This window comes from Rhodopila sp., from assembly GCF_965277165.1.
Taxonomy (GTDB): Bacteria; Pseudomonadota; Alphaproteobacteria; order Acetobacterales; family Acetobacteraceae; genus Rhodopila.
In genome coordinates this window covers 1749321-1835000 of the sequence record NZ_CBDICE010000006.1, presented here as the reverse complement: position 1 = coordinate 1835000, position 85680 = coordinate 1749321, and the positions used below count along the sequence as shown (strand labels likewise).

The window sequence follows — 85680 nt, the reverse complement described above, 5'->3', positions numbered from 1 at the left end:
CTAGGTTGCTTTGCTGAGCATCTATCCCGATGCAGACCGGAAAAGATAATCCAAGAGACGAACCAAAGCAAGAGAAACCGTCCGTCTCGATGGACGCCGATGTAGGCCCAGGCGTTCGCAGCGTCAAGCGGGCATTTTAACCAATTCCCGCCACGCCGCCACGCCACTCGCGAAACCACGCCACAAATCGCGGAATCCCGACCGAAAGCGGCGTCGTCGGCGCATATCCGGTCAATGCCCCGATGGCCTCGACCGAGGCGAATGTCGCGGCCACATCGACCGCCGGGCGAGGAGCCGAACGGATGATTGCCTTCCGTCCCAACGCCTCCTCCAGCAGCCGCACCAGTTCGCCCACCTGCTCGACCCGGTGATTGCCGATATTCAACAGCCGCGGCAGTCGGGGGTCATCGGGCGGGCGATCCAGGCTGCCGACGATCCCGGCGACGATGTCGTCGATATAGGTGAAATCCCGCCGCAGCCGGCCTTCGTCGTAGAGCGTGATTGGCTCGCCGGCCTCGATCGCGACCGCAAAGCCGAAATATGCCATATCCGGCCGCCCCCACGGGCCATACACGGTGAAAAACCGCAACCCGGTCTGCGGCAAGCCGAACAGATGCGCATAGGCGTGGCTCATCAATTCGTCCGCTCGCTTGGTCGCCGCATACAGCGATACTGGCTGGTCCACCCGATCGGTCTCCCGAAACGGCATCTCGGTGTTGGCGCCGTAGACCGACGACGTGCTGGCATAGATCAGGTGCCGCAGCCGCGGCAGACGCCGTGCCGCCTCCAGCACCACCAGGTGCCCCATTACGTTGGCCTGCACATACGCGTAGGGATCCACCAACGAATGTCGCACCCCCGCCTGAGCCGCCAGATGCGCGATGCCATCCAGGTCGGGATGGGCGGCCACGAGCGCAGCCACCGCATCCCTATCGGCGACATCCAGGTGGTGAAACGCAAACCCTCGACGCGGCCGCAGCCGATCCAGCCGAGCCTGTTTCAGCCTCACATCATAGTAGGCGTTCAGACTGTCGAGGCCGACCACGTCATCGCCCCGCGCCAGCAGCGCGTCAGCCACATGGTAACCGATGAAACCGGCACAACCGGTGACCAGAACCTTCACGACAGGGCCCGCGCGACGATGCGGTCCTCCAGCAGTTCCAGCACCGCGTGACCCAAGGCGATGTGACACTCCTGGATGCGCGCGGTCTCGGTATCGGGCACCAGCAGGGCCAGATCACAGTGGCTCAACGCCGGCTCACCCCCGCCGCCCAGCAGTCCCACGGTGACGATCCGCATCTCCCGCGCCGCTTGCAAAGCCCGGATCACGTTGCCCGACCGACCCGACGTGGTGATGCCGAACAACACGTCGCCGGCCCGACCCAGCCCGCGCAACGGCCGCTCGAACACCCGGTCGTAGCCATAGTCGTTGCCGCACGCGGTCAGCACCGCCGGGTCCAGCGTCAGCGCCAGCGCCGCGATCGAGGCCCGCTCATGGCTACCGCGCAACCGGATCAGCATCTCAGTGGCCAGATGCTGGCTGTCCGCCGCCGAACCGCCGTTGCCGCAGAACAGCAGCTTGCCGCCGCCGCGCAGGCTGGCCTCACAGGCATCGACAACCCCGATGACGGCATCCGCCAATTCCGTGGCGACCCGGCGCTTGAGCTCAGCCGAACGCGTCATCATAGCGGTGAACCGGGCAGCTTCGGAAACCTGCATCGCGAACTCCGTCGGCCATGCGCGCGGGCCCGACGCCCACGCAACGAAACCAGCCGGCAGCGTTCTACATCACAGCGACGTTATTGCGCTACCCATCCGCCATCGATCGACAGCGGCGCCCCGGTGATCGTGCTCGCCGCATCGGAGCACAGGAATACCGCCAAACCACCGATTTGTTCCGGTGTCGAAAATTGTGCCATCGGCTGCTTTTCGGTGACGAACGCCAAGCTCTCCTTGGCGACCGACGAGCCGTCCCGACCCGCCCGGTCCTGCAATTGCTTCTCCACCAGCGGCGTCAGCACCCAACCCGGACAGATCGCATTGACGGTGACGCCCTGGTTCGCCAGTTCGATCGCCGCCACCTTGGTCATCCCGACCACGCCATGCTTGGCCGCGACATAGGCGACCTTTTGCGCACTGGCGACCAATCCGTGCGCCGAGGCGATATTGATGATCCGGCCCCAACCCTTGGCCTTCATCGCCGGAATCGCCGCCTTCATCCCGAAGAACACCCCCGACAGATTGACCGCGATGATCTGGTCCCATCGTTCGTCGGGGAAGTCCTCGACATTGGCGACAAACTGGATACCGGCATTGTTCACCAGGATGTCCGGCGATTGCATCGATTTCGCGCATTCCGCCAGCATCGCCGCGACCTGATCCGGCTTGCTGATGTCGGCCCCGCTGTAACCGACCTTGACGCCGTGGGTGGCGGAGATCTCGGCCCGCAACGCCTCGATTTGGGCTTGGTCGCCAAAACCATTCAGCATGACGTCCGCCCCGGCGGCCGCCAAGGCACGCACGATCCCCAGCCCGATCCCGCTGGTCGATCCGGTTACCAGGGCGACTTTTCCGTTCAGGCTCATGGCTTATCCCTTTAACCAATTCCCCGGCCCAGTCCGCCGCCGGCGGCGGATCATGAACCAGCATTGCCGCTGCTCAAAGCACTCGATATGCACGACGCGACCCGGCAAACTTGACGCGGGAGCGAAAGGAAACCATGGATCTTTTGATGCCGTCCCGCCCGCTGCCGCCGATCCTGCCTGGCCGCCGCCCCTGGCGCCCGCGTGGTTGCGACAACGTCGCTCTGGTGCTGCAAGGCGGCGGTGCGCTAGGCGCCTATCAGGCGGGCGTCTACCAGGCGCTGCACGAGGCCGGATTGCGGCCCGACACCGTGGCCGGTGTCTCGATCGGCGGGATCAACGCAGCACTCATCGCCGGCAATCCGCCCGAATGCCGCATTCAGCGCCTGCGAGACTTCTGGGAAGGCATCACCGCCCGACCGGTCAGCCTGTTCACCGTGGACGGAGACGCCGCCCACAAGGCCACCAACATCTGGTCGGCGCTGCTGACCACCACCTTGGGTCAACCCGGCTTCTTCACGCCGAACGTGTTGAACCCCTGGATCAGCCCGCGCGGTTCGGCCACAGCGACCGCTTTCTACGACGCCGCACCGTTGCACGATACACTGTCGCGCCTGGTCGATTTCGATCTGCTGAACAGCGGCGCGATGCGCTACGCCGCCGGCTCGGTCAACGTCCTGAGCGGAAATTTCGCCTATTTCGACAGCACGGAAACCGAGATCCAGCCGCGCCACGTAATGGCAAGCGCCGCCCTGCCCCCGGCGTTTCCCGCCGTCCAGGTCGGCACCGAGCTCTATTGGGACGGCGGCCTGGTCTCCAACACGCCGCTGCAGCACGTGCTGGACAACGTCGAATGCGGCCATATGCTGATCTTTCAGGTCGACCTGTTCAGCGCCCGCGGTCCCGCACCGCGCGACATGGACGAAGTGCTGGCTCGGCAAAAAGACATCCAGTATTCCAGCCGCACGCGCCTCGTCACCGACACCTTCCGCGACCGCCACGCCCGCGACCTGGTCACCAAACGACTGCTGGCAAAACTCACCGACGACAGGCTGGACCCCGACGAGCGGGCACTCAAGGCCCGCCTCGCCCACCTCCCGGAGGCCACCATCCTGGAACTGATCTACCAGCAGGCCGCCTACGAAACCCAGGCCAAGGACTACGAGTTCAGCGCTGCCTCGATGCGCCAGCATTGGAACAGCGGCTACCTGGACACCAGGCGCACCCTGCGGCACCGCGACTGGCTGGAGGTTTCGGACGGCGACGCGGGTGTTAGCGTCCACGACATCCACCGAACCGACGACTGACCCGGCTGGCGCCATGACCCAGTCCGTCGCCCTCGTCGCTACTCATCGCGGTTTAGCCGGCGGCCCCAGCACCGCAGCAGCCCATAGACGCTGATCGCCGCCCAAAACAGTTCCAGCAGGACTGACGGCAGGTTCCAGGCATCGGCCAGCGACACCAGCACGAGCAGAGCCCCGAGCAGATTGATCGCTGGAAAGCCCCAATCGCGGACCTTCAACCAGCCCTGTAGGGTTGCGAAGTACGCGATGACATAGCAGCCAGCGCCGGCAATTCCGGCGGCGATATACGGATTAAGTCCCACCGTCATGGATTTAGCAACACATCCTGCCAACCCGCCATCGCCGCGTCGCCTGCACCCTCAGCCGGACCATTGCTGGCAGCTCAACCGCGCCCTGCCCCGAGGGGGTGACTTCCCTGGCCCGCGCGGCTAGGACTCGGGGCCTGCCGCCATCACGCCGCGGCATTCAGCAAAACCCTTGCGGGAGCAGATGAGCTATGACGATCAAGGTCGGCGACACGATCCCTTCGATGAAACTGATGGTGGCGACTTCAGACGGTCCGAAAGAGACCTCAACCGATGAGATTTTCAAGGGCAAGAAAGTCGTCCTGTTCGCTGTTCCAGGCGCGTTCACGCCGACCTGCAGCGCCAAGCACATGCCCGGTTTCGTGCAGAATGCCGCCGCCATGAAGGCGAAGGGTGTCGACACCATCGCCTGCATCGCGGTGAATGACGTCTTCGTCATGGACGCCTGGGGCAAGGAACAGGGCACCGGAGGCAAGATCACCATGCTGGCCGATGGCGCCGCCGCCTTCGCCAAGGCGATCGGGCTCGAGCTTGATCTGAATGGCCGGGGCATGGGATGGCGCAGCCAGCGCTATGCGCTGATCGCCGAGGACGGCAAGGTCACTCATCTCGGCATTGAGGCGCCAGGCGGCTTCGAGGCCAGCAAGGCCGAGGCGATCCTCGCCGCCCTCTGACACCCAGGCGGCGACAGAGGCACCGGCGACCGACGCACCGGCGACCGACGCACCGGCGGCCGCCCGAGGTTTCCCGCCCTATCCGTGGCGGCTGAGCGTGCCGCCGCCTCGGGTCGGGCGATTGCGCCAAGTAACTGCACGTCACGTCAACACCGGGTCTGGCAAGCCCGCGGGCGCGTGATAAACTCGTCCCGTCAATAACTCCCGGGAACATCCGATGACCCAGTCCGCGCTCGATCGTGCTCGTCGTTACCAGGACGAACTCGCCGCCATCCGCCGCGATATCCACGCCCACCCGGAACTCGGCCTGGAGGAATACCGCACCGCTGAACTGGTGGCCGCCAAGCTGGAGGAATGGGGGATCGAAGTGCATCGCGGGGTCGGCAAGACCGGCGTCGTCGGTGTGCTGCGCAACGGCAACGGGCAGGCCGCGATCGGCTTGCGGGCCGACATGGATGCGCTGCCGATCCTGGAGGCGACCGGCCTGCCGCACGCCAGCCAGAACCCCGGCCGGATGCACGCCTGCGGCCATGACGGCCACACCACGATGCTGCTGGGCGCGGCGAAATACCTGGCCGAAACCCGCAACTTCAACGGCACCGTCAACTTCATCTTCCAGCCCGCCGAGGAAGGCGTCGGCGGCGCGCTGGCAATGCTGAAGGACGGCCTGTTCGAGCGTTTCCCCTGCAACCAGGTCTACGGCATGCACAATCGCCCTGGCCTGGCGGTCGGCAAATTCATCACCGGATCGGGCGCCAGGGCCGCCGGGGGCGCCTTCTTCGATATCATCATCACCGGCAAGGGCGCGCACGGCGCACACCCGCAGCAGAGCGTCGATCCCGTCGTCGTCGCCTGCCATCTGGGAACCGCGCTGCAGTCGATCGTGTCACGCAATATTTCCGCACAGGACACCGCGGTGCTGAGCATCACCCGCATCCAGAGCGGCGATGCATACAACGTGATCCCGCAATCGGCGCTGATGGCCGGCACCGTGCGCACCATGAAGCCCGAGGTGATGACCACGATCGAGCACAACATGAAGCGCCTGGCGGTCAGTATCGCAGCCGGCTTCGGGGCCGAGGCAGAGGTCAATTTTCGCGTCATCTTCGCGCCGATGGTGAACGACAGCGCCGAGGCAATTGCCTATGGCGACGCTGCCGCCGCGCTGGTCGGTGAGGACAACGTCCGCCGCGACGGCCCGCCCGGCATGGGATCGGAGGATTTCAGCTTCATGATGGAGCAGGTGCCCGGCGCGCATATCAACCTTGGCAGCGGCGACACCGCGGCGCTGCACAATCACCGCTACGATTTCAACGACGAGACGATCCCCTATGGCGTCGCGCTCTACGCCACGATCACCGAGAAGAAGCTTCCCAAAGGCACCGCTGACTGATGCTGACCAGGCCGCCGGGGGGCGACCTGACGATCTGGTTCGAAGGCGCTGCCGTCACGGCGCGCGCGGGCGACAGCGTCGCGGTGGCGCTGCTCGCCGCCGGGATCGTTGCGACCCGGACCACTGCTTTGTCCGCAAGCCCGCGTGGACCGTTTTGCCTGATGGGCGACTGTTTCGAGTGCCTGGCGATAGTGGATGGCCAAGCCAACGTGCAAACCTGCATGATGCCGGTACGGAATGGGATGCGCGTGCTGCGACAGGACGGCGCCAGGAAAATCGACGGTTCGCCTAAAGAGTGCGCCTAAAGAAATCATGCCCGCTCCGCACCCCACGGCGGCGGTCGTCCGACAACTCCATCACGTTTGGTGGGCCGGGGAGGATTTGAACCATCCGACCTCACGCTTATCAAGCGTGTGCTCTGACGCTGAGCTACCAGCCCATCCAGCGACACTATGACTGAACCAGGATATTCCCAAAATCCACAATACCGTTACCGATACGATCGGTCTTCATCATGACTTGATGCTATGTCGACCGCGTCACAGCTGCCGAGGTGAGATGTTCCGTATGTCGGAACTCATGGTTCAATAATCCTCAAATATCGAGCCCGAGATGGCGATAAGTTCCACAAAGCGGGACAAAGCATTCGATCAGGCTTGACCGCACATCGTGAGTCGCATGATCACGGGTGCGACTTCGGCGCCATGGTCGATCTGTAAGCCCGACCTTGATCGCGCCCGAAGAACTTACCCTCAGGAAGGAGAAGCGCCATGGACCAGACTCTGCCCGTCAATACCAAGCCCAACCCAATTCTGCGGAATCCGAAGCAGACGCTGGGCGGAATCCTGCCGCCGACCACAATGCCGTTCGACCGGAACGGGGATCTCGTGTTCTCCGCGCTGCGCGAACAGATGGACTTTGTCGTCGAGCAGGGCGCCCATGGCGTGGTCGCTGGCGGCAGCACGGGCGAAGGCCACACGCTGAGCTTTGACGAGTTTGTCCGCGTGATGCACGAAACGCACGATGCGCTCGCCGGCCGCAGGCCCCTCGTCGCCGGCCTGATCGTCAACAGCACGCGTGAGGCGATCGAGCGGGCGAATGCCCTGCGCGGGCTGAACATCGCCGCGCTGCAGATCACCCCTGTACACTACCTATTCAAACCCAGCGCCGAGGCGACAATCGAGCATTTCCGCGCCATCTATAACGCCACCGGCATCCCGATCTTGATCTATAACGTTATTCCCTGGAACTACCTGTCCGTCGATCTGATGCTGCGCATCATGCGTGAGGTGCCCGGCGTCGTCGGCATGAAGCAGAGCGGCGGAGACGTGAAATCGGTGTCCGATCTGGTGCAACAATGCGAGGAGCGGAACGTCGTGCTGACCGGCGTTGACGCGCTGCTCTACGCCGCCTTCGCCATGGGCGCGGATGGCGCGATCAGCGCACTCACGGCGGCAGTGCCCGGCGTCTGCGTCAAGCTGTGGAATGCGGTGCGGGCGGGCGATCACCCAACAGCGCTGCGGATCCACCGAGCGCTGGCCACGCTGTGGAACGTCGTGCCGCACGACGTGCTGCCGGCCGCCGCGAAATACATCCAGCACAAGCAGGGCCTCGGCTTTTACTATCCGCGCCAGCCGATGGATCACCTCAGCGACACGCTAAAGGGCGCAATCGACAAGGCAATGCTCGGCCTGCCTGGATAATCTCGCCAACGCCGCCAGCCGCACCCGTGGCTGGCGATGTGATCATCAGGGAGGCCAGCACGATCAATGCCGCCAGTCAGCGGGACGGACATGCTGAAACGGTCATGAGCCAGGGCGGGAGAACCGGCCCCCGCCCGGACGACGGGCTAAAGTCGCTCGTCAAGGTCGTGCGAGTGCTTGATGCCTTCTCCGCGCGTAATCGGACCCTGTCGCTGACCGATCTTTGCGCGGCGACCGGGTATCCGAAGAGCACTGTGCACCGCCTGCTCGGTGCCATGCGCGAGACCGGTCTGCTGGACCAGGATTTAGGACGCGACCGCTACCGGCTGGGGATGAAGCTGTTCGCGCTCGGCAATACCGTCCTCGCCAATATGGATCTGCACCGAGAGGCCCGCCCGTTTGTCGACGCTCTGACCCGGCAGGGTGGACAAGCCGTGCATTTGGCGGTGTTCGACGGCCGCCGCGCCATCGTCATTCACCGCGCCGACGCGTCCCCGGAGAAGTTGCTGGCGGCCCACACGATCGAGCAAGCCCCGGCGCACTGCACCGGCGTCGGAAAGGCGATCCTGGCCTTCCAGCCGGAGGCGGTGGTGAGAAGGATCATCGATGCCGGCCTGACGCGCTACACCGAAACCACGATCACCGATCCAGCGGCGCTGCTGTCGGCCTTGGCCACGGTGCGCGCGGCCGGCTACGCGACCGACGAGGGCGAGCACCAGCCGGGCCTGCGCTGCATCGGCGCTCCAATCCGCGACCGCTCCGGGCAGGTTATTGCCGGTATCAGCTTGACCGGCCCGGCATGGCGCCTTCCGCTGGCGGAAGTCGACGGGCTTTCAAAGGTGGTGATCCACCATGCCAACGGCATCTCGACTGCCCTGGGGCATCGCTGAAGTGCGCCGCTTCGCATCGCTGCAACTGCCGCATCAAGGGTCTCCAAGGACCTCAGCTTTCGGAGGCCTGGTGCAAAATTGCGATATAGCAATTAAGCTAGATTTCAGGCGGCGACGCCAGACATCTGGTGCTCCACCAAACGCCGGTAAAAACCCCCACGGACGAGCAACGCGTCATGGCTCCCGGTCTCGACAACCTGCCCGTCCCGCAGCACCACAATCAGATCCGCCGCCCGGATCGTCGACAGCCGGTGCGCGATGACGATCGTCGTGCGGTCGGCCATCAGCGTGTCCAGCGCGCCGCGCACCGCCTGCTCGCTGATCGTATCGAGATGCGAGGTCGCCTCGTCCAGGATCAACAGCGGCGCGTCCTTCAGGAAAGCCCTGGCGATCGCGATGCGCTGCCGCTGGCCGCCGGAGAGCTGCACTCCGCGCTCACCTACCCGGGTCGCCAGCCCCTCCGGCAGACCGGCCACGAAGCCCCCAAGAGCGGCCCGGGACAGCGCCAGCAAAACCTGTTCGGCGGATGCCTCGGGTCGCGCCAGCCGGACATTCGCCTCCAACGTGTCGTTGAACAGATAGGTGTCCTGCGCCACCAGGGCGATACTGCCGCGCAGTCCGTCCAGCGTCAGGTCGCGCAGATCGACACCGCCCAACTCGATCGATCCGCTCACCGGGTCCCAGAACCGCAGCAGCAGGCTAGCCACCGTCGTCTTGCCGGCACCGGATGGCCCGACCAGGGCGACCGTGGCGCCGGGGGGCGCCTTGAACGACATCGCGGTCAGTGCCGGCGCCGAGCGGCCGGAATAGGTAAAATCGACAGCGTCGAACTGAACCCCCGATCCGCCGGTCGGCTGGCGTGCGCCATCCGTGATCAGCACGGGCTCCGCCTCCACCACCGCCAGCCGGCGCGTGGACGCGATGGTGTCGGCCAGTTGCCGCCCCACCTGCGCAATTTCGGAAACCGGCAGGAACGCCGCGACCGAGATCAGCACCAGCAGCGGCAGCATCGCCGGCGCGACCATGCCATCCGCCACCAGCATCGCCCCGATCGCCGCTACGGCCAGACCACCCAGGCTGGTGACGGCATCCAGCGCGGCGGCCTGAAACGACAAATCTGCCAGCAGTGACAGCCGCAGGTCCTGATATGTCTTCACCGCGGTCATGAAGCCGTCGCGTCGGCGCTCGGCGGCTCCAAACATGACCAGTTCGGCCAGCCCCTGAATCGTTTCGGTCGCATAGGCACCGATCAGCCCAAGCGCACCGCGGGCAGACGAGCCCAGTCGGTCGATCCGCCGCCGGCCGAGCAATGGCGACGCGCCGGCGTAGGCGAGGAAGGGGGCCAGGACCAGGGCCAGCGGCCACGCCATCCAGGCCATCGCGAAAAGCACGCTGAGCGGCACCAGCACCGCGACGATCGCCGGGGCTATGGTGTGGGCAAAGAAATATTCGACGGTCTCGACGTCCTGGGTAGCCAGCGCCACAAGGTCGCCCGAGCGGCGGCGCAACAAGTAGGCCGGCGCCAAAGCATCGAGCTTTTTGAACAGATCGACCCGCATGTCGGCCAGCAGCGCATAGGCCATGGCGTGGGCGATCCAGGATTCCAGCCAATGCAGCAGGCCGGCAAGCGGGGCGGTGACAAGCAGCGCGGTGACCAGCGTCGCGGTCGACGAGCCGTTGCGCACCGCCGCCAGCACCAGCGCGCCCAGAACGCTGACGCCGATGAAGGCAACCACCCGGCCGATGCCGGTCAGCACGGTGACCGCCAACTGGTCACGATACGGACGCACGACCCGCAACAAGGTGCGAATCGTCGCCGGCCAGGTCACCAGCGCAGCGTCCTCGGAAAGGCTGCCGACGACAGCGCCGGTGGCCTGCGCATCGGGCTGGCCGTCGGGCAGACCAAGACCGGCCGCAAGCCTGGGCCCGACGATGCCGTCCGGTTCGCCCATTTGCGGTCGCATCAGATCGCGATACGGGCCGTCCTGCCCGATCAGATCCCGATGATGGCCGGATTGCACGACCGCCCCGTTGTCCAGCACCAGGATCCGGTCGGCCCCGATCACGCTGGACAGCCGATGCGCCAGGATCAACGTGGTGCGACCTGTCATCAGCCGATCCAACGCCTGCTGGATGATCGATTCGTTCTCGGCATCGACCGAGGACAGCGCCTCGTCCAGCACCAGGATCGGCGAATCGCGCAGCACTGCCCTGGCGATCGCCAGGCGCTGGCGCTGCCCGCCCGAGAGCTGCGTGCCACGCTCACCGATCACGGTCTGGTAGCCGTTGGGCAACGCGGAGACAAAACCATGGGCGTTGGCCGCGGTGGCAGCGGCAACCACCTCGGGGTGCGACGCGTCGGGCCGGCCGAGCCGGAGATTTTCCTCGACGCTGCCGTGAAACAGATAGGTGTCCTGCGAGACGATGGCGATCATGCCGCGAACCTGTTCCGGATCCAGCTCCGTGATATCCCGGCCGCCGATGCGGATGCTGCCGGTTTGCGCCTGGTGCAGCCGCGACAGCAGCCGAACGATGGTCGATTTGCCGGCGCCGCTGGGTCCGACGATGCCAACGCGCTCACCGGCGCCGATGCGAAAACTGAGGCCGCTATGGGCCGGCCGGCGGCCGCCGGGATAGGCGAAGGCGACGCTGTCGAAGACGATCTCCGGCGTCAGTTCGGCTGCGCGGGCACCGCGCTGCATTGGCGCCTCGGTGTCCAGCAGTTCCAGGATGCCGACCGCCGCCGCCTGCCCGTTCAGCCCCTGGTGCAGCACGCCGCGCAGGTCGCGCAACGGACGAAAAATCTCGGTTCCCGCCATCAGTATGATCAGCAGCGCCTCCAGGCTCATTTCGCCGTGACGGACACGCCAGGCGCCAAGCGCCAGCGCCGCGGCCGACCCCAAGGCGGTGCCAAGGTCGGTGAAGCCGCGCGTCAGCACGTTCAGCGACAGCACCCAGAACGTACTGTCCGACAGCGCTCGGGCCTTGGCCGCCAGCATGCGCCCGTAAGCAGCGCTCTGCCCGAAAGCCTTCAGCGTCGGCAAGCCCTGCACCGCATCGAGGAATTCCTCGCCGAACGACTTGAAGGCGGATTGCCTGGAGCGCGAGGCCACTTCGGTCTTGCGGTGCACCGTTGCCGGCAGGATCAGCGTGAACAGCGCGGCAGCCAGCATCACCAGCGCGACCGGAACGTCCCACCAGGCGATGAAGGCGAAAATCGCCAGCGGCGCGCAGATCGCGATGGTCACTTGCGGCAGGTATTGACCAAAGAACGACTGAAGCTGCTCCACGCCATCGACCATGGACAACATCACGCCGCCGGTCCGTTCGGCTCCGAACCAGGCCGGGCCGAGCGCGATGATCTTGTCGAACAACTGCCCGCGCAGGGTCTCCTGCACCCGCGCGGCGGTGCGGTGGGCGATCATCGCGCGGTGGTGGTCGAGCCAGGCGCGCAGCAGGATCGCCGCGGTGGCGGCCAGCAGCGGTGCCACCAGCATCTGGCCGCGGAATACCCCGGCCAGGAACCGGCCGAGAAAGGCGAAGCGGGCGATCCCGACCGCCAAGGCGAGCAGGCCGAACCCGCTGGAGAGCGCCAGACGCCCGCGCAGGCCAGCCGTCATCCGCCAAAGTTTCAAATCGAAATGCATGGCCCGATCATCCCTCAGCTTTCCGGCGCCGTCGATGCGTGATGGCGTCCGCCATGGGGCGTGGCAGCGCCAGCATGGGGATGGCCATAAAGGCCAGTTCCTTCGACCCGCGCCAGTCCGCGAAGCCGCGACCGGCCTTTGCAAAAATGCAACCCCAGGGAACCGGTGTGGTGTGACACGGGCCAGTTTGCGGCAGCCGGAAGCGATGCCATGCTGCGGCCGGAACAGGCTGCCCGGGAGGGCTGTGGTGCTTCGCTGGGATGATATCCGGTTGCTGCTGGCCGTCGCGAGCCAGGGAAGTTACGCTCGGGCCGCTCAACAAGAAGGCGTCAGCCTGGCCACCATCGGGCGGCGTTTGCGCGTGCTGGAACGATCTCTTGGCGCCACGTTGATCGAGCGGCGATCAGATGGCCACAGGCTTACGCCGAAGGCCGAGGCGCTGCTGCCGGCTGCCAGCCGGATGGCCGCAGCCGCCGGCGACCTGCATGCCAGTGTCGAGCCTGGGCACGCCGAAATCCGTATCCTGGCGCGGGAATGGGAGGCACTGTTCCTGATCCGCTCGCTGCGCAGTCTGCGGGCGGCACTGCCGAACATCGAACTGCTGATTGGATACAAGCACTGGCCCGACCTCGGCCGGTGGGAAGCCGAACTGGTGCTCACCGACCACGCGCCAACGGACGGTCCGGTGATCGCCCGCAAGCTGGGACGCATGGCGTTCGCCGTATACGCCAGCCACGACTTCATGCAACAGGCCCCCATCCAACAGACCGGGCAGGTGCTGACCGAGGATGACTACCATCGGCACCCCTGGGTCCGCTTCACCCCGGCCCATCGGTATTTCGCCTCGGAGCAGTGGCTGACGCGTCGTGGTCTTGACGGCGTGCCGGCCGCCCACCGCTTCGATAGCGGCTTCATGATTCTGGAAGCGGTGCGGGACGGGGTCGGGCTGGGTTTATTGCCAGTCTGGCTGGGCGAGCCGGATCCGTCGTTGCGACGGCTGTCCGGGGTTCTGCCCGACCTGACCCACGAGACCGGCTACCTGATGAATGCCGAGCTTCGGCGGGAGCCGAGGCTGCGCGCGGTGGCGGAGGAGATCAGCGCCTTGTTCCGCCGCGAGCGGGCCAGCCTGTTGGGCGCGGCGATCAGGCCCACAACCGATCCCTGAGCGTGTTCATTATCTGAGGGAACTGGTTCCGCGCCGCTGGCCTAAAATTTGCTTCATCTCTCGCGCCAGCACGCGCTCGGGGGCGACAATGCGGATCGAGGCAAAACCGTACGAATACAGCCTGAATCTTTCCACCGCCGCACTGCTGATCATCGACATGCAGCGAGATTTTCTCGAGCCCGGCGGATTCGGCGAAATGCTTGGCAATGATGTTTCCCAACTGCGCCGCACGATCGAGCCGAACCAGGCCCTATTGGCCGCCTGGCGAGCCGCCGGCGGGCTGGTGATCTACACCAGGGAGGGCCATCGTCCGGACCTCACGGATCTGTCGCCGGCCAAGAAGATACGCGGACGCGGCGCATCGTGCATCGGCGATCCCGGCCCGATGGGCCGCATTCTGGTGCGCGGCGAGGCAGGTCACGACATCATTCCCGAACTCTATCCAGTGGCCGGGGAGCCGGTGATCGACAAACCCGGCAAGGGCGCGTTCTTCGCCACCGATCTGCACGCCATCCTGCAGAACCGGGGCATCCAGCAGCTTGTGGTCACCGGCGTCACCACCGAGGTCTGCGTCAATACCACGGTGCGCGAGGCCAACGACCGCGGCTTTGACTGCCTGGTCGTCGCCGACTGCTGCGGGTCCTATTTTCCTGAATTCCACGACATCGGGCTGCGGATGATTGCCGCACAGGGAGGCATTTTCGGCTGGGTTGCGCCATCGGCCGCCGTCACCCGGGCGCTCGCGGGCAAAGCAACGTGATGAAAGGAGCGGCAGAATGAGCGCGAATCCAGCAATTGGCGGTCGGCCGAAGTTCTGGGTCGCCGGCGACTGGAATGCGTTGTTCGGGTTCGGCACCAATATTCTGGTCAACGTTCTGGTGCTGACCGGGCTGCTGCGGTTCGTGCTGAAAATGCCCGAGCAACTGGTGTTCGGCCGCATTCTGCCCGCGCTCGGCCTGATGTTGTGCCTGAGCACCGGCTATTACGCGTTCCTCGCCTGGAACCTGGCGCGCCGGACCGGCCGCACCGATGTCTGCGCGCTGCCTTCGGGTATCAGCGTGCCGCACATGTTCGTGGTGACGTTTGTCGTCATGCTGCCGATCAAGCTGGCCACCAATGACCCGATGCAGGCTTGGGAGGCAGGCCTGACCTGGGTGTTCATCCAGAGTTTCGTGCTCATGGCGGGGGGCTTCATCGGGCCCTATATCCGCAAGATCACGCCGCGTGCCGCGCTGTTGGGGTCGTTGGCCGGCATTTCGATTACCTTCATTTCCATGAGCCCGGCGGCTCAAGTGTTCTCCACACCGGTGATCGGGCTGGTCTGCTTCGCGGTGATCCTGGCCAACTGGTTCGGCGGGGCACGATATTTCGGCGGCGTTCCAGGCGGGTTGGTGGCGATCGCCGTCGGCACCCTGATCGCGTGGGGGTCGACCGCGATCGGCCTGGATTATGGCGATCTGACCTTGGCCAAGCTGGGCGCATCGGTGTCCAACTTCGGCTTCTCGGTGCCGTTGCCGGCATGGCACCACACCTTCGACGGTTTCAAATATCTCGGCGTCATCCTGGTCACCGCAATTCCGTTTGGCATCTACGACCTGATCGAGGCACTCGACAACGTCGAGAGCGCCGCCGCCGCCGGTGACAGCTTCCCGACCACCCGGGTGCTGACTGCCGATGGCGTGATCAGCCTCATCGGCTGTCTGATGGGGAACCCGTTCATCAACGCCGTCTATATCGGTCACCCCGGCTGGAAGGCGATGGGCGGCCGGATCGGCTATTCGGCGATGACCGGCATCATCGTGCTGGTGCTCACCTGGTTCGGCATCATCGCGGTGATCAGCGCACTGATCCCGGTGGTCGCCATCCTGCCGATCCTGCTCTACATCGGCATGCTGATCGGTTCGCAGGCGTTCCAGGAATCACCGCACCGCCATGCGCCGGCCATCGTGCTGGCGCTGCTGCCGCAGCTGGCGGCGTGGGGCAAGACGCAGATCGACAACGCCTTGGGCGCCGCTAGCACCACCGCGGCGGCGGTAGGGTCCGCCAAGCTGGCGCAGGTCGGCGTGCTGTATGACGGGCTGGCGACGCTGGGGGGCGGGGCGACGCTGGCGGGCATCATTCTGGGTGCGATCACCGTCTACATCATCGACCGAGCGTTCGAGAAAGCGGCGGCATTCGCGATGGCCGGGACCATTCTGACCTTCTTCGGCTTCATTCATGGCGCCGAGGGCATCGGCATCAACCGTTCGCCGACCGTCGCCATATCCTATTTCGGGGTGGCCGCCATCCTGTTCTACCTGGCGCGATATGCCGAATTCCATCCGGCGGCGCTCGATCTGCACGAGGTCGCGGCGGAGGCCGACTGAGCCAATTGGCGCCCAGCGTCCGCGCCTGGGCGGCCAGTCACGTCGGCAAGGTCGGCCGCAAGAAGTCGCCGACCATCGCGTCGAACCGGTCCGGGTCGGTGATGTTGCAGGCGTGGCCGCCCTGATCCAGCAGTTCCAAACGAACGTCGGACAATTGGTCGGCAAGGGTGATCGAACAGGTGCACGGCACCAGCACATCGTCCCGCGCTGCAACGACCATGGCCGGTGCGGTAATCCCGGCAATTGCCTGGGTCAGGTCGAACGCCTCGACCGCCTGGATGCGGCGCAGAACCGTCTCGGTCGGCGGAAAATGCGTGATCGCGGCAGCGTCCTGGTCGGCAAGCCAAGCCTGCCTCTCAGCCAGCCACGCGGCGGGATACAGGAACAGCGGCTGGGCCTGGACGTACGCCGCGACGCCGGAATTGACCAACAGATTCTTGCGTACGTTGAAACAGCGCAGCGTGTGCGGATGGGTCTTGGCCCAGGCGTTCACCAGCACCAGCCGATCGACCAGCGCCGGCCGATCCGCCGCCATTTGCAAACCGATCAGGCCGCCGAGCGCGTGGCCGATGACATGGGCTTTGTCGATCGCCAGTTGGTCGAGCAAGCCGGCGGCCTCGGCGGCCATGTCGGCAACCGCGTAGTCCGGCGGCAGGGTTGCCGGGCTGCGACCAGTGCCGGTCTGGTCATAGGCGATGACCCTGAAGTACTTGGCCAGCGCCGGAATGTTCGCCGCCCAGTACAGTGCCGAACCGCCGAGGCCGGAGGACAGTAGAACTGTCGGCACTCCAGGGTTGCTGCGGCCATATACTTCGTGCCACACGGGTCGCTAATTTTTTCCGACATGAGCGATAGTCGCGATCTCCACCAAAGCGTCGGGTTTGACCAGCCCGCACTGGATGCAGAAGCGAGCCGGCTTGTCGCCCGGAAAATATCCCGCATACACCGTGTTGACGGCGGCATAGTCAGCCCAGTCACGGATAAAAATGGAGTTGAAGGTCACATCCGCCATGCTGCCGCCGGCGGTTTCGATCACCGCCTTGATGCTGTCCAGTACGTGGCGGGTCTGCGCCGCCGCGTCGCCGACATGGACCACGTTGTTGTCCTTGTCGAACGCCAGGGTGCCCGAGACATAGACCACCCCATCCGCCATCGTGCCCGGCGAGAACGGGGCGATCGGCGTGCTGGTGCCCGGCGGCAGGATGATGGTTTTGGGCATGATTGGTCCTCAATTGCTGGAAGTTGTCGCGGCCGCGGTCAACGGAGCGCTCTGCCCGATCGCGCCGCAGAAATCGGCGACGGTGGAGACCCAGCCGAAGAATTTCTCGATGTTGTAGAGCGCCGCCTGCTGAACGAAGTCCGGGCCGGCATGATGCGTCGCGTCTTCCAGGACGACAGCGAAATATTCCAGGTGGAACGCATCGCGCAGTGAAGACTCGACGCAGACATTGGTGGCGATGCCGGTAAAGATCAGGTTGCGGATGCCGCGGGCGCGCAGCACGCTGTCGATGTTGGTGTTGAAAAAGCCGCTGTAGCGGGTCTTGGGGATGACGATGTCGCCCGCCTGCGGCGTCAGCGCATCGACGATGGCGTAGTCCCAGGTGCCCTTCGCCAGCAGGCTGCCTTTCAGTTCAGGCCTGGCGCGCATCGTCTTCAGGGCGTTCGACTTGTGGAAGTTGGGCGACCCCGAGGTGCCCGCCTCGACATAGTCCGGGTCCCAGCCGTTCTGGAAGAAGATCACCGTCAGGCCGGCGGCGCGGGCGGCATCCAGTGCCAGCTTGGTTTTCGCGATCGCCGGCGGCGCGCCGGACACGTCGAAGCCGGCGATGTCGAGGTAGCCGCCGACACTTGCATAGGCATTCTGTATATCCACCACAATGACCGCAGTTTCCGACGGCTTCAGCCGCAGCGGCTCGGGCCGGGCCGGCAGCGTGACGCTGCCTGTGGACGCGTCGGGGGCGACGTAGCCGGCGGCTACCGGGTCACTCATCAGGCGGCCTCCACATGCTTGCGCGACTGCATCAACGGTTGGATGCGCGTGCCGAAATCCTCAGTGCCTCTGACGAAGTCGTCAAAGGTCAAAAGTACACCATCGCAGCCTGGCACGGTCGCCACCTCGTCCAGCAGCCGCGCGACGGTTTCATATGACCCGACCAGCGTTCCCATATTGATGTTCACCACCGAGACCGGATCGACCATCTGGCGTACATTGGTGTCGCCACCCGAGGCCTTGTCGACCGCCGACTGATCGACCAGCCACTGCACCGCCTCCTGGTCGGTGCCAGCCTTGTAATGCTCCCACTTGGCGCGCGCCGCCTCATCGGTTGTGTCGGCGATGATCATGAACAACGCATAGGCGGTGACCTTGCGACCGGTCCTGGCGGTTGCCTGGTTCAGCTTGACCACGGTGGGGGCGAACGCCACCGGTGTGTTGACGCCCATGCCGAAGCAAAAATTGTAGTCCGCATACTGCGCCGAGAATGCCATGCCGGCCTCGCTTTGGCCGGCGCAGATGATCTGCATCGGCACACTGGGTCGCGGGCTGAGCCGGCAGTCCTCCATCTGGAAGAATTCGCCCTTGAAGTCGGATTTTCCGGTTTCCCATAATTCCCGCATGACCTGAATGTATTCCGACACGTACTTGTAACGATGCCCGAAATATTCGTCGCCCGGCCATAGACCCATCTGGGAGTATTCCGGTTTCTGCCATCCGGTGATCAGGTTCAGACCGAAGCGGCCGTCGGAGATCGAATCGATGGTCGAGCACATGCGCGCCGCGATCGCCGGCGGAATCGCCAGCGTCGGGCAGGTGGCGAACAGCTTGATGCGGGTGGTCACCGCCGCCAGCCCCGCCATCAGCGTGAAGGACTCCAGATTGTGGTCCCAGAATTCGGTCTTGCCGCCGAACCCTCGCAGCTTGATCATCGACAGCACGAAATCCAGCCCATAGCGCTCGGCGGTCAGCGTAACCTGCTTGTTCAGCGCGAAGCTTGGCCAGTATTGCGGCGAATTCTCCGAGATCAGCCAGCCATTGTTGCCGATGGGGATGAAAACGCCGATCTTCACGCTAGGCCTCGCTGACAGGGTCGTCGGCGGTGTAGCAAGAACGGCGCCACGCCGGCATCATCAGACTGTGGCACCGACGAGGATCGATGCAAATCAATCGGCCCGAAGCCCATCGGCAAGAAAGCTTTCGATCAACCGGTTCGTCCGTTCGGCTTCATCAAGCTGAGGAAAATGCCCGATCTTGGGGATGACCTCGATCCGAACCTGGGCAACGCGTGCGCGCAGCATGTCGAGGTAGGGCGTGGTCTGCCCGGGGTCGAGCGACTGCCGCTGGCGCTTCTCATTGCTGTATGTCGTCTGCAGAGCCATGACCGGCACAACCAGGCTGGCCAGTGACGACGACAGGCGTGCGACATCGTAGCGCAGCAAATCGTTCAGCATCCGTTCCCCGATCGGCCGGGGCAGTCGCAAGGCGCGGTCGAGCACGGACGCCACGACAGTCGGGTCGCTGCCGGCGGTGAACATGTCGGTGAACATCTCGTTCACGAGCGTGGCCAGGCCGTCCGGTTCGGCGAAGCGCTGTCGCAGAACCTCCGCCATCGCCGAAGCGAACTGGCTGCCATCGACCAGGATCACCGCGGCGGTTTGCTGCGGTGCCTGCAACGCGGCCTCTGTCACCACCCGGCAGCCCAGGCTGTGCCCAACCAATAATGCGGGGGACAGGCGCAACGCTCGCATCACCTCGGCCACGTCGGCGCCGTAGCGTTCGATCGAGCACTCGGCCGCCGCGCCGGGGGTTTTGCCGTGTCCGCGCAAATCGACGGCAATGGTCCGATGACGCTGCGAAAAATGCGCCACCTGCGCATCCCAATCGGCGAGCGCGCAACCGAAACCATGAACGAATACGATAGCGGGTTCGCCCTTACCCGCGACCGCGTGATGAATAAGCGTCATTTTCCCGACCCTTGACCTGGCCTGTTGATACCCGGCGTGCCACGACCGACTTCACGCCAACCCGGTCGGCCCTGAATGCGAACGACGGCTTACGAAAATCCGGAAAAATCTGGTTTCCGCTTCTCCACGAACGCCTGAAACGCCTCCGCCGCCTCGGGTGAGCGCAGCCGGTCGCGAAACAGCCTCATTTCCTGCTCGATGCGTCCCGCTACGTCGGGCCGTCCGTTCTTCATCAGGTCCTTGGTCTGGCGCACCGCCGCCGCCGGCAAGGCAGCCAGCCTGGCGGCGATACCGCGGGCGGTGGCCATCAATTCCGCGTCGGCGACGACCTGATTGACCAGGCCCCACCGGTGCGCCGTCTCGGCATCGATGGGCTCGCCCAACAGCAAGAGCGCGCTGGCCCGCTGATGCCCGATCAGGGCCGGAAACAGCAGCGAACTGGCGGCTTCGGGAACCAGACCCAGACTGGTGAACGGCATGACGAAGCGCGCCGAACGCGCGGCGATCACCAGGTCGGCGTGGGCCAGCATGGTGGTGCCGACGCCGATCGCCGCGCCGTTGACCGCCGCGACCAGGGGTGTCGCCAGCGACGACAAGGCGTCGAGGAATGACGCGGCTGGCGATGCCGCCTCAGCCGCCGAACGCGCCTGGAAGTCAGTGATGTCGTTGCCGGAGGTGAAGCTGTCGCCGGCGCCGCCGATCAGCACCACGCGGATGCCGGGGTCGGCGTCCGCCCGATGGAACGCATCCACCATTGCCGCATACATCGTCGCGGTCAGGGCATTCTTCTTTTCCGGGCGGTTGAATGTGACTTCCAGCACTGAACCGGCCTGGGCGGTCAGAACGTGGCTCATGGGCTTCCTCCGTTGGTCCTCGGCCTGGCCGGAGCCAGAGCATGATCGCGTTGGGCGGAACCTTCAAGACCCGTAAATCATGAGACAAAACAGGGAGCTAGTGTCCTCTCGATCTTTCTTGGTGTTAGCGCCGCAGTTCACATCGACCGGGCGATTTCAAACCCTCTGCCAGGACCGCGATGTACATCGGGTGCCGGTTGCGCCACTCCAAATGGCCGACCGCGATGCATTCATTCCGAAGGAGACGCGGATGAGCAGGTCCCGGAAGTCGCATCCCATCGCTGATCCGCCGACCTACGCCGTGGCAGCTTTCCGGGCCGCCGAGAAAACATCGCGGAGGGACGTCGTGCCCACGACGTGCTCCGTACCCTCGACCCCGAGGTCCATCCATCCCGCGTTGACGGCCTCAAACACCGCTTCGGCGGGTCCGGTCTGGCCCTTCGGAATGCCGAACTGCTCGAACGCTGCCGGCCACTCGGCCCGCGGGACGGCAAAGGCTTTGACGTCGAGCTGCATGACTTCACCCAATTGCGCAGCGACTTCATCCGCGCTCACCATCGAACCGAGTTCGATGACCCGATGCCCCGACCACGCCGGCCCGCTCAGAAGCGTTGCGACCTCGGCGCCGATGTCGTTGGTCGCGACCATGGTCGATTTCCGATTTGTCGGGTTGTAGTAGACGGGCAGCGCGCCGCCCCGGGCAACGTGCAAGCCGTAAAGGAAGTTTTCGAAAAACCCGCCGGCTCGCACATATGCGATCGGCAATGTCAGGTCACAAAAGCCCTGCTCCAGAAGCGACAGCGCCGTGATCATCCCCAGCCCGCTGGTTCTGTTCGCGCCCATCGACGACAGCGCGACGACCCGCTGCACCCGCACTTTGGTCAGCGCCTCGACATAGTTCGCGATGACGCCCTTGGCCTCCTTGAACTCCGGCGAGGGGGCCCAGACGGCCGGCAACATGACAAACGCGCCGTCGACGCCCTCGAGCGCCCGCACGATGGCGGCCGGATCGTTCCAGTTGCCATCGACCAGTTCGACGCCCTGGTCCAGCCAGCTTGCCGCCTTCACGCGGTCGCGGACCAGCGCGCGCACCTTCTTGCCTTGCGCCAGCAAATGCGCGGCCGTCGCGCCGCCAACTTTTCCCGTAATTCCCATCACTAAAAACATACGTTTTCTCCTGGCCCCATAGGGTCTATGTTTGGGGGCAGGTCTCACATAAAGACCTTAAGTGTGCGCCTCAAGGAGGCAGTTTTTTGTTACCAGGAGAGACCAGGGGAACCCGCATGAGCACCGCATTGAGCGCGATCGAGCGATTCAGCCGATATCAATCGGACGACGCCCAGTCAGCAGAGCCCGTACACTGCCCGGTGCGCGACGTGCTCGACCGCATTGGCGACAAATGGAGCATACTCATGATCATGACCCTCGCGACGCGACCGCAGCGCTTCAGCGAGCTTCACCGCGCAATCCGCGACATCTCCAAACGCATGCTCACCCAAACCCTGCGGGATCTGGAGCGCGACGGACTGATCACCCGCCATGTCTTTCCAACCAAACCGCCGAGCGTCGAATATCGCCTGGCCCCGCTAGGCCAATCCCTGCTGGAGCCGATGGCGAACCTCATCGATTGGGCCGACCGTCGTTATTCCGATATCCATGCCGCGCGCGCCTGCTTTGACGGCGCGCCCTGACCCCCGCAGCAGGCTTACCTGGATCGCTTACCCATTCCCGAACGGGCCTTGATTGGCTGCACCCGCCTCTCGCGCTCTCGCTGGAGCACGATCGCGCGGGGCGGAACGTTCGGCGTCCGAAGGACGCGCTGATCGCGCGAGGCGCGTGAATCGTGCGACAAAACAAAAAGCTAGACCATTGTCGGCATGCCCGGTCACGCTGGCAATGGTCTAGCCGATCAGGTCGTGAACCTGCAGCGTGATCGACTCGACCAGTTCGGCGATCTGACGTCGAACAAAGGAAAACCGCGCCAGACGCTCGATGCGGGCCTCGTCCATGTACAACGCCCGGGCAATCTCGATCTGCAGCACGTGCACGTCCTCAGCCGGCCGGCCGTAGTGCCTGGTGATGTAGCCACCGGCATAGGGATCGTTACGGCGAACCAGATACCCCTTGCCGGTCAGCAAGGCCTCGGCCGCTCGGGTGACCCGCGAGGCGCAGGCTGACCCGTGCAGGTCGCCCAGGACGAAATCCACCGGCCGGCTGTTTGCCCGCTTGCCCTGGCCCGACGGCATCGAATGGCAGTCGATCACCAGACAGTAGCCGAACCGTTCCTTGATATCGCCGATCAGCCGGTTCAGCGTGTCGTGATACGGGCGCCAATAGGTGTAGATCCGCCGCTCCGCCTCGGCGAACGCCAGCTTGACCGCATAAATCGGTTCCCCCGAGGCCACCACCTTGGCGATCGTGCCCAGACCCGCGTTCACTCGCGAACTGGTCGTATTCACCCAGTCCGGCAAATGCTCGCTGAACATCGCGGGATCGAGTTCCCACGCCTCCCGATTCGCATCGCAAAACGCGCGCGGGAAGTTGGCCGCGAGCAAAGGCGCGCCGTGCAGCGGCGCGGCGTCGAACAGCTCATCGACGAAGCAATCCTCGCTGCGCCGCAAGCTGAGCGGGCACAGCCGGACACCAGCCATAAGGTCGGTCGAATAAACCCGTCCTGAATGCGCCGAGGTGAATACCACCGGGGCGAACGGCCGCTCCGGTGCCAACAGCCGGTAGGGGACGATTTCTTCGGCGTTAGGCATCGATACAGGAGCGTCCATCGCCGTATCAAAGCCGCAGTGGACGAAAAAGTCACTATCCTCCGCACACCCCAGGGGCGGTGGGGCGGTGCAAAACCCGCTTGCAAACGTGGTCAGTTTGCGTCGAGAAAAGCTTATGGCAACGCATTATTATGCCGTCACCTGGGACCAGTTGCATCGCGACGCGCGCGCGCTGGCCTGGCGGTTGATGGATCTGGGACCGTTCCAGGGTATCGTCGCGATCAGCCGGGGCGGCCTGATCCCGGCCGCGATCATCGCCCGCGAACTGGATCTGCGCCTGGTCGAGAGCGTCTGCGTGATCACCTATCAGGACGAGACCCGCGGCGAGCCCGTGATCACCAAACCGCCCGCCGCGGCCGGCGACGGCAGTGGCTTCCTGATCGTGGACGACCTGGTCGATTCCGGCACCACCGCGCGCGTGGTCCGCGGTGTGCTGCCGCACGCACATTTTGCCTGTGTCTACGCCAAACCGGCCGGACGGCCGGCCGTCGACAGCTTCGTCACCGAAGTGTCGCAGGACACCTGGATACTGTTCCCCTGGGACACCGAACAACAGTTCATCGAACCTCTGGCCCGCCGCGGCGGCGCCTAGTATCCGATCGAGGAGAAGCGCGAGACGCGAAGCATCCGCGATTTGGCGCGTGAACCGGATACTCAAACAAACACCGAGGTATCGCGTTCCACTGATGCGCAGTACCAGATCATCCGCCAAGCTAAACCCACCGGCGCCTCAGGCTCGGCCGTAGGTGTCCTCCAGCCGGACGATGTCGTCCTCACCGAGATACGCGCCGGACTGCACCTCGATCAGGGTCAGCGGTATCCGGCCGGGGTTTTCCAGCCGGTGTACGCAGCCCAGCGGCAGATAGACGCTCTCGTTTTCCTGCACGATCAAGCTGTCGGCGTCACGGGTCACCCTGGCGGTGCCGTTGACCACGACCCAATGCTCGGCGCGGTGGAAGTGGCTCTGCAGCGACAGTTGCCGCCCGGGGCTGACGACGATGCGCTTGACCTGGAACCGATCGCCCTGGATCAGGCTCTCGTAATAGCCCCACGGACGATAACTTCGGTTATGCGCGACCGCCTCGGGGCGGCCGGCCGCCTTCAGCCGCTCGACGATCTTCTTGACGTCCTGGGCTTGGCCGCGATGCATCGCCAGCACGGCATCCTCGGTCACCACCACCACGGCGTCCTTCAGGCCGACCACCGCCGCCAACATGCCGTCGCTGCGGACATAGCAGTTCTCCGCACCCTCCAGCACGACATCACCTAGCGCCACGTTGCCGGCGGCATCCTTGGACCCAAGCTGCCACAGCGCGCTCCAGCTCCCCACGTCCGACCACCCCAGATCCGCCGGCACCACCGCGGCTCGGCCGGTCCGTTCAGCCACGGCATAGTCAAGGCTGATCGACGGGCAGGCCTTGAAGGCTTCGCTGCCGAGCCGGATGAAATCCAGGTCGGCCTTGCGCTCGGCGAATGACCGGCGCACCGCCGGAAGCACCTCGGGGGCGTGCCGTTCCAGCTCCTCCAGCAGGCTGCGTGCGGTAAACACGAACATGCCGGAGTTCCACAGATACCGACCGTCCGCGACCAGGCGGGAGGCGGTCGCGGCGTCAGGTTTCTCCAGGAACCGGGCCACCGCGTAAACGCCGTCCACGCCGGGCAGTGGGTCGCCCATTTCGATGTAGCCATAGCCGGTCTCTGGCGCGCTCGGCTTCATGCCGAAGGTGACGATCCGGCCGGCGCGAGCAGCCTCGGCGGCGACTCGCAACGCACTCTGCAGGGCGTCTTCGTCGGCGATCGCCGCATCCGCCGCCATCATCCACAGCACCGCGTCAGGGTCATCCACCAAAAGGGCGGCAGCGGCGATCGCCGGAGCGCTGTTGCGGCCGACCGGTTCCAGCAGGATGCGGGCGCTGTCGATCCCGACCTCGCGCAATTGTTCGGCAATCAGGAACCGGTGCTCGTGATTGCAGACCACGATGGGCGGCGCAAACCCCGGGTCGCCGGCGCGCAACGCGGTTTCCTGCATCATCGTGCGCTGTGACACCAGCGGCCAGAGCTGTTTGGGGAAACTGTCGCGCGATACCGGCCATAGCCGCGTGCCGGAGCCGCCGGACAAGATGACGGGGACGATACGGTGTTCTGTCATGGTGAAATCCTGAAGTCGTTCCTTTCTTGCCGATTCCATCCCCCGATGCCAAGCTGATAGCGCCGCAACGACCCGAAGGAATACTGCAAAGATGCAAATTGAAATCGAATACTGTGGAATGTGAGGCTACGAGCCGCGCGCGATCGCGGCGCGGGACCTGATCCAGAACGCCCATCCGGACGCCAAGATCGCGCTGATCAGGTCCGGCGGCGGGGTTTTCGAGATTTCCGTCGATGGCCGGCTGGCCTACTCGAAGCGGGCGACTGGTCGCTTTCCGACGGATCAGGAGGTGATGTCAGGCCTTCACTAGCCGGTCCGTTAGGGCCTGACACGCCGGTCTCACGCACGACGCCACGGTGCCTGCCGCGTGACGGCGGCCTGCAAGCGTAAGTAACACAACGTCCATCGGCGATTGCCGGATGCGTGTGCATCTGGCATACGCCGCGGCCATGGTGATTCGCGCGCTGCGCGGCGGCGGTCAGGCCTGGACAAACCAATGAGGAGGGGAAACCCCTGATGTTTGCGGCGAAATTCCTGATCATACTGTGTGGCCTGGCGGCGTTGGTCTACGGTCTGATCACCAGCCGGCAGGTTCTTGCCGCGGATGCCGGAACCACCCGGATGCAAGAAATATCGGCGGCGGTTCAGGAAGGTGCCCGCGCCTATCTGAACCGCCAATACACCGCGATCGGCATCGTCGGGGTGGTCATTCTGATCCTGCTCGGCCTGATCCTCGGTATTCATACCGCGATCGGCTTCCTGATCGGCGCGGCGCTGTCGGCGGCGGCCGGCTATATCGGCATGAACGTCTCGGTGCGCGCCAATGTCCGCACCGCGCAGGCCTCACGCCGGGGCATGGCCGCCGGGCTCGATGTCGCGTTCAAAGCCGGCGCGATCACCGGAATGCTGGTGGTCGGCCTGGGCCTGCTGGGCGTCGCAGGCTATTTTTTCGTGCTGCGCGGCAGCGGCCCGATTGACGACGAGCAGCTTCGCAAGGTGCTGGAGGCAATGGTCGCGCTGGGCTTCGGCGGCTCGCTGATCTCGATCTTTGCTCGGCTGGGCGGCGGCATCTTCACCAAAGGAGCCGACGTCGGCGCCGACCTGGTGGGCAAGGTCGAGGCCGGCATCCCCGAGGATGACCCCCGCAACCCCGCGGTGATCGCCGACAACGTCGGCGACAACGTCGGCGACTGCGCCGGCATGGCCGCCGACCTGTTCGAGACCTACGCGGTGACCATCGTCGCGACCATGCTGCTGGCGGGGATCTTCTTCACCGGCGCGGTCCGCGATGCGCTGCTGATGTTGCCGCTTGGGATCTGCGCGATCTGCATCCTGACCTCCATCGCCGGCACCTATTTCGTCAAGCTTGGGCCGGACAACGGCATCATGAAGGCGCTCTACCGCGGACTGATCGTGACCGGCGGCCTGTCGGTAGTCGGCATCGCCATCATCATCCTGCTCACCGCCGGCCTGACCACACCGTTGCCGCTGACCAGCGGCGGAACCGTGAACGGCTGGGACCTGTTCGTCTGCGCCCTGGCCGGACTGGTGGTTACCGGGCTGATCGTGGTGATCACCGAATATTACACCGCGACCGAGTACCGTCCGGTGAAGTCGATCGCGCAAAGCTCCACCACCGGTCACGGCACCAACGTGATCCAGGGGCTGGCGATCTCGATGGAGGCCACCGCGCTGCCGGTGGTGGTGATCAGCATCGGCATCATCTTCACCTACCTGATGGCCGGCCTGTTCGGCATCGCCGTCGCCGCCACCACGATGCTGTCGCTGGCCGGCATGATCGTGGCGCTCGATGCCTACGGCCCGGTCACCGACAACGCCGGCGGCATCGCCGAAATGGCGGACCTGCCGGCCGAGGTCCGCGTCACCACCGACGCCCTCGATGCCGTCGGCAATACCACGAAAGCGGTCACCAAGGGCTATGCGATCGGCTCTGCCGGCCTTGCCTCGCTGGTACTGTTCGCCGCCTACACCCAGGACCTGACGCACTACTTCCCTGCCCTGCATGTCGATTTTGCCCTGCAGAATCCATTCGTCGTGGTCGGCCTGTTCATCGGCGGCATGCTGCCATACCTGTTCGGCGCGATGGGCATGACCGCGGTCGGGCGCGCGGCCGGTTCGGTGGTGGTGGAGGTGCGCCGCCAGTTCCGCGAGATACCCGGCATCATGGAAGGCACCGGAAAGCCGGAATACGGCAAGGCGGTCGATTTGCTAACCAAGGCGGCGATCAGGGAGATGATCGTGCCGTCGCTGCTGCCGATCGGCGCTCCTATCGTGCTTTGGCTGGTGATCGACATCATCGCCGGCCGAGCCGCGGCCTTCGCCTCGCTGGGCGCGATGCTGCTGGGCACCATCGTCACCGGACTGTTCGTGGCGATTTCCATGACCTCGGGCGGCGGCGCCTGGGATAACGCAAAGAAATACATCGAGGAAGGCAATCACGGCGGCAAGGGGTCCGAGGCGCACAAGGCGGCGGTCACCGGCGACACCGTGGGCGATCCGTACAAGGACACCGCCGGCCCGGCGGTGAACCCGATGATCAAGATCACCAATATCGTTGCGATTCTGATGCTGGCGATCTTGGCGGGATGGTTGCGCGGCTGAGCGACGCCGCTGAACTCGGTCGCGAGGCCACTATCGATTCAGTTAAACCGATAGTGGCCTGCAGTTCATTGTTCGCCACGGCGTTTCAGGCTTTTGGTGATGCTACCAAAAGCGATCGGCTCCAGACTATTTGCAGCGGGACCGCCATGCCGAAAATGGTCCGGCTGTTCGCTTTGTTGCATGATTCACAGGCCCTGAAGGTTCCGCCGAAGCCGCGATCATGCTCTACAGTGGGATCGCCACCAGCGTATCGAAGTGGGACGAATCGCAGATCACGATACGCTCGCGGAAGCGTAGGTCGTCACCGTGATCGTCCAGCCAATCGCGGTACCGGCCGGCGGCGAACAGGTCGATCCGGCCGTCCCGCATCGTGCGCACCACCAGGAACGGCGTCTCGACCCGGACCTCGGCGGCGGTTGATTGCATCAGCCGCGCTGTCCCGACGATGTGCCGATAGGTCTGCCGCTCATAGATATTCGCCCGCCGCAGCGCCAGCACGCGATCGGCCAGCATCGACCGGCTGTCGGCGTAGACGATCCCGGCCTCGTTGCCGTCGCGCAGATTGTCCGCCGAGGTGATCTTGTACAGACACTGATCGACGAAAAATCCCGGCCACTCCTCCAGCCGATCGTCGTCGATCGCCGCGGCGTAATCGGCGTTCAGCGCGGTGACGCGGAACAGCATCTCGGCGGACCCCACGCTCATTGCCGCATGATCGCCCGCCAGGTCTTCCAAAACCCGCGAATCGCGGTTTCCGTCGCCCTGGTGTCCTGGCTTTCCATCCCCGCGCCGCCCATTTCCAGCAGCGAAACACCATCGGCCGCCACCGCCGCGCCGCGTTCGACAAAGTTGCCGATGCAACCATCTTCCATAGAAACGAACCCCGCCGGTCCCGCGAGGTTGAGCTGCTTCAAGCGGCGTCGGCGCAACGCCGGCGAATCGTCGGCATAGCCGAGATAGATCCAATTGAGATCGGTCTTGTCCACACCACGCGGGACAAACTGGCGAATCGCCATCACGTTGTAGGTGCGCTGCATCGCAAAACTTGGGAAGACGGAGATGATCTGCTGGCGCACACGGTCGCCGTGCTCGTCCTCGGCATCCAGCATGCTGGGATCGGACAGCCGCAACTCGTCGTCCACCGACCGCATGCCGTCATAGGAATTGTCCGCCTCCTCTGTCGGGGCCAGGGTTGTCGACACGTGACAGGCGCCGGTTTCGCTGACACTGACCCCACCGCCCTGGCTCAGGCGGTTGATGCGGAAGGTTGCGAAGAACACGTGCAGCAGGCTGGCATGATAGGTGTCGCGGACATTCTCGGCGTAGAGTTTCCAGTTGTTCTGCAACACCTCGGTGAACCGGCCGATCACCTGCAGCTTGCGGCTTGCGTTCAGGCGCAGCGCGGCGGAGACCTCGGGACCGATGAAGTCCTCGATGCTGGGAGTCACATCGGAAAATGTCGCGAACACCAGACCGCTAAAAGTGGCGATGCGCGGCTTGCGCACCGCAAGATCCTGGGGCCGGAAATCGTCCGGCATGCCGCCCTTGCCGTTGACGCCCCTGCTGAAGGCGATCGACTTCAGGTTGCCGCCCAGATCGTAGCGCCAGGCGTGGTAGACGCAGGTGAAATCCTTGGCGTTGCCGGCATTGTCCAGGCAGATCAGCGCGCCACGATGCAGGCAGCGATTCTCGAACGCCGCGATGTCTCCGGACTCGGTGCGCGCGACCACCACCGGCATACGGCCCACGAACGTGGTGCGCCAATCGCCGATGTTGGGAATTTCGGTCTCGAGACAGAGATAGTTCCACACCGGCCCTTCGAACAGCAGCCGCTGCTCCTGGTCCAGGATTTGCGGGCTCCGATAAACCTGAAACGGCACCCGGGTCTCGCCCTTGGGCCAGCGAACCGCGTCGTCGATCGACATCTGGTCCATTGCCAAGCTCCTGCTGTGCGAGTGTGAGGCTAACCCAGCCATCCAGGGCTGACAAACCACGTCGCACCGGTCCGAGTGGTCGATCATGGCTGGCCGGTGGTGAACGGCGGCTGTCGGTGGCCTGAAATGCCGCGTCGGCGATGGCCGTTGCGGCTTATGGCACGGCCAGATGCACCACGCTTTGTCGCGTTTCAGCCACGATCATTTCGGCGACCAGGCGGCGGTGGCAGGTGTTGTGGTCGCGCTCGAAACACAGCAGGCAGACCGGGCGTTGTGCGCGTTCTCCGACCAGTTGTTTTGCCCGTGCCAGGTCCACCTGGGCACGATCGGAGGTCATGTGGTCGCCAAAGATGACCTCCATCCGTTCCGGGTGGCCCGCGCGCACCGCGTCGCGGCCGGGCTTGGGCGTGCCGAGACCCTGCAGGTGGACATAGCCGATCCCGGCCTCATCCAGCGCCGCCGCGAGTTGGCGCTTGGAGAACCCTGGCTTGCGCGACTGCGGCACGGCGCGGACATCGATCAGCAGCCCGACTTCGGCTTCAAGCAGCGTGTGCAACAGCGCCCCAATTGTGGTGCCCTCGTAGCCGATGGTCGCCAGTGCGGGCATCAGCCGTGTGCCAGCCAATCCTCGATCAGCCGGCGGGCGATGCTGTCGACGCGCGGCAGGGCGAAGCCGTGCTGGTCGGGCTGGCGCATTTCGTCGCGGCTGAACCAGCGGGCATCCTTCAGCTCCTCCGGATCGATGGTGATCTGTTCGGTTAGAGCCTCGGCATAGAAGCCCAGCATGATGTTGCCCGGAAACGGCCACGGCTGGCTGGAGTGGTAGTGGACGTCGCCGACCGTGATCCCGGACTCCTCCAGCACTTCGCGGCGGACGGCTTCCTCCAGGGTTTCACCGGGTTCGACGAAGCCGGCCAGCGTCGAATACATCGTTGCACGGGGGAAGCGGCTCGAATGACCCAGCAGCGCTCGGTCACCGCGATGGACCAGCATGATCACCGCCGGATCGGTGCGGGGAAAATGCTGCGTCTCGCAGACCGTGCATCGCAGCACGTGACCCGAGCTTTTGACCTCGCACGGATTGCCGCAGACGCTGCAGAACTTGTGCCGCTGACGCCAGTGCATCAGCCCCCTTGCATGGGCAAGGACCGAGGCTTCCGGGCGCGGCACCCCCCAGCCGACCGAGCGCAGGTCGACGAAGCTGCCCAAGCTTTCCGGCAGCAGCGGAACCGGGTCCTCGGCGGCGCTGATGTCGAGCGCAAACACCGCGCGGTCGTCCAGTATGCCGAGAAACGCCCACGGACCATCCTCACGAACGCGCAGCGTGTGGGCCATTTCGCCCGAGATATAAACCGCTTCGGGAATGCCCTCGCCGCTGCCGCGCACGAGATTCTTGGCCCGCCAGACCGGCACGAACAAGGTCTCGGGGTCGGCCAGCCTCTCGGCGATCCAGGCCGGATCCTCCCGCCGCGTGGCAATGCGGTCGAGCGGGGACGACGAGTAGACGTTGGGGCGGCTGGCCAGGATAAGGGTCACTCGGGGCGGCTTCCGGTCTACGAGGTTGGATTGAGCCGGACCCTGCCACCGGCGAAGGGTTGGAGCAATGCTTTCGGTCTCGCGTTGCGTGGGATCAACTTGCCGGGTTGAAATTTCAATCGGTCCAACTCGAAGGAGGGACTGGATTGTAGCCACAATTTGTGGATATAATCGGTCGTGGATTTCGAATGGTCAGAGGCCAAGCGTCGGGCCGTATTGGCTGAGAGGGGCCTCGATTTCATCGACTGCGAAGTGTTTTTCGACTCCGGGCCACTGATCAGCGCTCCATCACCGCGCGGCGCCGAGGAACGATAGGTTTCCGTGGGCGCGCTCAACGGTGTGTTAATCGCGGTGGTGTGGACGTGGCGCGGTTCGGCGATCCGGGTGATCACCATGAGGAAGGCGAGAGATGGCGAAAAAAGACGATACCAAGCGCTATACGGCTGAGGAACTGGCGGCATTGTGCCGCAACGGCCAGAGCCTCTCCGACTTGGCCAGGGTCGTCGCCACGACTGAAGAGGAACTTGAAGCCTCCATCGCGGCAGATCCCGATGACGCGCATGAGGCAGACTGGACCCAAATCGTGGTGGGCATTCCGGCGCGAAAACAGGATATCCATATTCGGCTCGACGCGGACGTGCTGAGCTGGTTCAAGGGAACCGGCAGGGGCTATCAGACGCGGATCAACAACGTGCTGCGGGCCTTCGTCCAGAGCCGCAGAGTATAATGCCGGCTGAGGTTAGAGGCGGCGTGATCGAATCGTTAGGCTCATGTCACGACATGCTGCCGACTAGAGGTTTTTCAGCATGACTGTGCATGCCGAAAATGGTCTAGCCCATTGTTTTGTCGCATGATTCACGCGCCTTGAACGTTCCGCCCAGCGCGATCATGCTCTAATTCAAGTCACCCCTGCCGGTAAACCGCCTTCGCGTTGTCCATGAACACCGCCTGGCGCTGCGCCTCGGTCAGCTTGATCGGCAGCGCCTGCGCCGGATCGTCGAAATCCCAATGCGGATAATCGGTGGCGAACAACACGCGGTCCCAGCCGATCCACTCGATCGCCTCCGCCAGCTGCGTGCGTGGCTCCGGTTCCTCGATCGGTTGGGTGGTGAACCAGACGTTGGTCCGGATATATTCCGATGGTGCCCGATTCAGATGGGGCAGTTCCTGCTTAAGCTTCGCCCATTGCCGGTCCATCCGCCAACCCAAGGCCGCAGCCCAGGCAAGGCCGCCTTCAGTCAGCACGACACGCAGATTAGGCACCTGCTCGAACACACCCTCCAGGATCATGCTGACCAGCAGCGCCTGCTGCGCCTGGGCGTGGCCGACCATCTCCTCGATGTAGTAACTGCCCCAGCCGCCGGCGCTGTTGGGCCAGCCGCCGTTGCCGAAGGCGTGGATGCCGATCGCCAGGTCGGCAGCGGCAGCAGCCTCGTAAATCGGCCAGTAGCGGCGCTGCCCAAGCGGTTCGGCGGTGCGGCTCAGCAGCAGCACCTGGGCGAAGTTGGGGTCGCCGGCGCGCAACTCGATCTCTTTCACCGAGGCAGCGGCGTCTTCGTACGGCACCACGACTGACCCGCGCAGGCGCTTGTCCAGGGACGTCCATTCCGCCTTCTGCCATTCGTTCGTGGCGTGGGTGATCGCCGCGGACAGCAGTGGATTGGTGGCCCCCTGCCCGCTGGTCAGCGGATTAAGGATACCGAGCGCCACATTGTTCGGATCGAGGTGCTGTTGCGCCATGAAGCCGAGGTCGCTCCCGGGGGACCGCCCGTCCGGCAAAAACGCATCGCGCCGGCACGCCTGGGGCTGGCCCTTCGGATAGGCCGACCCCTTCTCCCACGGCTGGCGGTATTGCAGGCCGAAGGTCTCGACATGGTCGACCCAACGCTTCGACAGATAGGGATACAACGACTTGCTGACGCCGCCGATGCCGACGCCGGCCGGGCGAGGATGAATGTCGCAATCAGCGATCGCCAGCTTCGAGCTCGCGGCCACCTGGACACCGGAGCGATTGAGGACGTCCACATTCATCGCGTGGTCTCCCTTTGTGTCAGTCGAACATAGGTACGCAGCGGATTGTCCGCCATGATTTTCCGCGCCAAGGCAGGATTCAGACCCTGTGGTATTGGGCTATCACCATCGAATTGATAGTGCGGATAGTCGGTCGAGAACAGCAGCATGTCGTCGGACCCGATATGCTCGATCAGGCGCATGACGGACGACGGATCGGGCGGTGCGTCGAACGGTTGCAAGGTCAGCCGCACGCGGTCGCGCACGATCGACCCGGGCGGGTCGGACACCCACGGGATCTCGCTGCGCAGCCCCTTCCAGAATTTGGTCAGGCGCCAGAGATAGGCGGGCAACCAGGTGACGCCGGATTCCATCAGCACGACCGTCAGTGCGGGAAATTTGGCGAACACCCCCTCGGCAATCAGGCTGGTGAGCTGGGATTGAAACGCGGTCGCCTGGTTGACGTATTCCTCGGTGAAGCTGGTTGGCCAGCCGACCGGGGTCATCGGATGGCGATACATGCTGCCGGCGTGGATGCCGATCGGCAAACCGTGCCGTTCGGCCGCGGCGTAGATCGGCCAGTATCGGCGCCGACCCAGGGTATTTTCCGACCCGACCAGCAGCATCACCTGGACGAAGCGGCGATCCGGGGCGCAGCGGTTGATCTCGTCCACCGCCAGTTCGGCATTCTGCATCGGCACGACGATCGAGGCGCGCAGCCTGGCATCCCGATCCAGCCATTCCCTGGCGATCCAGTCGTTCAGCGCTCTGCAAAGGGCGACGCCGAGGTCCTCGCTGAACTGCGCCTGCACGCCATAGAGGCAGTTGCAGATCGCCAGACTGGTGCCGAACGGGTCCAGCGCCTGGCGGGCGAGGGTGGCGGCGTCGGTCGCGGTGCGCCCGGTGTCGTCCCGCCAGTCCTGCCGGAAACTGACCGGGTTGCGCGTCGGATAGGCGATCGTGGTCAGATCTTCGATGCCGCGGCGGACAACCGTTTCGCGCCAATGGTCGTCGAGATAGGGCAGCAACGACGCGATCGCCGGCACGAGCGGGTGGATGTCGCAGTCGATCGTGGTCGCCTCGGTCATCACACCGGTCCAGCCATGACGATGGGCGAACGCGTCATTGCTCGATTCACCCCGGGACTTGAACCAACAAATCGTCGCCCTCGGCCTTGATCGGGTAAACCGCGATGTCCTCGTCGGCGGGGGCCGCCATCGCCTTGCCGGTGCGAACGTCGAACTGGGCGGCGTGCAGCGGGCACTCGATGCAGCCGTTCTCCAGCCAGCCATCGGACAGCAGCGCGTATTCGTGCGAGCACACATTCGCGGTGGCGCAGAATTCGCCGCCAGGCAGGTGATAGATGGCGACTTCCGTGCCGCCGACCTTGACACCGAGGCAGGCGCCCTCGGCCACGTCTGATCTCGCGGCGACCCGCACCCAGTCAGTCATCGGTTGCTCCATCACATTGATCGGCACAGCATGCCAGCGGATTGCCTCGCGGCCAACCTCAGCCGACCAGCTTGCCGCCATCCACGGGAATCACCCAGCCGGTACTCGCGGTCAGGTTGACCACCGCCGCCATCACCGCCTGCGCCACCTCGTCGGCCTTGACCACGCGCTTCAGCGGCGTGGTCGCTGCAACCTTCTCCACCATCGCCGTGGTCCGGCCCGGAACGAATGCGGTATCGACGGCGGCGGGGGACACTGTCAGCACCCGGATTTCCGGGCCGAGCACCCGGGCGAGCGACAAAGCCATGGTATCCAGCGCGGCTTTGGACCCGCCATAGGCGATATTGCTGCCGGTGCCGACGATCGCCGCCACCGAGGAAATGTTCACGATCACCGCGTCGCCGCTTCGCTTCATCAGCCCGGCGAAGGCTCGGATTGTCGCGAACGGGCCGCGCACGTTGGCGGCGAAGATCGCATCGATCAGGTCATCGGTCAGCGCTTCAAGGTCGGTGTGCGGGATCATGCGGGTGAAGCCGGCCGAGTTGACCAGCACGTCGCAGCGGCCGAAGTCACGCTCGACGATGGCGGCGGCTTCGCGAATCAGTGGGGTTTCCAGCATCGGGATGCGGATGGCGCGGTGGCCTGACCCCGGCAGCGCCTTCGCCACCGCGTCCGCCCGATCGGGATCGCTGTTGTAGCCGACGACGATCCGCGCGCCGGCCTGCGCCAGCCGACGCGCGGCAGCCGAACCGATCGCGCCGCTGGCGCCGGTGATGACAGCGACTTTGTCTTTCAGGTCCATAGTTGTACCCCCAACCGAAAATCAGCCACGCCGGATCATGATCGTCCCGCACGAGTGCGCCCACAAGGTCAAGGGTCAATGCGGTAGAATGTCCGCGCATTCTGGGCAAACAGCTTTCGCCTGTCCCCCTCCGGCAGCCCGGCGGTGACGTATTTGAACTGCGAGAAAATCCAGTCCCAACTCGCCTTCACGCCGTCCACCGGATAGTTCGAGGCGAACATGCAGCGATCGACGCCGAATATGCCGATCGTTTCGCGGATTAGCGCCCCGTTCATCGCCAGCGTCCACGGTTCGCCCTGTACCGTCAGGCCGGAGATCTTGCACCAGACATGCGGGCACGAAGCCAATGCCTCCATGCCCCGCTTCCACACCGCAAGCTGCTGCTTCGACCGGTCCAGCGGGTAGCCGGCGTGATTGAGCACGGTGCGCAATCCGGGATGCTCGCGGCAGACCTCGGCGGCTTCCTCCAGATGATACCAGGGCACCCGCAAGTCCCACGACAGATTATACTTGGTCAACAGGTCAAGACCCCCGCGCCAGGCCGGATCCTGCAGGCTGCGTCGCTGGCCGCGCACCGAGTGGCCGAGCCCGGCGGCAATCACCGGCTTGGTGCGGATGCCGCGAACCAACGGATTGGCGGCCTGGGCAGCAATGATCTCCTCGGCGTCCTCGGTATCGACCCAGGCATGGGCGACGATGGCGTTCGGCATGCCGGTTTCAGCGGCGATCCGGGTCAGCCACTCGGTTTCCGCCAGTTGCTGGGAACGGTCGCACTCGGCCTCGACATGAACGGTGGCGATGACACGGTGCAGCGCGGTGTCGCGGCGATACTCCCCTGGCAGGTAGCTGCGGCGGATGCGCGAGTAGTCACCAAGCCACGAATGCTCGCCTGACTCCAGCCAGGGGTAGCGGAGCGGGCCTTCGAGGTCCCAAAGATGATGGTGGGCATCGATGATGCCAAGGTCTTCGTCGATGTCCGCCATGCTCTAAACCTCGGATGCTCGGCCACGCCTCGTAACCGGCCGAGCGGTCAAGCGCACGGGTGCCGCATAGCCGCACGATGGAATGGTTCGGCCGCGGCCGGGTGCGGCATTCTAAAACGCGAAAACCCGTCGGCATGGCGACAAAAAACCGGAACCATGAAAACCCGTGTCATTGGTCGAATTCCTCGACGTGCTTCGCCGGATGGCGCCCGCCTCTCACATCCCACCCGGATAATTCGGCCCCCCGCCACCCTCGGGGGGCACCCAGTTGATGTTCTGCGAGGGGTCCTTGATGTCGCAGGTCTTGCAGTGCACGCAGTTCTGCGCGTTGATCTGCAACTTCGGCTCGCCCTCCTCCACACCGACATACTCATACACCGCCGCGGGACAATACCGCACCTCCGGGCCGCGATACTGCTGCCAGTTCAGCGCCACCGCCTTGGCCGGATCCGCCAGCACCAGGTGCGCCGGCTGGTTCTCCTCGTGGTTGGTGTTGCTGATGAACACCGACGACAGCTTGTCGAACGTCAGTATCCCGTCCGGCTTCGGATAGCTGATCCTGGCCGCCGCATCCGCCGGCGCCAGCGTCTCGTTGTCGGCGTGCCGATGGTGCAGCGTCCACGGCGCCTTGCCGCGCAGCACATAGGTGTCCAGCGCGCTGTAGGCCAACCCGCCCCACATCCCGAACCGGGAGAATGCCGGCCGCACGTTGCGTACCTGCGACAGTTCCTCCCACACCCAGCTTGCCCGCACCCGATCGACATAGCCGTCCAGCTCAGCCGCGCCCCCGCCCGCTGCACCCCCGCTGGCCAGCGCCTCGGCCACCGTCTCGGCCGCCAGCATGCCCGACTTCATCGCCGTATGAGTGCCCTTGATCTTCGGCACGTTCAGAAAACCCGCCGCGTCGCCGATCAGCAACCCGCCCGGAAAGCTCAACTTCGGCAACGACTGCATGCCGCCCTCGATCAGCGCCCTGGCGCCGTACGAAATCCGCCGCCCGCCCTCGAAATGCTTGCGCACCGCCGGATGTGTCTTGAAGCGCTGCATCTCGTCGAACGGCGACAGCCAGGGGTTGGCATAATCCAGCCCGATGACGAACCCATACGAGACCAGGTTGTTACCGAAATGATACAGGAACGACCCGCCATAGGTCGCCCGGTCCAGCGGCCAGCCCAGGCTGTGCTCGACCAACCCGGGACGATGGTTCTCCGCCGGAATCTCCCAAAGCTCCTTGATCCCGATCGCGTAGGTCTGCGGATCGCGGCCGTCGCGCAAACCGAACCGCGTCATCACCTGCTTCGACAACGACCCGCGACAGCCCTCGGCGAGCAGCGTGTAGCGCGCCCGCAACTCCATCCCGCGCTGCAGGTTCCCGGTGGCCGAACCGTCCTTGCCCACCCCCATGTCGCCGGTGGCGATGCCGGCAACCCGACCCGCGTCCTGCAAAACCTCGGTGGCGGCGAAGCCCGGATAGATCTCCACCCCAAGCGCCTCGGCCTGCTGGCCCAGCCAACGCACCACGTCGCCCAGCGAAACGATATAGTTGCCCGAATTGTGCATCTGCGGCGGCGTCGGCAGCTTGATCGCCCGGCTCTCGGTCATCAGCATGAACCGGTCCTCGCGCGCCGGGGTGTCCAGCGGCGCTCCCTTTTCCTGCCAGTCCGGAATCAGCTCGTTCAGCGCCCGCGGCTCGATCACCGCCCCCGACAGCGTATGGGCACCGATCTCGCCGCCCTTCTCCACCAGGCAGACCGCCGTCTCCGGCGCCAACTGTTTCAGCCTGATCGCCGCCGACAAGCCGGCCGGCCCGCCCCCTACGATGACCACGTCGAACTCCATCGCTTCCCGCCCGGGTAGCTCGTCAGCCATTTTCCACTCCTTGGCGTCTGTCATCACTTCGATTCAGACCTATGTGCGTCAGAACAGCGCAACCGGCAAACCGCCGACGCCTCCCGAACATTTAACCACCGGCCGCGGAGCACAACCTTGCCGGCAAACGACGCTTTGTTGCTGATCGGTCACGGATCGGCGCGCTATCCCGACGCCGCCGCCGCGTTGCACCGCCACGCCCAGACGCTACGCGCGGCCAGCCTGCCCGAACCCACCCTATCCGACCCCACCCCGCCCGCCTGCCCCCGGTTCGCCCAAATCGAGGTCGCCCTGCTGCACGGCACCCCCACGGTCGAGCAAGCCCTGCGGCGCATCACCGCGCCCACCCTGCGCGTGGTGCCGTTCTTCATGGAGGACGGCTACTTCAGCCGCGTCGCCATCCCCCATGCCCTGGCCGGCCGGCCCGGAACCATCCTGTGCTCGGCCATCGGCGTGCACGACGCGATCGCCGGCCTGATCGAGCGCCAGGCCCTGGCCGCCTGCGACGACCTCGCCATCGCCCCACCCAGCAGCGCGATCATCCTGATCGGCCACGGTTCGGCCAGCGCCCCGAACCAGGCACTGGCGCTGCACCGCCACGCCGCCAGGGTCGTCGCCACTGGGTTGTTCGCCCGCGTCGAACCCGCCTGCCTGGAACAGCCGCCGTTCCTCGCCGAGACGCTGTCCGGCCTGCGCCGCCACCCGGTCGTGGTCATCGGCTGCTTCGCCAACCACGGCGCCCATGTCCGCGACGACATCCCCCGCCTGATCGCCGCCGAACAAGCCGCGCGCGCCGGTGCCTTGCCAATTGTGCGCTTCACCGGCTGCGTCACCGACGATCCGGCGATGCCGGACATCATCATCGATCAGGCGTTCAACGCCGTCGCTGCAAAAGGAGAATAAGATGTTTGCCTATGTCGGCGGCTACACCACCCCCGATCGCGACGGCCGAGGCAACGGCATCAACGTCTATCGCGTGGACGAGATCGGCGCCGGCTGGACCCACCTGCAGCACGTCGGCGAGCTGGAAAATCCGGCGCTGTTCACCTTGAACCGCGACCAGACCCGGCTCTACAGCGTGCACGGCGGCCGCAACCTGATCAGCGCCTTCGCCATCGACCGCCAGACCGGGCTGCTCACCCTGCTCAGCCAGCAGGACTGCGGCGGCACCAACCCCGTCGATTCCGCCCTCGACCCCAGCGAACGCTTCCTGGTCATCGCCAACTACGCCACCGGGGCGGTCGCCGTCATGCCGCTCGCGCCGGACGGCAGCCTGCGGCCGGTCAGCCAACTGGTCCCGTTGCAGGGCACCCCCGGCCCCAACCCCAAGGAACAGTCCTCATCCCATCCGCACGCCGTCGTGTTCGACCCGACCGGGCAGTTCGTCGTCATCCCCGACAAGGGCTTCGACTGCACCTTCTTCTTCCGCTTCCAGGCCGGCCGGCTGATCCCGACGCAACAGTCCCACATCGTCTCCGCCGCCAGCGCTGCGCCGCGCCACGCCGCGTTCCATCCCGGATTGCCCGTGCTCTACGTCAACAACGAGCTGGACTCGACCGTCACCGTGTTCGACTGGACCGCCGGGCAGGCAACCGAACGACAGGTGATCTCCACCCTGCTGACCGGTTACGCAGCCCAAAACACCACCGCCGAGATCGCCACCTCGCCCTGCGAACGCCACCTCTACGTGTCCAACCGAGGCCAGGACAGCATCGTGCAGTTCGTCATCGCCCCCGACAGCGGGCTGCTAACTTACGCCGGCAACTTTCCGACCGGGGGCGCCAAGCCACGGTTCTTCACCCTGGGCCCTAGGGCAAAACATCTCTACGTGGCCAACCAGGACAGCGACGAGATTACCGTGTTCCACATCGATCAGGCCTCCGGCAGCCTGATCCCCACCGGCGTCCGGGTCGGCGTCGGCAGCCCGTCCGCTATCAGCTTTGTGACGACCTCTTGAAAGCATGCCGCAATCCAGTCGATACTGTTCTTAATCGAAAGGTATCACTGGGGACGACGCCATGGCCAAAGCCAGCACCGGACCGACACCGCCCGGCAAAATGAAACCGGCACCGCGACCCGCCGACAAGACCACCGCCAAGGCTGCCGCGGCGCAGCGCAAATCCGAAGGCAAGACCGCCGCCACACCGGCTGCACCGAAGATGGCGCCATCCCGGAATACCCCGACCGGCAAGACCCCGGCCCACAAGGCCTCGGCCGGCAAGACCTCGGCCAGCAAAACCGCGGCCGGCAAAACCACGGCCGGCAAAACCTCGGCGGGCAAAACCGCGGCCAGCAAGACTCCGGCCAGCAAGACCGCGACCAGCAAAACCCTGACAGGCAAGACCCGGGCCCGAAAGACGCCAACCCCGCAGACCCCGGCTCGGACCACGCTGACCCCAAGGATCGCGAGCCAGAAAACCCCAACCCGCAAGGCCCCGGCTTCTCGGACGCAGGCCAAAACGGCACCAGCCAAAACCGCCAGGGCGAAGACCGCGCCGACGAAACAACCGGCCCCGCAGCGGACCGCGCCGAAGCAGCCGGCCGCGAGGCAGAAAGCCGCCGCCGGATCGGTCACCCCGGTCAAACCCGGTCGCAAGACCGGCGCGGCAAAGACGACCGCCCCCCGCCACCCCGCCGCCAGGCCCTCAGTCCCGCCGCCCACCGCGCGCCGCCCGCGTCCGATTGCCGCCGCGCGCAACATCCGGCCAGCCTCACGCATGCCACCCGCCCCAATGACCAAGCGAGCGGCGGCCAAGCCAGCGGCGGCCAACACCCAAGCCGACGCCCTGGCCGCCAGGCCCCGCGCGCCGCACAGCTTCACCGTCAGCCACCTCGACCAGCAGGATTTCAAGCCCGACGGCCTGCGCACATACGCGCTTTACCGCGACCTCGGAATCGCGGCGGCGACCGCGGGGCTATGCCAGGCGCATGTGATCCGGTTCACCCCGCCCTGCACCGACGAGGTCCGCAAGCCACACGCCCACGACGTCGACCTGCAGTTGATCTACGTGCTGCAAGGCTGGATGAAGAACGACTTCGAGGGCCACGGCAACCAGATGATGTCCGCCGGAAGCTGCTGGCTGCAGCCGCGCGGCATCCGCCACACCGTGCTGGACTACTCGCCCGACTGCGAGGTGCTGGAAATCATCGTCCCGGCCGACTTCAAGACCACGGCGCTGTAACGCGCCCGACCCAACCAGTGGGCCGCCCAAGCGCCGAAACGGTCCCGGCACGCGAAGCCAGGCTGAAAACAGTCCGGCACAACCATTGCGGGCCAGCCCGCCTCGTCGCAATCATGCCGGATGGCTGATCACGAACGCCTCGACTGCCTGAAATGCCCGGCCCTGTGCTGCCGCATGGCGGGCTACGTCCGGGTCGGCCGGGACGACATCAGGCGGCTGGCCAAACACCTCGCCGTCAGCGTCGCCGAGTTCGAAAAACGCCACGTCGTCGAAGTCACCAAGAAGGGTGAGAAGCGCATCAAGCAGGGCTACAAGACCTGCCAGTTCCTCGACCAGGACCACATGTGCACGGTCTACGACGCCCGCCCGCACGACTGCCGCGGCTATGTCTGCTGGAACCAGCCCGACGAAACCGTCTACGGGTACGCCGTCTTCCTGCAGACCGACGTGGCCAAACTGCGCAAGCGGGAGAACTAAGCCCAACCATGGCGTCACGCTCGCCGACTGCCCCGCCCGCCAGCTCCACCGCGCTGACCGCCCGCCACCGATCGCGCAAGTCCGCCTAACCGGGAAAAACCCAGCTAGAGCGCGATAGCTTTAGGCGGCATCGCCAAAAGTGTGAATCGCTCGCTAAAACAATGACTCGCGAGGCATCATCAGGTCAGCCAGACGCGATAATGCCCTAAGAAGCCGGCCGAGGCCGCGGCATGAGCGCCGCATTGACATCCTCCAGCGAGCGCCCGGTGGTGCGCGGCCCATAGGCCGCATAGGCCAGGCCACGCAGCACGTAGCAGCCGGCGACGAAGCCGAACACCGCCTCATACCCCAGCCCGGCATACACCGCCGCGACCGCGAACGGCCCCGCCACATTGGCCAGCCGGCCCAGCCCATAGGTCATCCCGGTGCCCAATGAACGCACATCGGTGGAATACAACTCCGACGTATAGATATAGCCGCCGGTCGCGCCGGCCTGCAGACCGATCACCACCAGCGCGCCGAACACCATGATCCACGTCGGATCGCTGCTGAAACCATACGCCACCCCGGCCGCCGCCACCAGCAGCGACACCGCGGTGTTGAACCACTTGCGCTCGAACCGCTCCATCAGGTCCGCCGCCAGCAGCGCCCCCAGCGGGTTGCACACCGCCATCACGCTGACGAAGCTCAGCGACTTCACCACCGAGAACCCGCGCTCGAACAGCAGCGTCGGCACCCACGACATGAACCCATAGAACCCCACCGTCCCGGTGATCGAGATCACCGACAGCACCACCGTGCGCCCCAGATACGGCGAGCGGAACAGAGTGCCGTAAGGCGGCCGCGGCCGGGTCGGTTCGTCTGGCTGTTCATCCGGTTCGGGCAGGCTGCCATATCGATCCAGCGCCAGCCGCTCCAACCTGGCGACTTCCGCCTCGGCCTCCCGCGTGCGGCCTTGCACCGACAGCCAGCGCGGCGATTCCGCCATCCGGCGGCCAACCAGCGCGGCGACGATGCCAAGGCCGCCCCAGACGAAGATCAGCCGCCAGCCCCACGGCGCCACCGGCACCAGCAGCCGCGCCACCCAGGCGGTGGCGGGAATGCCGATCAATCCCACCGTCATGGTGAAACCCATGTAGCGGCCGCGCACCTGCTTGGGGAAGAATTCGCTGATATAGGTATTGGCGATCACCGTCATCGCCGACAGCCCGATCCCGGTGATGAAGCGCAGTACCGCTAGGGACGCCACGTCCCACGCCGCCGCGTTCAACAACGAGAACACCCCGTACAACAGGGTGGAAAAGATGAAGCCGCGCCGCCGCCCGACGGCATTGGCCAGCTTTCCGCCGGTCAGCGCCCCGATCGTCATGCCGCCGAAGCTCGCCGAGGTGATCAGCGCCACCGTGCCAACCGAGATCCCCCACTGCCGGATCACCGCCGGCGCCGCGTAGGCAAACGTGTTCAGATCACCCAGTTCAAAGAAATAGGCGAACGCCAGCGCGACGAACGCGGTGCGGTGCGCCGAGGTCATCGGCAGCCTATCCAGCCTAGCACTGATGCTGGCCATTCTTGTCTCCCCCCGTGCTTGCGGCGATCCTGCCGTGCTTGCCGCGATCCTAGCCTGCCTGCCGCGATCCTAGCCTGCCTGCCACGATCCTAAGGTACTTGCCGCGATTCCAGGCGGCGACCCTAATCCACGCCCCGGGGGCAAGTCACATGCGCCGCCCCCCGCCCGTGCGCCAAATTGACCGCCGACTTCGTCAAATCCTAATACTGTCCCAACCAACCGGGGAACCAGACCCGTTGGCACCGGAGGCACCTTCATGAGCGCGACATTCTCCACCCCGCCGACACGCCCGAGCGGCGCCACCCCGAACCGCCCCAGTGCGAACCCCAGTGCGAATACCCCCAGTGCCGCCGGCCCCAATGCCACCGGCCCCAAAGCCCTACCCCTCGGCGCCACAAGCTTCGGAGCCACGATGCCCGGCATCGATCTGCGCACCATCGCCGAGGCCGACTTCAGCGCCATCCACCAGGCCTGGATCGACCACCAGGTGCTGGTGTTCCCGGCCCAAGACCTGACCGACGCCGACCTGGCCGCGTTCTCCCGCCGCTTCGGCGACCTCGACCACGCCCCGGTGCAGGAAAACGGCCAGCGCACCGCCGGCGGCATGCCGGAAATCTATGTCGTTTCCAACGTGATCGAAAACGGCGTGGCGATCGGCAGCCTTGGCGCCGGAGAAGCCGTCTGGCACACCGACATGTCCTACCTGCCCGCGCCGCCCAAGGCCAGCATGCTGTTCGCGCTGGAAATCCCCCCCACCGGCGGCGATACCTGGTTCTGCGACATGTACGCCGCCTTCGACTCGCTGCCGCCGGATTTGCGCCAACGCGCCCTCGGCCTGCGGGTCAAGCACGACGGCACCTACAACAGCGGCGGCTACCTGCGCCAGGGCGTCACCCCGACCGAGGATCCGCGCCAGGCCCCCGGAACCCTGCACCCGCTGGTCTGCACCCACCCCGAAAGCGGTCGCCGCATGCTCTATCTCGGGCGCCGCCGCATGGCCTGGATCGACGGCCTCAGCCTGCCGGAGTCCGAGGCGCTGCTCGACGAAATCTGGGCCCACGCCACCCAAGCGGACCTCAGCTTCGCCCACCATTGGCGGGTCGGCGACCTGGTGCTGTGGGACAACCGCTGTACCATGCACCGGCGCGACCCGTTCGAGGCCACGTCGCGGCGGATCATGCACCGAACCCAGATCAAGGGCGCCGCGCCCCCCGCGGCCTGACCCCGCCTACCCCCACGCGCATCGCCTGACACACCCCGACGACCACGGCCCCGGCCTTGCCCCGCTCACCCCCGCCCACCTGCCCGCGCATCGCCGGACACGCCCCGATAACCACGGCCCCGACCTTGCTCCGGCTGCCCCCACGAGCCTGGTCCCGTACGCTTCAACCCCGCACGGGCCAAACCGGCTGATGATAGCCCAGCGGAACCGAAGGCCTGGCCCAGAACGGCGGCGTCTCCGACAGCCGGACCACCGGTTTCAGATGCCGCAGCCGACCCGACGGCGTCTCCGTCTCCATCGACCAATCAAGCAGCTCTTCGGGGCTGAATTCCTCCGCCACGCCGCCCAGCGCGTCGGCCGAGACCTCGCCCAGATCGACGATCCACTTGCCCACCTGCGCCAGCGAAATCCGCACCAGCCAACTGCCGCCCTGCTCGGCACGCCGGCCAAGCGCGATCATCGCCCCGGTCGCCATCAGATACCCGGTGCAGTAATCGATCGCCGACACCGGATAAAACTGCGGACCCGGAGTCTTGCCTGCCACCACCTCGGCCTGCCGCGACGTGATCCCGCTGACCGTCTGCACAACCGTATCGAAACCACGCCGCGACGCCCAAGGACCAGTATGCCCGAACGCTGAAAGCGAGACATAAACCAGACCCGGCCGGATCGCCGCCAGTTCCTCCGGCGCCAACCCCCTGGCACCCAGCGCACCCGGCCGATACCCTTGCGAGAAGACATCCGCCTGCCGCACCAGGCCGCGCAGCGTATCGAGGTTGCGCTGCTCCCGCAGATCGAGATAGGCGTTCAGCTTGCCATGCCCGGTATCGAACTCCTGATAGCCCAGGTTCGGCAGGTGTTCGGCCGAGATCTTCATCACCTCCGCGCCATGCTCCGCCAGCGTGCGCGCGCAGGTCGGCCCCGCCAGCACCCGCGTCAGGTCAACCACACGGATGCCCGATAACGGCCGCTCGCCCGCCGGCAGCGGTTCGGGGTCACTGTCGCCGATCCGCACGATCTCCATCAGCGGCAATGATGCGATCGCAGCCGCTTGCGGATGCTCCGCCCATTCCGCCTGGGTCCGCACCATCCCGCCGGCGCCCTTGGCGGCGATGATCGCCTCCTCCAGCTCCGCCGCATCCCACCCGGCCACCGCCCGGGTCACCGCCTCCCTGGATTCCTCGCAGCCCAGCACCCCCAAGGCGGCGGCACGATGGTTGGGGAAGTTGGCGTGGATATAGCTCCAGCGTCCGTTCCTGGCCGGATACACCCCCATGATCGGATTGCGCCCGGCCGACACCTCGCCGTCGCCCAGCTTCATGTAATGACCGCTGCGCAACGATGCCGTGGCCTGGCGCACATCGACGCCGATCTGCTGCCCCCGGCCGCTGCGCAGCCGCCACAGTTCGGACGCGGCGATGCCGCTCGCCGCCAGCGTCGCCGCCCCGGCCGCACCGATTCGGAACGGCGTCGGCAGGATCGGATCGTCGCCGCCACTAAAGCGCACCCCGTCCGCCCGCTCGGCCGGCCAGCCGGCGGCCGCCAGGATCGAGCCCAGCGCATCCCGCGCCGTCATCCCAGCGCCATTTTGGCCACTGCCAGTCCGTCCACCGCCGTTCTGTCCAGCCCGACCCGGTGCCACGCCACCCTGCGTCTTGTCAGCCGCGTTCTCAGACATGATCGTCACCTCTCGGTTTTGCATCTGCGTCAGCCTTCCAGAGATCATGCGCCAGCACGGCGCGATCGGAAACCGCCAGATCCCGCCCCCGCACGGGTGATGCTTCGACTTGCGGGCACCGACTTTGTCGCCCGGCGATTTCGTCTTACGCTGAACGATGTCCTCCGTGATCGACATCATTGTCGCCGGGCCAACCGTTCGAGACAGCGGCGCCGCACCCGGACTGGCAAACCCGTCTGCGACCGCCCCCTGAAACCCCAATGAACCCGTGGCCCGGCAGCAACGAATGGCTGTTCTCGGTGAAGACCTTCGCCGCCGCCATGCTCGCGCTCTACATCGCCATGTCGATCGGCCTGGACCGCCCATACTGGGCCATGGCCACGGTCTACATCGTGTCCCAGCCATTGATCGGCTCAGTCCGCTCCAAGGCCATCTTCCGCCTGGTCGGCACCGCCATCGGCGCCATCGCGACCATCGTGCTGGTGCCGAACCTGGTCGATGCCCCCGAACTACTCAGCGCTGCCCTGGCGCTGTGGACCGGAGGCTGCCTCTACATCGCCTTGCTCGACCGCACCCCGCGCAGCTACCTCTTCATGCTGGCCGGCTACACCGCCGCGCTGATCGGCTTCCCCGCCGTTAACGCCCCCGACACGATCTGGGACGTCGCACTCGCCCGGGTCGAGGAAATCTGGCTCGGAATCCTCTGCTCGACCGTCATCGCCACCGTGGTGTTCCCCCGCCAACTCGGGCCGCTGCTGGCTGAGCGCATCCTCGCCTGGGTCGGCAACGCCAGCACCTGGACCCAGCAGGTGCTTGACGGAACCGACGACAAGGCCAACGCCTTTGCCCATCTCCGGCTCGCCGCCGACGCCGTGGAACTGCGCATGCTCACCTCCCAACTCGCCTGGGACGATTCAATCTGGCAGTCCGCGACGCGCTGGGTCGGCGAACTGCAGCGGCGCATGGTGCTGCTGTTGCCGGTGCTGTCCTCGATCAGCGATCGGCTCGCCGCATTGCGAGCCGCCGACGCCATCACCCCCGGCCTGCGCCACCTGCTGGCCGACCTCAGCGTGTGGGTCCGCGCCGGGGCACCGCCACCGCGCGGCGAGGCCGACCGCATGCGACATGCCATCGAGCAATTGCAAGCCGAAACCGACCTCACAGCCGGCTGGAACCAGGTGATGCGCTGCAGCCTGCTGTTGCGGCTGCACGACCTGGTCAACCTGCGCCAGGACATGCGCGACCTGCGCCGCCATATCGAGGAAGGCGGCGGCCCGCTGGCGCTGCCGTTGGCGGTGCCTTCCAGCGGCCCGCAACGGCTGCACCACGATCAAGGCCTGGCCGTGCTGTCCGGCCTGGCCGCCGCCGTCACCATTGTTCTGGCCTGCGCGTTCTGGATCGCCACCGGCTGGCAGGCCGGCAGCGGCATGGCCGCGCTGGCCGCCGCCGCCTGCTGCCTGTTCGCCACCCTCGACGACCCGACGCCGGCGCTGAAGAACTTTCTCGTTATCGCCCTGATTTCGGTCGCCGCCGTCGGCATCGGCCTGTTCGCCATACTGCCCAACGTGCATGATTTCGAGATGCTGGCGCTGGTGCTCGCCGCGTTCTTCATCCCCGTCGGCCTGCTGATCGCCCGCCCAGCCACCCAGCCGATGGGCTCCGCATTGGGCTTCCTCACCGCCACCCTGCTCAGCCTGCAAGGCGCCTATTCCGCCGATTTCGTCAGCTACGCCGATGGCAGCTTCGCTGCCCTGCTGGGCGTCGCCAGCGCCGCGGTGGTCACCGCGCTGATGCGCTCGGTCGGTGCGGAATGGAGCGCCCGGCGCCTGCTGCGCGCCGACTGGCGCGACCTGGCGGCGATCCCCACCAGCCCCACCTTGCACGACCAAGCCTTGCACGACCGCGACACCATGGCCGGATTGCTGCTCGACCGCCTTGGCCTGCTGGTGCCCCGGCTGGCGGCTGTCGGAGCAGGCAACGATCTGGCCGCCGTGGACGCCCTCGCCGACCTGCGCATCGGCATCAACCTGGCCGATCTGCGCAACCAGCGCGACGTCATGACGTCGCCGCTTCGCCAGGCGGTCGATACCGTGCTGCACGGTGTCGCCGCGCACTTCGCCGCCCAGGCCGCCGCCGGTCGCCAACTGCGTCTACCCGCCACCGTGCTGCGCGACATCGACTGCGCCTTGGATGCCGCCATCGCCGATGCGGATGCGCGCGACCTGCTGCTGCAACTGGTCGGCCTCCGCCGCGGCCTGTTCGCCGACGCCCCGCCCTACCGGCCCCCGCCTTTCCCGCATCAGCCGCCGCCGGACGCCGCCGCCGCGCCCGACCCGACCCAGAGACCGGCATGATCAGGCGGGCGGCATGAGCAGGCGGGCGGCATGAGCAGGCGGGCGGCATGATCGGGCGGGCGGCATGATCGGGCGCGCGGCGTGATCGGCGAGGTCGACATCTATGGCGTGTTCGTCCCAATCCTGCTGGTATGGGCGGTGATCGCGCTGGCGCTCACTGCCGGGCTGCGCCGCATCCTGGTCCGCGTCGGCTTCTACCGGCTGGTCTGGCACCGACCGCTGGTGGACCTGTCGCTGCTCGTCATCATCATGGCGGTGGTTGCCGCCGCCCTGCCGCTATGGATCGGCTCATGAAACCGTTTCTCCGCCGACTGGCACTGAATTCCGGCCGCCCGCTGATGACCCTGCTGATCGTCGCCGTGGCGATCGTCGCCGGCCGCTTCCTGTGGGCCTACTACCAGGAGGCACCCTGGACCCGCGACGGCCGGATCCGCGCCGACGTCGTCACCATCGCCCCCGACGTCTCCGGCCTGGTCGACAAGGTGATGGTGCGTGACAACCAGACGGTCAGACGCGGCGACGAACTGTTCCGCATTGATCCCGACCGCTTCGAACTGGCGCTCGCCCAGGCTGAGGCCGCCGTCGCCAGCCGCAAGGCGCAGATGGACGAAGCCAACCGAGAAGCCAACCGCTACCAGCAGCTCAACCAGCTCTCGGTCTCCAAGGAAACCCAGGAGCAGCGGCAGACCAGCGCCGAGGCCGCCGCCGCGGCCTATCGCCAGGCGGTGGCCGACCGCGCCGTGGCGCAGCTCAACCTCAACCGTTCGATCGTCACCAGCCCGGTCGACGGCAGCGTCACCAACGTGGCGCTGGAGCCCGGCGACTACGTCACCACCGGCAAGGGTGTAATGGCCCTGGTGGACAGCGCCACGCTGCGCATCGAGGGTTACTTCGAGGAAACCAAGCTGCCCAGCATCCACGTCGGCGACCGCGCCCAGATCCGCCTGATGGGCGAGCCAAGGCTACTCACCGGCCGGGTCGAGAGCATCGCCACCGGCATCGCCGATCGCGAGCGCAGCGATAGCCCCGACCTGCTGGCCAACATCAACCCGACCTTCAATTGGGTGCGCCTGGCGCAGCGCATCCCGGTGCGAATCAAGCCGGATCCGGTTCCTCCGGGTGTGCGGCTCGTGCTCGGCCGCACCGCCACCGTCACCATCGAACCCGGCACCGCCCCCGTGACCAAGGCGGCTCAGCGATAGCGTGGTAACATCCCGCGCTTCAACCAGCTCCGATGCGGGCCGACCGGCGCACCACCGCAACGCATGCTCGGCCGCACTGATCAACGCGCTCCGATCGAAAACGCCATAAGCACGGTTCCAGGCCGTCCGGAACGACCCCAGTAGCCCGAATTGACATAGACCATGCCGCCGGCAACCGTGGGACCGGCCCCGTCGAGCACACCACCCTGGGCCTCGTGACCGCCGATGCTCATCACCTGTGCGGCAGCGGTGTTGTATTCCCAGATCACGCTGCCGGTCGCGGCGTCGAACGCGCGGAACCGGCCGTCCATCGACCCCCCGAACACAGCGCCCGGCACGACCGATATGGCCTGCGACACGCCGGGGAAGCAGTAGACATTGTCCCAGGCACACGGCTTCCGCGGAGTGCGCGCTGTCCAAAGCACCGCGCCATCGGCGATCCGAAGCGCCGTAATCCCAGGATTGGCCAAGGCAGCGGGAACATAGATGTCCGAAACCGGGACGTAGAGTGTCTCGTCATCGGCGGCGAGGCCAAACTCCACCCCACCCAGCGGACCGCCTGGGCTCACTCGCCTGGACCAGACAACCTTGCCCCCATGGTCTGGGTCCAGCGCGTAGACCTCGCCCGACTTCTGCCCGACCAGCAGCACCTGCCGGCCGCTCGATAGCGAATGCAGGATCGGAGAGGCGCCGAAATCATGATCCGGTCCGAGCCTGGTCGGGCAGTTGGCGGTTCGACCGGGGCCGTGGCAGCCCTCGATATAGTTGTCGTCACGCGTGAGTTGATTGGACCAACGGATCGCGCCGGTCCGCTCGTCCAGCGCAAGGATGGCGTCGGAGCGGTCAAACGGCAGATCGGTATAGGAGTCGCCGGTGGCCACATAGACCAGGCGGCGCTTGGCATCGATGGTCGGGGCCGACCAGATCGCACCGCCGGCGGGACCAAACATCTGCGTTCCGGCAGCGTTCCGTTTGAACGGCTTCGCGACCGCGGGCGTTACGTAGGTCTTCCAAAGGAGCTCGCCCGTCGTGGCATCCAGCGCCGCGACCGCGCCGCGGAATTGACAGCACTGATAACGGGGGTCGGCGGCGATCGCCTCCTCGGCTGACGAAATCGGCACAAACAGCCGACCGTCGTGCAGCGCCACCGACCCGGTCATCTGCACCTCGTGCTGGCTGTCCACCTGGCTCTTCCACACCAGTGCGCCGCTATCGGCGTCCAGCGCGTAGGCGCTGCGGGTGTAATCGGTGAAGTAGATGGCATAACCGCTGGGCGCGCCGCGCAACCGGCCAACGACGATGCTGCCGCGGGTCGGCGCCGGCGCGTCGAAGCGCCAGTAGGCGCACCCGGTCCTGGCGTTCAGCGCATAGACCGTGCCGGAGGAAGCGTTCAGGAACAGACGGTCGCCCACCACCGTCGCCTGACCGCCGCGCGAGTTGGCGTAGGCGAACGCCCATTTCAGCTTCAATCGCCCCACCTCCGCCGCCGTGAAACCCGGATCGGGCTGGTAGCGCGCCTGCTGCTCGGTGCGTCCCCAGCCGTTCCATTGATCGGCCGTCTTCAGGTCGATCGCCGCGGGTTTGCGGTTGCAGGGCGGCGCTTCGGCGCCGCCTCCGCTGACCAAGCCGGCGGTGCGGTGGGACAGATAAGTGGCGATCGAAGCCATCTCATGCAGCGAAAGGCCCCGCGCCATCGGTCGCATGATGCCGCCGGACAGTGTCGTGGTGATCAGGGCGCGCGTGTTGTCCGCGATCGCGGTCCGCGACGGAATGCGGCCGGCCGGATGGTCGTGGCAGCCCGCGCACCGCTCAGTATATAGCCTGGCCCCAAGCGTGGCATCGCCGCCTTCGCCGCTGATCTGCCCGATCACGCCATTCCCATGATCAGCCGGCGGTGCCGCGCTGGCCGCAGCATGCGCCAGCCCCGTTCCCAACAGGAACACGGCCCACAGGAACACGCGCAAAATTGCAGCACACGCTGCGGCGCGACCCGCGCAGGTGGCATCACCGGCGCGCTCAACCGCCCTCATCCGCCGGCCAACCATCCGGTCAGCCAGCTGGGCCCCGACCATAGTGGTCGGTGAACGGGCCACGCTTGCAGCTATAGCCTTCCGGGGGTGAGGTGAGCCTGAATGCGCCGGGCTTGGCGCCCTTTGGGAACGAGGCCAGCGTGTCCAGCGCCCAGGCGTTGAAGGCGTCGGTGTTCACCTGCGGCCACATGTGTCCATCGTGAACCGTGCATGACACCTCCACCACGTTATCGAACGACGAATAGTAGTTTGACGCCGCCTGGGTACTCGGCCGGTAGTCCGCGCAGAGCACCGTGCCGCAATACCAGATATCGTCGTCGCCACCCCAGACGGTGATGACGATCATCGGGCCAAGCTTGGCTCTCAAAGGATACGGACCGACCCGACCCTGATGGATCGCCTCGGGCGCGTCGCGCACCGCATTGCGAGCAGCATCGAAGGAAAGCGGCGATCCATCATCTCGGGTGACGTACCATTCGCCGGAGATCGGCATGCCGCCGGCCCAAAAGCCGGAGCGGAAGGTCAGCGCCCGGTTCGTCATCGTGCCGCCGGACGAGATGCCGCCGAGATACAGCCTGCTTGCATCCAGCGGAAACTTGGTGCCCACGCACTTGACCATGGCGACCAGGAAGCGTGAGTCCGGCCCCTCGTCAGTCTTGAACCGGTCCCCCGCGGCATTCGGCGAGCGGCCTTCGTGCCAAGGGTTCCACGTCCAACCGGCGCGGCCAGGGCCGTTGCAGACGCCGGCACGCAACCTTGCATCCTGATCGGCGCAAGCGCGGATCGGACCGATCACCATGAAGCCGTGATCCGCCAGCTTGGCGTTCGCGCCACTGCGTTCAACATAAAGGTTGTCGTCGGTCGACTCCACCGAGCCGGTCATCGGTACCCAAACCGGCGCCGGCCGGTCGGACGGCTTGGGAGGAACGACGATGAAAGCACGCTTGACACCGTCTGACGGGAAGTCGGTGTTGAGCCCGGCATGCACCTGGTAGCCGGCCGGACAGCGCCACATCGCGGCGAGCGCGAACCGGGTATTGAACAGGCTGCAGACTGTTGCGATCAGGATGACGTAACGCTTCATGGGCGCACCCGTGCTCGAGCTACATAAGGCTTCCACCCAGGCTTCGCGCAATCTTCTGGAATGACCCGAGCCCCAGCCGTCCAACCACCGTTCAGCCGCAGCCTGGTCAGAGCAATTATTTTGCTTGCCTTTGAAACCTTATGACAAAAGTCCGTGCGACGATCATTGCATAGCCCCGCCTTTGCCGCCCAGACTGTCCCGCCAAACCGCGTCCCGGTGGTGGCGGCTCACCGCATCTGCCTGCGGATCTCGGCGGCGCCCTGGCGGTAGTCGTAGGTCGGATAGAACTCGGTGTGGAAGCCCCCCCCGGGCGGTCTGCTCCAGCACCCGGTTGACTTCGCGCAGCCGATCAGGCGGCACGTTCAAGGTCACCACCTGGCCGATGCCCATCAGCACATACCACGACACCACCTCGATGCCCGGTGGCGGAAACTTCTGGAAAAACCCAGTCTGCTTCAGATGCTTATTGATCTCGGCCAGGGTCTTGCTCTCGTCGTGGCGCAGGAACACCGTCAGCAGCGACTCCGCCCCGCTCGGTTCGGCCGCGGCCGCTTCCGGCGTGCCCTTCCCCAACGTGCCCTTTCCCAGCGGAACTGTCCCCAGCGTGCCCGCGGCCAGCCCCGCCAGCGTGGCCCCGGTCATCGCCCGGCGTGTCGCGGTGGTCATCGGCCCCGCCTCCTCAAAAGCCGATCTTGCCGGCAAGCGCGTCGCGGTCGCCAGCCCCGGCCGCCGGCGCATAGGGCCGCCCGGTGCTCAGGTCGATGATCTCGACCACGATGTCTGCGTTTTCCCGCACCAGTTCCTTGGCCCGCGTCTCGGCGTCATCGGATGATTCGAAGCGGTCGATGGATCGGCCGCCAATTCGCAGTTCAAAGCTCATTATGATGGCTCCCCAATGTTTCATGCGATGGAGCGCGGCCCACCATCGGCCGGCAGCGGCCCGGTCCAGACCCCTGGCCGTCCCGCACCCAGGGGTTTAGCGCAGCCTGGAGCTCATTCCACCGCCTGGCGAATTTGCGGGCCTTCGCTGCGCCGGCACGACGGCCTTGCCGCGCCCCAGCAATCGGCTTATCGCCGCCGCCGGCTTCAGAAGCCTCCATTCGACTTTGTCGCCCCGCTGATCCAAATAGCCTGCGTCATTTCGCGGCAACAACGCAAACCGCGACGCGGCCGTTCCGGACGAAATCAGAATCCAGTTGCGCGGCCGCCGAAAGAAGCCGGCGCCTCAGCTCCCCAAGGTCTCCCGCGCCGCCCGCACCACGGCCTCGGTGTTGATGTCGAACTTCTTGTAGACATCGCCGATCTTGCCCGACGCACCGAACTCATGCATGCCGACGAACCGCCCGGCGAACCCCAGGTAGCGGTCCCACGAAATCTCCACCCCGGCCTCGACCGCGACCCTGGCGGTGCCCTCGCCCAGCACCGAACGCTTGTAGGCGGCATCCTGCTCCTCAAACAGCAGCCGGCATGGCATCGACACCACCGCCGTTGGCACCCCGTCCTTCTGCATCACCGCGCGGGTCTCGACCGCCAGATGCAGTTCCGACCCGGTGGCCATGATGGTCAGCTTGCGCGCGCCGCCCTCAGCCTCGTGCAGCACGTAGGCGCCCTTGGCGCAGCGGTTCTCGCTGCCGGTATCGCGCCGCAGCAGCGGCATCGGCTGGCGCGACAGCGCGATCAGCGCGGCGCGCCGCGCGTCGTCCAGGATCAGCTCCCAGCATTCCGCGGTCTCGACCGGGTCGCCGGGGCGAAACACCGCCAGATGCGGGATCGCGCGCAACGCCGCCAGGTGCTCGATCGGCTGGTGCGTCGGGCCGTCCTCGCCCAGCCCGATCGAGTCGTGCGTCATGACGAAGATGGTGCGGATCTGCATCATTGCCGCCAGCCGGATCGACGGCCGGCAGTAGTCGGAGAAGGTCAGGAAGGTGCCGCCATAGGGGATCAGCCCGCCATGCAGGGCGATGCCGTTCATCGCCGCCGCCATGCCGTGTTCACGCACGCCGTAATGCACATAGGACCCGTTGTACTCGCCCGGCTTGATTTCGACCTGGTTCTTCGCCTTGGTGTTGTTCGACGGCGTCAGGTCGGCCGACCCACCCAGCAGTTCGGGGATCGCCTCGAACAGGTGGTTCAGCACCGCGCCGCTGGCCGCCCGCGTCGCGATATCCTTGCCGCTGTCGACGAATTCCTTTTTCGCTGCGGTGATGGCGCGCTGCCAGCCCTTCGGCAGTTCGCCTCTGGTGCGCCGCTCAAAATCCTGCCGCAACCCGTCCGGCGCGGCCTTTACCCGGTCGGCCCAGGCCATTCGCTTTGCCCGCCCCTTCTCACCGATTGTCCGCCACGCCTCCAGCAGCGGCTTGGGGATGACGAACGGCGGTGAATCCCAGCCCAGCAGCTTGCGCGCGCCGGCAATCTCCTGCTCGCCCGGCGCGTCGCTGTGCGCCTTCTGGGTGCCGGCCTTGGTCGGCAGCCCGAAGCCGATGACGGTGCGGCAGGAGATCATCGACGGCTTGTCGGTGACCGCATGGGCCTGCTTGATCGCCTCGCGGATGGCGTCGGTATCGTGGCCGTCGATCTCCTGCACGTGCCAGTGGCTGGCGCGGAACCGCGCCGTCTGGTCATCCGACACCGACAGCCCGGTGGCGCCGTCGATCGAGATCGAATTGTTGTCGAAGAAGCTGATCAGCTTGCCCAGCCGCAGGTGCCCAGCCAGCGAAATTGCCTCGTGGCTGATGCCCTCCATCAGGCAGCCGTCGCCCATGAACACATAGGTGTAATGATCCACCAGCGCGTCGCCGAATTTGGCGTTCATGATCCGCTCGGCCAGCGCCATGCCGACCGAGTTGGCCAGACCCTGCCCGAGCGGCCCGGTGGTGGTCTCGATGCCGTCGGCGTGGCGGTATTCCGGGTGCCCGGCGGTCTTGCTGCCGACCTGGCGGAAATGCTCGATCTGGTCGATCGTCATGTCCTTGTAGCCGGTCAGATAGAGCAGCGAATACAGCAGCATCGAGCCGTGACCGTTGGAGATCACGAAGCGGTCGCGGTCGATCCAGTGCGGGTCCGCTGCGTCGAACCGCAGGAAATCCTGGAACAGCACGGTGGCGATGTCGGCCATGCCCATCGGCATGCCGGGGTGGCCGCTCTTGGCCTTTTCCACCGCGTCCATCGACAACGCGCGGATGCAGTCGGCAAGGTCACGCAAATGCTGGTCGCGCGGCGCCGGAAGCGGCTTGGCGTCGGTCATGGTGTTCGACATGGCTTTGTGTCCTTACCAGGAAAACCGTGTGATCGAGGGCGCTTGGCAGTGCGAGGGCGCCGGACAGTCGGGCATCCGCGCAGCCGAGGCAAGGGTATCCTGCACGAGACGCGGGTGGGGGTAATGCTCGCTGATCCGCGCGACGAGTGCCAGGGGAGTCATAAGCGACCCGTTCCAGGGCCGGCCCGTGCGGCCCTGGCCATCCAAGACCTGTATGGCTCCACGATCACGGCAGAGCCCGACCGCCAGCACGACGTCGCGGCAGCACCCGAGTCCTCGTCGCAATAGATTACCATCGCGAAGCGGAGCCTCGCCAGCGGTCGCTATGCGCCGGCGATCACCATGCGATCGAACGTCCGCGAAGCATGCAACGTGACAATCTTGACACCCGACCATCAAGCGTGCATCGCTGCACCTTGCGGTTGTAATGTACTTCGGACGGATAACCGATGCAGGCTTCGTCACTTCAAGACGGCCCTCCGATATGCCGAAACTGGGGGCTCGACCGCAAATAATGCGTTCTTGGGAAGCGCTCCGACGCAAAATCGACATCCGCCGGTGACCACGGCCGCGCGCTCCCTGCCCGCCTGTCGGACCGGTTGAAGGGCGGTATGGGCACTGATCAACCGCATCTCGCATCCGAGGACGCCGCCGTCGAACTCTCCCGTTTGCGCCTGATCGTGGATGATCTGCGCCTGGCGGTCCGAGCCCGAGACGACTTTATTGTCATCGCCGCCCACGAGTTGCGCAACCCGATGACGCCGATCCAAGGGTTCGCGGAACTGGCGCTGGCCTCCGCGCGCAGGGCGGAAGCAACCTGCCCGCCGCGTCTCACCGCGCTGTTGGAAGAAATGCAGGGCGCCGTTCAGGAGTTCATCGAGCGAGCGACAAACTTGCTCGATATCGGCCGGATCGAAGCCGATAACCTGCAGCTCAATCCATCCGCGATCGACCTGTCCGTCCTGGTGATTTCGGTCGTCGAGCGATACGAATTGAAAGCGGCGCATGGCAATTCGCCGCTTACGCACGACATCGCCGAGGGGATCTTCGCCGAGTTAGATCATCTTGCCGTCGGGCAGGTGATCGAAAATCTGCTCTCCAACGCGCTCAAATTTGGCACCGGGAAACCGGTGACGGTTCGGCTCCGGTCGGATGGGCAATCAGCCTGTCTGCAAGTTCAGGACCTGGGCATCGGGATGCGGCCTGATCAACAGGCGCGGATATTCGGTCGATTCGAGCAGGTGCTGACACAGCACCGGGGTAGCGGCTTTGGCATCGGTCTCTGGGTGGCGGCGCGCCTCGTCAAGGCCATGAGCGGCCGACTTTTCGTCGCCAGCCATCCGGGAATGGGGTCGACCTTTACCGTAATGCTTCCTCTCGAACCACCGAACCCGGATCAGCGGACAACATGACACAACAAGAAACCGATGCGGGCGCGCTGGAGATCGAACGGGTGCCGACCCTGGTGCCGGGCATCGACGCCATCTTGCGCGGCGGGTTCCTGTCTGGCGGCCTATACCTGATCCAGGGACCGCCCGGGATCGGCAAGACGATCCTGGCCAACCAGATCATCTACAACCGCGCCAAGCGGGGGAGTCGCGCGCTTTTCGTGACCGTGCTGGGCGAGAACCACGGCCGCATGATGCTGCATCTTCGAACGATGCAATTCTTTGACCAATCGCTGATGCCCGATCGGGTGAAATACATCAGCGCTTATCAAGCGTTTGATGACGAAGGACTGAATGGCCTTTCAAACCTGCTGCGGCGCGAGATCATGGCGCACCAGGCGACGCTGTTGGTCGTTGACGACATGTCCGCCGTTCAGGCCAGGGCCACGGCTACATTCGAGACGAAGCGGTTCACCCATGAATTGCAGACCCTGGCCTCATTAACCAACTGCACCATGTTCCTTTTGACCACCGCGTCTGACGACGCACAAGGGGTCGAGCGCACGATGGTGGACGGGGTGATCCAACTTTCACAGCGCGCCTATGGCTCGCGCATCGAGCGGAGGTTTGTGGTTCGCAAGCTGCGCGGCAGCGACTATCTGCAGGGCGAGCACGCTTTTGCCATCTCACGCCAGGGTGTTGCTGTGTTCCCGAGGATCGAGGCCGTGTTCAGGATGGCTGAAATCCCGGAGCTGTTTTCGTCCTCACGCCTGTCGTTTGGCATCGCCTCGCTTGATCGGATGTTCAATGGCGGCATTCCGGTCGCCAGCATGACCGCGGTGATGGGCGCATCGGGCGCTGGCAAAACCACCCTCGCGCTACATTTCCTGTCTGAGTCCAGCGCCAGCGAGCCTGGGCTCCTGTTCGGCGCCTATGAACCGGCCGCGCGGCTTCGCTTCAAGGCTGGTTTGATGGGCTTCGACCTCGCCGCGGCGGAACAGCGTGGCGAAGTCGAAATCCTTTGGTATCCCGTGGGTGAGCATATCCTGGATGAACTTGCCCACACCCTGCTCGACGCGGTTCGACGGCGAAAGGTCAAGCGTCTGGTGATCGACGGCATGTCGGTGTTTCAGGAAGCCGCGGTCGAGCCGGCCCGGATCGTGCGCTTTTGGTCCACCCTCTCCAATGAGTTGCGGGCGCTCGGCGTCACCACACTTTATACCGTGGAATTGCAGGAACTCGCCGGACCCGACTTCCGGCCTCCGGTGAGTGGGATAGCCTCCTTGGGTGACGTGATGATCCTGCTTCGCTACGTCGAAGTCCGGGCGCGACTGTACCGAATGATGTCGTTGCTCAAGGTGCGCGAGGGGGCGTTCGATACCACGATCCGCGAATTTGCCATCAGCGAGACCGGGATCGGCGTCGGTGGCCCGTTCGAGGCCATGACGCCGCCCCCGACCGGCACGGCCCATGAGGTCATCCCCGATCCTGTTGCCGGGTCCCAGGACCGCCGGCGGGAATCGCGCGCAGACGATGCCGATCGGCCGGGATGACCGGGATGGACACCATCCTGATTGTCGAAGATGAGTTTGCCATCGCGGAACTGCTGGAGATGGTCTTTGTCGACGAAGGTTACTATGTCGAGCGGGCAAGCAATGGGCGGGCCGGGCTCGAGCGTCTGGCCAATGGTCGGCGCCCGAACCTGGTCATTTCGGACTACATGATGCCGGTGCTCGACGGTGCCAGCATGATCCTGGCAATGCGGCAAAATGAGGCGCAGCGGGACATTCCCTGCATCATCATGAGCTCGATGCCTGAGCACAACGTGCGCCAGCGGATCCAAGGTTTTACCGCTTTCGTTCGCAAACCATTTCTGATTGCCAAAATGATCGAGCTGGTTGCGAGCGCGATACGGCCGCCATCTTCGGGGTAGATGGTTTTCGGCCTCGCTGGGTCGATACCCGCAGGGCGATTCGGCCTGTCGCCGCACGGCTGAAGAATCCGAGACGGTGCGGTTGTCAATGCAAAGTAGAGATGTCCCCTGACTCCCCAAAGTTAAAATGTCCCCTGTGGGCTGGGCGGGGGGTGGGCACCGGTCAAGCGTTAGTCCAATCGCGGTGTTGGAGCGGTGGGTAAGTGGCCCGCTGGAGTGATCGTTCAGAATCGGGCGCAAGCGGGCCACTTATCCACGGCTGCGGCGGCTGTTACGCGGGCTGTACTCACCCCGGGACGGTTTCAACCGCGGCGTTGGGGATGTGCCGCGCAGCGATCATTGCGTCGATCCGGGCATCGATGGTCTTGCCGTCCACCGCCGGGGCGGGCATGGCATAGCGGGCATAGGCCGTTACCGGCAGGATCCGGTCTTTGTAATGCACCCTCAGCGCACCGTCGGGAAAGTGATGCAGCGTCACCTTCGCGCCGCGCAGCGCGGTGCCAGGCCCGGGTGTCTTGACGCAATACATCGTCCCGCCGGAGCGGAAGGTCAGCGCCTTCGACAGCACCCGCTGCTCGCGCCGTGCCAGTTCGTCGTCCAACGCTTGCGCGGTCTTCGTCCACGGCCGGTGCGCCGAAGCCGGGTCGCGCGGCGGCACCGCAAACTTTGCGTTGAAGCGCGCCATGAACGCCGGCGCGAAGCCATTCGCCGCCTCGATCGAGCCAATGCCGGCCAAACGCATCTCCTTGACCAGCCGGTCCTGCAGGGTCTGGTTGGCGCGCTCGACACGACCCTTGGCCTGCGGGGTCAGCGCATGGATCGGCTCGATCCCAAGCCGATCCGCCACCCGTCCGAACTCGGTCTTGCCGTCGCCGCTCGTGGCGTCCTTAGCGTTGATCCGGAAGATGCCGTGCCGGTCGGAGTAGAACGCCAGCGGCCGGCCATGGTCCAGCACGTGGCCGCGCAGCGCCGCCAGATAGGCCGCCGTCGTCTCCGCCGGGGCGAAGCGTAGCGCGGTCAGCCGGCCGCTGGCGTCGTCGATGAACACGATCAGCGCACAGCGCGGCCCGCGCCGCTCGAACCAGTGGTGCGCACTGCCGTCGATCTGGATCAACTCGCCAAACCGCGGACGCCGCTGGCGGAGCTGAAACACCCGCCTGGCCCGGCGGCGCTTGGGCCGCCACAGGCCAAGGCCGATCTGCATCTGGCGGATCGTCTCTGCCGAAACGACGATCCCGTCCAACTCCAGCAGCTTCTCCGCCGCCAGCGTCGCGCCGAAGTCGGGGTATTTGTCCCTCAGCAGCGTCGCGATACGACCGCGCAGCGCCGCCGACATCCGGTTGTTCGATGGCCGGCCGCGCTGATGCGAAACCAGACCCGCGTCGCCCTCAGTCTTCGCCTTACGCACCAAGCGCTTGAATTGGCGGACACTGAGGCCAACGCGCTCCGCTGCTTCAGCCTGGCCCAACCGACATTCGATCGACTGGCGCACCCAATAGGCGCGATCGCGCTCCGCCTGCGTCATCCACAACCCCGTCTCGGCCATTGCGTCCCCAAGCATGCGCAAAAGGGGACATTCTAACTTTGGACGGAGGGGACATTCCTACTTGGGGCTAACACCGAGACGGTGCGGTTTGCCATTCGTCGCGATCCCCAGCACTGTGCGCGGCGATGACCCCCGACCCCGCCCGCCTGACGCTCTTCGGCAGCTTCACCTCCAGCTCGTCGTACAAGCCGATGCTTTATCTGGCGCTGGCGCGGCTGCCGTTCAGCTTCCGCACCGTCAACCTCAAGCACGGGGTGCAGAAACAGCCGGAATACCTGGCGATCAACCGCTACGGCCAGGTTCCGGCGCTGCGCCACAATGGGCTGACCATCGTACAGTCCAACGTCATCCTGGACTACCTCGCCCGCACCACTGGCCACTTCGCCGGCGCAACCGAGCAGGACCGCTGGCGCGCGCGCGAATGGCTGTCGTGGGAGGCGGACAACATCACCAACGTCGCCAAGGTCCGCCATTACAGCCGGTTCCGCCAAGTCGACGCAGCGGTGATGGACTATTTCCGCCCGCTGGCGCTGGCCGCCGTCGGCTTCGTCGACCAGGCGTTGCAAGGCCGCCAATGGTTGGTCGGCGACGCCCTCAGCATCGCCGATATCGGCTGCTGGGGCCGCATGGTGTTCATGGCAGAGGGCGGCCTCGATATCGCCGCCTGGCCCAACGTCCAGGCCTGGTCCCACCGACTCGCCGCGCTGCCCGGTTTCGCCCTGCCGTACGACCTCATCCCCTCGAAGGACCGGGAGTTCGATCCATGCGCATAGCCGTCATCGGCGCCGGCGGTGTCGGGGCCGCGTTCGGCGCCGCGCTGGCCAACGCCGGCGCCGAGGTCAGCTTCGTGGCTCGGGGCGCGCACCTGCGGGCGATGCGCCAGGCCGGCCTGCGGATCGAGGGCGGCCGCGGCACCACTGTGCTGCAGCCGGTCCGGGCGACCGACGACCCGGCCAGCATCGGGGCGGTCGATGTCGTGCTGTTCTGCGTCAAGCTGTGGGACGTGGAGGCCGCCGGCGCCGCGATCCGCCCCCTGGTCGGTCTGGAAACGGCGGTGATCCCGCTGCAGAACGGCATCGACGCCGCCGACCGGCTGATCCCGATCCTCGACGCCCAGGATGGCCATCGGCCAGTGATGAGGGGGCGAGCGGTGATGGGTGGGGTCGCCCAGATCAGCGCCACCATCGCCGAACCCGGCGTGATCCGCCAGACCGGCAGCTTCATGCGGCTGGTGTTCGGCGAATTGGACGGCCGCCCCAGTGCGCGCGGCGAGGCGTTTTTGAACGTCTGCCGCCAGGCCGGGTTCGATGCCACGCACAGCGACCGTATCCTGACCGATCTGTGGATGAAGTTCATCCTGCTGGCCAGCAACGCCGCGATCACCGCGGCGACCCGCACGCCGCTGGGCGCGCTGCGCGACGATCCCGACATCGAGCCGCTGTTCGCCCGCGCCTATGCCGAGGTCGCCGCGGTCGGCCGGGCCAAGGGCATCGCCATCCCCGCCGACGCGGTGGAACGCACCGTCGGCTTCAACCGCGCCGCGCCGCCGGCGATGATGGCGTCGATGGCACACGACCTGATCCGCGGCAGCCGCATCGAACTGCCCTGGCTATCGGGCAAGGTGGTCTCGCTGGGGCGCGAGCTTGGCGTGCCGACGCCGGTGCACGAGACGCTGTACGCCGTGCTGAAGCCGTTTGTGGACGGGCGGTCGGGTTAGCGCGGATCCCGTTGGGATAGCAGTTGGGCAGCCAACCGGACCACGACCGGACCGGAACCGCGTCGGGTCAGATGACTGGCAGCCGGCTGATCGCGTGCCAGCGCATCATCCGCAGCCGGCCGTCGTCAATCAGCCGCCGGCGCAACAGCCAGAGTTCGGCCTCGGCGATCATCGGCACCGCCTCGCGCCGGGTCGGCTTGCGATCCAGGTCGCGCAGCATCACCCGCCAGCCCAGCAACGCATGCTCGATGTGGAGTTGCGAGGTGTCCTCGGCGACGCGGACATCGAGGCCCATCCGCCCCAGCATGCGGGTCACGGTGACCGGGGCGAGCAATTCGGCCGGGTCACGTCCTTCCAGTTCGGCCCAGCGGCGCACCGTGCGATCCTCCGGATCCAGCGGTTTCGGCGCGGCCAGCGAGGTGATGACGATCTGGCCACCGGGTTTCAACGCCCCGGCCAGGCGATCCAGGATGGGCTCGGGCTGGGAATTGCGGAACGGATCCAGCGCCAGGCAATGGTGGTGACCCTTGGCGGCGAAGTCCGGCTCGTCCGGGTCCCAGGGCTTGACGCTGATCTTCTTGCCGAGTTGTGCCTGGTTCACCTGCGCCTGGGCGGATGCGAGCAGCGCGGGATCGTTGTCGGCGGCGGTCACCCAGGCGCCGAGGTTGCGGGCGATGGTGACGGCCGGTCCGCCGCTGCCGACCCCGACCAGCAGCAGGCTGGCCGCGGCCGACATGCCGAGCGGACGGGCCAGCCGCAGAGTGTCGATCTCGCCGCCGGGGAAGATGAAGCCGTCGCCCCACAGCCGGTGCGCCAGGTCCAGCCGGCCGGTCGGCCAGGCGGAGCGGATCGGGGCTTCGGCGGCGGCGGCGGTCGGCAGGGTCGGTTCGGCGTCGCTTTCGGGGGCCGGGATCGCCGCGCCGGGGGGCAGCGATCGATGGAACCAACTGCGCACCACGGTATCGAACATTCTTCGGTCTCCGGCGACCGAGGATAGATCAAGAACCCTACCAAAACGTTTACGCCCGCTCGTCTACGCCCGTCCGTTCATACCCGCTCGTCCACGCCCGCCCGTCTACGCCCGCCCGTCTACGCCTGCCGATCTACCCCGGACGGTTCAGTCGAACTCGGTCAGCACGTAGCGCACCGGATCGGGACCGACGACGCCGGGCTTGTGGCGGTGTTCGCGGCCGGCGGGGATGTGCAGCATGTCGCCTGGACCGGCCTCGACCGTGTGGCTGTCGAAGCGGTAACGGATCCGCCCGGACAGGATGAAGATGGAATGGCCGGTTTGGCACCAGTCGGCCTCGGCCGCGCCGGCAGGGTCGGGCGCGCGTTCCTGGTAGCGCAGCGCGATGCCGAAACCGGACACCGCCTCGCGCAGCTTCAGCCGATCGGAGACCTGGCGTAGTTCGTGGTCGGCGGCTCGGAACAAATAGGGGCTGTGGGTCATGGCTGCGATTGTGGCCGCGACCCCTGCCCCTTGCCACCCCCCTGCCTCTTGTCACCCTCTGCACTTGTCACCCGGGCCGCAGCCGGTATTTTGGCGCTGGAGAGAAACCCCAAGGATTTCAACATGACCGCCGTCCATCGCCGCAGCCTGCTCGTCGGGGCCGCGCTGCCCTTGTTCGCCATCGGCACCGGCCGCGCCCGAGCGGCGGAGTTCAGCCTGAAGCTGGCGAACAATTCGCCGGTGACGCACCCGCAGACGGTGCGCCAGCAGGAGGCCGCGGCGCGGATCAAGGCGGCGACCAGCGGCGCGGTCGAAATCACGGTGTTTCCCAACAACCAGTTGGGGTCGGACACCGACATGCTGTCGCAGTTGCGCTCCGGCGCGATCGACATGTTCACGCTGTCGGGGCTGATCCTTTCGACGCTGGTGCCGGCGGCCTCGATCAACGGCATCGGCTTCGCGTTCAAGGACTACGATCAGGTCTGGCCGGCGATGGACGGCAAACTTGGCGCCTATGTGCGGTCCGAGATCGACAAGCGCGGCCTGATTGCGATGGACAAGATGTGGGATAACGGATTCCGCCAGATCACCAGTTCCACCCATCCGATCAAGCGCCCGGCCGACCTGAAGGGGTTCAAGATCCGGGTGCCGGTGTCGCCGCTATGGACCAGCATGTTCCAGGCGCTGGGGGCGTCGCCGATCAGCATCAACTTCTCCGAGGTGTATTCGGCGCTGCAGACCAAGATCGCCGAGGGCCAGGAGAATCCGCTGTCGCTGATCGAGATCGCCAAGCTGTACGAAGTGCAGAAATACGTCTCGATGACCAGCCACATGTGGGACGGGTTCTGGATGCTGGCCAACCGGCGCAGCTTCAGGGGTCTGCCGGCCGATGCCCAAGCGATCGTGGCGCGCGAGCTAAACGCATCGGCGCTGCAAGAGCGGGCCGATATCGCCGCGCTTAACGGGTCGGTCGCGGCCGACCTGAAGGTCAAGGGGCTGATTTTTGTAGAGGTGGACAAGCCGGCTTTCCGCCAGGCGCTTAAGTCCGCCGGGTTCTACGCCGAGTGGAAAAAGAAGTATGGCGACCAGGCCTGGGGCATCCTGGAGGGCGAGGTCGGCGTTCTGTCGTGACTGAGCGGCGGTGGTGGACGCCGGGCGGTGATGGGCGATGGTTCGGGGTGAGCGCCAGCCTGTCATGGGCTGCAGGCTGATGGGCGGCGGTCTGATGGGCGCGGGGACGAGGGGCGCAGGAAAGAGGGGCGCGGGGACGAGGGGCGACGGGCGGTGATGGACACCGCGGGCGTCGCGGCGCGGGGTCTGGCCGCGGCGCGAATCGATCGGGCGCTGCGGCTGATCGCCGAGGTCCCGGCGGCGGTGCTGGTGATGGCCGAGGTGGTGGTGCTGTTCACCGGGGTGATGGCTCGCTATGTGCTGCACGCGCCGCTGGTTTGGACCGACGAGCTGGCCTCGATGCTGTTCCTGTGGCTGGCGATGCTGGGCAGCGTGATCGCGCTGCAGCGATCGGAGCACATGCGGCTGACCGCGGTGGTGGGCGCCATGTCGGCGGCGGGACGGGTTCGGTGCGAGGCGCTGGCGGCGGCCTCGGTCGCGGTGTTCCTGCTGATGGTGGTGCCCTCGGCGTGGGACTATGCCTCCGACCAGTGGTACATCACGACGCCGGCGCTGGGGATTCACGATACCTATCGGGCGGTGGCGATCCTGGTGGGCGCGGTGCTCATGGTGATCACCGCGCTGTCGCGGCTGCTGCGGCTGTCATGGGCGGACGCGGCCTTCGGGGTGGCGGCGGTGGTCGGGCTGGCGGTGATACTGCATTTCGCTGCGCCGTGGCTGAGCGGCTTAGGCAACTGGAACCTGGTGCTGTTCTTCGTCGCGCTGCTGGGCGCGGCGGTGCTGCTGTCGGTGCCGATCGGCTTTGCCTTCGGACTGGCGAGCCTGGCCTACCTGGCGACGCTGACCCGCACGCCGCTGAGCGTAGTGGTTTCGCGCATGGACGAGGGCATGAGCTCGTTGATCCTGCTGGCGGTGCCGCTGTTCGTGCTGTTGGGGCTGCTGATCGAGATGACCGGCATGGCCAGGGCGATGGTGGGATTCCTGTCGGCGCTGCTGGGACACGTGCGTGGCGGGCTGTCCTACGTGCTGTTGGGGGCGATGTATCTGGTGTCGGGGATCTCGGGGTCGAAAGCGGCGGACATGGCGGCGGTGGCGCCGGTGCTGTTTCCGGAGATGAAGCGGCGCGGGTTCAACGAGGGCGAGCTGGTGTCGCTGCTGGCGGCGTCGGGGGCGATGAGCGAGACGATCCCGCCCTCGTTGGTGCTGATCACCATCGGGTCGGTCACCGGGGTCTCGATCGCGGCGCTGTTCACCGGTGGGCTGGTGCCGGCCGCGGTGCTGGCGGTGGCGCTGGCGGTGATCGCGCGGCTTCGCGGCCGGCGGGAGAACCTGGCCGGGGTGGCACGCCCGCCGTGGCGGACGATCGGGCGCGCCTTCGTGGTGGCGCTGCCGGCGCTGGTGCTGCCGGTGGTGATCCGCAGCGCGGTGATCGAGGGGGTGGCGACGGCGACCGAGGTATCCACCATCGGCATCGTCTATGCGGTGATCGTCGGGCTGCTGATCTATCAGCAGTTTGCCTGGCGGCGGCTATATCCGATGCTGGTGGAGACGGCGGCGCTGTCGGGCGCCATCCTGCTGATCATCGGCACCGCGACGGCGATGGCCTGGGCGCTGACCCAGTCTGGATTTTCTCGCCAACTGGCGGCGGCGATGACCTCGATGCCGGGCGGGGCGGCGGGATTCATGGCGGTTTCGGTGGTCGCCTTCATCGTGCTGGGCAGTGTGCTGGAGGGGATTCCGGCCATCGTGCTGTTCGGGCCACTGCTGTTTCCCTTGGCCCGCCAAGTCGGGATCAACGAAATACACTACGCGATGGTGGTGATCCTGGCGATGGGGATCGGGCTGTTCGCGCCGCCATTCGGGGTTGGCTATTACGCTGCCTGCGCGATCGGGCGGGTATCGCCGGATGCGGCGATGCGGTCGATCTGGCCGTACTTGTTGGCGGTCCTGGCGGGTCTGCTGGTGGTGGCGGCGGTGCCTTGGCTCAGTGTGGGGTTTTTGTAGCGCTGCTATGCGCCTTGGGCACTGCCGAGGTTCGGCCGACGTGTGGCAGCGACTGCGGCTCGGGCGGCTGCCGCGGCCAGGGTCGCGGGATCGGCGATCGCCGGTATCGACGCGGCGGATGACGCGCCTTGCTTGGAGAACGCGTTCATCAGCATGCGGGCGTCACGCTTCATCGCCTCGATGTCCAGCGGCGCCGGGTTGGCTGCGCGGCTGTTGGTCAATGCGGAGGTGGCGCGGGACGAGGCAGATGCGGCCAGGGCGGCTGGCGGCGGAGCAGATGCGGGCGGAGCAGATGTGGGCGGAGCAGATGTGGGCTGGGCGGATGCCAGAGGGGCGGGCGCCGGAGGGGCGGCGATTGCCTTGATAGAAGGGATGGCACGTGGCGGGGCGGCATTGGATTGGGCGGAGCAGGTTGCGGCGACGCTGAATGGGGTTGATGGAACTGGCGTGGATGGCGCGGGCGGTGAGAGCGCTGGGGCCACCGAGGGGCGCGGCATCTTGTGTGGCTGATCGGGGTTTGCGCGCAGCGCGGCGAGCGCCTTGCGGGCTTGGTCGGAGGCGCGACTCAGGCTGACGGCGTTGCCGCGGTAGCGCAGCAGCCTGGTGACCGGCAGGTCGGCAGCCATCGACAGCCTGAGGTTATCCAGAGCGGCGATGCTGAAGCCGACGATGCGGCCGGCGAGGTCCAGTTCGGTGGCGTCCACCGCATTGTGGGCGGCGATGAGCTGGCGGATCGCGGCGCGCGCGGTCACTGGATTGCCGCCGGCGGCGGCCAGGAAGAACGGCAGCAGGAAATCAAGGATGGTTTGCATGACGCATTCGGTCGTGGCCTGAGCGGCCCTCGCCTGAGCGGTCGTCGCCTGAGCGGTCGTCGCCTGATCGGTCGTCGCCTGATCGGTGGTAGTCGCTAGGGCCATGGATACGAGATCCTTAAGCTGGAGTTCTGTTTTCGTTCCATATTAACTACTATAGGTCCCGTAGGAACACAACAAGAATCTGGACCCATGATTTTGGCCGCGAGTGATTTTGGCCGCAAACGATCTTGGCTGGTGCCTTTCCGTTACGGTGCACGGGTCATTGCGGGCGACGGAGGCCGGCAGTCCAGGACCGGCAAATGGTTCCGGCAAACGGTTCCGGCAAATGGTTCCGGCAAATGGTTTTCGGGCGTCCTAAGCGGGCACGTCCTAAGTGTGTCTGGCCGAACCGGGCGTTGCTTCGCGGCTGGGGCGTGCGACAGGCGGAGCACGGCAGACCCGCAGGTCTCGCACCGGTGGCAACGCAATTGTGCATAGCAACAAGACTTGAGATCGGACGATAATAAGCTAGCTTACGATCATCACCGTGTACAATCGGATTCGCCTGACCATGTCTCAAGCTACCACCACCTTTCGCGAAGATATCGCTACCCGGCCGGCGTCGCGGGCAAGATCGCGCAAGAAGCTGCTGCGCTGGGGCCTGATGGCCGGCGGGGTGGTGGCGGTGGTGATCGGCGGCGGCCTCTACTGGCTGTCCAGCGGGCGCTGGGTGGATACCGACGACGCCTATGTGCAGGCCGACAGCATGGTGCTGTCCACCGACGTGTCCGGCATCGTCGCCTCGATCCCGGTGCACGAGGGAGAGGCGGTGACCAAGGGTCAGGTGCTGTTCAGCCTCGATCCGCAGAAATTCCAGATCGCGCTGGACAACACGCGGGCCAACCTGGATCAGACGCGGCTGAACATCGAGGCGGCGAAGGCGGATTATCAGGCGGCACTGCGCGACACCGGTGCCAAGCAGCAGCAGGTCAACGCCGACCAGGCGACCTATGGCCGCTACTCCGCGCTGATGAAGTCCCATGCGGTGACCCAGCAAGAGACCGACGACGCCCGCTACAAGCTGGCCGCCGACCAGCAGGCGGTGCGCGCCTCGGAGAGTCAGGCGCGGGCGCTTTTGGCCAAGTTGGACGGCAACCCCGAGATCGCCACCGCCGATATGCCGTCGTTCAAGCAGGCGCAGGCTGCGGTGGCCGAGGCCGAGCGGGAGAAGAACCACTCGGTTGTGCGGGCCCCGTATGATGGGATCGTCACCCAGGTGAACAAGCTGCAGCTTGGCATGTATCTCGGCGCCAGCAGCGCGGCGTTCGGGCTGGTATCGACCGATCATGTCTGGGTCGAGGCGGAGCCGAAGGAGACTCAGCTCACCTATGCCAAGAACGGCGATCCGGTCGACGTCAGCTTCGACCTTTACCCGGGGCGCAGATGGAAGGGCACGGTGCAGAGCGTGGCGCCGGCGACGGACCAGAACTTCTCGTTGCTGCCGGCGGAGAATTCCTCCGGCAACTGGGTGAAGGTGGTGCAGCGGATTCCGGTTCGGGTGCGGGTTGACATGAAGCCTGGCGATCCGCCGCTGCGGGCTGGCATGAGCGCCGATATCGACATCGACACCGGTCACGTCCGCACGCTGTCGGACCTGTTCTAGGGCGCGCTCCGATGTCCGGCCGGCAAGAAGAAGTGGTTCCGTATCGCGGGCTGATTACCGTGTGCGCGATGATGGCGACGTTGATGCAGTCGCTGGATTCGACCATCGCCAACGTGGCGCTGCCGTACATGCAGGGCAGCCTGTCGGCCAGTTCCGATCAGATCACTTGGGTGCTGACGTCCTATATCACCGCCGCGGCGATCATGACTGCTCCAGTAGGCTGGCTATCGGCGCGGTTCGGGCTGAAGAACCTCTATATGATCTCGATGATCGGGTTCACCGTGGCCTCGATGCTGTGCGGGGTGGCGGGGACGTTGACCGAGATGGTGGCGTTCCGGCTGTTGCAGGGGGTTTTCGGCGCGGCGCTGGTGCCGCTGTCGCAATCGACGATGCTGAACATCTATCCGCCCGAGAAGCGCGGATCGGCGATGGCGATCTGGGGCATGGGGGTGATGGTCGGGCCGATTCTGGGCCCGACCTTGGGCGGCTACCTGACCGAACTGTACAACTGGCGCTGGGTGTTCTTCGTCAACCTGCCGTTCGGCATCCTGGCGAGCGCCGGCATGGCGGCGTTCCTGCCGAAGACCGCGCCCGGTACGGGCATGAAGTTCGACTGGATCGGCTTCGGCGTGCTGGCGCTGGGCATCGGCGGCTTTCAGTTGATGCTGGATCGCGGCGAAACGATGGACTGGTTCGGGTCGACCGAGATCATCATCGAGGCAACCATGGCCGGGCTTGGGTTCTACCTGTTCATCGTCCACATGCTGACGGCGGAGAAGCCGTTCATTACGCCCAGGGTGTTCAAGGACCGCAACCTGTCGGCCGGGCTGGTGGTGATGTTCGCGGTCGGCATGGTGCTGTTCGCGGTCTCTGCGCTGCTGGCGCCGTGGCTGCAGGATCTGGCCAATTACCCGGTGGAGACGGCGGGGCTGGCAATGGCACCGCGCGGCATCGGCACGATGGCGGCGATGATGGTCGCCGGGCGGTTGTCGAACAAGGTGGACGCTCGGATCTTGATCGGCGTGGGGGTCATGATCCTGACTTACAGCCTGTATCGGATGACCGGCTGGACTCCGGCGGTGTCGGACATGACGGTGGTGGTGAACACTATGCTGCAGGGAGCTGGGCTCGGTTTTGTCTTCGTGCCGCTGCAAGTGATCGCGTTCGCCACGCTTGAACCAGCATTGCGCACCGAGGGTACCGCGCTGCTGAGCCTGCTGCGCAATGTCGGCAGCGCGATCGGTATCTCGGTGACCGGGGCGCTGGTGGCACAGAACAACCAGATCGAGCACTCGGTGCTGTCGGGATTCGTGACGCCCTTGAACCGGGCATTCCAGGGCGCCGATGCCAGCCTGATGCCGAACACGCCGCAGGCGGCGCAGGTGTTGAACGGGATGCTGAACCATCAGGCCCAGATCATCTCCTACAACAACGACTGGAAGCTGATGATGCTGCTTTCGATGCCGATGTTGCTGCTGCTGTTCCTGATGCGGGGGTCGAAGAAGGGCAGCGGCGCCACCTCGGATCATCCGGCGGTGATCGATTGAGCACGCAGGCCGTGGTGCGCGGGTGATCCGCTGCTTGGCCGGATGATCTGCGCTTGGGCGGAACGTTCAAGGCGCGTAAATCATGCGCGCGATCACTCAATCCCGCGCCAGAAACAACGATTCACTCGGCATGACCGGTCCAATCAGAAGCGATGATGCCGTGGGAAAGCCTGCGATGAAGACCGTAAACGTCCATGAAGCGAAGTCGACGCTTTCGCAGCTTTTGGTCGCGGTGGAAAGCGGAGAAGACGTGGTGATCGCGCGCAACGGCGTTCCGGTTGCCCGATTATCGCCGGTCGACCCGGTAATTGGCCGCGAGCCTGGCTTGTGGCGCGGGCATCCGGGGTGGGAAGGCTATGTCTTCGATCCCACCGCGCTTGACCCGATGACCGAGCGGGAGATCGAGGACGAAGGCTGGGCTTGATGTTCATCGCCGACGCGTGCGCGTTGCTGGCGTATTTCGGCGGCGGCGGACGAACGATGGGCCGCGCAGGCATGGACGCGATGCGGGCCGATGAATGGGAACTGAGCCTTAATGTGGCGGGCGGAAAGCTGCCGCCGCTGCCGACCGAGAGAGGTAGTTTCGCGAAACACCTCGCGGAACTGGGGCTTCGCGAGGTGACGTTGCTGTGCGGCGATGCCGAGGCCGCGAACGCCCTGCCGCCGCATCGCCGCGATCCGATGGATCGCATGTCGATCGCACACCGCGTTGCGCACCGGACTGACCGTCATCACCAACGATGCCGTGTTTCCGGCCTATGGGGTGACGACGGTGTGGTGAAGTGCCGGGGATATTGTTTTTATTGGGCTAGATCCACCGCGTAGAGCTTGAACGGAAGCCGCGGCGACTGCCCCTTCTTAGCAGGATCCAATAGATAGCCGAGCTGGCCCTCCGATACCCAGGCGGTGTGGCCGACCGGGGTCACGCCGGTTGGGCCAGAATAGCCGTCCTTGAGCGTGTGCACGGTCACCCTGTCGGCCTCGATCGTTACATGATCGAGTTTCCCGGAGCTTTCGATCATCAGGAATCCGCCGCTCGGGTCCGGCCGCAACGCATCGGTGAGCGCCAGTTTCTGGGACGGCTGAAGCCTGGTTATGGTGCCGGCGTTGCCGTCCTTGACCTCGACGCGGAACAGTTCGGCCTTGGTGAAGGTGTCAACGTAAAGGTTGCCGTCGGTGCCGAAGGCCAGTCCATCCAGGCCGCCGCCCTTGGCCGGCGGGTTGAACGCGGGGTCGGTTGCCCATACCTGCAACTGCTTGTCGCCAGGCCGCAGCCGCAGGATTTGTGGGGCGGCGGTATTGGTTACGTAGGCCGACCCATCGGCCCCGACCGCGATGTCATTGCAGAAGGTGTGCGGGCCCGGCAGTTGCGCGCTGATCTTGCCCTGGCCGGTGGCAAGGTCAAAGCCTTTCAACGCACTGCCCTTGGCCGCTGACGGCCCTGGAACGCCAATCGCGGACAGATCGTTGGAGCAGACCCAGAGTGTGTTCGAGCGTTCATCCGCCAACACCCCAAGCGTTGACCTGGTGTCGAACGCGCCGGGCTTGATCCAGGATTCGGCCTGGGACTGGCCGGGGCGGACTCGCGCCACTCCGCCGGAGGCGAAGCTGCCGACATAGAGCGTGCCGTCCGCTGTGGATGTCACGCTTTCGGGGTAGGCCTGATTGCCGGGCAGGGTCACGGTCTGCGGGGCGGCAAGCGCGCTTACGCTCCAGCCGGTGGCCAGCGTCGCGGCGGCGATGATGTGCCAGGGGCGGGCGATTCGGGATCGATGTTCGACTCGATGCATTGATGTTTCCTTCCGATGTTTTTTGCCCGATTTTTTTTGCGTCGGTGCTTGGTATCGTTGACTTTTGGATTTTGGCTTTATATCGCGTTGTAGCCTATCAGACATAACGAACGGCCCGCAATTGCTGGCCTGCCGCTTTACTGGGTTACCGGGCCGGCCCGGTAACGCCAATCCGGATGCGCTGTTCGCTGCGTGCCCGATCGCCTCGGTCCGCCGCTGGATACGGCGGACCTCAAAAGCCCGCCTAGGTCGAGTAATCGGAGAACGCCACGCCGGCGAAGCGGGCGCGGTAATCGGTGCGGACGTTGACCAGGGCGACCATGCCTTCGTCGACCTTCTTCTGCGCGCGTTCCAGCGCGGGTCGGATGTCCTCGGCCTTGGTGATGTACTCGCCGTAGCCGCCGAGCGCTTCGCAGATCTTGTCGTAACGGGTGTAACCAAGATCGCGGCCGGGCTTCTCGCGCTTGGGGTCTCCGGTCCAGCCGCCGTTCAGGCTGATCACCACCAGGATCGGGATCTTGTGGCGGATCGCGGTGTCGAGCTCCATGGCGTTCAGGCCCATCGAGCCGTCACCGTGCACCACGATCACCTGCTTGTCGGGGCAGGCGACCTTGGCGCCGACGCCGAACGGCATGCCGACGCCCATGGTGCCGAACGGTCCGGAATTCAGCCGATGCCCCGGCGAGAACGTGGGCATGGTCAGGCGGCCGAAGTTCAACGTCTCCTGCCCGTCCACGCACAGGATGGCATCCCGCCTGGCGAAGTCGCGCACCGCTTCGAGCATACGCACGGGATGGATGTCGCCGTCCTCTTGTAGCTTGTTGGCACCGGCGGAGGATCGTTTCGCCGCCTCGCCGTCGGCCAGTTGCTTGCGCCAGCCGGCGTATTTGTCGGGGTTGATGCGACCCTTGATGGCCTGCAGCAGTTGCCCCAGCACTGCCTTGCAGTCACCGACGATGGGGATGTCGACGTAGCGGGCGGCCATGGCGATTTCGGATGGATCGATGTCGATACGGGCGATTTTCGCCGAGGGTCCGAAGCGTGGCGGGCTGGCGTGGCCGATGATGTAGTTCATGCGGGTGCCGAGCACGATGATCAAGTCGGCGTCCTTGAAGGCGGCGGAGCGCATTGACAGGAAGCAGTATGGGTGGTCGTCGGGGACGACGCCGCGGCCTTGCGGGGTGGTGTAGAATGGGATGCCGGCGGCCTCGACGAAGGCCTGCATTTCGGCCCAGGCGCGCGACCAGATCACGCCGGAGCCTGATACGATCAGCGGATTTTTTGCCTCGGCCAGGGCGCCGATCAGGGCGTCGACCTGGCGTGGGTCGCCCATCGGACGGCTGTCGAGGATCGGGCGGCCGGCGAAGCTCCAGTCCACCAGGTTCTCGTCGATCTTCTGGTAAAGCATGTCGCCGGGGCAATCGAGATAGACCGGACCCGGCTTGCCGCTGATCGCCTTCTGCAGGGCGAAGTTGATCTGCTGCGGGATGCGCTTGAGGTTGATCAGCCGGTCGACGTATTTGCAGCAGCCGCGCATCAGTTCGACCTGGTCGATTTCCTGGAACACCTGGCGGCCGAACTGCGTCAGCGGGCTTGATCCGCCGAGTGCGACCACCGGGCAGCAGTCGACCAGCGCGTTGGCCATGCCGGTGATCAGATTGGTGACGCCCGGACCGGAGGCGGCCATGCAGACCGAGGGCACCTGTTTCAGCCGGCTATAGGCCTGGCAACTGAACGCCGCCGCCTGTTCGTGGCGCACATCGATCATGCGGATGCCTTGCTTGACGCAGGTGGCTTCGGCCAGCAGCATCGGCCCGCCCATGATGTAAAAGAGATCGGTGATCCCTTCTTTCTGCAGGCATCGGGCGATGATTTCCGAGCCGGTGAGTTCCGCCATGTCGTGTTCTCCCTAAGGTTGCCGATCGCGGGTTCCCAGCGTCGCGGTCAGCCGATGATGTTGTCGCCGCGCAGGTCGCCCACGCCGGCGGCATCGAGCCCAAGCCAGTTGGTCAGCACGTCGGTGTTGTTCGCCCCAAGTAATGGAGACGGCTTGACCGGCGGGGTGTGGCCGGAGAAGCGCACCGGCCAGGCGACCATCTTGAACGGGCCAACCACCGGGTGGTCGATGGTCTGCATGATGCCGCGCTGCTCGAACGTCGGATCGTTGGTCAGTTCCAGCGTGTCGAGCACCGCCCCGGCGGGGATGCCGGCGGCGCCGACGATCCGCATCGCCTCGTGCTTGGTGTGCTGGCGGGTCCAGGCGGCGATCATCTCGTTGACCTCGGCCGCACGTTCCGACCGGGCGGCCGGGCTGTCGTAGCGCGGGTCCCCGACCAGGTCCTCGCGGCCGATAACCGCCAGCAGCCGGCGCCAGTGTTCCGGGTTGGCGCGCGAGGTGTAGATATAGACGTAGTCGTTGAGGCCGCCGCCTTCGCTGGGTCCGATGCCCTTGGTGGGGAAGGTGCCCATCGGCGGGTTGCCTCCGGACACCGAACTGTCGGCGGCACGCGGTGCGGCCTTGCCGGTGCGCGCCTGGTAGGAGAATGCGATCCGCATGTAGTGCAGCATGGCGTCCTGCATGGCGACCTGCAGATGATCGCCCTGCCCCGTGGTCTTGCGGCGATACAGCGCGCCGAGGATGGAGATCGACAGCAGCATGCCGGTGCCGGTGTCGCCCAGCGAAGGGCCGGGTTTCAGCGGCCGGCCGTCACGTTCGCCGGTGGTGCTCATGATGCCGCTGCAGGCCTGCGCGATCATGTCGAAGGCGAGGTTCTTTTCGTATGGGCTGCCCTCGCCGAAGCCCTTCACCTGGCAATAGATGATCGAGGGGTTCACCGCTCGGATTACGTCGGCGCCGAGGCCAAGCCGCTCGATCGCGCCGGGAGCGAAATTCTCCACCAGCACGTCGGCCTTGGCGGCGAGGTCCTTGACCAGTTGCAGGCCACGCGGGTCCTTCAGGTTGACGCTGAGCGACTTCTTGTTGGCGTTGAAATTGAGGAAGTAGGGGTCGTCCTGGCCGGGTGTGCCGCCGAGCGAGCGGCCGGGGTCTCCGGCCTTGGGGTTTTCCACCTTGACCACCTCGGCGCCGAGCCAGGCGAGGGTTTCGGTGCAGGAGGGACCGGCTTCGAATTGCGTAAGGTCGAGCACGCGGACACCGGCGAGGCAGTCGCTGCCGAATCCGTTGGCGCCATCAGCGCCTGGGGCGGTAGTTGTCATGCACGGTTTCCCCTGCTGTCGTGTTGGTGAAACGCTAGAGCGAAAAATCCGCGAGGGTAAGCCCCACGACTGGCGCCGGCGACGTGGCGGGGGCATATCAGCGCGGTTGACGACGGGCGGAGACGGCATGAGACGGCTTGTTGTGGCGTTGCTGGTGGTGGCGTTGGGCGCATTGGCGGGGCGGCCGGCGGATGCGCTGGAGAGCGCCGCGGTCAGCAGCAAGCGCGTGGTGGCGACGCTGGTCAGCGAGACCGACGCGATGCGGCCGGGGGTGCCGTTCCGGGTCGGGCTGCGGCTGCGGATGGCGCCCGGCTGGCACACCTATTGGAAGAATCCGGGCGACGCGGGGGTGGCTCCGGAGCTGACGATCGCGGGGGTCAAGCAATCGGCGATCGATTGGCCGACGCCGCGCCGAGTGTCCGAGGGACCGGTGATGACCTACGCCTACACCGGCGATGTGGTGCTGCCGGTGACGGTGACCGCGACGACCGGGCAGATCAGGGCGCACGCGCGCTGGCTGGTGTGCAAGGACATCTGCGTGCCGGAGGAGGGTGATTTCTCCTTGAACCTGCCGCTGGGGACACCGCACCCGTCCGCACAGGCCGGGTTGTTCGCGGCGCATGACGCCGCCGTGCCTCGGACGCTGCCGTGGAAGGCGCGTATTTCGCCCGATGGGACGCTGTTCGTGCAGGGGCCGGAGCTGACCACGGCGACGGTGACCGATGCTTGGTTCATTCCGGATGATCCGGGGCGCATCCAGGACGATGCGGCGCAGCCTCTGTCGGTGCGCAGCGGCGGGTTCACGCTGGCGCTGCGGCCGGCCCCGGGGTTCGACGCGACGAAGCCCTTGTCGGGCGTGCTGTCGGTGCGTGACCGGGCCGGGATGCAGGTGGATGCGGCGGTGAACGCCGAACCAGGGCCACCGCCGCCGGCGGCGATGCCGCCGCTCGGGCAGATCCTGGTGTTTGCGTTCCTGGGCGGGCTGATCCTGAACCTGATGCCCTGCGTGTTCCCGATCTTGGCGATCAAGGCGGTGGCGCTGGCCCAGCATGCGGTACGGGGGCATGGCGGGCGTGGGCACGCGGTCTGGTACACCGCTGGGGTGCTGGTGACCTTCGTTGCCCTGGCCGGGGCGTTGCTGGCGGCCAGGGCGGCGGGGACCGCGGCGGGATGGGGGTTCCAGTTCTCCTCGCCGGTGTTCGTGGCGGCGATGACCTGGCTGCTGTTCGCGGTCGGGCTCAATCTGTCGGGGGTATTCCAGGTCGGCGCCGGGCTGGCCGGGGCCGGTAACCAGTTGACCGAGCGGCAGGGCGCCGCGGGGAGTTTCTTTACCGGCCTGCTGGCGGTGCTGGTGGCGACGCCGTGCACCGCTCCGTTCATGGGGGTGGCGGTGGCGGCGGGACTGGCGGCGCCCCCGGCGGTCACTCTGCTGGTGTTCGCGATCATGGGTCTGGGACTGGCGGCGCCGTATGTGGCGCTGGCCTCGCTGCCTGGGCTGGGGCGACTGATGCCCAGGCCGGGGCGTTGGATGGAGGTGCTGAAGCAGGGTCTGGCATTCCCGATGTATGGCGCGGCGGCGTGGCTGGTGTGGGTCGTCAGCCAGGAGGCGGGGCCGACCGGGGTGTTGGCGACGGCGGCGGGGCTGGTGCTGGTGGGGTTCGCGGCCTGGGTGTTCGGCACCACCCAGGGCTCCGCGGCGCAGCGCCGGCGGATCGGGCAGAGCGTGGCGATCGTGGCGGTGCTGGCAGCGCTGGCGGTGTTGAGCGGGATCTCGACGGCACCCGTCGGGGCGGCCGCGGAGACCTCGGCCGAGCGGTTCACGCCGGAGCGGCTGGCGGCGCTGCGGGCGGCGGGCAAGCCGGTGTTCGTGAACATGACGGCAGCGTGGTGCGTGACCTGTCTGGTGAACGAGCGGGTGGCGATCGGGACGGATGCGGTGAAGCAGGCGTTTGCCGCTGATGACGTGACCTATCTGAAGGGGGACTGGACGCAGCAGGACCCGGCGATCACCGCGTTCCTGAGGCAGAACGGGCGGGATGGGGTGCCGCTATATGTGTTCTTTCCGGCGGGTGGGGGCCGGCCCGAGGTGCTGCCGCAGATTTTGACCGAGGGGAGGGTGTTGGGGTTGTTGCGGACGTCTTAGGTGGGCGCGTTCAGGACGGGTGCGTCAAGGACGGCCCCTGCATTGTTCCGGCTTCCACCGATGACGAATTCGGCCAAATGGCCACCTGCTACCGATCTCACACTCGCCGCCTTCCGATCCAGGTCTTGCGGTCGAAAGGTCTGCCGCTCCTAGGCGCCGTCGGCTGGGGCGGCAACCGGGTGCCGGATGCGCTGTATCCGCTTCGAGGCGCGTATCGTGTTTGCACCAGCCGATATGGGGAGGAGCGCTGGGGTGGACTGGTCTGTGACAGTGAGTTAGCAACGCAGCGAGGACGGAGGGAAACGATGGGTCCAAGCATACTGCGGTGTGTCGGCGGCAACAGCGCCATCGGATTGAGATCAGTTGTCACTGCGCTTGGCATGCTTGCGCTGGCCAGCTGCGCCACGCCGCAGCAGACGGTAACCCAGCACGAGGACAATCTGGCTGCGGCTGGGTTTATCGTTCGGCCGGCCAATACGCCGGAACGTCAAGCGATGCTGAACCGGCTGCCGCCGCATCGCTTCATTCAGCGCGCACACGGTAGTACCGTGAACTATGTGTACGCCGATCCGCTGGTGTGTGACTGTCTGTATGTCGGATCGCAACAGGCCTATAGTCAGTACATGCTGCATATTCAGCAGCAGCGTCTTGCCGATCAGCAGGAACTGACGGCGCAGATGTATTCCGATCCCGCCTGGAACTGGGGGGCCTGGGGTCCGTGGGGACCTGGCTACATCGTGGGTTATGGTCCCGGTCCCGGTTGGTAGATACCGGTTTGCCTGTCACCCGCACGGGTCCGATTGACGAGGAGTCGATCGAAGCCGTGACAGCGGGCTGGTCGGGATCGCGGGCCGGGTCAGATCACCGGGTTGCCTGTTGGTGGCGCCAAGTCGAGCCAGGCCTCCAGCGCGGCAAAGGTTTCGCTGGCGCCGGCGATCAAGCCGTCGCGGTTGTTCGGTTCGACGGTTTCCAGCGCCTCGCACAGCAGGCGCCATAGTGCCGGGTCGTTGCTGGTGCCGAGCAGGAAGCGCCTGCCGCTGAGCGTGGCGCGGCCGAGCAGTGGGTCGAGGGCGGCGGCGAGGACTCGGCCGCCCAGCGTGGCGCCCTCACGCACGTAGAGACAGCCGAGGAAGCGGGCGGCATCGGTCAGTGCCGGCAGGCGATCGATGGAGATCCGCGGCAGGTCGGCGATCTCGGCCGAGGCCACGCCGAGGGCGCGAAGATCCTGGTGCAGCAGGTGGGCGCGTCGTCGTTGCGGCATCAACAGGGCGGCGGTAGGCCAGGGCGCGGCGCGCAGCCGGTGCTCGATCGGGCGATGAAAGCCCCAAAGACGGGCCAGCAGGCGGCGATAGGCGGCGCGGTCGATCTGGCCGGTCGCCAGGCAGTCGAGGGCCGGGAGGCGATGAAGCCGTGTGTGGACTGCGTCTGTGGCGCGCCGGAGCGCGGCGCGGGCCGAGTCGGGGATAGGCGTCGGCTGGCGGGATGGCGGCGCGGCGGGCAAGGCTTGCTGCAAGCTTGGTTCATCCATGGCGTTATCGCGGCCGGATCCAGGCTGCCGCGGACTGTTCTACCGAGCTTCGCGGCATCATGCCATTGCCGGGGTGATGTGATGGCGGTACGGGGTTCGGGGGAGTTAACCGGTTATTCATCTGTCGGCCCGACACTGGGGCGAATCAGTGTCCACCACGAGGATTGCATGGCTGTCGCTCTTTCCCCCAAGGATGTCGCCCGGCTGATGGCGGAGCCCTCGCCCGAGGTGCGCGCCGAACTGGCGGGCAAGCTGGCGGCGGGTCTGTCGGCCAACGGGCTGACCGCGGGCGAGGTCAGGCTGGCGCAGGAAATCGTCGGCATCCTGGCGCGTGACGTGGCCGAGGAGGTGCGCGCTTCGCTGGCTCGGGCGCTGCGCCACTCGCCGCTTCTGCCGCGCCAGATCGCGCGCAAGCTGGCCGACGATGTCGAGTTCGTGGCGTTGCCGGTGCTGGCCGATTCGGTGGTCCTGACGGATGAAGACCTGATCGAGATCGTACGCTGCGGTTCATCGCTGAAGCAGGAGGCGGTGGCGAGCCGTGCTGGCCTGACCGAAGCGGTGGCGGATGTGCTGGTGGGGCATGGCGAGGAGCCGGCGGTGGTCGTGCTGATGGCGAACAACAGCGCAAACATCGCCGAGGACACGCTGCATCGCGCGGCGACCCGGTTCGCCGGCAGCGACAGGGTCAAGCAGGCGATGGTGTTGCGGGAGAAGCTGCCGATCACGGTCGCCGAGCGCATGGTCACGATGGTTTCGAAGGCGTTGCAGGCGCATCTGGTGAAGGCGCACGATCTGGCTCCGGCGACGGCGGCCAACATCGTGCTGGCTTCGCGCGAGCAGGGGATCATCCGGTTGAGTGCCGGCGCCTCGGACGAGGAACTGCGGCAGATGATTGCGCAAATGCATCGCAACGGGCGGCTGACCCCGTCGCTGATCCTGCGGGCGCTGTGCAGCGGGGATATCGGGTTTTTTGAGGCGGCGCTGGCGGTGCGGAACGACATTCCGGTCGACAACGCGCAGATCCTGATCCACGAACCGAGCCGGCGCGGGCTGGCTGCGATCTATAAGCGCGCGGGGCTGCCCGAGGCGCTGTTCGAGGCGGTGCGGGCGGCGGTGGATGTGGTGGACGAGACCGGGTTCGACGGCGGGGACCGTGACCTGGAGCGATTCCGCGGCCGGGTGATCAGCCGGGTGCTGACGCAGGTGGAGGCGGTGGACGCGGCGGACGCGGATTATCTGCTGGAGAAGCTGGGCGATGTGCTGGTGGGCGCGCCGGGTGGTCATGGTGGCACGGTGCCCGCTTCGGTAGGGTGACCTCGGGCGTATTATCGCTGTAGCGGAAATTATTGACGCGGCTTGGGTTCGGATGTAGCGAATGCACTTAACGTTCGACCCGGCGAAGAACGCGCGCAACATCGCGGAGCGGGGGCTGTCGTTCGAGCTGGTGGATGAGCTTGATTGGGGGACGGCGGTGGTGTGGGAAGACGTTCGGTTCAACTATGGCGAGCGGAGACTGGGCGTATTGGCGTTTCTCGGCCTGCGCCTGCATGCGGCGGTGGTGACCTACCGGGATGAGGCCGTCCACGTGATCAGTTTCCGCAAGGCCAATAAGAGGGAGGTTCAGCGGTATGGCGAAGAAAGACGACGACCGGGTATCCCGTCCCGACGATGAAAATCCAGAATGGACGCGGGAACAGATTCGCAATGCGCGTCCTGCGTTGGAAGTGTTTGCCGAAGTGTTTGGTCCCGAAGCCGCTGAGATGCTGCGCCGGGGTCCTGGGCGACCGGCCAAGCCAGACAAGAAGGTGAACCAGACGCTGCGCCTGGATGCCGATGTGCTGGATGCTTACCGACGGAGCGGTCCGGGATGGCAGGCGCTGATGAACCAGGTGCTGCGGGAGCATATGCCGGGGGGCGCTGTCTGCTAGCCCCTTCAATTCTGCGAAAACGATGGTGGTTGCAAACATAAGTTTCATAATCGGGACCGATAGCCACAAGGGCTCCAAGGTTTTTCCATCGCCAGGCGAAACGCATATTGATTTCTATATTGTACTGATATCCGCGGCGCTCCAATTTTTCAAGGAACGGCGGACGCCGCTTGGTTCGTGATGGTTTTAACGGGGCGTTTTGAAACGTTCGGCGGGAGTGGCGCCGAGGGCGTCGGGGGTCCAGTCGTGGCGCTGGTTGAACAGTTCGATCAGAGCGGCGGTATCCTGGTCGCGATCCAGGCCGGCGGCGGCGATGACCCGGCCATTCTTTACGTAGTAGGCAAGGAACTCCGGTTTTTCCAGATCGCCGTGGATGATGATGTCGTCCCAGTTCGCGGCGTGGCCGATGTAGTCGAGTCGTTTCATATACTGGATGGTCCAGAACACCGGGGTCGCGTCGTAGCGGGCCCCCTGCCCTGCGATGGTCCCTGCCATGTTCCCTGCCATGTTCAGGGCCGCGATCCGGCCGTGCTGCTGGGCGACCCGCCAGTGCTCGACGCGGATTGGCGGGCCGTCGCCGTGCAGCGGGAAGCGGGCGATATCGCCGGCGGCGTAGAGCCCGTCGGCGGCCCGCAGGGTGGCATCGACGGTGACGCTGCCGTCGGGGTTCAGCGGCACGCCTTGCAGATAACCGGTAACCGGTTGGACGCCGAAGCCGATCACCACGAGGTCGGCGTCGAGGCGCTGGCCGTCGGCCAGGATCACCGCCTGGACGTTGCTTTCGCCCTGCAGCGCCTGGACTTTTTGGCCCAAGCGGAACTCGACGCCCTTGCTGCGATGCAGGCCGACGAAGACGTTGCCGATCCGCTCGCCCAGCTGCTTGGCGAACGGGACGGTCTCCTGGCCGACAACGGTGACGTCGAGGCCGCGTTCGCGCAGGCTGGCGGCGACCTCCATGGCGATGAAGCTGGCCCCCAGGACGACGGCGCGCTGGCTGCATTCGGCCTGCGCCAGGATGGCCTCGGCGTCGGACCGGCGGCGCAGCAGGAAGACGTTTCCCAGGTCGGCGCCGGGCAGCTTCGGCAGGACGGGGTCAGCGCCGGTGGCGAGCAGGGCGGCGTCGTAGGTCAGACTGCTGCCGTCGGCGCAGTCGACGCGCTTTTGCGTCGCATCGAGGCGGGTGACCCGGGCAGTGCGGCGCTCGATCTGGTGCTGGCGGTAGAAGGATTGGGATTGCAGCGGCGATTTTTCGGCGTTGGGTTCGCCGGAGAGGGTATATTTGCTGAGCACGGTGCGGTCGTAGGGCACCCGGTTGTCTCGATCGAGCATGATGACGCGGCCGTTGAAGCCGGTTTCGCGCAGGGTCTGCGCGGCGAGCGCTCCGCTGGCGCCGGCACCGATGATGACGAAGCTGCGCCGGTCGGGCGGCAGGGTCGGGCTGGCGGGTTCGGCTGGGGGGATGCTGAGCAGGATGCGCTGGGCGTCGATGCGCACGTCGTAGCGTGGCAGCGGATCGACGGCGGGCGGGTCGAGCAGGGCGCCGGTGCGGATGCAGAAGGCGGCCTTGTGCCAGGGGCAGACGATGCGGCCGGCGTTGCGGATGCCCTGGTCGAGCGGGGCGCCGGCGTGCGGGCAGACGGCGCCGATGGCGTGCACTGTCTGTGCTTCGCGGATCAGCAGGATCGGGTGGTCCTCGACCTCGATGGTGCGCATGGCGCCGTCGGCCAGGTCGGTCAGGGAGGCGACGTGGTGTTCGGGCATGCGCTGGGTCCTGCCGTTCGGTGGTTCGGGCAATAGTGGTTCGGGAGATAACGGACGGCGCGTGGATACGTTGCCGGGTGCTCGGTCAGCCGGCGACCAGCTTTTGGACCAGCGCCTGGGCCACGGGGGCCGACCAGTCGGCGGCGCCCTCCAGCCTGGCGACGACCTTGCCGGCAGTGTCGATGATCACGGTGGTGGGGATGCCGCCTGCGCCGAACGCCCGGGCGAGCGCGCCCTTGGGGTCGAGCAGCACCGGCAGCGCGGTGATGTCGTGGGCGTTGTACCAGGCCTGCACCGCGGCGGCGCCGCCGCGATCGGAGGACAGCGGCAGCACGGCGATATCCTTGGGTGCCAAGGCTTCGGACAGGGTCTGCAGCGACGGCATCTCGGCGACGCAGGGGGCGCACCAGGTGGCCCACATGTTGACCACCATGCCGCGGCCCTTGAAGTCGGCCAGGCGATGGCTGGTGCCGTCCGCGCCAACGAACACCCCGTCCGGGGGATCCTGTGGCGGCGAGACCGGATCGAGGCCCTCGGACAGCGGTGGCAGGGTGGCGGCGCGTGGTTTGCGCGCCAACGCCGCGGTGGTAAGGGTGGCGGAGGCCAGCGCCAGGAAAGGCCGGCGCCGGATCGTCATCCGCTGGATCGTCCCTTGCTGAATCATCCCCTGCTGAATCATCATCGAGTTGGAACCCCCTGCGTGACCGATACCCCTGATCGCCTGCCGTCGGATCGGGTCAACGAGCCGGCCAACATGCAGTGGGGCGGCCGGTTCGCCGGCGGACCGTCGGTGATCATGCAAGACATCAACGCCTCGATCGGGTTCGACCGCAAGCTGTGGCGGCAGGATATTCGCGGCTCGCGCGCCCATGCCGCGATGCTGGCGAAGATCGGGGTGCTCAGCGCGGAAGATGAGCGTGCGATCGATGCCGGTCTACAGGCGATCGGGCGGGAACTCGAGGCTGGGCGGTTCGGCTTCGACGCCGCGCTGGAAGATATCCACATGAACATCGAGGCTCGGTTGACCGAGCGGATCGGTGAAGCGGGGAAGCGGCTGCATACCGCGCGGAGCCGGAACGACCAGGTGGCGACGGATTTGCGGCTGT

At 65.9% G+C, this 85680-nt stretch carries 79 protein-coding genes, 1 tRNA gene and 1 pseudogene (1 of these 81 cut by a window edge); 39 read left to right on the top strand and 42 right to left on the bottom strand.

All coding sequences use genetic code 11. The annotated features are described in order from the left end of the window. Window positions 1-136: 136 nt before the first annotated feature. The 3 genes from ACQY4Y_RS20585 to ACQY4Y_RS20575 all read right to left on the bottom strand — a co-directional run bounded on the left by ACQY4Y_RS20585 (window position 137) and on the right by ACQY4Y_RS20575 (window position 2585). Window positions 137-1123 carry an SDR family NAD(P)-dependent oxidoreductase gene (locus ACQY4Y_RS20585; RefSeq protein WP_428492457.1) on the bottom strand — a complete coding sequence of 329 codons (987 nt, stop codon included), beginning with the start codon at window positions 1121-1123 and terminating at the stop codon, window positions 137-139. Next, on the bottom strand, window positions 1120-1719 hold the full coding sequence (locus tag ACQY4Y_RS20580; RefSeq protein WP_428492456.1) for a D-sedoheptulose-7-phosphate isomerase: 600 nt from the start codon (window positions 1717-1719) through the stop codon (window positions 1120-1122). Before ACQY4Y_RS20580 ends, ACQY4Y_RS20585 begins: the two co-directional genes overlap by 4 nt. An 80-nt stretch (window positions 1720-1799) precedes the next feature. Further along, window positions 1800-2585 carry a 3-hydroxybutyrate dehydrogenase gene (locus ACQY4Y_RS20575; RefSeq protein WP_428492455.1) on the bottom strand — a complete coding sequence of 262 codons (786 nt, stop codon included), beginning with the start codon at window positions 2583-2585 and terminating at the stop codon, window positions 1800-1802. A 146-nt stretch (window positions 2586-2731) separates the two neighbouring features. Here ACQY4Y_RS20575 and ACQY4Y_RS20570 point away from each other — a divergent pair, with 146 nt between their 5' ends. Next, window positions 2732-3889 carry a patatin-like phospholipase family protein gene (locus ACQY4Y_RS20570; RefSeq protein WP_428492454.1) on the top strand — a complete coding sequence of 386 codons (1158 nt, stop codon included), beginning with the start codon at window positions 2732-2734 and terminating at the stop codon, window positions 3887-3889. A 38-nt stretch (window positions 3890-3927) separates the two neighbouring features. Here ACQY4Y_RS20570 and ACQY4Y_RS20565 read toward each other — a convergent pair whose 3' ends face one another. After that, a complete protein-coding gene (locus ACQY4Y_RS20565) occupies window positions 3928-4194 on the bottom strand; it encodes a CBU_0592 family membrane protein (RefSeq protein ID WP_428492453.1) in 267 nt (88 codons plus the stop codon). A 188-nt stretch (window positions 4195-4382) separates the two neighbouring features. On the opposite strand from ACQY4Y_RS20565, the gene ACQY4Y_RS20560 reads away from it, so the two are divergent. The 3 genes from ACQY4Y_RS20560 to ACQY4Y_RS20550 all read left to right on the top strand — a co-directional run bounded on the left by ACQY4Y_RS20560 (window position 4383) and on the right by ACQY4Y_RS20550 (window position 6563). Continuing rightward, window positions 4383-4865, top strand: coding sequence for a peroxiredoxin (locus ACQY4Y_RS20560; RefSeq protein ID WP_428492451.1), 483 nt, complete (start codon window positions 4383-4385; stop codon window positions 4863-4865). A 217-nt stretch (window positions 4866-5082) separates the two neighbouring features. Then, window positions 5083-6258 (top strand): M20 aminoacylase family protein, encoded by a 1176-nt coding sequence (locus tag ACQY4Y_RS20555; RefSeq protein ID WP_428492450.1) that lies wholly within the window; start codon window positions 5083-5085, stop codon window positions 6256-6258. Then, on the top strand, window positions 6258-6563 hold the full coding sequence (locus tag ACQY4Y_RS20550) for a (2Fe-2S)-binding protein (protein ID WP_428492449.1): 306 nt from the start codon (window positions 6258-6260) through the stop codon (window positions 6561-6563). Before ACQY4Y_RS20555 ends, ACQY4Y_RS20550 begins: the two co-directional genes overlap by 1 nt. A gap of 58 nt (window positions 6564-6621) precedes the next feature. Here ACQY4Y_RS20550 and ACQY4Y_RS20545 read toward each other — a convergent pair. Further along, a tRNA-Ile gene (locus ACQY4Y_RS20545) sits at window positions 6622-6697 on the bottom strand. A 331-nt stretch (window positions 6698-7028) separates the two neighbouring features. On the opposite strand from ACQY4Y_RS20545, the gene ACQY4Y_RS20540 reads away from it, so the two are divergent. Then, entirely contained in the window at window positions 7029-7961 is a 933-nt protein-coding gene (locus ACQY4Y_RS20540; protein ID WP_428492448.1) for a dihydrodipicolinate synthase family protein, read from the top strand. Between the two features lie 104 nt (window positions 7962-8065). Then, entirely contained in the window at window positions 8066-8851 is a 786-nt protein-coding gene (locus ACQY4Y_RS20535) for an IclR family transcriptional regulator (RefSeq protein ID WP_428492447.1), read from the top strand. Between the two features lie 104 nt (window positions 8852-8955). Here the strand turns inward: ACQY4Y_RS20535 and ACQY4Y_RS20530 are convergent, their stop codons facing one another. Beyond that, window positions 8956-12498 (bottom strand): ATP-binding cassette domain-containing protein, encoded by a 3543-nt coding sequence (locus tag ACQY4Y_RS20530; protein ID WP_428492446.1) that lies wholly within the window; start codon window positions 12496-12498, stop codon window positions 8956-8958. Window positions 12499-12745: 247 nt separating this feature from the next. Between ACQY4Y_RS20530 and ACQY4Y_RS20525 the strand changes: the two genes are divergently transcribed. The 3 genes from ACQY4Y_RS20525 to ACQY4Y_RS20515 all read left to right on the top strand — a co-directional run bounded on the left by ACQY4Y_RS20525 (window position 12746) and on the right by ACQY4Y_RS20515 (window position 16029). Continuing rightward, complete coding sequence (locus ACQY4Y_RS20525) at window positions 12746-13663, top strand: LysR family transcriptional regulator (RefSeq protein ID WP_428492445.1); 918 nt, start codon at window positions 12746-12748, stop codon at window positions 13661-13663. Between the two features lie 88 nt (window positions 13664-13751). Continuing rightward, the gene (locus tag ACQY4Y_RS20520) at window positions 13752-14423 is read left to right on the top strand and encodes a cysteine hydrolase family protein (RefSeq protein WP_428492444.1); all 672 of its coding nucleotides are present in this window, start codon (window positions 13752-13754) and stop codon (window positions 14421-14423) included. Window positions 14424-14439: 16 nt separating this feature from the next. After that, the gene (locus tag ACQY4Y_RS20515; RefSeq protein WP_428492443.1) at window positions 14440-16029 is read left to right on the top strand and encodes a hypothetical protein; all 1590 of its coding nucleotides are present in this window, start codon (window positions 14440-14442) and stop codon (window positions 16027-16029) included. A 37-nt stretch (window positions 16030-16066) separates the two neighbouring features. Here the strand turns inward: ACQY4Y_RS20515 and rutD are convergent, their stop codons facing one another. The 7 genes from rutD to ACQY4Y_RS20480 all read right to left on the bottom strand — a co-directional run bounded on the left by rutD (window position 16067) and on the right by ACQY4Y_RS20480 (window position 22010). Beyond that, on the bottom strand, window positions 16067-16852 hold the full coding sequence (gene rutD, locus ACQY4Y_RS20510) for a pyrimidine utilization protein D (RefSeq protein WP_428492442.1): 786 nt from the start codon (window positions 16850-16852) through the stop codon (window positions 16067-16069). Window positions 16853-16858: 6 nt separating this feature from the next. After that, complete coding sequence (rutC, locus tag ACQY4Y_RS20505; RefSeq protein ID WP_428492441.1) at window positions 16859-17248, bottom strand: pyrimidine utilization protein C; 390 nt, start codon at window positions 17246-17248, stop codon at window positions 16859-16861. Window positions 17249-17257: 9 nt separating this feature from the next. After that, window positions 17258-18019 carry a pyrimidine utilization protein B gene (rutB, locus tag ACQY4Y_RS20500; protein ID WP_428492440.1) on the bottom strand — a complete coding sequence of 254 codons (762 nt, stop codon included), beginning with the start codon at window positions 18017-18019 and terminating at the stop codon, window positions 17258-17260. Further along, window positions 18019-19095, bottom strand: coding sequence for a pyrimidine utilization protein A (gene rutA, locus ACQY4Y_RS20495; RefSeq protein ID WP_428492439.1), 1077 nt, complete (start codon window positions 19093-19095; stop codon window positions 18019-18021). The genes rutB and rutA overlap by 1 nt, the downstream gene beginning before the upstream one ends. A 93-nt stretch (window positions 19096-19188) precedes the next feature. Further along, window positions 19189-19989 (bottom strand): alpha/beta fold hydrolase, encoded by an 801-nt coding sequence (locus ACQY4Y_RS20490; RefSeq protein ID WP_428492438.1) that lies wholly within the window; start codon window positions 19987-19989, stop codon window positions 19189-19191. A gap of 89 nt (window positions 19990-20078) precedes the next feature. After that, on the bottom strand, window positions 20079-20843 hold the full coding sequence (locus ACQY4Y_RS20485; protein WP_428492437.1) for an enoyl-CoA hydratase: 765 nt from the start codon (window positions 20841-20843) through the stop codon (window positions 20079-20081). Window positions 20844-21137: 294 nt separating this feature from the next. Continuing rightward, window positions 21138-22010 carry an NmrA family NAD(P)-binding protein gene (locus ACQY4Y_RS20480; RefSeq protein WP_428492436.1) on the bottom strand — a complete coding sequence of 291 codons (873 nt, stop codon included), beginning with the start codon at window positions 22008-22010 and terminating at the stop codon, window positions 21138-21140. A gap of 116 nt (window positions 22011-22126) precedes the next feature. Between ACQY4Y_RS20480 and ACQY4Y_RS20475 the strand changes: the two genes are divergently transcribed. Next, the gene (locus ACQY4Y_RS20475; protein ID WP_428492435.1) at window positions 22127-22534 is read left to right on the top strand and encodes a winged helix-turn-helix transcriptional regulator; all 408 of its coding nucleotides are present in this window, start codon (window positions 22127-22129) and stop codon (window positions 22532-22534) included. A 210-nt stretch (window positions 22535-22744) separates the two neighbouring features. Here ACQY4Y_RS20475 and ACQY4Y_RS20470 read toward each other — a convergent pair whose 3' ends face one another. Continuing rightward, the gene (locus ACQY4Y_RS20470; protein ID WP_428492434.1) at window positions 22745-23605 is read right to left on the bottom strand and encodes an N-formylglutamate amidohydrolase; all 861 of its coding nucleotides are present in this window, start codon (window positions 23603-23605) and stop codon (window positions 22745-22747) included. A gap of 133 nt (window positions 23606-23738) precedes the next feature. On the opposite strand from ACQY4Y_RS20470, the gene gpt reads away from it, so the two are divergent. Continuing rightward, a complete protein-coding gene (gpt, locus tag ACQY4Y_RS20465; protein ID WP_428492433.1) occupies window positions 23739-24215 on the top strand; it encodes a xanthine phosphoribosyltransferase in 477 nt (158 codons plus the stop codon). Window positions 24216-24353: 138 nt separating this feature from the next. Here the strand turns inward: gpt and ACQY4Y_RS20460 are convergent, their stop codons facing one another. Beyond that, entirely contained in the window at window positions 24354-25772 is a 1419-nt protein-coding gene (locus ACQY4Y_RS20460; RefSeq protein WP_428492432.1) for a mannose-1-phosphate guanylyltransferase/mannose-6-phosphate isomerase, read from the bottom strand. A gap of 136 nt (window positions 25773-25908) precedes the next feature. On the opposite strand from ACQY4Y_RS20460, the pseudogene ACQY4Y_RS20455 reads away from it, so the two are divergent. After that, window positions 25909-26082: pseudogene (locus ACQY4Y_RS20455) on the top strand (Rdx family protein); the annotation flags it as partial. Between the two features lie 206 nt (window positions 26083-26288). Next, the gene (locus ACQY4Y_RS20450; protein ID WP_428492431.1) at window positions 26289-28394 is read left to right on the top strand and encodes a sodium-translocating pyrophosphatase; all 2106 of its coding nucleotides are present in this window, start codon (window positions 26289-26291) and stop codon (window positions 28392-28394) included. Between the two features lie 225 nt (window positions 28395-28619). Here the strand turns inward: ACQY4Y_RS20450 and ACQY4Y_RS20445 are convergent, their stop codons facing one another. The 4 genes from ACQY4Y_RS20445 to nudC form a co-directional block, all read right to left on the bottom strand. Next, window positions 28620-29099 carry an aromatic-ring-hydroxylating dioxygenase subunit beta gene (locus tag ACQY4Y_RS20445; RefSeq protein WP_428492430.1) on the bottom strand — a complete coding sequence of 160 codons (480 nt, stop codon included), beginning with the start codon at window positions 29097-29099 and terminating at the stop codon, window positions 28620-28622. Further along, window positions 29096-30328, bottom strand: a complete 1233-nt coding sequence (locus ACQY4Y_RS20440) for an aromatic ring-hydroxylating oxygenase subunit alpha (protein ID WP_428492429.1) — start codon at window positions 30326-30328, stop codon at window positions 29096-29098. The genes ACQY4Y_RS20445 and ACQY4Y_RS20440 overlap by 4 nt, the downstream gene beginning before the upstream one ends. Window positions 30329-30482: 154 nt before the next feature. Further along, complete coding sequence (locus tag ACQY4Y_RS20435) at window positions 30483-30935, bottom strand: DUF488 family protein (RefSeq protein WP_428492428.1); 453 nt, start codon at window positions 30933-30935, stop codon at window positions 30483-30485. Further along, window positions 30935-31864 carry an NAD(+) diphosphatase gene (gene nudC / locus ACQY4Y_RS20430; protein ID WP_428492427.1) on the bottom strand — a complete coding sequence of 310 codons (930 nt, stop codon included), beginning with the start codon at window positions 31862-31864 and terminating at the stop codon, window positions 30935-30937. The genes ACQY4Y_RS20435 and nudC overlap by 1 nt, the downstream gene beginning before the upstream one ends. A 409-nt stretch (window positions 31865-32273) precedes the next feature. On the opposite strand from nudC, the gene ACQY4Y_RS20425 reads away from it, so the two are divergent. After that, the gene (locus ACQY4Y_RS20425) at window positions 32274-32591 is read left to right on the top strand and encodes a BrnA antitoxin family protein (protein WP_428492426.1); all 318 of its coding nucleotides are present in this window, start codon (window positions 32274-32276) and stop codon (window positions 32589-32591) included. A gap of 176 nt (window positions 32592-32767) precedes the next feature. Here the strand turns inward: ACQY4Y_RS20425 and ACQY4Y_RS20420 are convergent, their stop codons facing one another. From ACQY4Y_RS20420 to ACQY4Y_RS20395, 6 genes are all read right to left on the bottom strand, one after another. Continuing rightward, complete coding sequence (locus tag ACQY4Y_RS20420; protein WP_428492425.1) at window positions 32768-33895, bottom strand: amidohydrolase family protein; 1128 nt, start codon at window positions 33893-33895, stop codon at window positions 32768-32770. Further along, window positions 33892-34962 carry an amidohydrolase family protein gene (locus ACQY4Y_RS20415; protein ID WP_428492424.1) on the bottom strand — a complete coding sequence of 357 codons (1071 nt, stop codon included), beginning with the start codon at window positions 34960-34962 and terminating at the stop codon, window positions 33892-33894. The genes ACQY4Y_RS20420 and ACQY4Y_RS20415 overlap by 4 nt, the downstream gene beginning before the upstream one ends. A 46-nt stretch (window positions 34963-35008) precedes the next feature. Next, a complete protein-coding gene (locus tag ACQY4Y_RS20410) occupies window positions 35009-35326 on the bottom strand; it encodes a non-heme iron oxygenase ferredoxin subunit (protein ID WP_428492423.1) in 318 nt (105 codons plus the stop codon). A 58-nt stretch (window positions 35327-35384) separates the two neighbouring features. Beyond that, window positions 35385-36128 (bottom strand): SDR family NAD(P)-dependent oxidoreductase, encoded by a 744-nt coding sequence (locus ACQY4Y_RS20405; RefSeq protein ID WP_428492422.1) that lies wholly within the window; start codon window positions 36126-36128, stop codon window positions 35385-35387. A 68-nt stretch (window positions 36129-36196) separates the two neighbouring features. Further along, entirely contained in the window at window positions 36197-37111 is a 915-nt protein-coding gene (locus ACQY4Y_RS20400; protein WP_428492421.1) for an amidohydrolase family protein, read from the bottom strand. A gap of 216 nt (window positions 37112-37327) precedes the next feature. Beyond that, on the bottom strand, window positions 37328-38980 hold the full coding sequence (locus ACQY4Y_RS20395) for a 4Fe-4S dicluster domain-containing protein (protein ID WP_428492419.1): 1653 nt from the start codon (window positions 38978-38980) through the stop codon (window positions 37328-37330). Between the two features lie 117 nt (window positions 38981-39097). Between ACQY4Y_RS20395 and ACQY4Y_RS20390 the strand changes: the two genes are divergently transcribed. The 4 genes from ACQY4Y_RS20390 to ACQY4Y_RS20375 all read left to right on the top strand — a co-directional run bounded on the left by ACQY4Y_RS20390 (window position 39098) and on the right by ACQY4Y_RS20375 (window position 42639). Then, window positions 39098-39883 carry a CbiX/SirB N-terminal domain-containing protein gene (locus ACQY4Y_RS20390; RefSeq protein ID WP_428492418.1) on the top strand — a complete coding sequence of 262 codons (786 nt, stop codon included), beginning with the start codon at window positions 39098-39100 and terminating at the stop codon, window positions 39881-39883. Window position 39884: 1 nt separating this feature from the next. Beyond that, window positions 39885-40937: a lactonase family protein gene (locus ACQY4Y_RS20385; protein ID WP_428492417.1), complete on the top strand. Its 1053-nt coding sequence runs from the start codon at window positions 39885-39887 to the stop codon at window positions 40935-40937. Window positions 40938-40998: 61 nt separating this feature from the next. After that, window positions 40999-42162: a hypothetical protein gene (locus tag ACQY4Y_RS20380; RefSeq protein WP_428492416.1), complete on the top strand. Its 1164-nt coding sequence runs from the start codon at window positions 40999-41001 to the stop codon at window positions 42160-42162. A gap of 120 nt (window positions 42163-42282) precedes the next feature. Continuing rightward, entirely contained in the window at window positions 42283-42639 is a 357-nt protein-coding gene (locus ACQY4Y_RS20375; protein WP_428492415.1) for a YkgJ family cysteine cluster protein, read from the top strand. Window positions 42640-42844: 205 nt separating this feature from the next. Here ACQY4Y_RS20375 and ACQY4Y_RS20370 read toward each other — a convergent pair whose 3' ends face one another. Further along, a complete protein-coding gene (locus tag ACQY4Y_RS20370; protein ID WP_428492414.1) occupies window positions 42845-44206 on the bottom strand; it encodes an MFS transporter in 1362 nt (453 codons plus the stop codon). Between the two features lie 256 nt (window positions 44207-44462). Here ACQY4Y_RS20370 and ACQY4Y_RS20365 point away from each other — a divergent pair, with 256 nt between their 5' ends. Continuing rightward, a complete protein-coding gene (locus ACQY4Y_RS20365; protein WP_428492413.1) occupies window positions 44463-45428 on the top strand; it encodes a TauD/TfdA dioxygenase family protein in 966 nt (321 codons plus the stop codon). A gap of 163 nt (window positions 45429-45591) precedes the next feature. Here the strand turns inward: ACQY4Y_RS20365 and ACQY4Y_RS20360 are convergent, their stop codons facing one another. Then, entirely contained in the window at window positions 45592-47106 is a 1515-nt protein-coding gene (locus ACQY4Y_RS20360) for a CoA transferase (protein ID WP_428492412.1), read from the bottom strand. Between the two features lie 260 nt (window positions 47107-47366). Here ACQY4Y_RS20360 and ACQY4Y_RS20355 point away from each other — a divergent pair, with 260 nt between their 5' ends. The 3 genes from ACQY4Y_RS20355 to ACQY4Y_RS20345 all read left to right on the top strand — a co-directional run bounded on the left by ACQY4Y_RS20355 (window position 47367) and on the right by ACQY4Y_RS20345 (window position 50662). Beyond that, window positions 47367-49460, top strand: coding sequence for an FUSC family protein (locus ACQY4Y_RS20355; protein WP_428492411.1), 2094 nt, complete (start codon window positions 47367-47369; stop codon window positions 49458-49460). Window positions 49461-49541: 81 nt separating this feature from the next. Then, the gene (locus ACQY4Y_RS20350; protein ID WP_428492410.1) at window positions 49542-49754 is read left to right on the top strand and encodes a DUF1656 domain-containing protein; all 213 of its coding nucleotides are present in this window, start codon (window positions 49542-49544) and stop codon (window positions 49752-49754) included. Next, a complete protein-coding gene (locus ACQY4Y_RS20345) occupies window positions 49751-50662 on the top strand; it encodes an efflux RND transporter periplasmic adaptor subunit (RefSeq protein ID WP_428492409.1) in 912 nt (303 codons plus the stop codon). The genes ACQY4Y_RS20350 and ACQY4Y_RS20345 overlap by 4 nt, the downstream gene beginning before the upstream one ends. 80 nt (window positions 50663-50742) lie before the next feature. Here ACQY4Y_RS20345 and ACQY4Y_RS20340 read toward each other — a convergent pair whose 3' ends face one another. The 5 genes from ACQY4Y_RS20340 to tkt form a co-directional block, all read right to left on the bottom strand. Beyond that, complete coding sequence (locus ACQY4Y_RS20340; protein WP_428492408.1) at window positions 50743-52620, bottom strand: PQQ-binding-like beta-propeller repeat protein; 1878 nt, start codon at window positions 52618-52620, stop codon at window positions 50743-50745. A 91-nt stretch (window positions 52621-52711) separates the two neighbouring features. Continuing rightward, window positions 52712-53776: a hypothetical protein gene (locus tag ACQY4Y_RS20335; protein WP_428492407.1), complete on the bottom strand. Its 1065-nt coding sequence runs from the start codon at window positions 53774-53776 to the stop codon at window positions 52712-52714. A gap of 162 nt (window positions 53777-53938) precedes the next feature. After that, window positions 53939-54442 (bottom strand): hypothetical protein, encoded by a 504-nt coding sequence (locus ACQY4Y_RS20330; protein WP_428492406.1) that lies wholly within the window; start codon window positions 54440-54442, stop codon window positions 53939-53941. 13 nt (window positions 54443-54455) lie between these two features. Continuing rightward, window positions 54456-54656, bottom strand: coding sequence for a hypothetical protein (locus tag ACQY4Y_RS20325; RefSeq protein ID WP_428492405.1), 201 nt, complete (start codon window positions 54654-54656; stop codon window positions 54456-54458). A 345-nt stretch (window positions 54657-55001) separates the two neighbouring features. Continuing rightward, a complete protein-coding gene (tkt, locus tag ACQY4Y_RS20320; RefSeq protein ID WP_428492404.1) occupies window positions 55002-57032 on the bottom strand; it encodes a transketolase in 2031 nt (676 codons plus the stop codon). Window positions 57033-57700: 668 nt separating this feature from the next. On the opposite strand from tkt, the gene ACQY4Y_RS20315 reads away from it, so the two are divergent. Genes ACQY4Y_RS20315 through ACQY4Y_RS20305 form a run of 3 tightly spaced genes read left to right on the top strand, consistent with a single transcriptional unit; the run spans window position 57701 to window position 60353 of the window. Next, window positions 57701-58444: a sensor histidine kinase gene (locus tag ACQY4Y_RS20315; RefSeq protein WP_428492403.1), complete on the top strand. Its 744-nt coding sequence runs from the start codon at window positions 57701-57703 to the stop codon at window positions 58442-58444. After that, the gene (locus ACQY4Y_RS20310; RefSeq protein WP_428492402.1) at window positions 58441-59973 is read left to right on the top strand and encodes an RAD55 family ATPase; all 1533 of its coding nucleotides are present in this window, start codon (window positions 58441-58443) and stop codon (window positions 59971-59973) included. Before ACQY4Y_RS20315 ends, ACQY4Y_RS20310 begins: the two co-directional genes overlap by 4 nt. Window positions 59974-59978: 5 nt before the next feature. Next, window positions 59979-60353, top strand: coding sequence for a response regulator (locus ACQY4Y_RS20305; protein ID WP_428492401.1), 375 nt, complete (start codon window positions 59979-59981; stop codon window positions 60351-60353). Window positions 60354-60639: 286 nt separating this feature from the next. On the opposite strand, the gene ACQY4Y_RS20300 is transcribed toward ACQY4Y_RS20305, so the two are convergent. Further along, window positions 60640-61914: an ISNCY family transposase gene (locus tag ACQY4Y_RS20300; protein ID WP_428489471.1), complete on the bottom strand. Its 1275-nt coding sequence runs from the start codon at window positions 61912-61914 to the stop codon at window positions 60640-60642. Between the two features lie 110 nt (window positions 61915-62024). On the opposite strand from ACQY4Y_RS20300, the gene ACQY4Y_RS20295 reads away from it, so the two are divergent. After that, window positions 62025-62672, top strand: coding sequence for a glutathione S-transferase family protein (locus tag ACQY4Y_RS20295; protein ID WP_428492400.1), 648 nt, complete (start codon window positions 62025-62027; stop codon window positions 62670-62672). Beyond that, a complete protein-coding gene (locus ACQY4Y_RS20290; RefSeq protein ID WP_428492399.1) occupies window positions 62663-63616 on the top strand; it encodes a ketopantoate reductase family protein in 954 nt (317 codons plus the stop codon). The genes ACQY4Y_RS20295 and ACQY4Y_RS20290 overlap by 10 nt, the downstream gene beginning before the upstream one ends. A 67-nt stretch (window positions 63617-63683) precedes the next feature. Here the strand turns inward: ACQY4Y_RS20290 and ACQY4Y_RS20285 are convergent, their stop codons facing one another. Both ACQY4Y_RS20285 and ACQY4Y_RS20280 read right to left on the bottom strand, forming a co-directional pair. Next, complete coding sequence (locus ACQY4Y_RS20285) at window positions 63684-64586, bottom strand: class I SAM-dependent methyltransferase (protein WP_428492398.1); 903 nt, start codon at window positions 64584-64586, stop codon at window positions 63684-63686. A 147-nt stretch (window positions 64587-64733) separates the two neighbouring features. After that, window positions 64734-65069, bottom strand: a complete 336-nt coding sequence (locus ACQY4Y_RS20280) for a cupin domain-containing protein (RefSeq protein WP_428492397.1) — start codon at window positions 65067-65069, stop codon at window positions 64734-64736. A gap of 123 nt (window positions 65070-65192) precedes the next feature. On the opposite strand from ACQY4Y_RS20280, the gene ACQY4Y_RS20275 reads away from it, so the two are divergent. Both ACQY4Y_RS20275 and ACQY4Y_RS20270 read left to right on the top strand, forming a co-directional pair. Then, the gene (locus ACQY4Y_RS20275; RefSeq protein WP_428492396.1) at window positions 65193-66200 is read left to right on the top strand and encodes a TRAP transporter substrate-binding protein; all 1008 of its coding nucleotides are present in this window, start codon (window positions 65193-65195) and stop codon (window positions 66198-66200) included. Window positions 66201-66356: 156 nt separating this feature from the next. Next, on the top strand, window positions 66357-68204 hold the full coding sequence (locus ACQY4Y_RS20270; RefSeq protein WP_428492395.1) for a TRAP transporter large permease subunit: 1848 nt from the start codon (window positions 66357-66359) through the stop codon (window positions 68202-68204). A 5-nt stretch (window positions 68205-68209) separates the two neighbouring features. Here the strand turns inward: ACQY4Y_RS20270 and ACQY4Y_RS20265 are convergent, their stop codons facing one another. Continuing rightward, the gene (locus ACQY4Y_RS20265) at window positions 68210-69121 is read right to left on the bottom strand and encodes a hypothetical protein (RefSeq protein ID WP_428492394.1); all 912 of its coding nucleotides are present in this window, start codon (window positions 69119-69121) and stop codon (window positions 68210-68212) included. 448 nt (window positions 69122-69569) lie between these two features. Between ACQY4Y_RS20265 and ACQY4Y_RS20260 the strand changes: the two genes are divergently transcribed. From ACQY4Y_RS20260 to ACQY4Y_RS20245, 4 genes are all read left to right on the top strand, one after another. Next, entirely contained in the window at window positions 69570-70661 is a 1092-nt protein-coding gene (locus tag ACQY4Y_RS20260; RefSeq protein WP_428492393.1) for an HlyD family secretion protein, read from the top strand. A gap of 11 nt (window positions 70662-70672) precedes the next feature. Continuing rightward, window positions 70673-72208, top strand: a complete 1536-nt coding sequence (locus ACQY4Y_RS20255) for a DHA2 family efflux MFS transporter permease subunit (protein ID WP_428492392.1) — start codon at window positions 70673-70675, stop codon at window positions 72206-72208. 82 nt (window positions 72209-72290) lie between these two features. Next, window positions 72291-72632 (top strand): type II toxin-antitoxin system Phd/YefM family antitoxin, encoded by a 342-nt coding sequence (locus ACQY4Y_RS20250; protein WP_428492391.1) that lies wholly within the window; start codon window positions 72291-72293, stop codon window positions 72630-72632. Next, a complete protein-coding gene (locus ACQY4Y_RS20245) occupies window positions 72632-73033 on the top strand; it encodes a hypothetical protein (protein WP_428492390.1) in 402 nt (133 codons plus the stop codon). Before ACQY4Y_RS20250 ends, ACQY4Y_RS20245 begins: the two co-directional genes overlap by 1 nt. On the opposite strand, the gene ACQY4Y_RS20240 is transcribed toward ACQY4Y_RS20245, so the two are convergent. The 3 genes from ACQY4Y_RS20240 to ACQY4Y_RS20230 form a co-directional block, all read right to left on the bottom strand. Beyond that, entirely contained in the window at window positions 73009-73998 is a 990-nt protein-coding gene (locus tag ACQY4Y_RS20240; RefSeq protein ID WP_428492389.1) for a hypothetical protein, read from the bottom strand. The two genes, ACQY4Y_RS20245 and ACQY4Y_RS20240, sit on opposite strands and share 25 nt — an antisense overlap. 244 nt (window positions 73999-74242) lie before the next feature. Next, window positions 74243-75895, bottom strand: coding sequence for a thiamine pyrophosphate-binding protein (locus ACQY4Y_RS20235; RefSeq protein WP_428492388.1), 1653 nt, complete (start codon window positions 75893-75895; stop codon window positions 74243-74245). A 47-nt stretch (window positions 75896-75942) separates the two neighbouring features. After that, window positions 75943-77214, bottom strand: a complete 1272-nt coding sequence (locus ACQY4Y_RS20230; RefSeq protein ID WP_428492387.1) for a CaiB/BaiF CoA transferase family protein — start codon at window positions 77212-77214, stop codon at window positions 75943-75945. Between the two features lie 127 nt (window positions 77215-77341). On the opposite strand from ACQY4Y_RS20230, the gene ACQY4Y_RS20225 reads away from it, so the two are divergent. Both ACQY4Y_RS20225 and ACQY4Y_RS20220 read left to right on the top strand, forming a co-directional pair. Further along, window positions 77342-79357 carry a protein-disulfide reductase DsbD family protein gene (locus ACQY4Y_RS20225; RefSeq protein ID WP_428492385.1) on the top strand — a complete coding sequence of 672 codons (2016 nt, stop codon included), beginning with the start codon at window positions 77342-77344 and terminating at the stop codon, window positions 79355-79357. A 380-nt stretch (window positions 79358-79737) separates the two neighbouring features. Beyond that, window positions 79738-80124, top strand: a complete 387-nt coding sequence (locus ACQY4Y_RS20220; protein ID WP_428492384.1) for a hypothetical protein — start codon at window positions 79738-79740, stop codon at window positions 80122-80124. An 89-nt stretch (window positions 80125-80213) separates the two neighbouring features. Here ACQY4Y_RS20220 and ACQY4Y_RS20215 read toward each other — a convergent pair whose 3' ends face one another. Continuing rightward, complete coding sequence (locus ACQY4Y_RS20215) at window positions 80214-80885, bottom strand: biliverdin-producing heme oxygenase (protein WP_428492383.1); 672 nt, start codon at window positions 80883-80885, stop codon at window positions 80214-80216. A gap of 168 nt (window positions 80886-81053) precedes the next feature. On the opposite strand from ACQY4Y_RS20215, the gene ACQY4Y_RS20210 reads away from it, so the two are divergent. The 3 genes from ACQY4Y_RS20210 to ACQY4Y_RS20200 all read left to right on the top strand — a co-directional run bounded on the left by ACQY4Y_RS20210 (window position 81054) and on the right by ACQY4Y_RS20200 (window position 82813). Further along, window positions 81054-82199: a DUF2336 domain-containing protein gene (locus ACQY4Y_RS20210; protein WP_428492382.1), complete on the top strand. Its 1146-nt coding sequence runs from the start codon at window positions 81054-81056 to the stop codon at window positions 82197-82199. Window positions 82200-82260: 61 nt separating this feature from the next. Further along, the gene (locus tag ACQY4Y_RS20205; protein ID WP_428492381.1) at window positions 82261-82557 is read left to right on the top strand and encodes a BrnT family toxin; all 297 of its coding nucleotides are present in this window, start codon (window positions 82261-82263) and stop codon (window positions 82555-82557) included. Next, window positions 82514-82813 carry a BrnA antitoxin family protein gene (locus ACQY4Y_RS20200; protein WP_428492380.1) on the top strand — a complete coding sequence of 100 codons (300 nt, stop codon included), beginning with the start codon at window positions 82514-82516 and terminating at the stop codon, window positions 82811-82813. The genes ACQY4Y_RS20205 and ACQY4Y_RS20200 overlap by 44 nt, the downstream gene beginning before the upstream one ends. A 186-nt stretch (window positions 82814-82999) precedes the next feature. Here ACQY4Y_RS20200 and ACQY4Y_RS20195 read toward each other — a convergent pair whose 3' ends face one another. Both ACQY4Y_RS20195 and ACQY4Y_RS20190 read right to left on the bottom strand, forming a co-directional pair. After that, window positions 83000-84574, bottom strand: a complete 1575-nt coding sequence (locus ACQY4Y_RS20195; protein WP_428492379.1) for an FAD-dependent oxidoreductase — start codon at window positions 84572-84574, stop codon at window positions 83000-83002. Window positions 84575-84659: 85 nt separating this feature from the next. Continuing rightward, the gene (locus ACQY4Y_RS20190) at window positions 84660-85256 is read right to left on the bottom strand and encodes a TlpA family protein disulfide reductase (protein WP_428492378.1); all 597 of its coding nucleotides are present in this window, start codon (window positions 85254-85256) and stop codon (window positions 84660-84662) included. A gap of 72 nt (window positions 85257-85328) precedes the next feature. Here ACQY4Y_RS20190 and argH point away from each other — a divergent pair, with 72 nt between their 5' ends. Beyond that, a protein-coding gene (gene argH, locus ACQY4Y_RS20185; protein ID WP_428493684.1) for an argininosuccinate lyase crosses the window boundary here: on the top strand, window positions 85329-85680 show its 5' portion. 1019 nt of this gene lie beyond the right edge of the window; 352 of the gene's 1371 nt are visible here — the first part of the coding sequence; it begins with the start codon at window positions 85329-85331; its stop codon lies beyond the right edge, outside the window.

Coding starts and splice junctions, on each gene's coding strand:
- ACQY4Y_RS20435 (WP_428492428.1), bottom strand. CDS start 30,935: ATGCCCGCACTGGCGACCATCGGCTACGAGGGCACCACAATTGGGGCG.
- ACQY4Y_RS20405 (WP_428492422.1), bottom strand. CDS start 36,128: ATGGACCTGAAAGACAAAGTCGCTGTCATCACCGGCGCCAGCGGCGCG.
- ACQY4Y_RS20385 (WP_428492417.1), top strand. CDS start 39,885: ATGTTTGCCTATGTCGGCGGCTACACCACCCCCGATCGCGACGGCCGA.
- ACQY4Y_RS20235 (WP_428492388.1), bottom strand. CDS start 75,895: ATGGCGGAACTCACCGGCTCGGAAATCATCGCCCGATGCCTGCAGAAA.
- ACQY4Y_RS20360 (WP_428492412.1), bottom strand. CDS start 47,106: ATGTCTGAGAACGCGGCTGACAAGACGCAGGGTGGCGTGGCACCGGGT.
- ACQY4Y_RS20275 (WP_428492396.1), top strand. CDS start 65,193: ATGACCGCCGTCCATCGCCGCAGCCTGCTCGTCGGGGCCGCGCTGCCC.
- ACQY4Y_RS20305 (WP_428492401.1), top strand. CDS start 59,979: ATGGACACCATCCTGATTGTCGAAGATGAGTTTGCCATCGCGGAACTG.
- ACQY4Y_RS20220 (WP_428492384.1), top strand. CDS start 79,738: ATGCTTGCGCTGGCCAGCTGCGCCACGCCGCAGCAGACGGTAACCCAG.
- ACQY4Y_RS20440 (WP_428492429.1), bottom strand. CDS start 30,328: ATGGACCAGATGTCGATCGACGACGCGGTTCGCTGGCCCAAGGGCGAG.
- ACQY4Y_RS20490 (WP_428492438.1), bottom strand. CDS start 19,989: ATGACGCTTATTCATCACGCGGTCGCGGGTAAGGGCGAACCCGCTATC.
- ACQY4Y_RS20410 (WP_428492423.1), bottom strand. CDS start 35,326: ATGACTGACTGGGTGCGGGTCGCCGCGAGATCAGACGTGGCCGAGGGC.
- ACQY4Y_RS20370 (WP_428492414.1), bottom strand. CDS start 44,206: ATGGCCAGCATCAGTGCTAGGCTGGATAGGCTGCCGATGACCTCGGCG.
- ACQY4Y_RS20300 (WP_428489471.1), bottom strand. CDS start 61,914: ATGCTTGGGGACGCAATGGCCGAGACGGGGTTGTGGATGACGCAGGCG.
- ACQY4Y_RS20570 (WP_428492454.1), top strand. CDS start 2,732: ATGCCGTCCCGCCCGCTGCCGCCGATCCTGCCTGGCCGCCGCCCCTGG.
- ACQY4Y_RS20380 (WP_428492416.1), top strand. CDS start 40,999: ATGGCCAAAGCCAGCACCGGACCGACACCGCCCGGCAAAATGAAACCG.
- ACQY4Y_RS20280 (WP_428492397.1), bottom strand. CDS start 65,069: ATGACCCACAGCCCCTATTTGTTCCGAGCCGCCGACCACGAACTACGC.
- ACQY4Y_RS20375 (WP_428492415.1), top strand. CDS start 42,283: ATGGCTGATCACGAACGCCTCGACTGCCTGAAATGCCCGGCCCTGTGC.
- ACQY4Y_RS20445 (WP_428492430.1), bottom strand. CDS start 29,099: ATGAGCGTGGGGTCCGCCGAGATGCTGTTCCGCGTCACCGCGCTGAAC.
- ACQY4Y_RS20480 (WP_428492436.1), bottom strand. CDS start 22,010: ATGTTTTTAGTGATGGGAATTACGGGAAAAGTTGGCGGCGCGACGGCC.
- ACQY4Y_RS20210 (WP_428492382.1), top strand. CDS start 81,054: ATGGCTGTCGCTCTTTCCCCCAAGGATGTCGCCCGGCTGATGGCGGAG.
- ACQY4Y_RS20245 (WP_428492390.1), top strand. CDS start 72,632: ATGTTCATCGCCGACGCGTGCGCGTTGCTGGCGTATTTCGGCGGCGGC.
- ACQY4Y_RS20530 (WP_428492446.1), bottom strand. CDS start 12,498: ATGCATTTCGATTTGAAACTTTGGCGGATGACGGCTGGCCTGCGCGGG.
- ACQY4Y_RS20400 (WP_428492421.1), bottom strand. CDS start 37,111: ATGGCGGACATCGACGAAGACCTTGGCATCATCGATGCCCACCATCAT.
- ACQY4Y_RS20330 (WP_428492406.1), bottom strand. CDS start 54,442: ATGACCACCGCGACACGCCGGGCGATGACCGGGGCCACGCTGGCGGGG.
- ACQY4Y_RS20195 (WP_428492379.1), bottom strand. CDS start 84,574: ATGCCCGAACACCACGTCGCCTCCCTGACCGACCTGGCCGACGGCGCC.
- ACQY4Y_RS20520 (WP_428492444.1), top strand. CDS start 13,752: ATGCGGATCGAGGCAAAACCGTACGAATACAGCCTGAATCTTTCCACC.
- ACQY4Y_RS20450 (WP_428492431.1), top strand. CDS start 26,289: ATGTTTGCGGCGAAATTCCTGATCATACTGTGTGGCCTGGCGGCGTTG.
- ACQY4Y_RS20335 (WP_428492407.1), bottom strand. CDS start 53,776: ATGAAGCGTTACGTCATCCTGATCGCAACAGTCTGCAGCCTGTTCAAT.
- ACQY4Y_RS20310 (WP_428492402.1), top strand. CDS start 58,441: ATGACACAACAAGAAACCGATGCGGGCGCGCTGGAGATCGAACGGGTG.
- ACQY4Y_RS20485 (WP_428492437.1), bottom strand. CDS start 20,843: ATGAGCCACGTTCTGACCGCCCAGGCCGGTTCAGTGCTGGAAGTCACA.
- ACQY4Y_RS20270 (WP_428492395.1), top strand. CDS start 66,357: ATGGACACCGCGGGCGTCGCGGCGCGGGGTCTGGCCGCGGCGCGAATC.
- ACQY4Y_RS20355 (WP_428492411.1), top strand. CDS start 47,367: ATGAACCCGTGGCCCGGCAGCAACGAATGGCTGTTCTCGGTGAAGACC.
- ACQY4Y_RS20395 (WP_428492419.1), bottom strand. CDS start 38,980: ATGGCTGACGAGCTACCCGGGCGGGAAGCGATGGAGTTCGACGTGGTC.
- ACQY4Y_RS20265 (WP_428492394.1), bottom strand. CDS start 69,121: ATGGCCCTAGCGACTACCACCGATCAGGCGACGACCGATCAGGCGACG.
- ACQY4Y_RS20540 (WP_428492448.1), top strand. CDS start 7,029: ATGGACCAGACTCTGCCCGTCAATACCAAGCCCAACCCAATTCTGCGG.
- ACQY4Y_RS20295 (WP_428492400.1), top strand. CDS start 62,025: ATGACCCCCGACCCCGCCCGCCTGACGCTCTTCGGCAGCTTCACCTCC.
- ACQY4Y_RS20365 (WP_428492413.1), top strand. CDS start 44,463: ATGAGCGCGACATTCTCCACCCCGCCGACACGCCCGAGCGGCGCCACC.
- ACQY4Y_RS20575 (WP_428492455.1), bottom strand. CDS start 2,585: ATGAGCCTGAACGGAAAAGTCGCCCTGGTAACCGGATCGACCAGCGGG.
- ACQY4Y_RS20470 (WP_428492434.1), bottom strand. CDS start 23,605: ATGCCTAACGCCGAAGAAATCGTCCCCTACCGGCTGTTGGCACCGGAG.
- ACQY4Y_RS20225 (WP_428492385.1), top strand. CDS start 77,342: ATGAGACGGCTTGTTGTGGCGTTGCTGGTGGTGGCGTTGGGCGCATTG.
- ACQY4Y_RS20190 (WP_428492378.1), bottom strand. CDS start 85,256: ATGATGATTCAGCAGGGGATGATTCAGCAAGGGACGATCCAGCGGATG.
- rutB (WP_428492440.1), bottom strand. CDS start 18,019: ATGAGTGACCCGGTAGCCGCCGGCTACGTCGCCCCCGACGCGTCCACA.
- ACQY4Y_RS20475 (WP_428492435.1), top strand. CDS start 22,127: ATGAGCACCGCATTGAGCGCGATCGAGCGATTCAGCCGATATCAATCG.
- ACQY4Y_RS20290 (WP_428492399.1), top strand. CDS start 62,663: ATGCGCATAGCCGTCATCGGCGCCGGCGGTGTCGGGGCCGCGTTCGGC.
- ACQY4Y_RS20560 (WP_428492451.1), top strand. CDS start 4,383: ATGACGATCAAGGTCGGCGACACGATCCCTTCGATGAAACTGATGGTG.
- ACQY4Y_RS20240 (WP_428492389.1), bottom strand. CDS start 73,998: ATGCATCGAGTCGAACATCGATCCCGAATCGCCCGCCCCTGGCACATC.
- ACQY4Y_RS20415 (WP_428492424.1), bottom strand. CDS start 34,962: ATGACCGAGGCGACCACGATCGACTGCGACATCCACCCGCTCGTGCCG.
- rutC (WP_428492441.1), bottom strand. CDS start 17,248: ATGCCCAAAACCATCATCCTGCCGCCGGGCACCAGCACGCCGATCGCC.
- ACQY4Y_RS20255 (WP_428492392.1), top strand. CDS start 70,673: ATGTCCGGCCGGCAAGAAGAAGTGGTTCCGTATCGCGGGCTGATTACC.
- ACQY4Y_RS20285 (WP_428492398.1), bottom strand. CDS start 64,586: ATGTTCGATACCGTGGTGCGCAGTTGGTTCCATCGATCGCTGCCCCCC.
- tkt (WP_428492404.1), bottom strand. CDS start 57,032: ATGTCGAACACCATGACCGACGCCAAGCCGCTTCCGGCGCCGCGCGAC.
- ACQY4Y_RS20230 (WP_428492387.1), bottom strand. CDS start 77,214: ATGACAACTACCGCCCCAGGCGCTGATGGCGCCAACGGATTCGGCAGC.
- ACQY4Y_RS20250 (WP_428492391.1), top strand. CDS start 72,291: ATGCGCGCGATCACTCAATCCCGCGCCAGAAACAACGATTCACTCGGC.
- ACQY4Y_RS20580 (WP_428492456.1), bottom strand. CDS start 1,719: ATGCAGGTTTCCGAAGCTGCCCGGTTCACCGCTATGATGACGCGTTCG.
- ACQY4Y_RS20345 (WP_428492409.1), top strand. CDS start 49,751: ATGAAACCGTTTCTCCGCCGACTGGCACTGAATTCCGGCCGCCCGCTG.
- ACQY4Y_RS20260 (WP_428492393.1), top strand. CDS start 69,570: ATGTCTCAAGCTACCACCACCTTTCGCGAAGATATCGCTACCCGGCCG.
- ACQY4Y_RS20205 (WP_428492381.1), top strand. CDS start 82,261: ATGCACTTAACGTTCGACCCGGCGAAGAACGCGCGCAACATCGCGGAG.
- ACQY4Y_RS20425 (WP_428492426.1), top strand. CDS start 32,274: ATGGCGAAAAAAGACGATACCAAGCGCTATACGGCTGAGGAACTGGCG.
- ACQY4Y_RS20535 (WP_428492447.1), top strand. CDS start 8,066: ATGAGCCAGGGCGGGAGAACCGGCCCCCGCCCGGACGACGGGCTAAAG.
- ACQY4Y_RS20200 (WP_428492380.1), top strand. CDS start 82,514: ATGGCGAAGAAAGACGACGACCGGGTATCCCGTCCCGACGATGAAAAT.
- ACQY4Y_RS20515 (WP_428492443.1), top strand. CDS start 14,440: ATGAGCGCGAATCCAGCAATTGGCGGTCGGCCGAAGTTCTGGGTCGCC.
- ACQY4Y_RS20215 (WP_428492383.1), bottom strand. CDS start 80,885: ATGGATGAACCAAGCTTGCAGCAAGCCTTGCCCGCCGCGCCGCCATCC.
- gpt (WP_428492433.1), top strand. CDS start 23,739: ATGGCAACGCATTATTATGCCGTCACCTGGGACCAGTTGCATCGCGAC.
- ACQY4Y_RS20460 (WP_428492432.1), bottom strand. CDS start 25,772: ATGACAGAACACCGTATCGTCCCCGTCATCTTGTCCGGCGGCTCCGGC.
- ACQY4Y_RS20550 (WP_428492449.1), top strand. CDS start 6,258: ATGCTGACCAGGCCGCCGGGGGGCGACCTGACGATCTGGTTCGAAGGC.
- ACQY4Y_RS20565 (WP_428492453.1), bottom strand. CDS start 4,194: ATGACGGTGGGACTTAATCCGTATATCGCCGCCGGAATTGCCGGCGCT.
- ACQY4Y_RS20420 (WP_428492425.1), bottom strand. CDS start 33,895: ATGAATGTGGACGTCCTCAATCGCTCCGGTGTCCAGGTGGCCGCGAGC.
- ACQY4Y_RS20555 (WP_428492450.1), top strand. CDS start 5,083: ATGACCCAGTCCGCGCTCGATCGTGCTCGTCGTTACCAGGACGAACTC.
- ACQY4Y_RS20325 (WP_428492405.1), bottom strand. CDS start 54,656: ATGAGCTTTGAACTGCGAATTGGCGGCCGATCCATCGACCGCTTCGAA.